Here is a 115,343-nt window from a genome sequence, read left to right as displayed (position 1 = left end):
GTTGTCGTTATCCACGTCAACGTCCAAAAACGGGACGTTCGTGGGGAGGGCGTAAATATCTGAAAGGAAGGTCATGATGATCTGCTCACTCCGGCTTTCTAACCGGGGGTTTGAACTGTTTCGCTCCCGACGGCGCCAGAGAACGGGCAGCCCCCGTGTCCCAAAATTAGACACAACGGCCAAGTCCGAGTAAGCTAGATCTATCGCCTGACCAACGATATAGAACCTAGCCCTGCTTGGACTCCTCCACCTTTGGAGGTAACCAGCAGGGCATTCGTGCGTTCCCTAAAACTGGCCTTGCTATTAACGATAGCACACTTTTTCGGTCCTGCTGCAAGCACCCTCACAGCACCCTCTCAGCGGCCTTCCATGGCCCCTTCCAAGGCTTCCACGCAACCGGGGTAAAACATGGACCGCGCGGCGCGCGCCGGGCCCTCAAATCGCCTTACAGCGCTTTTTGATAACGGAAACATAATTACATTTATGTAGTTCTGGCCATACGATTTCTCGCTTCATCCCCCGCGGGAGCCCGCCTGGGCGTCGAGTCCGCCCGGCTCATGGCTCGCACGCTGAGACGTCTTCCCGAGGCTCAGTAGGCCCCCGAAAGCTAGGCGCGCTGCGTCAGGACCCGGCACGCCTAGCGGGGCCGGAGCGGTGCGAGTTACCCCAAATATCACACCCCGCAGACGCGCGAGTGTGGCCAAATATCCCGGCCTGCATCAAAGGGCTTGGTTGCGGTTCCCGAACTGCGCCGAGCTCGTTGACATTGTGAGAGCCGAGCGGGTCACCCTGGACCGGCACGTAAGCCGGTCGATCACAGTGCCGCGGAAGCCCGCCGCCACGTTCCGCGCGGTTGCTGGACTGGGCCATGTACGTAAGACCCGCACGATGAAATGCACGGTGACGGGGGGGTGCCTCTATGGTTTTCGTCAAGCCGCTGAAGGCGTTCGCGCTTCGTAGAGGGTGCCGTCTCTGAGCATGGCGTAAAGGATGTCGCAGCGGCGCCGGGCGAGGGCGATGAGGGCTTGGTTGTGTCGTTTGCCTTCGGCCCGTTTTCGGTCATAGTAGGCCCTCGACAACGGGTCCTTCAGCGCAGCGAACGCGGAGAGGAACAGGGCTCTTTTGAGGATTTTGTTTCCTTTCCGGGATGGGTGGTCGCCGCGGATGGATGACCCGGATCGCCAGGTCACCGGTGCCAGACCCGCGTAGGAGGCCAGGTGTCCGGCGGAGGCGAAGTCCTTGCCGACGACCTCGGTGAGGATCCGTGCTGCGGTCCTGACACCGACCGCCGGGAGAGATGTCAGGACCGGGTGAAGAGGGTGGGCCTCCACGAGGGCTTCAACCTGGGTGAAAACGGTGTCCCGCGATTCGCGGATGTCGGCAAGCATCCGGGCGAGCTGGGGTAGAACGATCGTCGCGGCGTTCGTTCCGACCACTGTCACTGTTTGCTGGTCCAGCGCATCGATGATCTCGCCGGCAAGGCGTTCACCCATCCTGGGCGCGAGCCTTATCAACCTTTTCCCGATCCTGCGCCGGCCGGCGTGGCGGAGCGCTTCGGGGGTCGGCCAGGTCCGCAGCAGATCCAACACGGCCGGGTGGTCCAGACGCGGGCCAAGGACACGCTCCAGTGCCGGGTGGATCTGGGTCAGCAGGCCGCGGATCCGGTTCGACGTCGCGGTGGCCTGTTTAGCCAGGTCGTCGTCGAAGCCGCAGAGCATGGTAAGTTCCGCGAGCTGTTCGTCTGCGATCTGGATAGAGCGCAGCGTGTGCGGCATGGTCCGGGCCGCTTCGGCGATGATGAACGCGTCCCGGGCATCTTCTCCGAACTAAGAAAATTGCGGGGAAATCGTCCATGTTACTGGCCGTTTCTGGGGTCGGGTGGTCTGATGTTGGTGCGGCCGGCGGCTTGGGCAACCGCGACGGGGAGTGCACCGATCGTGGCTGGCTGGTCGACCACGAGCAGGATACTGCCGTGCTTCTTCAAAGAGTCAAGGATCTCGCGCAGCCTGAGCTCGTCGTTGGGCAAAGCCTTATCGAAGAGTTTTTTCCCCGTCCGGTCCACGGCAACGGCGTGGTGCTCGCCCTTGCCGACGTCCAGGCCCATGAAGACATCAATACTTCCGTGGTTTCCGATCACCTGTACCTCCCAGTCGTAGCAGCTGATACTTGTGCTGGACTGTCCGCGGTGTCAGAGCCCGGCATCCACGTTACGCACGACGATCCCAAACTGTCCTGCCTCTATTAGCGGTCTCTCCGGCACCTACCGGACCCCGGTGACAACACCCCCCGGATCATTGACGACTGGGGGCGGCAATCATGCCGGGGCCAGCAGGCCAGCACACCCTCATCCTGCAACAGGAACGGGCTACGAAAAAGGTAACGGGGGGGGGATTACTGCAACCATGTTCCCTATGACTGGAATGAAGATCGGGTATGCCCGAGTCTCGACGAACGACCAGGACCTTACCGCCCAACGCAATGCCCTCTTTGCTCTGGGTGTAGAGGAGGCCCAGATCTTCGTCGATCACGGACTGACGGGAGCGAATCGGGTGCGCCCGGGGCTCCGTGAAGCGATGGCCGCGTGCCGGGCCGGCGATACGCTCTTGGTGACCAAGCTCGACCGGTTGGCGCGCTCCCTTTCGGACGCCAGGGACATAGCCGCCGAGCTGACGGCCAAGGGGGTAGTCCTAAGTCTCGGCGGAAACACCCACGACCCAACTGACCCGGTAGGCCGGCTGCTGTTCAACGTCCTGGGAATGGTGGTCGAGTTCGAGGCGGACCTTATCCGGATGCGCACCCGCGAGGGCATGGCTGTCGCCAAAGCGAAGGGCGGCTGAAAGGCAAACAGCCAAAATTGTCCAAGACGCAGCGGAAGCATCTTCTGACACTGCACGACGCCGGCGAGCACACGCAGGCCGAACTGGCCGAGCTGTTCCGGGTGTCACGGACGACGGTGTACCGCGAGCTCCAAAGGCGCGCCATCTGAAGATCGCCGCGGTGCCGACTGAATGTCAGAAGTCTCCTGCGGTCAACCTAGGCAACTCCGTCGCGTAATCGCATCGGGCGTGCGGACCTTTCTTCCCCTTGCGTCCGGGCCGCGACACGGCCGCATATATTGATTGAATGACTGACCCCACACGTATCGAGAACCTGGCCGTTTCCGAGGGCGAAGGACCGGTCGATTTCAATTACTCGACTGCAAAGTTCTCGTTTAAGGGGCTGGATCCTACGGAGTTCGAGGAGCTTTGCTTCGACCTGCTCACCGAGTCTGGATATGTCAATGTTGATTGGCGGAAAGGGACGCCGAAAAACAGCAGTCCTTCGGATCGGGGGCGAGACATAGTGGCTCAGCGTCGACTTGAGGACGCAGACGGGTATGAGCACTTCGAGACGTGGTTCGTTGATGCCAAACACTATGAGAAGGGCGTTCCACCTGAGGCTTTACAGGGCTTGATGACGTGGGCAGAGTCAGAACTTCCCGACGTAGTCCTCGTGGCCGCAAGCGGGTTCCTTTCCAATCCTGCTAAAGACTGGCTCGAGAACTATCGACGAAATCGACGCCCTCCCTTTCGCATTCGATACTGGGAACGTCCGCAACTCTCATCGATGCTTACAAGGCACCCAGACCTATTGACTAGGCATGGCGTCTTCGCGGAGGGTATGCGGTCCATCACCGAGATCGTAGCCGCCGAGCACGAGATGTTTGACAAAGTTTGGTACGGACGATCGGAGAAGGACCCGGCGACCGCCCATCCGCAATTGGGAGAGGCCACTGTCAGGCAGATTTTGGCGGCACACAAGCGCATCGAGGACTTGTATGGGTACGAGTCTGTGCAACCGGGCGATCAATTTGAGTGGGGCCTCCTGTCCGGCAAGTTGTCAACCCTGCGGTGGATCCTAGGAGACGAATGGGACTTCCTCGATTCGTAGTGGTCGGAGTGATGTGCAGAATTTGGAAGCAATGGCCCTTGGCTGAGTCTTGCTCTGCCACTCACCCCCGGCCAGAGGGCGGGTTGGTCATGGCAGAATCCTAATCCCATCCATCGCCCTAGACCGTCGAGAAGCAGCTCTACCGCGTCGGCCGTCACGACCTCGTAACCCTGGTCAAGACCAAGACCCGCGACAACGCCGCCAACCACGCAAAAGTCGAGCATCATGAACTATCAGGCCGTCTCCAGTGATTGGACTATCCGAGCACGGTCCACCGCGTCGCCGTTGCGCCATACGTCAATGAACAACCAGAGCTTCTCCAGGGCTTTTTGCTCGGCCTCGGCCCGAACCTCGCGGTCTGCGTCCTTGTCTTCCTTTGGAGTAGCTTCACCCGCTTCAGCGGCCCTTTTCGAGTATGCGCTGGCTGCTTCCAACATGAGTCGCTCGTCCGGCTGTCGAGCTTCCAGCCGTGCGGCAGCGATGAGGACCAGAAGTGAAGACACCGGCGGCCGGGGAGGAAACGTGAACCCGGACATACCCCTGTTCAGCCGCATATTGAAAATCGCGCTCTTCAACTCGGAATGGTGCTTGCGTAGGGCAATTATTCGCTCAGCAATTCCGAGGAAAATGTCACGCAATGCCGAGTCAAAGCGCTGCTGCTCCTCAAACCGCACACGATCGCTCTCGGCTTTCACCCGCGCCAGCTCCGAGTCCTCGGCAATCTTGCGAGCCTTCCACGCAATGAAAACCGAGAACACCGCCACCGCAACCGAAGCGACCGCGGCGGCTGACGGGATCACAACGCTTGTCCAGACCAGGAACACGTCGTCGTCGGTCAGCTTCAACGGAACCGGGACCGGCACGGCAGCTGCGAGGAAAGCCAAGGGAGTCATGCACGAAAGACTACCCAGCGGCACGGACAAGCATGCACCCGTCAAGGCTGCGGCAGCATGAACGGCAAGCAGCTCGACACCACGGCCGGGGTCAACATCTGCACCGGTTGCCTCTGGGCAGTGATTGGCCCCAGCGGGCGGGGCCCCAGGCATTGCATGACTTGATGGCCTCCTCCGCGGCGCACTGAGATGCATCAACTATGCAAGCCGCATTCGGGCCAGAGGTTGTGCAGCGGTGTAGCCAGCGTGGCACTTTCCTGTAGCCCATGTCCCCGGGGCTGTAGATTGGCGATCAGCGTCGGGATTTGCCTGGCGTGGGGACATGGAGGTATCGGATGGCCAAGCCGGGAATTGAGACCTACAACGAAGACGGGCAGTGGAAGAGCCGCCGGGTGGGCAAAGATAAGGCCTTCTCCGCCGGTGGGACTAAGGCCGAACAGCAATCGACCGGGAGGGATGCTGCTAAGCGTGATGGTGTAGAACACACGGTCAAGAAGCTTGATGGGACCATCGGTGAGAAGAACTCCTACGGCAACGATCCCAATCCTCCCAAGGATAAGTAGGATCCCGGCCTCATCAGATGTTTTGAAGGTCACTGGAGACCGTCTGAGGTGGCCGGTATTCTGGCGGGCACGAAGGATGCAGGAGGGCGAACTCTCAACCGCGTCAGGGCTAAGGGACCAACGCCCTCCTGCGGACTTATCCGAACATATATAAACTTATCCATAAATTTGGATAGTGCCTTATAATCTCTTATATGGAAAGTGCGCTGAATCCTTATTCGCCTGGTTCCGGTCGGCGGCCCTTTGAGCTGGCTGGCCGTCAGAGCGAAATCGATGCCTTTGACCTGCTGCTGGCCAAGACCCGCCAGCGCCGGCCTGACCGGGGGATCGTCCTGCATGGGTTGCGGGGGGTGGGCAAGACCGTGCTGCTCAATGAGTTTCGGCGACAGGCCGAACACGCAGAGTGCATGGTCGTTGTCCTCGAAGGCAGAGACGCTGAGGGAGGCCCTGGAGCCGTGCGAGCGAAACTCGCCCGGAACCTGCTGCAGGCCGGCAGGAAGCTGAACAGCCGCGGTGCTGGAGCCAAGCTACGGGCCGCGCTCGGGAGCATCGCTTCATTCTCAGCCAAGCTGGGCGTGACCGGAATCGATATTGGGGTGAACCTCAATCAAGGCCGGGCCGACTCCGGATCGATCGAAGTGGACCTCGAGGAACTGATTGAGGATCTCTGCGGAGCATTAGCGGAGAACCGGTCGGGCCTGATTTTCATCATCGATGAGATGCAGGACCTGGACGACGGACTCATCACCGCACTTCTGAGCGCCCAGCACTTGGCGAACCAGCGTGAATGGCCCTTCTACATCGCCGGCGCAGGGCTGCCCAACCTGCCCTCGGTCCTGAGCGAAGCGCGCTCCTACGCGGAGCGGATTTTCACCTACCGCAGCATCGGAGCGCTGACACGGGAAGCTGCCGAATCGGCCCTAGTGGTTCCAGCCGTGCGGTACGGCGTGTCATTCGCGCCGGCGGCGAAAGAGCTCCTGTTGGACGCTTCGGGCGGATACCCGTACTTCCTGCAGGAATACGGGTACGCGGCCTGGGAAACGGCGCCTGAGAAGACCGTGACCCTCGATGATGCCGCAATCGCGGTTGAAATCGGCCGCGCACAGTTGGATCAAGGCTTTTTCCCGTCGCGGTGGAAACGGGCGACAAAGGCCGAGAAGGCTTTCCTTCGCCTTATGGCGCTCGACGGCGATGCAGGATCCAGCACTTCGGACCTCGCCCAGCGGGCACAGAAAAAGCCGACATCCCTGTCCATGACCAGGGCTTCACTGATTGAAAAGGGCATCATCTACGCACCGGCCCTGGGCACGGTGGCGTTCACCGTTCCTGGCATGGCGGACTACGTCAAACGTCTCAACGAATAACAGGGGAACAGTGGACGAGCCATTGACGCCGGGGAAACGGTAAACCGCCCGGCATCTACGCGGCGAAGGAAACGACCCTGAAGGAGACAGCTCAGCGACGCAACGTCGGCGCTGACGCGCATTGAGCTAGGCAGTTGCCGCACTGGCAACTCGTTCGATGAACCAAAAATGGATCAAAATGCGGCACCGAATTGAGGACAAGTAACTATGACAAAACGGACCGAACAAGGGAACCAGGTGCAGGGCCCGGCGCCGATGTCCTTTCCCAAGATGCTGTCCCTTGAGCAGGTTCAGGAGATCCTGAACCTGGGCTCGCCGGCCGTCTATGCCTTGGTGAGAAGCGGCGAGTTAAGGGCCGCGCAGTTCGGCGGCCGCAACATCTGGCGCGTGCGCGAAGACGATCTTGTGGCATACATCGACGCTGCCTACGCAAAGACTGAAGAGATCATAGCCTCAGGGCAGATCCCCGACAGCGAATCTGCCGGGGGTTAATAGTGGCTGCCCGTAAGTACGCCGTGGGGGATTGGTTTGCGGTTCCTCTAAGGGATGGCGGCTTTGGCTTAGGCCTGCTTGCCCGCGGAAAACGCGGAGGCACTCTGGTGGGTTACTTTTACGGGCCAAAGAGGAGTAGCAAACCAACTCTCGAGGACGTTGCCGGACTTTCGGCCGCCGATGCCGTTCTCGTTGCCAGGTTTGGGGATCTCGGACTCAAGCTGGGAGAGTGGCCAATTCTAGGACGTCTCGATTCTTGGGATGCCAAAAAGTGGCCTCTGCCAGTCTGTACGATATGAGCAACTGACTGGTCAGTCCTTCGGGGTCTTTTACGACGAAGGGGACCCGGGCAACTTCCTCGCGGAAGAACATATTCCGCAAGGCCTGGCCGAGCAGGGCCCGTCCAACGACCTGTTTGGCCACGGGGCCTTGGAGAAACGGCTCACCCGCCTTCTGTCCTAATCCGCTATTCTCGTTCCATCTGCGCCCGGGACCACCGTCCGCACGGCAACAGGAGAACTCCGTAGGTCATTCTTTGACGGACCAGCGCTGGTGAGCGGACTGCCGGCTCATGCCCGTGGCTGACCCCGTGAATTGCGTCCGCTGGGGTCGGAGGAAAGTCAAAAAGCTCATCGTCATTCGTAGCGAGAGCTATTAGCCGATGCCACGTCAGGAAGAATGGCCTCATGTGCGGCAGATATGTGATGTCCAAGGCCACCGGGGACCTTCTGAGTTATTTCGATGCGAAGGAAGTGGAGGGCACTCCGCCGTCGCCGAGCTGGAATTTGGCGCCTACTCAGGATGTCCCCATCGTGGCCGAGCGGCTGGACGAGGGCACCGTCGAGCGGCATCTGCTCATAGCCCACTGGGGCCTGGTCCCGTCCTGGGCGAAAGACGTCAAGATCGGAAACAAGCTGATCAATGCCCGCAGCGAGTCGATCCTGGAGAAACCTTCCTTCCGCAAGGCGGCCGTTAAACGCAGAGGAATTCTCCCTGCGGACGGCTATTTTGAATGGCAGACGACCGAGGACGGCAAGAAAATCTCCAACTACCTCTACTCCGAGAAGGAGCCCGTGCTGGGGTTTGCTGGGCTCTATGAGTGGTGGGCTGATCCGTCGTTGCCCAAAGATGACCCGGGCCGCTGGCTACTCAGCTGCACAGTTCTGACCACCACCACCCAGGACGCCTTGGGCCATGTCCACGACAGGTCGCCCGTGATCAGTCCGCGCGACCGCTTCGCTGAGTGGCTGGACCCGGATCTGACCGACAAGAAAGACATCCAGCACCTGTTGGACTCCCTGCCTGATCCCGTCCTGACTCCGCGGATAGTCAGCACGAGAGTCAACAGTGTCCGGAACAACGGACCCGAGCTGATCGAGCCGGCTAAATGAGCACGCAGAATCGACAGCCGTAGTGAGCTTTCCGTCGCTCACGCCTCGGAGGAGCGCCCTGCCGCTGCGAGTAGCATTGCACCCAATTGGCCAACAACGGAAGGAATTCATGTCATGCAGTACGTTGTTCTGCAGGTGATCCTGAAAGAGAAACTGTGGGGAACCGGTTCAGGGAACCTGACCGCCTTGGAGAAGGCCATCAATGATCAGGCCTCGAAGGGCTACCGGCTCCACACCATCACCACCGCGAGCAGCGGGAGCAAAGGAATGATCGGCGGCGGTGACCGCATCCAGGCAACGATGGTGTTCGAGAGCCTCGGATAGTCGCACCTTGCGAAACGAGCTGTGGCGACTGGATAGCCTGTAGCACTCCGACAAGACAGTTCGCTGTCCTCAGTGCCAACGTCCATGTCTGGAACCGTACCGAAAGTTGTACTGTGACGGGTGATCATGGCGGGAGTTTTGGGATAACTTACGGGACAGTCAGGTTACGCGACATTCCGCGGATCCAGGTCAGTGGGGGAGTGTCCCACCGAGGGTGTCCTGCACCCAAGGAAGTGGGACACCCGGAGCGGAGGCGCTGCCCGTCAGCGACAGCATTAAATTACAGGAGCGGCTGGTTGCATTAGCTGGTTACGCCCGGCCCGGAGCAATCCTCACTGGTCCGGTGCCGCCGAGACTTCATTGACTCGATGAGCGAGATCAGTCGAAGTCCCGTCGTGGACCGAATTAGCAGTTGTCCCTGTCGGCCTTCACTCGCAGTACTGCCACCCCGGTGGCCGCCAGGCGTGCCATCTGCCGACACCAGGTGCCGCCGCTTTCCATCGGACGCCAAAGTGATCATTATGACGTAGCCGTCGAAGCAGCCCTAAGACAATTCGCCCAGCCTCGCAGCGATACGGGCCTTAGCGGCAATAACGGCAGCTGTTTGCTCGTCCTTCGCTTTGCTTTCTAAGTCGAGCTGGCCGCGCACCTCTGGATCAACATCCTTGAACACACGTGCCAGCTGCTCAGCAGTAAGGACTGGCATGATGCCCAAATCGCTGGGCCCACTAGTGCCGTAGCATTGGTCGACCAGTTCATGATTTCGGATCAGGTCGTTGATGCTTTTGCGGTTGTCGAAGAAACTGCCCTCAGTGCGTTCCCCGAACCTTAACTTCCACATATCTTCGGCGAGTGTGACCAGCAGCTGCTCTGTCTTCCCACCACCGAAGCCCTCGTCAGACCATTGAACGTCCTCCACCCACACCGGAAGATCAGCCCGGACTGTTTCCAGGGATTCGGCATACTCATCGCGTCTCTGCCGAGCAAGTTGCTCTTTCTTTGATGCCGCCTGCAGTTTCTCGTGCATGACGACATCGGCCTGCTTTAGGGCAGAAGACAGGACTTCCACTTCGTCGGCAGCAGCTGAGGGCGCATCGACTGCCCGGCGTACCTCGATGGTTCCGTCATCGAATACCGTCCAGTATTGGGTGGGGTCGGTACCAGGCAGCAGTTCACGGAGAGTCCGCACCCAGGCAGGGTATTCGGCTTCGGCAGGGACATCAGCAATTCTGAAAGTGGCACGGATATTTCCATGGCTGAAGTCGACGGAAACGCACTTGTCGATTCGAGCCGGACCATCCCCTGAACGAACCCTCCGTCGGGCAAGGGCGGCGCGATGTCTGCGATTCGGCGTCCACGAAGCTGCTGCTCGTTCGTATTCGACGATCCATTCGAAGACGAAGCTCAGCACTCGTTCAGCATCGTCTGAGTCCAGCACATCGCTTTGCTCAGCGATAGCCAGGGTGAACCACTCAGCTTCCGCCAGGTCTTGGGAGAATGCCGCAGCGTCGAGGACAGACTGAACGTTGTCGATCCGTCCGTTGAGGAAGTCGTAGCTCTTCTTGTCGATCAGCTCACGACTGATGGGGGCAAAGGCAGGTCGGCGGCTGCCGTGGAGTCTGGTCCACTTCATCGACACCTCACGGTAGGCTTCTTTCGCTATGTCGACGCATGCTCCGGGTTCCCCCGCTGCCCGGGCTGTCTCGGCCTTACGAATGAATTGACGGAGATCTGGATCTCGGATGGCATCCGACAAGACGACACTCAGAATGTCGACGGCAAACTGGGCCTCGATAAGACTGGAAACGTAGACCTTAGCTGCACTGGCCCAAACTGGCACCTGTTCACGGTCCGGCTCGAGCCCCTCATGCTGAGAGGCGTTACGCGCCCGCCGCAGGTGCCGAATGTCGGGTAACACGGCCGGCTTCCAGCTGGAGCCGAAACTCTCCCTGAGGCGACTAATCAGGTCTTCCAATTTGCCGTTCGTGGGAATCGAGAGGCTGCGTGTGACAGCTACTATCGAGCTGGCACGCTCGACTGTTGCGTCCAAGGCGACGATGGCAGTCCCTCGTCGATATTTGGTCGCACCCTTAGCGCGAGACAGTGCATCTTCCAGGGAAAGGCGCAGAGCGACGAGCTGCTCGACTTCATGCACCGTCAGTGAATTCATTGCTTCTTCATATCCGGTACCCCGGCTGCCGGGCCGGGCGACACGCCAGACAGGGGATGTCCCACGGCAAGGAAGTTGCGTGCAGCCCTCCGGGGCCGTGCTCGAACGTCGCGCCCACCCAGAACATGCCGATCGTGGTCGAATGTGCTGGTGAAGGCGCCATTGACCGACACCTACCGCACGCACGACCGTTCTGCCGGTGTGGCTCAACCGGGAGTTTATCCACGATTGGTGTTCCAGTTCCAAGGAAGTGGGACACTCCAGCCCAGTCCATTAATCCACCAGCATTAGAAGGCGTGCCGGGCCGGGCGGCTTCGCGAACCACGTCAGTAGAAAGGCCCAAATTCGTCCTGCAGCCACTGCTGGTAGGAGGCCCTCTGGGCCTCTTGTATTTCTTCTTCTCTCACGTTGTCGATTGTGAGGTCTAGGTGAAGGAGCGGAAATGTCCAACCCTGGGCAACGGTCTCGCCGGCCTTTGCTCGGGCGAGCCGTGAAGGCCCTCTCGGAGTACCGGGATCGCGCAATTCATCTCTACAACGCCCAAGGCCTGGGGGCGATCATCTACCCATTCCTGCAACAAAATGTCCTTAACTACCGGGACTTCATGCTGGCCAAGTTCAACAAGGATCTTGCTGATTCCATGACATGGCAGCTCCTGCCGCTTGGAGCGACAGCGCCGGCGGACGCCGTGAGATTCATGCGTACGGACAGCAACGCAAAGATGGTTACCGAAGTGCGGCAGTTCATCGAAGCGCTGCGAGGCTACATGGACGAGGCGGAGGCGGCAGGTAGCGAAATGTCCCGCGTTGCCACGCTCTACGACATCAACATGCAGTCCGTGAAGAAGATGACGAGTGCGGACCTTGTCGTAGCCATCTCCCCGACGGGTGATGGGCAAGTTGTGGTGCGGAAGACCGACCCCAACAAGACTCACCCCTACAGCATGAAAGAGCTACTGGAAAGGGTCAACGACCGACGGGAAGGGCGTCCCTTGAATACCTACGACTATCAAGTCGTGTGCTGGAAAGAAAACCTGAAAGACGAGGCGAAGTACGCGTGGAAGCACAGCAACGCGGCAAGCTACGTGTGGTCCGGCGACGCCGTCTATTTCCTAGCATCATTCGATGATCACTACTACGACAATTGCCGAGCTGAGTATCGCGAGAGGACTTAGGGATCTCCCATCTTGCTGCTGGATCTTAATGAAGGCCCCGGCACCGTGAAAACAACGCAGGATCGGACCTCGTGGATGTGACCGGGTCCTAGGTCGGTGGGTTAGCCGACCTTGGTCCAGCTTCCGCAGCGCTGGCTGACGAAACCCTCGCCTGCGTAGACGCTGACTACCGGCCCCTGGGGTGCGAACGAGATGAAATCATTCTCGATCGTCGCACCCTGTGGGCCAGTGCGTTCCCAGTAGCAGTCATGGACGCCGTTGGCTCCCGCCGGCACGCTAACCTGGTAGGCGCCTTCGGCGATGTCCTTGCCGACTGCGAACGTGCCATCGTCCATAGAGGTCTTCGGCGCCGGCGCGACCCCACCGGCGACCCGGACCAACTCGGACACGAACGGGGCATCAGGGCACATCACGGCAGCGGCCTTCGCCTCGGACCTGATCTTCGGGCCCCCGGCAGGGTATTCGCCGTATTTGGTGTCCCAGCCTTCCGCTTGCGGAAGAGTGCAGAGCAGCAGGATGCTGCCGTACGTCGAGGACGGAAGGCTGATGTCACCGCCGTCGGCACCAACCTGCTTCACGACTGCAGCCTCGTCTGGCGCCAGTGTGAACTTGTCCCGGTACCACTTGCCGCCAACGTAGAGGTCGCACGACTTAAATTTCGGGAAAGACGGGGCTGCCCAGATTTCTTGGAACTTGGTGAATGACTGGTTGTCTTTCGCCGTGATGGCACTCTCTGACGCGGAACATTTGAAGCTGTACCGCAGCGACCGGACCCGCGCCGCTTCCTTGACCGCCGCCGCGGCAGTGGCTTGCGCCTGGGTTCCGTCGATCTTGAATGTCACAACGGCGCCAGGCTGAAGATCCTCGCCGGGGGCTGGATCCGAGCTGACCACGACGGCCGGGTTCTCTGGTGTCTCGGTGAACTTCACGCCGTCGCTGCCCACGACTTCGTAGACGATGCCGGCGGTGCGGACCAGGCTCCGGGCATCCGAGAAGGTTTTGCCCGCCACATCGGGAACTTTCTTGGGCGCCACCGACGGGGTCGGACTAGCCGATTCTGTCGGCTGAGATGCCGGCGCCCCGCAACCTGCCAACAACAATCCAACAGTGGCAGCGGCCACCCCGAGCATCCTGAACTTCACGTCCGTGTCCCCCTCATTGATGGCCGCATGTGCGCTCATCCTATGTCCGGTCAGGCAGCAGGACAGCTCCTCCGGTGATTGTTTCTTGGCCCTTTCGCGGTCAGGGTCCGCCGCTGCTCAGAGGTCCGCGTGGACTATCCGCCTCGTACGTTGGGGGATCTGGGCGGGCGGCCGCGCGTCCTGCCGTTCCGCCAGCCGGGAAGGAGCGAGTCCAGCTGCGCTTCTTTGTCTTGGTCCAGTTCGTTGCGGCGGTATTTCATGCGCTGGATGTGCAGCCACATGCCCAGGACCCGTTCGTCTTCGGCATCTGTCTTCTTGTGGCGCGGCCAGTCGTTCCCGGCAGCCATATAAGCGGTGAGTTCTTGCATGCGTTGGTTCCAACGGGCTTCGTCTTTGGACGTGCGGGTCCGCAGTTCCCAGCCGTGGATTTCCTGCAGGCCGACGCTGTAGGTGGGGGCGAGGGTGCCCCAGTCGTGGTCCTGGCGCCGTCTTGTCAGCCACTGGGCGAGGGTACGCTCACGCGCAGAGGACGATTTAGTCGAGGGGAACCGGCCTTCGGTCTTGTATAGGACGACGGTGTCGTAGAGGTTTTGTAGCCCGGCTGCGGTGATACGGGTGACCGGCCGTGGGCGGGTTGCGTTGCGGTGGTCGTCCCGGATGGACGGTTCCGTGGCGGCGGCGATGGCCAGATGGTAGCGGACGGTGCTTTGGCCGACGCCTGCTGTGGCGGCGATCTTGGTGGAGGTGAGGCCTTGCCGGTACATCTGCACCCATTCCGGGTGCGGTGCTGTCCTGTGTCCGGGCATCCTGTTCAGCTGCCTTTGCGGATGGCGATCAGCTTGGCGCCTTCGGGGATGGCGGCCTCAAGTGCGGCCTTGGCGTTGTCGTAGTCATCGCCCTGGGCACTGATGTGGTCGGTGCTGCCGTCGGCCATTTGGATCGTTCCCGTGAGTTCCACCGGATCAGCCTAGTTGGCTCTCCCGGATCCTGGCAGCTGTGCGGCGAAGCCCTCCAAGGCGCGGTGCAGCTGTGGTACCCGAGGAAGGCAGTTCACGGGCCGTGCCCCGCCAAGGTCGTGGGCGGGGGTGACCATCCAGACGGTGAAGTAGTTGTGCGCGAGCCTCAGTTCCAGGGCGTGCCGGAACAGCGTCCGTACCGTGTGGTGTACCTGGCCGCCGGGGAGGAACTGGAAACCCGGGCAGTACGTTCCCTCACGGACGAAGATCCGGATGAGCTGCCGCATGACCGGGTCGGTGTCTTCCACGAGTTCGGCGAGCCGGCGCCGGACCTGCTCCACGGTAGGCAGGGCGAATTCGGCCCTGATGGACTCCCAGAGGTGGTCGGGCACGGGTTGGCCGATGATGGGGGAGGGCATCAGCTGCCGTCGTCGATGGACTCGAGCAGCCAGGCCGTGGCGAGGGGCTGACGGCGCAGAGTGAACGTCCTCAGCGCAGCGTCGGGGCCGGGGATCCGGGCCTGGACGCGCCAGTATTCGACGCTGACCAGGTCTCCGCTGCCTTTGGCTGCGTTGCGTCGGGTGTCCCACCAGGAGTCCCGTCCGTACCAGTGCTGGGAATCCGTGTCGGGGTCGACCAGCCAGATCTGTCCGTCGTGACGGACGGCGAGGGGTATGCCTGCAGGGTCGAGCCGGACCTGGACGATGGTGGTCTGTATGGGGGCTTCGTGGGTGATGGTCATGAGGTGCGTTCTTTCGTGGTGCTGACGTGCCAGTGCGGTCGTGCGATAGTTAGGCGGCTTTGACGAGGGGGAGTTCGTCCCAGTGGGTGGTGTAGCGGGGGGAGAGCATGTCCCGTTTCATGGTCCAGTCCGGTCCGCCGCGGATCCCGGCGTGGCCGAGGCCGATCGAGCCGCGGCCGTAGCGGCGGGTGACGTCTTCGAGGAGGGTGCCGACGTGGCGTTCCTCGTGCGGGTTCTCGAACAGGGATAGGGGTGCCTGGTTGCCGGTGGGCCGCAGGTCGGTGACCATGATCCCGGCCCTGGCATATCTGACACCCTCATTGATGTGGGGCAGGAGGGCGTGGGAGGCCTGGGTCAGGATGACCGGGTCCGCGGTGGGCATCGGCAGCGGGATGCAGACGGAGGGGTAGGAGGTGTCTTTCGGGTTGAAGTGCGAGGTGCCGGCGAATGCCGTGAGGACTTTGGCTTGCAGCCCGTGTTTGGCCAGCCGGGCCGAGGCCTGCTGGCCGTAGACGCTCATGACCTGCCGGATCCCGGCCGCGGTGGTGATGGGGGTGGCGAAGGAGCGGGAGAAGATCAGCTGGTCCCGCCCGATCCGTTCCTCTTCCATCGGGATGCAGGGGGTGCCTTGGAGTTCCAGGACGGTGCGCATCATGACGACGGAGAACCGGTTCCGGATCATGACCGGGTTCGCCCGGGACAAGTCCAGGATCGAGAAGATTCCCATCGAGTTCAGGCGTTTGGTCAGCCGGGTCGCGACGCCCCAGATCTCGATGACGGAGAGCCGGCCCATGAGCCCTTCGCGTTCCTGGGCGGGGATGGAGTCCCAGTGGCAGACCCCGCCGAAGCCAGGGTTATTCTTCGCCCATTTGTTGGCCAGTTTCGCCAGGGTCTTGGTGGCGGCGATCCCGACGCAGACGGGTACGCCGACGTTCCGCCGGACGGCGGTCTTCATCGCCCGGCCGAGGGTGAGGAGTTCGTCGGGGGTGCCTTTGACGCCGAGGAAGGCCTCGTCGATGCTGTAGACCTCCAGCCAGGCCGAGTACCGGCCCAGGAGTTCCATGACCCGGGCGCTGATGTCCCCGTAGAGCTCGTAGTTGCTGGACAGGGCAACGAGTCCCCATTCCTTGGCCCGGGGCGCGAGCTTGAACCAGGGCTCACCCATGGGGATACCCAGGGCTTTGGCCTCGGGGGAGCGGGTGACCGCGCAGCCATCATTGTTGGACAGGACAATGACCGGCCGGCCTTCCAGCGACGGGTCGAACGCCCGCTCCGCGGACGCGTAGAAGCAGTTCACATCCACGTGCGCGATCTGCGGCATCCGCCGCATCACAACCGGCCTAGACATGATGAAGGCACCTGGTGGCGACACCCCAGACCGTCAGTTCGCTGAGGCTAGGCACCTGTATGTCCGTATAGGCGGGATTTTCTGCCTGCAGCACCACGCCGGTTGGCGTGATGCGCAGCCGCTTGATGGTCAGTTCCCCGTCCAGGACCGCGACGACCACGCACCCGTCCCGCGGCTCCAGCGCCCGGTTCACGATCAGTTCATCGCCGTCGCTGATGCCGGCGCCTTCCATCGAGTCCCCGGACACCCTCACCACGTACGTGCTGGTGATGTCTTTGATCAGGTGCACGTTCAGATCGATCCGGCCATCAAAATAGTCCTGCGCCGGCGAGGGAAACCCCGCCGCGACCGGCACCGGTGAGATCAGCACCGACAACAACGACACGCCCGCATCTATCACACGGGGACCAACAATAACGCCCACAACACACCTTTATTCGAATATATGTTCGATTCATTCAGTGTACTCGTGAGGGCGGACATTCGTTCCGACCATGCGCAATTGCATCGGATGCAGGACGACCTGCGGAACCGGCCATCGGCAGGCGACCACGGCACGGCCCGTGGGTGCGGGGCGAGGTTGGGTGCGTTCAACTGATCGTTGACGGGCCCAACTGTCGGGGTGAAAGTGAGGGGATGGCTACGGACAATGAAGTTCAGGCAGTGGCGCGCGTCATCGATCGGTTGGTGCAGCGGTTTCCCGACAAGCCGCGCTTGGTAGTTGAAGAGATCGTTGGCGAGGAAGTCAACGCGCTGGATGGGCCGATCCGGGATTATGTGCCGGTTTTGGTTGAACGGGCTGCCAAGGACCGCCTCGGACACGGATTCACACTTCCACGCGCTGCTTCACCGACTCCATTTTGTCCACAGCCTCCAGAGTGGATCAGTCCTGAGCCGGGCGCCGTGTCCTGCGCAAAGTCAAAGACCCGCCTGGGATCAGGTTTCCCGGTTACCGGGGGTGGTCGTAACCGGCGGGTTGGTGTTCCTGCCGTTGCTGAGGGCTGTCTTGATGTCGACCTTGGCGGTGTAGGAGATGGACCCGTATTGGAAGAGCCTGACAGCGAGGCGGAACATGATGGCCGAGCCGATGAAGAGGATCGCGATCACAATCGCAGCTTCCCAGATGCTGAGGGATCCGAGGCCGTTGCGGAGCATGGCGGTGACGGGGGAGGAGAACGGGAAGTAGGTGAAGACCTGGACGATGAGGGCCTGGGGGTTGGAGAAGATCAGCGAGATCGCATAGAACGGCACGAAGATCAGGGCCATCATGACGCCCATGAAGTTCCCGGCTTCCTTGGCGGTCGGCATGACCGCGCCGATCGCGACGAGGGTGGTGGTGAAGAGGGCGAACCCGCCGATCAGTAGCAGGAACCCGATGATCATCGGGACAGGTTCGAAGACCAGGGCGGCGAGGTCGAGGTCCGGGATTTTGATCTGGTCGCGGAAGAACAGGTAGCTGATGGCCACGGGGGAGGCGAAGACGATCATCTGGACCAGCCCGATGCCGAAGAGGGCGATGACTTTCCCGCTGATCAAGGTGGTCGGGTTCAGGGTGGTCAGGATCATCTCTCGGTGACCCTGTTTTCCTTCTCTTCCAGGGTGGAGGAGAGCATCTGCCCGGCGAGCAGGATGATCAGGGCGTAGAAGATGACCAGGAACATCAGCGGCGGCAGGGCAGCGTTGAACCCGCCCGCTTCCTGGCCATCCTTGAAGGTCGTGACATTGATGGTTGCGTCACCGGCGGCGAGGGTGGTCAGCGCGTCGGACCCGATCCGGGCGTTCACGGCCTGGGTGAGCATGGCTTCGGCGACGGCGGAGTATTTGTTGTTCTCGAACAATCCCTGGTCGGCGCCGTAGACCTTCACCTCCGTGGTGGCAGGGTCGGCGGGGAACTCGAAGTACGCGTCCACCGTCCCGGACCGGACCGCCTCGACACCCTGCTCGGACGAAGCCGCTTGGGTGGCTTTGAAGAGTCCGGCCTGGTCGGGGGTGATGAGGCCGGAGGCGTCGGTGTAGGAGATGGAGAACTGGGCGTTCTCCTGGGCGTTGGCGGCGGATGCGGTGGAGCTGTTGCTGATGTAGATCAGCCCGAACACGACGGCCATGATCAGGGGCACGGCGAGGGTACCGACCCAGAAGCGTTTCTTGCTGATGGTGCGGAGGAATTCGAAGCTGACGACGGTCCCGAGGTTGTGCTGTGCCATGTCCCTAGACCTTTGCCGTTTCGTAGGTGGCCGCGTCGGCCTTGTTCTGGTCGCCATAGACCCGGATGAAAATCTCCTCCAGGGAGATCTTCGTGGTCGTGAACCCGCGGACGGTGACACCGGCGGCAATCAGGTCTTTGAGGATGTCGGCCTCGTCCGTGTCGTCGGTGATGGAGAGTTCGGAGTAGTTCGTCTCGCTCAGGGTCACCGTGTAGCGGGGTGAGGGCGGGACGGGGCCGGCGTGTTTGAGGCGGATAACGCGGCCGCCGTACTGGTTCTGGACCTCATCGATGGTGCCGTAGGCCTCGGAGGTGCCGTTCTTCAGGAGGATGACCCGGTCACAGAGCCGTTCGACTTCCTCCATCTGGTGGGTGACCATCACGACGGTCGCGCCCGTGGTTTTCTGTTCGGCGATGATGTCCATCAGCAACCTGCGGTTGACCGGGTCAAAGCCCTTGGTCGGTTCGTCCAGGATCAGCAGCTCGGGTTCGTTCATGATCGTCACCCCGAGCTGGACCTTCTGCTGCTGCCCGCCCGAAAGCTTATCGAGCTGGACGTTGGCCTTGTCGGGCAGCCCGACCCGGTCCAGATACTGCAGGGACCAGGACTTGGCGGCGTGCCGGTCGATGCCTTTGAGCCGTCCGAAGTAGGTCATGATGTCGATGACCTTTTCCTTCTTGTACAGGCCACGTTCCTCCGGGAGGTACCCGAGCCGGTCCCCGTCCTCAGGCCGGAACGGCCGCCCATCGATGTGAAGAATCCCGCCGGTTGGCTGGTAGATCCCCAGCAGCGCCCGGATGGTCGTGGTCTTCCCGGAGCCGTTGCTGCCCAGGAACCCGAACGTCTCACCCCGTGCCACGTCGAACGACAGATCCCGGATGACGATTTTGTCCCCGAAATCCATCCTGAAATTCTCGATGTGGACGAGTGCTTCGCTCATGGCTGTTCCCCAACGTGACCGGCAAATGGTCTTTCGAGTCTACCGACGGGTAGGGCGGGCATCGCTCAGCCTTGAGGCGTACTTCCTCGGTTAGTCGCCGTTCAGGTCGAAGTCCAGATCCAGGTCCTCCGGGGAGAGAAGCTTCCGCCAGGTCGAGGTGACCCGGGCGGTGGGAAGTTCTGCGGCGATCGGCATCCGGTCCGCGGCAACGAGCTGGTCCAGGTCCAGACCGGTGAGCGCGGCGATGTCCCGAATGGGCACCTGGAAGGTCCGGAACGGGCCCAGCGGGGGAGCCTCCTCCACGGCCCCGGGCCGGGGCACGTCGGGCAGGTCTGCCAGCTGGGGTGTCTGGTCCACGATGTAGCCGGTGGCCGCGAGCTTGCCGTCCTGCAGGAATGCGGCGACTTTGAAGAACAGCAGCGGGATGTCCACGCCCCGGTACACCGGATCTGTCTCCCCGAACACGGGCCCGGTGAACACCACCAGCCGACGGCCGTAGTCGGCGGCGTGTTCCAGCAGGTAGGACTCCATGCCCAGCCACAGGTCCTTGCCCTGGTTGAACTTCGCTGCCTGCGGTGCCGCGTTCGTGTAGTGGAACGTGTCCTCGTTCGCCTGCGCTGCCTCAACCTGGCTGTCGCCCCAGACAGCTGAGGCTCGCCGGACCAAGTGCCCACGGTCAATATCGTTCCGGGCGTAGAGCCGCTCACCGGTCTGCTGGTCCTCGGCCAGCCGGGGGTCCAGCCGCCACGCTATGCCGGACCGGTCCAGGCCCATGAGTTTCTCCCCGGCGACCCCGAGGGATGTGACGGCGGCCAGCCGTTTATCCAGCCGCATGAGCACCGAGAAGTGCGTATAGGGCAGCAGGACCGTTTCGGCGCCCGCCAGGGCCGGCACTGGGACGGGCACACCGAGGAAATTGGTGTCGAACCCTGTCCGCTCCGACAAACCACGTGGAGCAGAACCAGGTACCTGCAACAGTTCATCCATGGCCGGACAGTAGCAGCCGGAGCTGACAGGCCGATGAATGTCCTCCGGGACCGAGGGACGATCAGCGTTCCCTGTGCACACCTAACGGGGCCCGGTGCCGGGGGATGGTGGGGTGGACCCGATTCTGAACCGCCGTTCTAAACCCTTGGATAGTAGTAGTAGTAGTCGTATCGTTACTACTTCTACTACCTTTTGGGAGAAGACGCTATGACGTCGAGTGTGAAAGACCGCGTATTTGCCGCCGCCGAGCAGATCAGCGCCGAGCGCCGCCCGACCGTCTCCACGGTCCGCTCTGCCGCTGGCGTCAGCAACGCGGACGCTACCCGCTACCTGAAGGAATGGTCGGAGGAGAAGCTCGCCGCCGGGGGACAGGTCGCCGCGACACCGCCGGCCGTGCTCGAACAGGCGGCGCGGCTCGCGGCAGCCTGCTGGGCGGAGGCCTCCACCCAGGCGGCCGAACGACACGCCGCCGTCGAAGCAGCCTGGGCGCAGGAACGCAAAGACAAAGACCTAGAAATCGCCGAGCTCGTGGCCGACCTGGACAAAGTGCCAGCCGAGAAAGAAGCCGCGGCCGCTGAATTCAAAGCCCGCATTAGCTCTTTAGAGTCCCAGCAGAAGACTTTAGAAAAGGAGCTTGCTACCTTGGGCTCGCAGCTTGAAGAGACGCGTGCAGCAGAACGCGCCGCCGCCGGGGCGGCCGCGGAGGCGGAGAAGAAGCTCGCTAGCGCCGAGGCGCGCAGCGCGACCCTGGAGAAGGTACACAACGCCTTGCTGCAACGCGTCGCCCCGGAGGCGAAGGCCCCCGGTGCCTAAGCGGCGGATCTATGAACTTGCTTATCGCCACAGGGATGACTGCTGGCACCACAGCCGCGGTGGCGGCCGCGCTCATGCCTACCGCAATGATCGTGCTTGCCGGGGCATGAGCCCCCGTCGGCGGAGGTTACTGGAGGCTGGAGCGCATCCACCGAAAGCCGGCGCAGATACGGCGATTTGAGTACGGACAGATGTGCTCTGAGCTCCAGTTTGGAGTCGCAAGTGCCCGCCGGTTTCCCTATGAAGGTGTATCGGAGGGGGGACACGGAACTCGTCTCCGTAAGGCCGTCCAGCAGCGTTGAAACAATCACCATTGTGTACAAGGAACATGGCTTGTGGGACAGGCTCGAAAGGAAGATCCCTAAGCGCAGCACCCTATATGCGCAAGACTCAGTTGATGAGGGCTACCAGCAATGGGACACCCTGCATCTGAATCCCTGATTCTCTCCGTGCTGGCACGCCCAGCACGAATACCGTCGATAGCGGAAGGACGCCAAGCATGGAGTTTGAACACAAGGTGCATGCCTTGACGGTGGGCCAGCTGCGAAATGCACTGTCCGGCCTCCCGGATGACATGCCAATCATTGTAGACGTCGCGGAGGAACCGGGCGGCGACACTGTTCAAGAGCAGGTTGTCATTCACGCTGGCTTTGGTCACGGAATCGATGGCAGGGGGGAGCCGTTTATCGGAAGGGAATTTCGGATCGGCTGTGAGTTCCCATCCGGAACCTATCTGCGTTGACCGATAACGGCCGCTTGACCACAACTGTCCCACCGTGGGACAGTGGGACTGTCCCACGCTGGGACATTCTTCCTGGAGGGGTTGCCATATGTCCCAGTTCGCGAGTTCATCCGAAGCATTCCGTGTAGCACGTGAGCGCACGAGTGTGGCTGCGTCTATCGAGGCCGGGGCGCTGCACATGGCCATCTACGACGCTCGCGAGGCTGGACTATCCATCCGCGAAGCTGCGGCCGCGCTGTGCGTACCCAAGAGCACCGTCGCGCGCCATTGGCGCGAGGGGCATCGCTGCGTTGATGTTGCCCCGACGTGGGGAAGCCCTGAAGCTTGGCGGGCAGCTCATCGCGCTGTGTGGGCCCATGACCCTGTACAGCAGCGGGACGAGTGGGTGCCCTACGAGTGGAGTGACGAGTCCGACGGCGGGCGCGTTGCCACGCCCCGAGCCCGCGGGATCATCCGCCTGGACGGTGAGGGGAACGCTGTCGTCAATCTCAACGAGGACGACCACTAACGGCGGTTTCCGTGCGCTGCTCGCCCTGTCATTTTCAGAAGCTGACTGCACTAATTGCCCCGCGATTTCGGGATGAGTGCAGACGACTTCTGAACAGTGGCTGCTCGATACTCCTCTGCACCAATCGTCACTTCGGCCCGGCATTCCGCCTCCAATGGCATAGTGCAGAGGACTCCTGACATTCGGTGCAGACGACTTCTGAAAATGACAACAGGGGACACCGGTGGGCGCTAATTGCGGACGGGTGAGCCCTCTCGACGGGACGGTGACCACGGCTGACGTCTCGCTTTACGAGAGTGCTCAGGCGAGCCCTTCGATCCGTCGTTTGAGGTCATCCACTGACGGGCTGTATCCGCGGCGGTTCATCATCCCGAGGACCCTAAGTCGCGGAAGGCCCGCGATGGGAGTGAGGTCATGGTCCAAGATCTTGGTCGATCCGTGGAGATGGAATTCCTCAAGGTTGATAAGCCCTGTCAGCGGACTCAGCGACTCGATGTCGCCGCTCTCGGCGATGTTGAGTCAGCGTAGTCCTGTGCACTCTGCGAGATCGTTGATCTTCGTCAGTTTCTTGCAGGAGACCAGCTCAAGCTCCCGGATTTCGGAGCGGCCGCGGAGCTCAGAAATGTCGTCAAGCCGTGAGGCTAGGTAGATGCCGAGTCGCTGCAGCCTGGGGAAGTGGGATAGGCCAGCCAGAGATCTCAGTCTCGGACGGTCCTTCATCCGGAGCATCCGGAGGGTTTCGAGATCGGCATGTGAAGACAGCGGTTCAAGATTGTCAGGCGTGTAGGCCAGCAGGAACACGTATTCGAGCCCGGAGACTTGGCTGATGGTGTGCCTTACCTGTGCCCAAGATGCTCCGAGACTACGGAGCTTGGGTAGTTCGGTGAGCCTGATCTTTAGATCGGGCTTGGTGGTCACATGCAGCGATTCCAAGGTCGGGGCAAACGTGTAGATGGGCTCGAGGTTGGTCAGGCGCCGGTCGATGATCTCCAGTTCGCGAATCGGGAGCCCGCGGAGGAAGTCGAGTGTCGGTTCGTTAAATCCGTGCGCATAGTTCAGCACGAGCCGGTGGGCGCGGCCCTCCTGGAAGATCCGTGCCGATTGCGCTGTCCAAGGTTCGGTCACCACAATTTCGCCGGTCTGCTCGTTTTTCATTGCTTCCCTGCGAAGACGAGGATCCCGGTAGCGTTTCGGCGTCATGCCGTTCGGGAATCCGGGGGGCCGTTCATAACTGTAGTTCTCCAGGCAGCCGGGCTGGACTGTTACATTGTTTTCGATGGGGGCTCATTGGGTGCTTCCTGCACTCTCTAAGGCGGTCCTATATGAGAATCCAAGTTCGAAATCCGAGTGATCTACCTAAAGCGGATACGGCAGCCTATTACGCGGAGAAGTCCCGCCGCGGACGGACCGGCGTGGGCATCTGTCTTACCTTCATCGGCCTGGCCTGGGTGTTGGTGCTGGCGGCGATGTACGGGACGAACGGACCCTACATCGCCACTCTTGGCGAGAGCGAGATAATCGGACTGATACTGGCCGACGCTCAGAATGTTTTCTTCGCTATCGTCCTGATCATCGGCGGGATCTGGAACATCACCGCGCGGCGCAGTAACTCCAAAGCTCCGCTGATCGCTGCACTTGTTTTGTCAGGCCTGGCTCTCGTTTTGGATGTCATCAGCATCGTTGAAGTTGCCACAGCCACGATGCCGAATGTTGTTGGCGTGATTTTTCACGTCGGAATCTTTGTTCAAACCATCAGGCTCCTAAAACTAAAGCCAATCAACCCGCTCTTGTTGCCTATCTCGTAGTTCACCTGGACCCTGCCGCGTCTGCCTTGGGTTCAGCTGGACCCACGAACGCTGCCGCCTGATACAACGCAAATCTGGCAGCTGCGCTGGACCAGTCAAGGACCGCGCGCGGCCGGCCGTTGATCTCATCGGCGGCGAAGTGGACCTCAGATGGTTCCACAGTGCTGAGGTCGACCCCTTTTCGGAAGTATTGGCGGAGTAAGCCGTTCGCGTTCTCGTTCGAGGCCCGCTGCCAAGGGCTGGCGGGATCACAGAAATAGACCAGCGTTCCGAGCGCTGCAGTTACCTCGGGGTGCTTTGCCATTTCGGACCCCCGGGTCCCAGGTCAATGTCCTCCGCAGAGTAGCCGGTAAGACCCCGAGGGCCTCAATGAGTTGATCGCGCATGACATCGGACCTGATCCCTGCTGGAAGCACAAAGGCGATGAGAAAGCGTGAGGAACGCTCCACCAGGGTGACTATGGCCGATTTGTTCGCCTTCCCCATGACGAGGTCACCTTCCCAGTGGCCTGCTTTCTTCCCGGGTGGCAATATGGGTTGGTCGGTCGCCGATCTTAAGGGCATCGGTGATGTACCGGCGCGGTTTCACCTTGGTCCGCGACCGCGGCCGCCTGCTGAATTTCCCGGAACGCAACAGCCGGGCAGAGCCAGACGGAACTCAAGCCATAAGGGCCCGGTAGATCGTCTCGTGCGCCAAATGCCTGTGGGATTCTCCAGGAAACCGTTCTTTCAATGCTCGGCAAACCTGTTGCGGGCTCCATCGCTTCGTCAGGACGACAAAGACGCGTAGGTCATCGTCGCCGGCGATCTTGGACAGGCGCGGTCTCGGGCGTCTCCTCTGCGCCAGTTTCTGGGCACGGAAGGGATGATAGCGCCGAGAGTCAGGACGGTTTCGGGCCAGGGATGCCCGGGCTGCGCCGGGCGGAGATGGCGGCCCAGCTCGCGCCCTGCACGTGTTGAAAGGACTGTAGAACGGCCCACGATCCGCAGCTGACCATCAATGGGCAGGCCCGCGATGATCGCTTGGGGCTGCGTCATGGGTCCTATGACGGCGGCGCAGATAACGTCCAGAACGTTCTTGTGTTTCAACTTCAACCAGGAGCGCGAGGCGTCGTATGTCTGTGATCCTCCCTTGAAGACCAACCCTTCAATTCCGGTGGTGGGAAGATCCCGTAGCCAGGTCTTGGCCAGTTCCGGGTCTGTGGTGGTGGGGGAGAGTGCCAGCGGGGCGGCCCATTCCCGGGCCAGTTCTTCGAGCAGCTGCCGGCGGCCGGTGAACGGGACACCGCGGACGTCCTGCCCGGCGACGGCCAGAACATCGAAGGCCGCGAACGCGGCCGGCAACTCCTGCACCAGCGCCGGCAGAGCCAACCTGGACGTGACCATGCGCCGCTGCAGCGCCTCGAAGTCCAGCCGATCCCTGTTCCAGATAACGGCTTCGCCGTCGAGGACAACACCGGGTGGAACCTGAGCTCCGAGGGGCTGCGGCCAGATCAGGGAGGACGCGGGTGAGCTCTTTGCCCTGGCGGGACCAGAGCGTCACCCCGTCAAAATTTATGAGAGCGATCATCCGGTACCCGTCCCATTTGGGTTCGGCGTATAGCCGGCCCGGTAGTGAGCCGGGTCCCGGGAAGTTTTGACGAGTTTCGCCAGGGCAACAGCAACCGGGGGTTGCAGAGCTGGCGGGATGGACTCGCTCATGGCCCCAGCCTAAAGGGACGGGCCGTTTTACCGCTCCGGACCGGTCTGGATGCCCTCGGCAGTGTAATTCTGGGTGTGCCTGATGGTCTCCGCCATGGCCCGTACGGACTACGGGTCGTCCTGCCAGCGGCTCTCGTCCCGCGTGCAGGCCGGGAGCGACACGACGCCTGCTTCCGTGGCCGCCTGCCGTAGTTCGGCCCACGCCGCTTCCAGGTCCGCCAGCTGCGCGGGCGTCAGCGGCTCGGGTTCCGTGGCCACCACCGCGGCGGAGGACTCCGCTGCGGCCGGTGCTCGGCGCCGGGTGAAGAAGCTTCGCAGTCCCACAGTCCAATTCCTCCTTCTGACAAAAGGTTTCCCGCCTGGGATTGGGGGAACCCGGCGGGACAACCCCACCGTACCAACCGCGTCTGACAAGTCCGAGGGCAAGGGCAGGCTCGCCGGGCTCGCCCTGGTTTCCGCTGCGCTTCAACCAGTGTTCGGGCGTCCGCTGCGCGGCCGGCTGTTGGGTGCTGCCGGCCCGTCGCAGAGCTCCTGCCCGTCATCACCTTTGTCTACGTCTTCGACGTTTTTTGGTTGCTGTCCTTCGGATTCTAGGCGTCCGCTCCACCCCGTCTAGCCCCTCCGTTCCTCCGGGGCCTGCGGGGCAGGAATTTCCCTCCGGCGCTCCTGCGTCGCTGATTTCCTCCGGAAATTTCCCGCCCCTTGCCCTTTGGGTAGACAGGGCTCCGTCGGCCGCCGAGCAAGCGAGCTTGCCAGCAACCAAAAAACAACGGGGGAGAAGGGCAGCAGCTGGCACCGTTCCACAGCCCCCTCACCCACCGAATCCTCAGCAAAGGACACACGCCATGAGTACTGTTTCCACACAGGCCGTCACCACGGCGGACACCGCCGAGACCATTCTCGCCGCCGTTGTTCTGGGCGATTACCACATGAACGACGGCTGGGACTGGATGGACCTGATCGGCCAGCACGGCTGGGCAGCGGTGAACGTCTGGGGTTGCGACGGCTGGGACGTTGGCCAATGGCCCTACGTCATCGTCGCCGCGACCCGCGCCACGGACAACACCGGGGAATTGTTCGGCGTGGCCACGTACTGTGAGGGCGACGTGAAGACCACCTATTACCGGACCCAGGCCCGGCAGTGGGACGCGATCACCGAAGAGGCGTTCGAGTCGTGGAAATGCGGACAGGCCACCGGACCGGCAGACCTGCCACTGGCGGCGGCCGAGCTGCCGAGCCGCTACCGCACCCCTACGCCCCGGCCTTCGCCTAACAGTCCCTGAGGTGCTGCGCCCCGTCACCCACGGGGCGCAGCACCCCACCACTTCCAAGGAGCACCATGAGCAACGACACCACCGCCAAGGGCATCACCGCCCTGATCTACCGCGACAGCTTGGGCATCGACTTCTCCAACCGGGGAATCTCCGCCCAGGTCACGGAAGTGACCGTTATCGGTCCCGGCATTGACCCGATATTCCCCGCGTCCAAGGAACGGCCCGCCGTCCGGATCGTCACCGGCGAAGCGTTTGATGGCGGCATCACCATCCACGCCGTACCCGTCACGGCAGAGGGGGAACCGGCCCCGTGGTACATGTTCGGCGGGACGTTCGTTTTCAGCAGTGACTCACGCTTCCGGGCAGCTGCAGGCCACTATGGAGCGTTGCCGCTGCACGACCGCCAAGAATAAGAAATGCGGTGGCCGGGTCAGATGGTCCGGTCACCGCTGGCGGTCCGCCGTCGTGGCCGGCCCGGGTGCCTGGTTGGGGCGGCGGACCGCCGTTAGCGCCACGGCCATGAAACGTCGTTCAGTGCCGACGGCGGCCTCCGTCGCCGGGATCCGCGCCGTGCTTTCTGTGGTGAAGGTACATGGCCGGCTCGCCAGGGCTCACCATAATGGTCGTCCGCTGCGCGGCCGGCTGTTGGGTGCTGCCGGTCCGTCGCAGAGCTCCTGCCCGCCATCACCTTTGTCTTCGTCTTCGACGTTTTTTGGTTGCTGTCCTTCGGATTCTAGGCGTCCGCTCCACCCCGTCTAGCCCCTCCTTCGTCGGGGCCTGCGGCGAGTGAATTTCCCTCCGGCGCTCCTGCGTCGCTGATTTCCTCCGGGAATTTCCCGCACCTTGCCCTGTGGGTAGACAGGGCTCCGTCGGCCGCCGAGCAAGCGAGCTTGCCAGCAACCAAAAAACAACGGGGGAGAGGGGCAGCTGGCCCGGTTACGAGGTCCCCTCACCATCCCAATCCTCAGCAAAGGACGCACACCATGACTGATTCAGTACGCGCCACCGGCCCCGCCGATATCCTCAGCTACATCCCGCACACGCTGGGCAACGTGCCCCGCGAGTCGTTTGTGTTCCTGACCGTGCAGGGCAACCGACTGGGCGCCACCCTCCGGGTCGACGCGCCCACGGCGGCAACGCCGGGCATGTTCGCGCACACCATCGGCGGCTTTCTCGAAGCGGACAAAGCTGCCACGTCCGTCCTGCTCGCCGTTTACACGGACCTGACTGCAGAGGACTCCCCGCGCCCGTTCCACGAGTACATCGAGGCACTCATTGAAGTGCTCGACGCTGCCGGGACCCCGCTCAAAGACGGGTGGCTGGTGACCTCCACCCACTGGCAGGACCTGCTGTGTGACAGTGAGGCCGGATGCTGCGCACCCCAGCCGCTGGAGACGATCACCGACAGCGCCCTGAACGCCGAAATGGTGTTCCGCGGCAGCGCTTACAACGCCGGACCCGGCAAGACCTACGCGCCCTATGCCGGACCGGCAGAGGCCACCGAGTGGATCCAGTCCATGTATGGGCACCTGTTGGCCGAGGACCTGAGCGCACCACGGGCCCAGTGGGCCGCAGCTCTGGAAGCCAGTGACCCGCTGACCGGAGTCAAAGCGGTGGAGTTGGTGGCCGCATTCCAAGCCCCCGCCGTGCGGGACGCCCTGCTGGTGAACATCATCGACCCGGACCTGCCGGATGCGGAAGACAGCGGGGCGCTGCTGTTGGGCAGCGGGATCGCGCCGGACTGGACCCGCGTGGACAAGGCCCAAGCCGTGGCCCGCGAACTGATCACCGCAGCACCGGCGGGCTACCGCGCCCCGCTGCTGACCTTGATCGGATGGACGGACTACCTCAAAGGCCGGGCATCTTCGGCCGGGGAGCACTTCGCACTCGCCCAAGCCGACGTCCCCGGCTACCGCCTCGCGGAACTGCTGGAGCAGATGATGGTGCTGCGCCCGATCGCGGACACCGCCAAGAACCCGGCGACCGCCTACAAGCGGGAACGCTAAACACCCCCCCCGCGGGGCCGGGCCAGCACGGTCCGGTCCCCTCAGGTGGGGCGCGGCGGCCTCCCCCGCAAGCTCCGCCGGCCGCCGGTCACGCTTGCGCGGGCGCAGCACCACCGTGAAAGCACGGAAATACCCGTCGGGTTAGAGTGGAAACACGACGACCAGGCGGGAGCCCCACCATGAGCCACGGATTCATCCTCACCGATGAGGACAAAGCCCCTGAAGGCATCACTGCGGCCGAAGAGGCCGTCGAGCTCGCCATCCTGGGTAACGACGAAACCAGGTCACCCGCGGACTTCACCTGGGACAACCAGGGCCAGCAGTACTAAGACTCCTGCAGCGATGTTGCTGCACCTATAGATTTCCTTTTGCTGAGGGAAAACAGGGAGGGCCGGCGCCTGCAAGGTGCCGGCCCTCCCTCCTGTTAACAGGCCCCTGGCGCGACTAAAGTACTCACTCCCTGGGGGAGCTGGCGCGACTAAAGTACGGGCTTTGTTTGGTGTTCGGGCAGGCTCGCCGGGCTCGCCCTGGTTTCCGCTGCGCTTCAACCAGTGTTCGGGCGTCCGCTGCGCGGCCGGCTGTTGGGTGCTGCCGGCCCGTCGCAGAGCTCCTGCCCGTCATCACCTTTGTCTACGTCTTCGACGTTTTTGGGTTGCTGTCCTTCGGATTCTAGGCGTCCGCTCCACCCCGTCTAGCCCCTCCGTTCCTCCGGGGCCTGCGGGGCAGGAATTTCCCTCCGGCGCTCCTGCGTCGCTGATTTCCTCCGGGAATTTCCCGCCCCTTGCCCTTTGGGTAGACAGGGCTCCGTCGGCCGCCGAGCAAGCGAGCTTGCCAGCAACCAAAAAACAACGGGGGGAGAGGGGCAGCTGGCGTTCCACAGCCCCCTCACCTCGAGTCGATGAAACAAGGAGAACCACCTCATGACTGCAATCGCAGAAAACCCCATCGCTACGGCCCCGACGCTGGAATGGCTGGACCCGGCCACGCTGACCGTGGACGTGAACGTCCGCAAGGACGCGGCACTGACCCCGTCCTTTGTGGCCAGCATCAAGGAACATGGCGTGCTGGAACCGGTGATCGCCCACCGTCAGGACGACGGGACCGTGCGCGTGCTGATGGGACAGCGCCGCACCTGCGCCGCCGTCGAAGCGGCCCGTCCTCTGATCCCGGTCATGGTCATGGACAGCCCCGAAGAAGCCGAACGGATCGTGACGCAGGTGGTGGAGAACATCCAGCGTGCCGCGCTGACCGAAGCGGACGAGGCCGACGCCTACCACCAGCTGTCCCTGATCGGTGTCTCAGCGGCGCAGATCGCCAAGAAAACCGGGCGGACCAAGACCACTGTTGAGGATGCCCTGAAAGCGAAGTCCACGGACGCGGGGTCCGCCGCTCTGGGGAAGGGATGCACGATCGAGGAAGCGCTGATACTGGCCGAATTTGAAGGGAACCAGGATGCTACGGAGGAAATCGAATCCGTGCTGGCGGACGAGCCGGACCAGTTGCATCACGTGGTTCAGCAGTTGAGGGACCGCAGGGACCGAGCCGCCGCCCTCACGGCGCTGATTGCCGAACTCGAAGCGGCAGGGAAGACCATTGTGGAGGACGCAGGGCACTACGCAGGGGAGGAAAACCTGTACGTTTCCGCCGCCCGCCGCTCCGATGGGGAAGACGCAACCGAGGACGACGCTAACGCTTACATCATCACCAGCAACTGGCAGGGAGAACACTCCGCCAAACCGGTCATTACCGGGTGGGAAGCGCTGGGCTTCACACCCAAGCACGAGCGTTACGACGGCGGCAGTTCCGCGCAGAAAGGACCGATGACCGATGAGCAGAAAGTCGAACGCCGGACCCTGATCGAGAACAACAAACTGATGATTTCGGCGACGACCGTACGCCGGGAATGGGTCACCGCGTTGCTGGCCAAGAAGCAGGCTCCCAAGGGCTGGCAGTACTTCACCGTCCACGCCATCACCCACCACTCAGAAGTAGCCAGCGGCTACGACGGTGAAGTGGCCGCGCACATGGCAGGAGCAAAGATCGAAGGGGAGAAAACGTGGGCGTGGAACCCGCTGAGGGAACACGTGGCCAAGACCACGACCCGACCCGAGTTCGCCTTGATCGCCCTGATCTGCGCCGGGTATGAAAAGACCATCGCCAAAGATTCATGGCGGGCACCGCACCAGTCCCACCGCGACTACCTGAACCAGCTCGTCACATGGGGTTACACCGCATCGGAGACTGAAAAGATCATCATCGACAGCGGCAAGTAACCACCACCGGGCATAGAAAAACCCCGGACCCTAGATGTTCGTAGTATCTAGGTTCCGGGGTTTCTTCTCCCCACAGTCTACCGGCCAAAACGGGAAAAACTTCAAAGCCCGCACGGGCAGGGAAACAGGGCATCAGAACCGTGAGAATCGCGGGCGGTCCGCCTCCCCAGGTGGCAGCACCCAGCGTGGTCATCAGCGACGGACCGCCGTTCCAACGCGGCAACCGCTAGCAGTTCCGTGGGGACAGCGCAGCAGTTACCAGGAAAGGGTGTCCCCACCCATGAAGACCCCTCGCCCACCTGGGCACGCCAAAAGCTCAACCTCCGGGCTTTTCCCGCACACACCTGGACGACGGGGCCCAGCCTGACCGGCTGACCACACCCGCCAGCTACTCAAACCCAAAAGATGCCGTGGACGACACAGTGAACGTCCGTGGCCACCAGGTGTCGGCTGCTGCGGATCGTGGAGGGCCGGCTACCAGGGCGGCTCTATTCCGAGGACCAGGAACGGGGCGGCTACACGCCGGAAGCTGACGGCCTAACCACTGCCAGCACTCACCTAAAATTGATCAAGAAACCTCTAGATCACAGGGCAAAAGCCTATTTATTCAGTTGAATAATTGCTAGAATGGAGGTAGCAAGTCAAGCAGTCGAACGCAACTAGAACTCATACGAAACCAGGTACTGAAAATGACTTCTTCACCCACCGCTTACACGGTCTACACCAAGCCTGAATGCCCCAATTGCGATAAGACGAAGGCGTACTTCGAGTCCAGGGGCATCACCTACACGGCCGTGGATATCACCGAGAACCCCGCCGCCCTGGAGTACATCACCGTGGAGCTTGCCTACGCCCAGGCCCCTGTGGTGATTAATAACCGCGATGATCAGGATCACTGGTCAGGGTTGCGGCGGGACAAGCTGGTCCAGGCATCCATGAACCACAGCCAGGCCGCGTGAACACCATGGCGAATGCGATATCGGTGGACCGGTTCATCCTCAGCCCGCGACGGATCACCGACGCTGACTGGTTCGGACTTGAAGCCAATCCGAACGGCACCATTAACGTCCCGTTCGAGGACCCGCAGGAGGATCCTTGGGCTACACCCCAGACCACTGATGCGGCCGCCGGCTCTGAACTCCTGTTCTAAAAGGCCCCAGTGTCGGGGCCAGTGGCTACGCTGGCCCCGACACCCCCTCAAATCCGAAAGGAGAACCTCGTGATGACATTGCAAGACACCCAGCACCAGCCAAGGGAATCCAAGGACGAAGGCAGGAGGTACCTGCTCCGGGGTGCAGTGTTGCTGTGCGTTTTCATTCCCATGGGTTTTCTGAGCCCAGGGGCCGCCACCTGTCTCTTGGGCGCGGCGTTGGCAAACTTCGGACTGGCCCTGATCTCACGGTGGAAGACGACTCGGAAGCCGGCAGTGAAGCATTTCGGCTGGATCCTCGAGGCGGTGGGGGCAATAGCCATCGCGGTGGGCATGGTTCTGTTCACCAGAGAAATGTTCCGGTTCGTCTTGGGCTGATTCCAATCCGTATTTCTCCATACCCTCATGAAACACACCACTACCCGGATCGAGGCAGCATCATGACCGCCAACGAACCCGTCATCACCACCGTCCTGGACCGGCACAACGTTCCTGCCCGGTTCGGACAGGATCCCGAGCTGCGCGCCATTGCTTATAGCCTGCACCGCCTCGATAACCCGGTCGAAGGGCCGGAAGCCCGCTTCTACGCGGCTTCGTCCCTCCTGCCAGGGGATACCCCCGAGGCGGAGGAATACCTCGTGGGCAACCGGGCAATGCTCAGGGAGATCCACGCAGACCAGCTGTCCCAACGCCTCGGAAGCCTCGAAGATGCCGAAGAAAAAGATCATGGCGGCTCATGACTAAGCCGACGTCGCACATCACCCCGTACTTCACGCAAGACCAGGCTGACCAGGTACGCGCAGCGTTCCAAGCCGTCGGCACGGTGGAGGGTTACGCCTCGCTCTCTGATTTGGTGGTGGCCGCGACGATGCGGGAATTAAAGCGGCTGCAGCGCAAACACAACGGCGGCCGCAAGTGGGCCGGCGTGCCTGCCGGGTCGATGCGTCCGGGCCGGCGAACCCGCGCCGAAACCGCCGCCAGTGAGGACCGAGCGTGAACACCCGCCGCAAACGTCGCCGGCACGTCGGAACGCTTGCAGCCGCAGCGGCGGCCGTCGCCTCGTTGCTGACGGGCTGCAATCCGTACAACAACGAACTCTCACCATCAAGGCCGAGGAAGTGCCCACGGCGGTTCGATGCGAACCGACCGGCACGGCGCTCAAGCCTTCGGCTCTTACCCACGATGTCGGCGGCCCGTACCTGGTGGAGAGCGTGGTGGACGGTGACACCATCCGGATCAGCTGCAACGGGACCTCCACCCGAGTCCGCCTGGTGGGCGTGAACACCCCCGAGACCGTGAAAGAGGATTCCCCGGTGGAGTGCGGGGGTCTCGAAGCATCGGACTTCCTGCATTCGCAGCTCGACGGCGGCCAGGTGTTCCTGTCCGCGGATCCGGCCCAGGGAGAACGGGACAAGTACGACCGCCTGCTGGCCTACGCCTGGACCGCTGACGGTGCCCTCGTCAACCAGTCCATCGTGGAACTCGGCCATGGTGAGGCCACCGGTTACGGCAAGGACTACGCCATGAGCCGCACCTTTGAAACGGCCGCGGATAAAGCCAGGGCCAAAGCGCTGGGCTTGTGGGCCTGCCCGCCACCACTCGCACACGACCGTTAGGACCGGACCATGTTCATCTTTATCTTCCTCGCAGCTTTCGCGGCTGTGGCCCTGGCGGGCTGGATCATCTACGCGCTCACCCACCCGGTCCAAGCCGGCCAAGGCATCCTGATCTTCCTCTGCAAAGCCGCCGGCGTGATCGCCCTGCTCTCCGCGCTTGGTTTCTGGATCGGCCAGGGCTTCACCCAAGCCATTCCCGGCTTCCTGTTCATGGCCGGCTTCTTCTTTGCAGCCAACAAGCTCGAGCTGCGCTGGCGCAGTTGGTGAGTGCCCGATGAGTCCCGCCCCGGCAGAACGGTTCTGGGCCAAGGTCAGCAAAGGCCCGCGCCCGGGTGATTGCTGGCTCTACACAGCGGCCGTCTCTGACGATGGGTATGGCCGCTTTACCTTGAACGCTGATGGACGCACCCGGGCGGTACGCCCGCATCGCTTCGCGTTCCATCTGGTGCACGGGCTGCCGCTGGATTCCTTCGGGGATCTGATGCATTCATGCGATGTGCCGATCTGCGTCCGGGCCACGACCGGCGCGGACACGCATCTGGTTCCCGGAACGAACCGGGAGAACATGGCCGACCGTCTGGCCAAGGGCCGGGACTCCAACGGAACGATGTTCCGCTGGCGCGGGCTCTCCCGCACTCTCTTCGCTGACCGGTCCCGCCTGCTGCGCGATGAAGTCCGAGCCCACGGCTGGGACCGTGAGGAAAGGATCCGGGCACTGCTCACCGGGGCGGACCCGGACGCCCCCACACTCTTCTAGGACGCGGCACCCAAGACGCAGATGGTCCCCGGAAGTAGGAACTGCCGGGGACCATCATTGCGTGCGGTGGTGCTTAGGCCGCCTGAGCCGTCGAGGGCGTTTCCTCGTCCTGGGCAGCCGCGGCGTCAGCGGGGGTGGCCTCGCTTTGCTCGGCCGCGTCGAGGTCGAGCAGTTTCTTCAGTTCGGCGCCGGAGACGCCCAGGCGGGAGGCAACGGCTGACTTCGGTTCGCCGGCGGCGACCATCGCGGCCACCGTGCCGGCGGCGCTGCACGTGGCCGCCGCGGCGTCTTCTTCGGCCTTGGCAATGATCGCGTCCGCCTTCGCCTGCGCATCGGCGCGGACCTGATCGGCCTGTTCCTGCTGTTCGAAGAATTCGGCGGCGAGGTCGATGAGTTTTTCGTGGCGGGCGGTGAGCTCCTGGGCTTTCGCCCGTGCCTTCTCGCGTGCGGCCAACTGCTGTGCGGACTTCCGTGGTGCTGCCATGTTCGTGGGTCCCTCCCCTTGGGCTTTCCATGGAACAGACCTAACGGCTAGCGCCGTGACTCGCCCATGGCCGGCGTGGCCGCCGGATCCGTCCTCGCTCTCGCTCGGGCTGATACACAGCGGTTCGTCCACTCGTGGACAAACCTACAGGAACGGACCTCGCTCTCGCTCGGGGCTGGCCGGGGATCGTTTCCCCACACCTGGACGGCTCCGAGAGAAGACCTGTCTCTGACCTGCCCACCTGTGGACAACCCCGATCCGTCGCGGTTCCACACAATCGAACGCACGGTGGATAACGAAAAGCATGTTACCCACCGCCCATTCTCATGTGCAGAACCGCATCAAAGACTTGATGGCCACAACAGAGCGCGATTGCCTTCTGATTTTCTCCCCTGTCGAAAGGCAACCACACGCTGAATCTGTCACACCTCATGCATCATCGACGAGTGAGGTCCCTTGGCGGGTAGGCTGGGGCGATGATGACCGTGCACAGGCTCAGTGCCGGCGACGGATACACGTACTACACCCGTGAAGTCGCCAGTGGTGATGAGCTGCGCACGAAGGACCGTGAACTGGGGGATTACTACACCGTGGACGGCAACCCGCCCGGCCTTTGGGGCGGCGGCGGTGCCGCACTCCTGAACGTCACCGGCGAGGTCTCAGAGACGCAGATGGCTGCCCTGTTCGGTGAAGGCCTGCACCCGGACGCGGCTGCCAAGCTGGCAGCGGACCCGTCCGAGAAGGTCGCCCTGGGCCAGCGATACCGCAAGCCAACGCAGAAAGACAACGAGCTCAAGGCACGGATCAACACCACCACCGGCGATTACCAGCGCATGAACCACCGTGAGCCTGACGCGGATGCGAGGCGTCTGATCCGGACCAAAGAAGGCGCCCAATACTTCCGCGAACTCAACGGCCGCAACCCCGGCGACAAGGAAGAACTGGGCAGGTTCATCACCGCCCAGACCAAACCAGGCTCCCAGACCGTCGCAGGCTATGACCTGGTATTCGCACCGGCCAAGTCCGTATCCCTGTTGTGGGCTGTCGGCGGCGAAGACGCCCGCAAGCAGATCGAAGCCGCCCACCACGAAGCCATCGAAGAGACGATGGCCTTCCTCGAAAAGGAAGCCACGTTCACCCGGCGCGGCCGCAACGGCGTCCGGCAGGAAGACGTCGAAGGCGGACTCGTCTACACGACCTTCCGGCACTATGACTCCCGCAGCGGGGATCCGCAGCTGCACGATCACGTCGTGGTGTCGAACAAGGTCATGGGCGCTGACGGGAAGTGGTCCAGCCTCGACGGACGCCTGCTGTACCAGTTCAACGTCGCCGCATCCGAGCACTACAACCGGACCGTCATGGAGAAGGTCTGCACCCGCCTGGGCGTCGGAGTGACGACACGCAAAGTCTCCGGGGACCGGCCCGTGATCGAGATCGCCGGGGTGAACCTCGCCGCCATCGAAGCCGGGTCCTCCCGCTCAGGTGACATCAAACCGGTCCTGGATCAGCTGGTGCAGCAGTTCACCGCGGACCACGGCTACGCCCCCAACACCAAGGCGATGATCGCCCTCGCCCAGCGGGCCACCCTCGACACGAGACCGGAGAAGAAGGCCGCCCGCAGACTCTCTGACCTCGTGACGGAGTGGACCGATGAGTTCGCCCAGGTCCCCGGCATGGCCGTCGGCCCTGCAGCCGTGGCCAAGGCCCGGGCGCACCGGCACGACGCCCGCGACGCCGCCGAACGCGAGGGCAAACCGCTGGTGACCCACGCTGACGAGGTGGACCCGGCCACCGAAGCCGCCGGTGTCATCAGCACCCTGGAGCGCAGCCGCGGCGTGTGGGGAGAACACCACATCGACGCCGAAACCCGCCGCCGGCTGGGGTCAAAGTTCGGTGAACTGCCCATCCCCAAAGACCTCATCGAACAGGTCAAGGCCCGCGCCATCGACCAGTTCTCACTCCGCATCACCGCCACCAACCCCGCATCGGACATTGGCGCCCTGCGGCTGCGGAACGGTGCCAGCCGGTACGGGAAAGTCCACTCCACCCTCTACACCTCCTCCGGTGTTCTGCACAGTGAAGACCGGTTGCTGACCGCCGCCCAGCGCACCGTCATACCCGCCGCGACTCGGGACGCTTTTGAGATTGCCCTGGCCACGCAGGACAAAGAATTTGATGCCGGGCAGCTGCGCATGGCCGGCGAGTTCGCCTGCAGTGACAAGCTCCTGGTGGTCGGTGTCGGCCCCGCGGGTGCCGGTAAGACCACTGCCTTGAAGCTCGCTGCCGACACGGTGAGGGAGGCCGGCGGCAAGGTCATCGGCCTCGCCCCCACGGCTGCCGCAGCAGCAGTCATGGGCAAGCAACTGGGAGCCAATGCAACCACCATTGACTCCTTTGTGCTCGGCCACAAGACACAGAACCCCAATAGGGTGGCCCTGGCACCGGGGGACGTGATCTTCCTCGACGAGGCCGGCATGGTCGGCACCGAGTTGTTCGCCGCCGTCGTCACCGTCGCTGAACAGCACGGCGCTGTGGTCCGCGCGCTGGGGGACGATAATCAGCTCTCGGCCGTCGGTTCCGGTGGCGCGCTGCGGTACTTGAAGAACACCGTCGGTGCCGTGCACCTGGAGGACCTGCACCGGTTCCGGAACGCCGACGGCACCCCCAACCATGCAGAGGCCGCCGCCACCTTGGCGCTGCGCGAACCTCCCGCCGTTGGTGAGGATGACCCGTGGGCCTTCTACCGGGAGAACCGCCGCGTGGTCGGCGGGGATACCGAAACGATGACCTCCCACGTGTATACGGCTTGGGAGAAGGACACCGCCGCCGGTAAGCATTCGGTGATGATGGCCTTCGATAACGCCACGGTCACCGAGCTCAACGCCCGTGCCCAGGCATACCGGCTGGGTACCGGCGCCCTGGCCGACGGGCCGGCCGCAACGCTGCGGGACGGGCTCGCCGCCCGCGCGGGAGATGTCATCGTGACCCGGCAGAACAACCGCCGGCTCTCCCTGAACCGCGGCAAGGACTTCGTGAAGAACAACGACGTCTGGACCGTGACCGGGATCCACGCTGATGGGTCCCTGACCGCCAGGCACCAGGGGCACGCCGGAACGATCACCCTCCCCAAGGAGTACGTGCGGGAGCACACGATGCTCGGCTACGCCGCGACCATCCACCGCACCCAGGGCCTCACGTGCGATACAACCCACGCCCTCATCGGCTCCGGCCTCTCCCGCTCCCTGGCCTACGTCGCCGCGTCCCGTGGACGGGAGTTCAACCACCTCTACGGCGTGGTCCAGGACGGCGAAACCCTGGCCGACGTGCTCCGGAGCGTGGCGGGGAATCACGACGGGAACCTCACCGCCCACGAACAGATCGACGCCGCCCGCGCCGCCGCCCGGGCACTGCCGGACATGGTCAGCATCTACAAAGACATTGACGACCAGGCCAACGAACTGCGGATGGCCAACACCGCCCGCAACACCTTGGGCGAAGGCGCTGCGGAGCCGTTCATCGCCTCCGACGCGTGGGGGGCGATCGCCACCCACCTGCGCAAGGCCGAGAACGAGGGCTTCAACATCGCCAACCTCCTCACCGACGCCGCCCGGGATCCGTTCGAGGAATCCCAGGACCCAGGGGCCGTCCTGGCCTGGCGCGTGGAGGACAAACTGGACTACTGGCGCACCCTCGCCGAAGCCCCCGTCCGCCGGCCCCTGGAAGCAGTCAGCGACGATGCATTGACACGTCTCCAGCGCCGGGCCACGGGTGAGCTGATGCGCGCCCAGGCCAACACAGCCCAGAACCCGGCCACCCCGGCACCGGACAGGCGGGACCCGGCCCGGAACTGGCTGGCCGAGACCAAGGAAACCCCGTGGCAGTCCCGGCTCCACGGCCACATCAGCGACGATGACCTGGATTCACGGATCACCCGGGCCAACGAACAGCTCCGCACCGACGACACGATCAACGATCCCGCCAAGGCGGCGAAAGCCCGCTGGCTCACCGGATCGCTGCAAAAGGAGAAAGCGTTGCGGGAGCTGATGCCTGAGCCCGTGCGGGCGGATGAAGCCTACGAACGCGGCGCGGTCACCAACTACACCCGCGACAAGAACGCTCCCCGGGTCCGTGCCGCCGAGCAGATTTTCCGCCGGATCGAGGCCGAGCAGATGCTCCGCCGCCGCCTCCCCGAACCCGTGCCCACCGCCCCCGCCCAGGACGGGCTGCCGGCATGGATGGCCCCGGCTGACGTCATCACCCACCAGGACACCCCGGTCCTGTGGCGCAAAGAACTCGCAGAACGCCGCGAGGTCATGGCCCTAGAGGTTAACCGCCTCGGATCCCAGCTGGCCGCCGAACCCCCGGCCTGGGCACAAGCCCTCGGACCGGTCCCCTCCGACACCGCCAGGCAGCAGCAATGGCGGGACCTGGCCGTGGAGGTCAAAACCTTCCGCGACACCTACCGGATCCCCGACACGGAAACGGCCGTCCTGCCCGCCGAATACACCGGCAAGGGGACCGGTGCCGAGCTGGCCGTACGCGTCACCGCCATGCACAAATACTCCGCCCAGACCAAGAAGGAACCACTCTCGGCCGACGACGCGAAACTCATGGCCGAAGCCGCCGAGGTCCAGGCCACCGTGGCCACCGAACCGACGCCCGCAGAACGCGTCGTCGACGTCCTGCGTGAGGAACGCTCCCAGGACGTCTCCCTGACCCCCGGGCAGGAACGCGCCGAACACGTCGCCGGTACCGCGCGGAAGGTCCGCGAGAACCTGGACGGCCGCCCGGGTGCACCGGCGCCGGAACAGACCCCGGAAGCCGTCACCGAAGCACTGAAAGACATTGCCGCACGCCGGGCAGAGGAGCGCTCCACCGGCGAGACTGCCGGCGCGGACGCCAGGACGTCATGGGCCGAACGGCTGGCCGCGGCACAACACCAGCCGCCCGCCGCCGGCAGCGGCTTCGCCGAGAAGCTGGCCAACATCCGCAAGGCCCAGGAAGACCAGGCCGCGGAAGAAGCCAAACGGAAGGCAGCCCGCCGCGGACCCGCCGCCGGCCCGGACCAGGGACGCCGCGGCCCCACCCTGTAGGGCGCAGACCCGTTCGACGGCACCGGCCTGCGGTCGGCCCGGAATAACTGACCCCGAGGGAGGATGACATGACGCGAGGGCACGAAGAGGCAGATCGTCAGCAGGACGCAGACCGGGGGAGCGATCAGGACGTCATAGCAGAGGCCCTGCGGCTGCTGGCCGAACTGGACAACACGCCCCTGACCCACATGACCCCGCTGTTCTACCAACACGGATTCGAAGAGTTACGGATGATCACCGGCGACCTGCTCCGGGTCCTCGGACACGACCCGGGCGAGTAGCCAGCACCTGATTCGTAGAGCCCACCCTGCAATAGTCCAAAGTACTTTGGACCATTACAGCCCTGACGGGTCAGCACGTACGTTGCGACGAACTGGCGTAGTAAATTCCCCGAGTCCCTCTACCTTCCGATGAGGGCGCTGTCGGCCGGCGGGCGGACGGCCTGCGGGTCTGCATCGATGCTGTAGATCGTTTCGAAGCGGTCGGTCAGCCTGGAAATGTCTTCAAGGGTGATGTTAATGAACGCTGACCGCTTCTTCAGGTGCAGGACGAGTTCAGTCTGCGGCCACAGCAACTGATCAACGTACGTGTTAAACGACCGGCCGCTGGCTCTGGTGTAATCCGCCAGCGCCTTCTGGTCGGTGATCCGCCGACCGTAGGTGAGCTCGATGTCGACGTCCCCCAAGGGGTCAATCTCCGGGTTGAGATAGCTTCCGAAGACCCTGAGCGTATTGATAAACACTGGATTTCCCGGGTCCGCGTTGTAGTCCCGCGCACGTTCCAGTAACCCGGTAACGAGCCGGTCTGCTGTTTTTCTGCTGATCGGCTTTCCGAAACTTGCCATCGCCAAGGCAATGCCCTGGATGGTCGTGTCCCACCACACGTCCCCGTCGTTATCGACCCGGACCTTCTCCAGATACCCGGCAGCTTCCAAGCCCGCAACGACTGCCCCGAGTTCGAATCCCGTGCCGTCCAGCAGGTCGGCGGCGACTTCGGCGACCCCTTCCCGGCCCCGGAACTTGCGGGCAATGGCCCGGGCCAACCCGGCCGGCAGCCCAGCGATGGAATCCGTTTTTGAAACCCTCATGACCAAAGTTTAGGCATTCCCAGGGCGACCCTGTCCCGGGGCTCTCCAGTCCCATTGACATGGGAACAACGGTGCATTGGTGTACGTTGCAGTCTCGTCAGAAGAACCGCGCAGAAACGTCAGAAATGAGAATCACCCAAAGTGGCAACCGATTACGACGAAGTCCGTTCCGATGTCAAGGAATCACAGGACCGTTCCCTGGAGGCATTGCAGTCTGCGAATGCCCCGGATGCCCGCAGCGTCGTCACCGAACTCGACGAAGCCGACGCCCTCGATGAGGGCCTGACTCCTGGTGGAGAGATCGTCGCCGAGGAACTCATAGTTCAGGTCATTCCTCAGGCCGCGGACGAGTTCACCTGCTACTCCTGTTTCCTCGTCCGGCACCGGTCCCAACTCGCACGCGAAGCCAACGGCCACTCATACTGCATCGAGTGCGAAGGCTAACCGCTCTATCGAGTCCTGCATTGTCCAGACAGTGTCTGGACAATTGAGAACGTCGGCGACGGTGCCCCCACGCAGGTGCACCGAGGGTCGGCGCCGGGCGGACCGGACGCACGGCCTCGGGCGCAGCAACCAACCTGATACCGTGAGATTCACAAGGTTCACAGGATTCATGGATATTCACAGGAGCGCTCATGGAAAACCCGTTTCGCCCGACAGCAGGGGCGACTCCGCCCGACCTGGTCGGCCGTGGGGGAGTGCTGGACGAGTTCGCATACGGCCTACGTCTCGGTTCGGGCGCCCCAGGTCTCTTAACCATCTTCACGGGAGCCCGGGGTATCGGCAAGACCGTCATGCTGGGCGCCGCCGAAGACCTCGCCATAGCAAGCGGCTGGGCGGTAATCTCCGAGACAGCTACCGGAGGATTCCTGGGCCGCATTGGCGAAGCAATGCGACGGCTGACCAATGAACTGGGCGACGGACCCACCGGCCGGCGGGTCACCGCGCTGTCAGTTGCCGGCTTCGCCGTCACGACCCAGCTCGCTCCTGAAGAACAGGTTGACTGGCGTGTCCGTGGTGCGCAGCTTCTCCGGCTGCTGGCACAGCGCGGCACCGGCCTGGTCATCACCGTTAACGAGATCCATGCCGCTGATCGCAGGGAATTGTCCCAACTCGCGGCCGACGTGCAGCACTTCATCCGAGACGGGCTGCCCATCGGACTCATCTTTGCCGGATTGCCGGCCGCAGTCTCCGACCTGCTAAATGAAGGGGTCGCCACGTTCTTGCGCAGAGCAGACCGGATCGACCTCCACGCAGCCTCGATCGCTGAAGTCGAACGCTCCTTCACCGAAACATTTGAAGGGGCAGGTAAGACTCTCAGCCCCGAACTGGCCAGAAGCGCAGCCGAAGGCACCGGCGGCTACCCTTTTCTGATCCAACTGGTCGGCTACTACCTCTGGCAGGAAGCAGAGAGCGGCCTTGGAATCCTGGATGCCGCAGCAGTGGACCGGGCAGTCGCGGCCGCCCGCCGCCGAAACGAACGCGTGGTCATCGAAGCTGCACTCTCAACAACATCCGGCAGAGACCGCGACTTCCTCCAGGCCATGGCCGAAGACTCGGCTCCTTCGTCCACCACAGACATCGGCAAAAGGACCGGAATGCGTCCCAACGCTGTGGGAAACTACCGAACCCGACTCCTGGACGCCGGGCTCATAGAACCTGCAGGCCACGGACTTGTGGACTTCGCAATCCCAGGACTACGTGAGTACCTGACATCGCGCCCTGCACAGCAGTAGAAGCCCCGCTTGTCCGGCCACTAGTGGCCGGGGTGCTTCATAACAACTGGTTCAACGAGGCCGCCGGCGCGGTCAAAAATGAGCCACGCACCTACCATTTACAGGGAACTCCAAGGTTCACATACGCATAATGTACCGAAGCTCCGGTCAACCGCTATTTGACTGGAGCTTCGCCAATGTGACGGTTTCCGGGTCCCACCGAGGCCGCATAGGCAGGCGCCCAAAGCTCAAGGATACGGCCCTCGTTGCCGGCGGCCCAAGTCTTCTGTCAGATTTGAATCTGAGACTGTCTACTCAGGGATATGCAGGAACCCTTGTAGGACCCTATTCTGACGATGTTTGAACCGGCTGCCTGACGTCCAGTTGGGGTGTGCCCTATATGGATGAACTGCCCGGCCGGGGGCTAGAGTTCGGACTCAACGAGTCCGGCTACATAAGTGGCCGTATTCCAAAAATCTTGAGCAGGCCGGTCTGCATCCGTGTTCAGAGCCACGACCAGGTCACCATCCGGAATACTCCAGGGAAGCGTAGGTCAGGCCAAGTAGGGAAATAACCCCAAGGAGGCCTATGGACCACCCTTCGAGAAGTTGGCGGCGCTTCTGGTCCCGGTGCATATAGCGGTTCCTTTCGATCCGAGTTTGCGTGCATTTTTCGTTTCTGTCCACTGGAACTTCCTGTGCCTTCCGCTTTTTGTTCTCCAACTGACCGCTGCCTGAAAAAATCTCCTGGCCTTCATGCATTTGCTGGGAGGTGGACTATGAGTTGGGGGACGCTGATACCGTTTTGTGGGCTAGCTCGTTTCTATGTGCGTCTTTCATGATTGGCACGACGCTTGTTCATGGCAATAGGCCGAGCCAGAGGGGTACACGGAGTGAATCGGCGGAACCCGTCCAGCTCAACAAAAGCCTCCGCTGACAGTTGGGCTAGCTGATCTATTTTTTGTACCTGCTTCGGCGCATCCGAGTTCCAAGAAGCGGGGATTACTGTCCGGCGCGGGTCCCGTAGTTGTGGCCACCGCTCCAGCCAGGGGCTAGTTAGCGAGGTTGAGTTGAGAATCGGGGCTAGGCCCGACTGGCTGTCGGCCTCCTGCGCGCTGTGCTGCTGCTCCTGCGAAGACGACGAGAAGGAGGCCCAGAAGTTGCGGGATCGACGGATACTGGCGCAGTACGAGGGCGCCCAGCATCAGGCCAATGGCAGGGTCTAGTGCCGCGAGTGTCCCGAAGGCCGTGTGTGTCATCCGGCGCAGGGCTAACATCTCACAGATGAAAGGCAGTACGGGCACCAGAACGGCCAGGCCAGCGGCAATGGCTATGATCTCCCAGGTGATGTGCCCGAGGGCCTGTTGCAGTCCGAAAGGCGCCACGACTGCGGCAGCGATCGGGACTGTCAGGGAGAGGGCGCCGATTCCGCTGAAGCGATCGCCGACCAGTTGGGTCAGCATAATGTAGACAGCCCATCCCACACCGCAAAGGGCAGCAAGTCCCACGCCAACCATGTCGACGTTTCCCGTCCAAGGTTCGGTAAGCAGGAGAACGCCCGCCAGTGCAATTGCAGGCAGGATCAACGAGCGGGCGCCCCGCCCCCGGACTGCGACAACGCTGAGGGGGCCGAGAAATCCAACCGCAACCGCTGTCCCCAGCGGGATTCGTTCCAGAGCAGCGAGGAATGTCACCGACATGAACCCCGTCGCGATTCCCAAGCCAAGCAGTGCCGGGGCGTCACGGAAGCGTAGGGATCTCAAAGGGGGACGCCCCACCACGAGCAGAATAAGAGCACCCATGCTAAGTCGTAGCCATGCGGTTCCCACTGGCCCGAGAGTGGCAATCAGACCTGTAGACAGGGCGGAACCAAACTGAAACAAGAACATCGCGGTGACACACAAAGCCCACGGCGGGATCGGAACGTTTGTAGGTTTAGTCATAAGGAGTTCCCTACGGATCGGACAGCCCCTCCATGCACGCGACCTCGAAGCGACCACAGCAGCACTGGTTTTCGGAATGTGCCAGGCCTTTGCATTCTCACCATCCGGAAGACTGCAACGAAGCATAGGTGGTTTCCATTGGGGCGATAACGCCGAGGATCCCTACCAACCACCCATTGATAGTCTGCTTTCGTTTCAGGTCTTGGCACATGTAGCGGGTTCTGCCGACGTTGCTTTCGATCCATTCCTGACTGTTGTCCATTCGGGTTTCCTTTCATGGCCTTCTTTGGCGCGGACGTTCATCACTGCAGTGCTGCAATTGTGAGTGACACCGCACGATTCCGATCCATCAATTCCAGGTGCTGGCAAAGTCCTGTATAGAGTCCGCAATCATTTGCACAGCGATGGCGGATAACAGTAGGCCGGCGATGCGGGTCACCAGCTCGACGCCGTCTTCGCCGAGGAACTTCTGAACAGATGATGCAAAGCGCATCGCCAGGTACAGCGTCACAAAGGTCAACAGCACCCCGCTCACGACGGCGGTAACGCGAGCAGGGCTGTTGGCTTGCTGGGTGAACACCATGACAGCGACGATGGCTCCCGGACCAGCCATTAGGGGAGTTCCAAGTGGCACAAACGCTACGTTCTTGTATCGGCTTGCACTGTCCTGCCCATCTCCCATTCCGGTCAGTAGCTGCAGTGCTATGAGGATAAGAAGCAGCCCGCCGGCGCCCTGCAAGGCGGCAAGGCTTATGTGCATGTAGGTGAGGATGTTTTGGCCAAACACGGCGAAAACTGATATGACGCCAGCGGCTACGACCAGGGCCTGTAATGCCGAGCGGTTTCGGTCTTTAACTGTCATGTCTGCGGTTAAGGATATGAACAAGGGGACGGTTCCAGGAGGATCCATGATGACGAACAAGGTAACCAGGACGGAGATGAACAGTGGCCCGTCAATCCATTCCATCGTCTCCCTCCGTTGTTGGCGTTCGTCCTTCACGGGGGCGCTTCCTCACCGAAAGCCATGCCAGTTCGCGGGCGACCGCTTCTATGGCTTCCGCGCGAGTTACGTCCCTGGCCTTGGGGGCATTGCGGCGCCTGGGCTCTTGGGCTGCTGTCCTGGTTGCTCCCGTAGGGCGCTCTCGGGTCAGTTCCCCGCTACCTTCGGAGGAGATCGGGTCGTAAAAGATGACGTCTGTGCTCCGGCGGGTGGCTACGTCAGCCGGAAGTTGCGGCACCTCAACTGGAGTGACCGGCGGCTGTGGGACAGCGCTTGGGAACATCGCGCCCACGAGGATCCCCCTGCCTTCTTGCGGGCAAAGTTGCGCCGGTCCAGTGGTGGATATGGGGTAAGAACGGTCCTTGGCGGCGTACTGGGGTCTTTGTTTGGTGAGGGGGCCCATGCGTTCCTTCCTAAGCTTCAAGCTTGTTTGCTGCCATGTTTCGGCGCCCGACATCGGGTCAGTGGGCGCTCCCATTAATCATTTTGAGAGTGTGCCCCTGCGAGTTCTTCTGCAGCTACCAAGCGATAGCCTTTGGGTAACCAGACGCAGGTACCCTCATCGGCGTAAACTGCGATGCGTCCGCGGCCTCCGTCAAGCCATACCCAGAAGACGGAGGCGTCTTTGGTTCGAACATCGACTTCGCCCGCGAGGATTGACTCGCCATCCCTCTGGACCATGACGTAGTGGCCTTCTTCCAGTTGTCCCCATTCGCTGCGCGGGAGCTCGCTGCCCTTGTCATAGGAACCGGGGGCAAGGAGCCCGCGCGTCTCCGGCTGTGTCATGTCAGGTCCTACCAGCCGCGTTGGGCGAGGCGGTGCGGCTGGGGGATTTCGTCGACGTTGATGCCGACCATGGCTTCGCCGAGGCCGCGGGAGGCCTTGGCGATGACGTCGGGGTCATCGAAGAACGTGGTGGCCTTGACCACGGCAGCAGCACGCTGGGCCGGGTTGCCGGACTTGAAGATGCCGGAACCGACGAACACGCCGTCAGCGCCGAGCTGCATCATCATCGCGGCGTCGGCCGGAGTAGCAATGCCGCCAGCGGTGAAGAGCACCACGGGGAGCTTGCCGGCGGCGGCAACTTCCTTGACCAGTTCGTACGGGGCCTGCAGTTCCTTGGCCGCGACGTAGAGCTCGTCCTCGGGCAGTGCGGCAAGCTTGGCGATCTCGGCGCGGATCTGGCGCATGTGCCCGGTCGCGTTGGAGACATCTCCGGTGCCGGCCTCGCCCTTCGAACGGATCATGGCCGCGCCTTCGTTGATGCGGCGCAGGGCCTCACCAAGGTTGGTGGCGCCACAGACGAAGGGAACCTTGAAGTTCCACTTGTCGATGTGGTGGACGTAGTCGGCCGGGGTCAGGACCTCGGACTCGTCAATGTAGTCCACGCCCAACGACTGCAGGACCTGGGCCTCCACGAAGTGGCCGATCCGGGCCTTGGCCATGACCGGCACTGAGACGGCGGCGATGATCGCCTCGATCATGTCCGGATCGGACATGCGGGACACGCCGCCCTGGGCACGGATATCGGCCGGAACGCGTTCCAGCGCCATCACTGCAACGGCACCGGCATCTTCGGCGATGCGGGCCTGTTCAACATTGACGACGTCCATGATGACGCCGCCCTTGAGCATCTCAGCCATGCCACGCTTAACGCGGCTGCTGCCCTTCACTGCATATTCATCAAAGGTATGGGTCATTTGGAGGTTCCTTTTGGGTCAGGGCAGTAAAAACTGGCCCGAATTAGGCTTTCCGCCTTTGCGCCGTAGATCGTCTCTTCAACCCGAGAATCTCGCTTTGTAGAGCGCGTAGCGGACCATATCAGAGTACGACTTCATTCAGAGTAGCTCCAAACTATGGCGTCTGAATAGGTTCGACCCTAAACTTATGGCACGCATGAAAGCCTCCGGCCCAACCAAGCAACAGACTTGCTTACTCATGGGACTAGCCTCTGTTAGCAGCGCTTACCCGTTGCTACCTTGGTGTCATACCCACCACGAAAGGAACTGGCATGTCGATTACGACGAGCGAATTGGCCAAAGTCGAGGACTTGAAGGTCCTCCCGGCCTGGAGCGCCCTCAAGGCGGCTGTCATTGAATTGCAGAAGGTTCAGGTACAGGACGGTTCGGTCCCTGACACCGCCAATCATGACCACGCGCGCTCCAACATCAAGACCATCGTTACTTCGATCCATGAGCTGCGGCGGCACCTGCCTCACGACACGGAATACCTCGAGTTGCTGGTGCGGGACTTCGGTCGGTGGGAGTCTGAAAATTTCGGTGTCCCGGACTTTTTGGACTCGCTGGTAGCTTTTCACCCTGAGCACTCGCGTATCGATGGCTTGCCGCACCTGGTTGTTTTCCCCATGTATACGCAGAATGGCAGCACCAACCGCTACTTCGAAGCTGTTCTCATCGAGGTTATTTGGCCCGAGTTCGTATCGGACCTCGAGGCAGGCCACTATTCCAACAAGCTGTTCGTGCCCATCAGCTTCGTGGACTTCACCCCTGGTTACGACACCAACTCCGCCGTACTGTTCCCTGAGAGCGTCGCAGTAAGGAGCACTCCCACGTTCACCTGGGGAGGGATCTTCGCGGACCGCGAAGCAGCCCGATTCCGCCGGGTCCTGAAAGCCGCTGCCGACATTACGTCCCTGGAGCTCCCGGCGGATGCCGCGGAACTGATCGAGGACCAGCACCTTACGGAAAAAACCTTCGTGATGTGGGACCTAATTCATGACCGGACCCACATGCGCGGCGACCTTCCCTTTGACCCGTTCATGATCAAACAGCGCATGCCGTACTTCCTGTACTCCCTTGAGGAGCTGCGCTGCGACCTGACCGCCTTCCGCGAATCAGTCATCATCGAAAAGGACGAGAACGCCTCCGAGGATGCACGCAAGCACGCCAAGCTGGTCCAGTACGCCGTAATCTTCGACCGCATCTTCCGCTTCGCCATCACAGGTAACCGCGTACGCAACTACGACGCCGTGGGCGGCCAGCTGCTCTTCGCCTGGATGCACCAGCACCGGGTCCTGCACTGGACTGATGGCAAGCTCAGCATCGACTGGAAGGATGTCGCCGGCGTCGTCGTCGAACTGGGAATCCGGATCGAGGAACTCTACTGGCGTTCCATCGACCGGCCAAAGACCGCACACTGGCTTGCAGCCTACGAACTCGTCTCGGAAACCCTCACCCCTAACCCCTCATCGGTGTGGGCAAAGGGCCCCGACGCTCTGCCTTTGGACGGGCCGCCCAAGGGCCTGACTGATCAGGTCCACGATGACGAATTCCCCCTGTCCATGTTCTACGAAGCACTGGAGAAGAAGATGCGCCCCGTCATCGAATCCACCGCCGGTGTCACGGGCAAGAGCCCGGTCAACACTACGAGCAAGGCCATCGCGTGAACGGGGCCCTCTCGGGGAGGACCATCGTGGTCGCCGGCTCAACAAGCGCAGCCGGCGCCGCGGTGGTCCGCACCCTCTCCGAGGCAGGAGCGCGCGTAGCCGCTGTGGACATTCTTGAGGACCGCGTCCACGATCTGGCCGCCGCGTACGACAACGTCACAGGATACGTCTGCAACCTCGCCAACCAGCAAGCCGTTCATGACCTGGCACAGTCGGTACGGGCCAACCTCGGTCCCGTCGATGGTCTCATCCACCTCGTGGGCGGCTGGCGAGGTGGCGGCGGCATTCCAGGACAGAGTGATGCAGACTGGGACTTCCTCCACACCAGCGTCCTCACCACACTTCGAAACACCACCCGGGCCTTCTACGATGACCTGGCGGTCTCCGCGTCCGGCCGGCTGGTCATCGTGTCGGCCGAAGCGGCTTCTAAGCCGACTGCTGATGGCGCTGCGTATGCGGCAGTGAAATCTGCCTCCGAAGCCTGGACTCTTGCAGTAGCCGATGGATTCCGCCAGATGCAGGTGGGCGCAGGCAATTCCCTCAGCACTCAGCATTCGGCAGCGCTTGTCCTCGTGGTCAAGGCCTTGGTAGATGACCGGATGCGGGCAGCCCAACCCGAACGAAAGTTCCCGGGCTTTATTGACGTATCTGATCTTGCCGAGGCAGTGGAGCGGATTTTTGAGCTGGAAGCAGGAGAAATCAACGGTCAACGGCTATCTCTTAGTTCCGGCAGGTTGGTGACTACGCCGGTATGAGCGTCAATCTCGAATCCAACTCAAGCTCCTCAGTAGTGGCGGGACGCCTCCACGATCCCGAATACCGCGGTTTCGCCTCGGATAATTACGCAGGCGCTCACTTTGAGATCCTCTCCGCTGTGCAGGCGGCCAATGAAGGGCACGTCACTGCCTACGGGGAGGACGTCTACACAGGGCGGCTTCAACAGGTCATCCAGGGCCACTTTGGCGCCACCGCCACCGCGTATCCGGTATTCAATGGAACTGGGGCGAACGTCCTTGCCCTCCAAGCCCTGCTCCCGCGCTGGGGAGCCGTCATCTGCGCTTCAACCGCACACATCAACACCGATGAAAACGGCGCCCCGGAGCGGATCGCAGGCATAAAGCTTCTGCCTGTCCCAACCCCAGACGGCAAACTCACGCCGGAACTGATCGACGCCGAAGCATGGGGATGGGGAGATGAACACCGGGCACAGCCACTGGTCGTATCGATCACCCAGACCACCGAGCTTGGCACCTGCTACACCCCGGGAGAAATTCGGCAGATCGCGGAACACGTCCACGCCAAGGGAATGAAACTTCACATGGACGGAGCGCGGGTGGCCAATGCGGCAGCCCACCTCAAACTGCCTTTGCGGGCATTCACCACCGATGTCGGTGTGGATGTCCTGTCCTTCGGGGGGACCAAGAACGGGCTGCTGTTCGGTGAAGCGGTGGTCTGGCTCGATTCACAAACTGACCCCGGCATGAACTACCTGCGCAAGATGAATATGCAGCTGGCCTCCAAGATGCGGTTCGTCTCGGCACAGCTGATTGCCTTGCTGTCAGGGGACCTGTGGCTTCGGTCAGCCGGCCACGCCAATGACATGGCCCAACACCTAAGGACCGGCGTCTCAGCCATTGACGGCATCTCGATAACGCAGGACACCCAGTCCAACGGCGTCTTTGCCATCCTTCCTCCCGGCGCGGCGGAGAAAGTCCGTGAGTCCTTTCGTTTTTATGACTGGGACCTGGCACGCGGTGAAGTTCGGTGGATGTGCTCCTGGGACACCACCCAAACTGACGTCGAATCCCTCGTGGCAGCCGTCAAAGCAGCAGCAATGGCTTCTGCACGGGGGTCGATCCAAGCCGAACACGCTTCAGGCGCAAGCAGGGGACCTTCGTCTGAGTAGTCCAGGTCCGCCAGCCGCTGAGATGGCGTGCATTCCAGATGCGCACCGCTGCAGTCCTACGCACCTTGGCCAGCCAACCATGTACTCCGCATCAGCTATCAATTCCTTTTTCTTCCTCCGAAAGGCTGATTTTCCAATGACCGATGCCTCCACTGCACTGCAAGCTGCGACGGCCGAACCCCCGAAGGGCGGCTCCCGACATTGCGTTACGGTCCACTTCACCCAGATGCTCGAAGGTAAGCAACTGCTTTCGGACGGAGTTCCCTTCTGGAAGGGCCATGGAACAGGCAATGACTTCGTCCTCATCCCGGACCCTCAAGGCGTACTCCAGATTGATGCGCCCTCGACCGCCCGGGTTTGCGACCGTCACACGGGCGTCGGCGCGGACGGTCTCATCCGCGCCGTCCGTTCAGAGAACATTCCAGAGGGACGCACACTATTGCGGGGTACGCCTGAAGCTGAGTGGTTCATGGACTACAGGAATGCGGACGGCAGTATTGCTGAGATGTGCGGCAACGGCGTTCGCGCGTTCGTCCACTTCCTTGTTTCTGTGGGGCTGATCCGGCTGGGCGAAGGATCAAAATTGGCTGTCGGGACACGCGCGGGTGTCAAATGGGTGGAGCGTAGCCGGGGTGGTTATGAAGTCGATATGGGCCCGTGGCGCCTGTCATTCCCCGAGCAGGTAGCGGGAATTGGATCAGATGCTAAGGTCTCGATCAAGGGGCAGCCGTCAAATGCAGCCATCTCCATCGACATGGGTAATCCACACACTGTTGTCATCCTCCCGGCCACGACTCCACTCGAAATGCTTGACTTGGGGTCAGCGCCACGGGTTGAACCCAACCCCGCCGCCGGGACAAATGTGGAATTCGCGACGTTTACCCAGCTGCCCGAAGCCGGGGCTCCGGCCTCAGTTGATATGAGGGTTTTTGAACGTTCTGTCGGCGAGACACAAGCATGCGGGACAGGCGCTTGCGCAGTCGCGGCAGCTGTTCGTCATTCTGAGGAACTCTATGACGTAAAGACTTGGCTGGTCACGATGCCCGGTGGACCCGTCAGAGTGTCCTTCAGCAACGTCGCACAGTCTGAGGGCGGCACGAAAGAACACGTCCTTTTGCGTGGACCCGCCCGAATTGTTGCGAGGGGAACCTTCAGCCATGAAATGTGGGAAGACGACTGGCTCACCACGATGAAGTAGCGCCGTTGCGTAGGCCTGCTGGGCTTGTAGGCCTGACGTCCACCTACGAGGGCCGCTCCTCGAGCAAACAAACGACTGATATCTGCGTTTACGCAATGCGGTAAGAGGTTCTCGCGTAAGAAGTTATGTGGCACTGCTCTCAGCCCGACTAGGATCCATCCACGTCAAATAAGCCGAGGCCGTCACAGTTGTTGCCGCTGCAGGGGCGCTACCGTCATGTCCTTGAGCTCAAGTCCTCCCTTGTAGTCCCAATGCGGGACAACTTCGTCCGCCAGCGACCCGTATCTGCTGAATCGCGCCCGGGACCTGCTTGAGGTGAGATCAACCACTCGCGCCGTCAGCGCTTCTACGACAGCCATGCTCGAAACATATGATTCGAAAGGCCTGGCTGATCCAACCGAAGCCGCCAACACCGCGCTTGCCGCATCGGCCAGTGGGGAAAGCCATTGGTCGGTGAAAAGTATGAGTTTCCCGCCGCGTTCTACTACTGTCCTACCCAGCTTCTCCGTCCGGGCCTCGTAGCGGCGGAAATCGAAGGCAACGGCGGTAGTGCGCCTGCCTGCATCACAGAGAGCCGCTACGCGTCGACTGGGGGAGTCGTCGATGAATTCAACCCCCGGCCGTAGTTCCTGGAGCATGGCGCCTAAATGTTGGGCAAGGGATGAGCTAAACCATCCACCAAAAATCAGGACCTTTTGGCGGTGGTCCGCCAATAAGTCGGCGGCAATGTTGAGGTCCACACTAGAGAGTTGGCTGAGGGTTTGGGAAAGCGCAGACGTGAGAACGCCAGATAGGTCCTGGACACCCCCACCCGTACCACCGGGCGCGGCCGGGAAGAGCTCGACAGGCTTGGTTACACGCGCGACCAGCTCAACCTTTACAGCCTCTTGAAAAGCCAAGTAAGTGCGAAAACCGAGATGGTTCACGAAACGTATCACCGTCGGCCCGCTCACGCCGGCTTGCCGGGCAAGCTTTGTTGACGTTTCGAGGCCAATCGTCGCTGGCCCCCCGAGGAGGATCCGGGCTATCTTGCGCTCCGAGACGGTCATGTCGGGGAGTCGCTGACGAATGTTCTCGAACACGGGCAGGTCTCTGATGATCAGACTACCTTCCAAGATTATTACCTTCTAACTGAATCCATTCCGCACCACGTATTAGTTTTGGGTTTGAATGATCCTATACAGCCCCGGGTTAAAGCTCAAGGCCTTTTGGATCAGCTTGGCGTCGTTTGCGGATAACAACAGCCCCTGCGAGTCACGAGCTCGACGCTGTCTTCAGCCCGAAAAACATGTATGGATGATAAAGCGCATCGGCATGTACAGCCTTACGAAGATGACCGGTCGGTTTTACCGTTGCTATGGCCCCTGGGCAACCAAACGCCGGTTCCCTCATCTGCATAAACCGCGATTCGTCCGCGACCTCCGTCAAGCCAGACCCAGAAGATCGACCCGTCAGAAGAAATGACATCGACTTCCCCTGCCAGGACCGATTCTCCATCCCGCTGGACAATGACGTAGTGACCTTCCTTCAGCTGCGGCCATCTGCGGGATGGAAGATACTCGCCTTTGTCATCGCGAAGGAGGGAGATGAGGCCGCCGGAATTAGGTGACACTGTTGCCTACCAACCATGCCGAGCGACATGAGACGTGGCCATTTCGCCCGCGTTGTTGAACCACTCAGCGGGGGCGCCGGGGTTTAGGGCCGGTGCCCACAAGGTGTTCATTGAGCGGAAGGGGTGGATAAGACCATCTGCGCCGACGCCTAGCTGACCGTTGCGCCCACCGCCTTTCAGGGGTTTGGTCGTCGGGCGTCGTTCGATTGGTTTCAGTGCCTTGAAGAGATCCGTCATTGGATAATCGGCCTTTGGGAGGAGACTGACGAGGTATCGGCTATGCCGGGAGCTGCTCAGTTCCACACATCGCGGCTGAACAGGTCGTCTTCCGTTTCGCCCCGGATGATGAGGCGGGCGTGGCCCCCTGAGACTGCGACAACGGGCGGCCGTGGAGTGTAGTTGTAGTTACTGGACAGAACCCAGCAATATGCCCCCGTGGCGGGTACAGCGAGGAGGTCTCCTGGTCGCAGATCTGCCGGGAGGTAAACATCGCGGACTACGATGTCGCCGCTTTCACAGTGGCGCCCGACTACGCGTGACAGTGCAGGTTCGGCCTCAGAGCTGCGCGAGGCGAGGCTCGCCGAGTAGTCAGCACCGTAGAGGACAGGGCGGGGGTTATCGCTCATCCCTCCGTCGACGGCAACGTACCGGCGTGGCAGTGTGCCAGACTCGTGTTCGACGTAGTTCGTTTTGAGAGTCCCTACCTCGTACAGAGTGAACGTGGAGGTTCCGACGATGGCGCGGCCAGGCTCAATGGATATCTTCGGAACGTCAATGCCAAGTTCGTCGCAGGAGCGGGCAACCACCTTTGCCATGGCGCGAGCCACCACTTTTGGCTCTTGCGGATGATCCGCTTCTGTGTAGGCAATGCCGTACCCGCCGCCGAGATCCAATTCTTTGAGAACGACGCCGTAAGTTGTGCGCATGTCGGCGATGAAAGCTAGCAGCCGCTGAGCGGCGAGGGCGAAGCCGTCGGGGGAGAAGATTTGCGACCCGATATGGCTGTGAACGCCCAAGAGCTGGATTCCGGTGTCCTGCAGGGCTTGTGCGACGGCTGTTTCTGCAGCCGACTTCTGTCCCTCGACAGAAGCCATGGAAAGGCCGAACTTCTGGTCCTCGTGGGCCGTGGCAATGAACTCATGGGTTTCAGCGTGGACGCCCGGAGTCAAACGTAGGAGAACCGGCGCCCTGGTGCCTCGGTCCCGGGCGAGCTCGCCGAGGCGATTGAGTTCCTGGAGGCTATCCACGATGATTCGCCCGACTCCCATGTCGAGCGCGCGTACCAATTCCGCATCAGACTTGTTGTTCCCATGGAGGCCCAGCTTGGAGCCGTCGACGCCGGCCCGTGCCGCAAGAGCCAGCTCGCCGCCTGAGCAGGTGTCCAACCGTAAACCTTCCTCGATGGCCCACTTGGCGACCTCGATGCAGAGGAATGACTTACCCGCATAGTAGACATCAACACCTCCGCACAGGGGTGCAAATGCATCATTGAACGCCGTGAGAAAAGTCCGCGCACGCGCCCTGAAGTCGTCTTCGGAAACGATGTAGGCGGGCGTTCCAAAATCCCGGGCGAGCTTGGTGACGCCGATTCCAGCAACGGAAAGTTCCCCCGATGCCGACCGCATAACTTCGCCAGCCCAGATCTTGGAGGGCAGCTCATTTAGGTCAGAGGGGACCGCTAGCCACGATGGGGCCAAGGGCGACTCGGCCCGCGTCAGCGCTTCTTCAATCGTCAAGTTATGCCTCGTTCTAGTCGCTCATCCAGCGGTCCGGATTCGAACGTCGGCAGGCGCGCTTCCCCAGCGGACTGTAAACGGGGGAGCACGAACCCTCGCCGGACGCTAGTGTGTCGTTCCGGTTCATCCAATGCGAAGCTGTTGCCCCGCCTGGTACGAGTATAACCTCATTCATATCTTGCTATCAATGAAAATCATGAATGAATATGTTCAAAGGCGTGATGAGACTAGCAGAGTGTGGCAGCACCGCAGTAACAGCCCCCGCTCATCCTCGCTGGGCCAAACTGCAGGGCTCCTTGGCGGCGGCGCTACCCAGGCGGGAACCGCGCTGGTCTGCGCCTGAGACGATCCAGTCAGCATTGGGCTTTCACGCGGTCGCGATGCTACTCACTGACTGAAAGTGTCCACATATCGCCCCACCGCAGCGTCGTGCAGTAAGTACACCTCCGCGCATATCAACCCGGGATCGGCCCCAGTCATGAAGCCACGACGACTCACCCCAAAGTCGAGAGACCCTCATGGAAGCTGGGATCCTTGATCTTGTTGCCTTGTAGAGTCAGGCCCCAATCGCCTCATCATCGACTTCGATCTCACGTTCGTGCTCCCAGTGCGGAACCAGGGTATCTACGAAGGACGCGTAACGTTCGAATCGAGCTCTTGATGAATCCGCCGTCATGTCCACCACCCTTGCCGTGAGGGCCTCAACCAACGCCATGCAGGAGACATAGGACTCGAATGGCCTAGGCGTCCCGACTACCGCAGGCAGCACGGCATGAGCCACGTCCGCCAGGGGGGACAGCCACTGGTCGGTGAAGAGTATGAGTTTTCCTCCCTGCTGGACCATCGCACGTCCTAGCTTCTCGCCCTCCGCCTCATAGCGCCGGAAGTCGAAAGCAACCACGGTGGTGCGTTTGTCGGCATCGCACAGTGCCGCTACGCGCCGGGAGGGGGCGTCATCGATATACTCGACGCCGGGCCGCAACTCCCGAAGCATCGCGGCCAGGTGCCGGGCCAGGGACGAAGTGAACCAACCACCAAAAACAAGGACCTTTCGTCGTGGGTCTGCCAGAAGATCCGCCGCCGCTTGAATATCATTCTCCGACAGCCGGCTCATCGTCTCGGATATGGCGGAACTAAGCGTCTTAGAAAGGTCGCTTAATGCATTGCCTGCAATGCTGTGCGCCTCGGGATATTGATCCACCGGTGGCGTCACCCGCGCCACAACCTCGACCTTCACTGCCTCCTGGAACTCGGCATATGTGGCAAATCCCAGATGATTAACGAAACGAATCACCGTAGGACCGCTCACCCGAGCGTGCCCAGCGAGCTTGGTCGAAGATTCCAGGCCAAGGGTCGCGGGCCCCCCCAGCAGGGTGCGGGCTACCTTCCGTTCGGCAGAGGTCATCTCAGACAGTCGACGCCGGATGTTTTCGAACACCGGCACGTCCTTCATCGTCTGATCTGACATGCTCGCCTCCTAAATGGGTTCATTCAGACCGGAGCCTTAGCACCAGCGCTGAATGAGACTGGGTTTGAACCAAATCATACAACCCTATTGAAACGCGTGCGCAGGTTGGCTCCGCGTACTTGGGAGCCAACCGATTCCAGATGCGCTCCTTCAATGCGCGCGGAAGATGGAACATGTTCGGCGGCAGCTAGCCGGTAAGCGCTCTGGGCGGAGCGTCGTGCATAAGAGTGAATTCGACGTCGTCGGTTGGAATCTGCACCGTTGCCGTTCCAGGACGCGGAACGGAACTGGAGCAAGCTATTTTCTCGGATTGGGAGCCGGCGCTTCAGCCTCGACCGCCGCGCCGGCACCCCCCGTTCAGAGTCCTCGCCTAGTGATGGTGCGGTGGGATCGACTCAAAAATGGATTCTTCGGTCGGAAATGCTGCCGCGTCGAAACGGTCCGGTCGGTACGCAGTGGAGTCAACCCAATCGCTCGAACCGTTTACGATCATCTCCGAGAGCAGGCGCCCGAGTCCAGGGCCGTGGGTAACGCCAGCCTCGTTATCGCCGGCAAGTACGTGCAATCCTTCAACTCCAGGGACGGGTCCCGCTATGAAATGCCGGTCCGGGGTCATGCAAGGCATTCCTTGCAGCCACCAAGCGATGGACGTGTCGTGATTGGGTACGAGCTTTCTCAGCTCAGGCAGCAAGGCAGAATCCAGCCGCTCGACCAGTTCTTCACGGCGTGGCTGACTGGGATTACCAACGGAGCCGCCAAGTTTGAACAGGGGTGAGTAGCCGTCGCCGTTGCCATAGGTCAGGCCTCCCCGGTGCTCCCGCAGCCACAGTCCGTCAAGTTCCGGCACCATCACGGTGGGCATCGTGTTGCTTACTCCTGAGGGTGCTGCGATGGCCCGGGTCGCGACGATCGGTAGTAATGGAACCTTGAACCCTACGTCCGCGAGTAGTTGGTTCGTCCAGGCTCCGGCCGCCAGTACGACGTGGCGAGCGTGCAGCTCCCCGGCTTCGGTTGCAACACCCGTTACCCTGCCGTCAGATACTAGGAGGTGGCTTACCCGGCAGCCGGTGCGGACTTCGCCGCCCTTGGCGGTGATCTCCTCGGCCAACGCCCGATTGGCCCTACCAGCACTAATTTGAAGGCCAGCCGGGTGCAGTATTCCTCCGACTACGGCTTCGGCTGCGAGGACCCCACCGGTCACGGCACTGACTTCGTCAGCGTCCAAGGTTCGTGCATCGTGCGGCGCGCGGGGGTGCCGAGCGATTGGTGCGATCCAATCCTGCCAGCCTTGATCCGAGGTGGCCACGAAGAGGATCCCCTCATGCCGGTAGTCGATCTGGTGCTTCGCGGCAAGGCGACCATAGAACTCAATACCGTAGTGCTCCATGGCGATGTCGCCCTCGGTAAAGTGCTTGTTGTAGCCAGCTCCCCAGAGTGCGACGAAGCCACCACCAGCGCCAGTGGTCCCCGTCGCAGGAGACCCCGCGTCCACGACCACTACATTTTTGATACCCTGCTCCAGCAGGTGGAAGGCCACCGAGGCGCCTTGGATTCCTGCGCCCACAACGACAACGTCTGCCTGTTCAATTCTTGTCAAGATGGTTCTCTCCTTCATGGTGTTCCTGTTATTGGCATGTGTTGGCATGCCACAGCCTTTCGGAAGTCACTCGAACGGTGACTGGACTGGAGGCAGGGGATGAGCTAACTACTCGCCGTCCCTTGCGGGTGAGGGATAAGTGTTATCAACATCGGTGCGGGCGGCTGGCGCTAGTAGCACTCGACTGATCCCATGCCTCTTGTTAACATTGTCTTGGATGGGGGTACCTGAAGCTATGACAAGCATTATCCAAAAGATGTCTGCTATTGATATCAAGGCGATCGGATCAATCACGGCTGCCCCTGGTACGGGCTATCAGCGGCCGAGCTCAGAACCGCGTTGGGAAATTGCCTGGATCTTGGGTGGTCACTCAACTCTCACCAGCGGCGGAAACACCCACCCACTGCCGCCGAATAGCGTCGTAGTGACTAAGCCGGGCATGCCGGCGGCCTACTCGTGGGACACCCGCCATATATCCAGAGCCGGCTACATACTCTTCACCTCCAAGTCGCTCACGGAATACGACTGGCCTCTGGTCCGCCACCTGGCGCCTGACGATGTGGTCCTTGCCCTGCTAAGTCACCTTCTGTGGCTAGACGCCGCTCGGCCCAGCGGCTGGCATGACCAAGCGCGAAGTGCGTTGAGCTACGCGCTGCGGGCGTACTTTTCAGGCGCCTCTGGGACCAGCAGGCTCAGCGACCTGCCCCTCCCGCTTCCGATCGAGAAGTCGATCGCGCTGGTACGTGCACGCTGGGCGGAAGGCGGTCCGTTACGCACGCCGTCACTCGACGAACTGGCGCAGGCAGCCGCGGTTACCCGCGAACACCTGTGCCGCGTCTACACGAAAGAAATTGGCTACGGACCTATTGAGGCCCTTCGCCTGCTGCGCCTGCGGTATACCGCCGGCCTACTTGCCCGAACCACGTTGAGCGTGGAAAAGGTCGCTTTCGAGGGCGGATTCGCCAGCCAATTCCACTTCTCCCGCGTTTTCAAGGCGACCTTCGGCCTTTCCCCCACCCGGTTCAGACACAGCACCCTACCCAACGCAGCACTCCCGGATCAGGTCCAGCGTCTCGGCATGTACTTGTGACTTCTGCATTACGCCCGCCAACGTGGACATCGCTAGGGCCCCCGCGCCGCACCTAACGCCTGTTGATCTTTCCAGACAACTTCTGCGCAGACACTCCAGGGGCCGTTTTCGGTTGATGGCACATAGTCATGAGTGGCCCGTTGCCAAGTTGCCGGACAAGCGCCCTGCCGCGAAGTTGGCAGGTCCTCAGTTCTGTTCGGCAGAACGTTTCCCAAAGCACTTTCGATGTTTCGGCCTCCTGAATGGAATCATTCTGAAACCCCTCTTGACCGCGCCGCTTGAAGGATGTTGTACTGTCTCGACAACGACTTTTGGCGGGAAACCCCATCTCAGGCGATCCGGGGGGCAAGCCCCGGGCCGCTGGGGGCAGGACGCTTTATCAGGAGGACCAGAATGACGCTAACAATCGAGCAGGGTGCCGACAAAGTAACCCAGTGCGCCGGCATCCAGAAGGGCGAAAAGGTGCTGGTGTTCTGCGATGACTTCGGAGACCCCGCGTTGTCGGCCGCCGTAGCCGCCTCAGCCCGTCGGCGCGGCGCCGACGTGAAGGAACTGACAGTGGCGCCTGCGGTCCTTTCCCCAGTTGCAGACACGGGTGAGTTCCCGCCCGGGGCAGTCGACGCCGACGTACTGATTGGTGCGACGAGTGTAAGCATTTGGCACAGCGCTTTGGGACGCGCAGCGGCAGCAGCGGGAGCACGTGTATTGGCCATGACTGGATGTGACGTGGGCACCCTGGTTGCCGGAGGCATAGAAGCTGATTTTGATGCTGCTGGGGGCCCTTGCGTTGCCCTAACGAGCCGCTTGACGGACGCCCAGCGGATCCGGATAACAACTCCTTCCGGCACTGATGTGACCGCTAGCCTCGTGGGGCGAATAGGTGGCAATTGCACTGGAAAAGTAGAGAAACCTGGAGATCGGGACGCTTGCCCGGACATGGAAGCTTTCATCGCCCCCGTGGAGGAAAGCGTGAACGGCCGGATCGTCATAGACGGGAGCACAACTTCATTTGGTCTTCTGGACCAGCCGCTGGAGCTGTTCGTCGAAAACGGAAGGCTTAAGGAAATTCGAGGAGGCGAGCATGCCAAGTCGATGACCGAGCTGTTGGCCAAGCACGGAGATTCCGCCCATGTCTTTGCCGAGTTTGGATTCGGGATGAATCCGAGCGCCAGGGTCATCGGAAACATAGTCGAGGATGAAGCAACGTTGGGCACTGGCCACGTCGCCTTCGGCAATAACGATAGCTTCGGAGGCGCCAACTCAGCAACGATCCATCAGGACATGGTCTATTGGCACCCCACCGTTGAACTGGACGGAATCACGATAATGCAAGACGGGAAGCTTACTTTTTGAATCACGGGACGCTGGGAACAGTGGAAACCGGCTTTTAGGGTATTACTCGACCGGGCTTGGAGTCGCAACATGCAGTCCTGTGAGGGGCGCATCCACTTTCCGTCCGATCAAATGCCCGACGGCAGATGCTTGAAAATTTCGGTTTCCTCTAGTCGAACCGAGATGCACTAATGCAACAACGCCAACTACTCCGACGTGACAGATGTACAGACGTCGTCCATGCATCGCATTCTTCGGTGCCTCCAAGTGCTGGTGGCCTGTAGGTGACGCACACGAACCAAAAACCTCATTGCAATTTGAACTGGAGAATCATGTTAAGGACTCTTGACACTGTCGTGATCGGTGGCGGCGCTATGGGCTCGGCAACGGCCTGGGCTCTGTCGCGCCAAGGGCGGCAGGTAACGCTGCTGGAACAGTTTGGGCCCGGCCACAAAATCGGGGCGTCGCACGGCACCACCCGCAACTTGAACCTGGGCTACAGCCGACCAGAATATGTCGCGATGCTTTCCGAAGCGCTGACCCTTTGGGACGAACTGGAGCAGGAAAGCGGGCAAAAACTACTGACCCGCTCAGGAGTCGTCAACCATGGGCCGGATCCCCGATTTCCGGATATTGCCGCTGCGCTGACCCGGGCCGGCATCAGGTCCGAATTTCTCAGCCCCGACCAAGCCAAGGAACGATGGCGTGGGATCAGGTTCGACCAACAGGCACTCTTCATGCCCGATGGTGGTCAGATCAACCCGGATGCGGCGCTGCCCGCCTTGCAGCGGCTAGCAGTCGCCAACGGCGCGGATGTCCGGCACCACACCAAGGTCGTTGACCTGGAAATATACGATAACGGAGTGCGGCTGACACTTGAATCCGCCGCCGCAACCGAGGTAGTCACCGCCTCCCAGGTGGTAGTCACTGCAGGTGCCTGGACTGAAAAGGTCCTTGGCCGAGCAATCCACCAGTCCGGGCTGCGACTTCCCGAGCTACGGGTTACGCAAGAGCAACCTGCACACTTCCGCGTAACGGACGAGGGAGCTGTGTGGCCTGGCTTTAATCACCATCCCGGCAGCGGCGACGAGTATAAAAACTGGTACACACCCATTTATGGAATGCAGACCCCAGGGGAGGGAATCAAGGCTGGCTGGCATGGTGTTGGACCCGTGGTGGACCCAGACCGCCGGTCCTTTCTACCGGAACCGATACAGCTTGCTGCGCTGCAGGAATACGCCCGGACATGGCTGCCGGGAGTGGACGCGGATTCCTTCGAGGCTGTCAGCTGCACGTACACCACAACCCCCAATGAGGACTTCATTCTGGACCGCAGCGGGCCAGTCATCATCGGCGCCGGATTCTCAGGGACAGGTTTCAAGTTTGTGCCTGTGATCGGTCGGATACTTGCCGACCTGGCTACCGGTACACAACCCGCGCCAAAGATCTTCCGTCTGTCGGGGTTAGCTGTTAATTCCGATGCCCGCAATTAATGTGTGAAAGATCCAATTTCGTGACAAAGCATACAAACGAGCAGGTAGAAGTCCTGGTCAGTGCAAAGAACGAGCTTGAGGACTTGCTGACAGGAGCCGAGGCATCGCTTCGCGCGGCTGCACTTGCCCACGGTGCAGTCGGCATCCTTGTGACCCGTCATGACCCCCAAAGGTACACAGTTGCGCTAAGCGACAGAGTTCCCTTTGGGGAAACGCGCGAACAATGGCTCCCTTGAGTCCGCCGGAGGGACACTAGCCCCGGCCTAAATGCTGGTCACCGACAGCCTCGCCCAGGCATTTCCGGCCGAGCCTCGTCAAAGAAACAGCGGGCCGGGCCGAGCCAGAGAGACTAACACAGCCCTACAACACGTTCGAACCGGGATCCGACTTAGTACGGAACCCGCTGCGTGACCGACTGTTGAATCGGATTGCCGGTCCGTCCTCGGGAGCTTTGGAGCACCGGTCACCTTGCCCGTGAGAAAGCTAATGCCGATCGTGGATGGCTTTGTGAACCTGGGGATATTGCCGCCAGGTTTCGCGCTGGTGGGGTTTTGGCCGCTACCTGTGGCGTAGACCCGAGCGCTGAAGCAGCGAGTCGAAGATTCGATGACTGCTGTAGCTATCTCTCGGGGATGTAAACCGTGCCCGGCATGTCACAGGACAGCTTGTCCTGCTAACAAAGACATAGGAGTCCGCGGACTCCGGAAAGAAACGTAGGAAATATGGTTCACAAAGTAAGGGCGGTCATCGCCAGGGAAAAGAATGCCCCGGTTTCGGTGGAGACCATCCTGGTGCCGGACCCCGGTCCGGGCGAGGCGCTGGTGGACATCCTCACCTGCGGAGTCTGCCATACGGACCTGCACTACAAGCAGGGCGGCATCGGCGATGACTTCCCCTACCTATTGGGTCATGAGGCCACTGGTGTGGTCAGCGCCGTCGGTCCCGGCGTGACCGAGGTGTCTCCCAGCGACCGTGTGATCCTGAACTGGCGTGCAGTGTGCGGCGAATGCCGCGCCTGCGCCAAGGGCCAGCCCCAGTACTGCTTCAACACCCACAACGCCACGCAGAAAATGACACTGGAGGACGGCACAGAGCTTTCTCCCGCGCTGGGAATCGGTGCGTTCGCGGAAAAGACACTGGTCGCAGCCGGGCAGTGCACCAAAGTAGACCCCGAGGCCGACGCTGCCGCCGTAGGGCTCCTCGGCTGCGGCGTGATGGCAGGCATCGGCGCCGCCATCAACACCGGTGAGGTCAAGCGCGGCGAATCTGTTGCCGTGATCGGCTGCGGCGGGGTGGGGATCGCCGCGATCGCGGGCGCCAAGCTGGCCGGAGCCACCACCATCATTGCTGTGGACATCGACGCCAACAAGGTGAAAATAGCTAAGTCCCTGGGCGCCACCCACGGAGTGGATTCCAGCACCGAAGACGCGGTCGAGGCCATCCGGGCCCTCACAGACGGCAACGGAGCGGATGTCGTGATTGACGCCGTCGGACGCCCCGAAACGTATAAGCAGGCGTTCTACGCCCGGAATCTCGCCGGCCGTGTGGTGCTGGTGGGCGTTCCGACGCCGGGCATGAAGCTTGAGCTTCCCCTGCTGGACGTCTTTGGCCGGGGAGGGTCCCTGAAGTCCTCCTGGTACGGCGACTGCATGCCCTCCCGCGATTTCCCGATGCTGGTGGCGCACTACATGCAAGGCAACCTGGACCTGGACGCCTTCGTCACCGAACGGATCACCATCGACCAGGTGGAGGAAGCCTTCGCCAAGATGCATGACGGCAAAGTCCTGCGCTCGGTCGTTGAAGTACAGTCCCTGAAGGAGCTCTAATGATAGTCACCATCGAGAACCTGGTCATCTCCGGCACTTTTTCGCTCGACGGCGGCACGTGGGATGTGGACAACAATGTCTGGATCGTGGGAAACGAGGATGAGTGCGTGATCATCGATTCCCCGCACGACGCCGCAGCAATCATCAAGCAGGTCCGCGGCCGGAAGGTCCTGGCCATCCTGCTGACCCATGCGCACAACGACCACATCGGCGCCGTCTGGGAAGTCGCGGACGCCGTCGGCGCTCCGATCTACATGAATCCGGAAGACCAGGTCCTCTGGGAGCAGGTCTACCCCGATTCAGAGCCTGACCATGACTTGGCTGACGGGGACGAGTTTCAAGTGGGCGGCACAACGCTACGGGCGATCCACACGCCCGGCCACTCCCCGGGCTCGATCTGCTTCTACCTGGAGGACGAGGGAACGGTCTTCACCGGAGACACGCTGTTCAACGGCGGCCCGGGCGCCACCGGCAGGTCCTACAGCGACCACCCCACCATCATCGCCTCCATCCGGGAACGCTTGCTGACGTTGCCTGCCGAGACTGTGGTCCGCACCGGCCATGGTCAGAACACCACCATCGGCGCCGAACGGAAGGCCTTCTCGCAGGTAGAGCAGTGAGCGAAGGGCGTTCAACCAGGTGGTGGACGCCCTCAGTCTCACTGTTGAACGGGCTCCGGCGCGGCTGCCGTTGCGGAGTCTCTCTGTCGCATTGAGCGCAGCCGGTGATATTCAAAGGCCGGTAATAAGGTTGCCGAGCGATCTCATTCAGCCGAAAACCGGTGCTGTGCGAGGTGGTGATGAGGCGCCAAACGAGCAAGCCTTCCTGTCCCTGCTGCCCGCGGTTGCGGGTACAGCAGCAGGGACAGGAAGGCTTTCTCTGTCTAGGCGCGAGGTGAAGGGGGAGCTTATGTCAGCCTTTGGTAACTGACCCGTCCACTATGGTCAGAGCTCGGTCTCCAATGTGGGCAGAAAGAAGTCCGCATCTAATGACCGCAGTGCCGCGCAGTCACCTACTCTGCTCCTTTTCGATGGCGTTCTCAATAAATGGTGCTACTGACGGCCCAACCGCATCGACAGGCACGACGGGAAGAATGACGTCTTTCGGTCCATCAGCCCAACCCATCGGATCTAGGACGGACCGCAGGAAATTCCGTGTTCGTTGCTCCCTTGGCGCTTGGAAGAGCTCGTCAGGGTGCCCGGATTCCACCACTACGCCTTGATCCATGAAGATGACACGGTCTGCTACGTGGCGGGCGAATGTCATTTCATGAGTTACGAATAGCATCGTCATGTTGGATGATTTAGCCAGATCCCGCATGACCTTCAAAACGTCGCCCACGAGTTCTGGATCCAACGCTGAAGTGGGCTCGTCAAACAGCATGATGTCCGGCTGCATCGCCAAGGCTCGAGCAATTGCCACTCGTTGCTGCTGGCCACCCGACAGCTGCTTCGGATAGAAGTCCGCTTTCTCGGTCAGACCTACCTGGTCCAGCAGGCTCATTGCCCGTTTTTTTGCTTCTGCAGGTTTGACACCTCTGACCCGGAGCGGAGCCTCGGTGATGTTGCGGAGGACCGTCATGTGTGGAAACAGGTTGAAATGCTGGAAGACCATCCCAATGCGGTCTGCTACCTCCCGGCTTGCCTTGTCCCCGGCAACGTAGTCCTTACCAAATATTTCTATATGTCCGCCCGACAGCTTTTCCAGGCCCATGAGCAGCCTCAGCACAGTGGTCTTGCCCGAACCACTGGGACCTATGATTGCGACCTTCTCACCGTCCGCAATCGTAAGGTCGAGACCTTTGAGGACCTTGTTCTCGCCAAAAGACTTCTGAACGTCGCGGAATATAGCCGCTGGAGTCAGACTAGGGCTGTTGTTGTTCATGGAAATCACCTAACGAGGCTGAAGCGACGGTCAGCGCGGTTGATAAGAAGGACGGAGGGGATGCTCAACGCAAGGAAAATCAGACCAACCAGCGTGTAGGGCTCAAAATATCGGTAGGTGATGCCAGCCACTTGGTTTGCTGCACCGAAAAGTTCGATCACGGTGATGGTGGCCAGGATAGGCGTGTCCTTGAACATCGAGATCAAATAGTTTCCAAGCATCGGCACCATCGGAGGGATCGCCTGAGGCATGATCACTTTGGTCCAGGTATCCCTGGTCGACAGATGGAGAGCAGTGGCAGCTTCCCACTGACCGCGCGGTACGTTTTCCAGGCCGGCCCTGTAAACCTCGGCTGTGTAAGCGCTGTAGTGCAGCCCGAGCCCGAGGACCCCCGTCCAAAATGCGGGCGCCGTTACTCCGAATTCAGGCAAGATGTAGAAAAGAAAGAACAGCTGCACGAGCAACGGTGTGCTGCGCACGACAGCGATGTACGCGTTGGCGAGGAAACGTACGGGCCACAAGGGCGACTGTTGGAAGACGCTCAGAATCAAGCCCCCGACCAGGGCCAGGGCCATGCCGCCCAAGGTTGCGGCGAGGGTGAGGATTGCTCCTTGCAGTAGTTCGGGCAAAATGGAAAGTGCAAATTCCAGGTTGAATCGCATCAGCTCACCACGCCTTCGTCATACGTCGCTCGAAATGCCGGACCAGCAGACTCAACGGATATGCGGCTGCGAAGTAGACGGCCATGACCAGGAGATAAACAAGCACATTTTCTCCTGTCGAGCGAACCAGGGAGCTTCCGGTAAAAGCGAGCTCCGTGATTCCAATAAGGGACACGAGTGAGGTTGCCTTAAGGAGTTCCACGAGCAAGTTTCCAAATGGCGGCAGCATCCGCCGCAGAGCCTGGGGAATGATAACTCGACGGACTGCCGTGCCCCAACCAAATGAGAGGGCGTGAGACGCCTCCCACTGACCCTTGTCGACTGCTTGGATAGACGAACGCACTATCTCCGCCCCGTAGGCCGAAAAGCACATGCCCAGAGCCATGATGCCGGCGGTCATGGGGCTGAGCTCGATGCCCACCAAAGGAAGGACGTAGAAGAAATAGAAAATCTGAACCAATGCGGACGTACCGCGGAAGATCTCAACGTAGATGCGGGCGGGCGCCCGGAGCGCACGCCAGGGCGTGATCAACGCCAAACCGGCAACGAAGGAGAGCACCAGTGCTACAGCACCTGCTCCAAGGGTTACCAGGAGCGAGTTATAGAGGCCCTCAAGCAGAGGTGGAAGGAAGTTCATCAGCGATCATTTGCACAAGTCGGCGGCAGTAACTGACGCCTCGGGGATTTCATCTTCGGTCAGGCCATAATTGGCGAAGATCTTCTTCAGCGTCCCGTCGTCACGGATCGTTTTCAAGCCATTGTTCAGAGCGTCGATCAGGTCAGTATCGCCTGTACGCGCCGCCAGTGCACCGTAATTGAAAACGGGCTTACCGTCTTTCATGATCTGATCGTAGGGCGCAACACGTTCGACGGCACCCTGGTTGGTTGAGATCAGTGTCGCCGCCTGAAGGCTCGGGTAGTAGATGACGTCGACGCGACCGGCTTTCAGAGCCGCAATGGACTCCGTGTCAGCGCCAAACTTGACTACTTGTGAAGACGGGATCTTAGCGTCCTCAATCTCAGCGACCTGGCTCGTGCCAGTCTGCGTACCGATACGCACGGAAGAATTGGCTGCCACATCGAGAAGGCTGTGTACAGGTACATTCTCACCCGCCCGCTTGAGGAAGGCACCTCCTGAGCGGTAAACCGGGTTGGTGAAGGCGACTGCCTGGCAGCGCTCCGGACGGATATAAGTGCCACCTGCAATGAGGTCAAAGCGACCGGATGCTGCGCCGGGGATCAATGCATCAAATGGGACGACAACGGGATCCAGAGTCGTGATTCCCAGGGGGAGGAGCAGGGCTGCCAAGGTTTCGACGATGAAACCCTTAACCTCACCGTTCGAATTTACGAATCCGTACGGGTTTTCGTTCGCGACTCCGATGCGGACGCTCTTCTTGGCTTGAAGCTCAGCCAGTTTGCCGCCGCCGGAGGATGTGCTGGACTGGCCGCCACAGGCTGTCAGAAAGCTCGGTACAGCAAGGGCGGCTCCCGCAAGAACGCCCAAACGTGAACCGCTTATAAGCAGTTCACGCCGTGAAAAGTTGGCCATGTTGACTCCCAAGTCCGCTTGATTGGTTCCAGCTCCGGGTAAGTGCTGGTGAATTAAGACAAGTACAACATCATTCAAAGAACTCGTCAACGTGTTTATCTGTATTACCTGATTCATTCGTCTGTGTGTCGTCGGGTCCGACCTCATGCTCGGCCGAGACCCAGTTTTGTTCTTTCGATGACATCTTCGTTTACCGGCGGTTCAGGGGCGCCTCTGACTAGCTGACGGCCTTAGGACGACGAAGGATCGAGTCGTACTCCCATGTGCAAAGAGCGCCTTGAAATTTGCATGTCGCAGTTTCGAGGCTGAGCAGCCGTAGAGGCACCCCAACCAAAGAGCGCGGCAACTTCCACGACTTAGGATTCAAAGGCAGAGAAATCTACATGGGTGGAAATGCCGGGTAACACCCTCAACTCTTGACTCGCTGGCCCAGGGTTGGAAGGAGCTTGTGACCACTCCCGCGCTCCGCCATCGACCCGGAGAGATCGCCCCCCGTGCGACGTAGAACGGGATAGCCCTGTTGCCTCATGTCAATAGGTCCGGGAACGGATAGCTTGCCCCTCACCTGATCTGCAGCTAATCTGTGAACCGTGTCACTCACCAGTGGCACACGCTCATGATCTGCGGCGGGAGAGACCTGCCGGTACGTTCAGCAGGCGCCGTAGGAGCAAATCCTCCCCAGGAATCTCTCAGGCCCACGTACCGCCGCGGTAAGGCAACTCTGGAGAGCAGTCCGGATATCGGGCTCACCGACGGTGCAAGCGGCGCGCTGCTATCAGCAGCGCAATACGGAAACTCTCAGGTCCAGTACAGAGCGGGGAGGAACCCGAATCATCGTGGCACTTCGGCGCCACCTGAGTTATGGAGTTCCAGCAGGAAGCCGACGAGATCGGATTCCTTAGTGCCATGTCCGGCCCTCCGGCCCGCTCTACCTACCGCGCCGGCCTGGCGCTTGGCCACCGCAGCGCAAGAACGGCTGGGAAAGCACGGCCCAACTCGCGCACATTGAAAGCTCAGGCAGCACCCGCCAGGAAGACAGCACCCTGCTCACAGCTTCGCATCCAAATCCGCCAGGAGAGTACAACCGTGTTCCACAGGCGAAAAGAGATCGTCCCAACCGCAGATGGTCACATAGCTGAACAGCCCCTCCAACGAACGCGTCGCCCCCGGCGGACCGAGAGTCGAATCCATCGTCTGCGCTACGGCCGCGTGGCGTTGCTGATGAAGGGAAGGAGCCCGTTGAATGAGTCCGAATAAGGGGTGGACAGAAGTCGGCACTGTTCATGATCTGCCCTTTCAAAGCTGCCGTCGGGTCCGCAATTCTTTCGCGGTGGTGGCCGTGGGTTTGGGATTGATCGCGGCCCAATCGGGGGCTCCCACTCCGCTCCATCCCATTTACGCGGAACGGTGGGGTCTGTCGCCCCTGATGACGAGCGTCGTCTTCGCGGGCTACCTCCTCGGGCTAGGCGTAACCTTGTTGATGGCCGGGCGCCTCTCAGACCACGTAGGTAGAAAGCCTGTCATCTTTGCAGCTCTGCTCACCGCTGCGATTTCCATGACCCTTCTTGCCTTTGCCGACGGGGTGGGTCAACTCGTAATCGCACGAATTCTCCAGGGAGTAGCTTCGGGCCTTGGATTCGGGACGCTGGGAGCTGCTCTCCTGGATTACGCCCCTCCACCCCGGCATGCATTCGTGGCGATGCTCAGTGGGGCGTTACCTCCGATCTCGCTCGGCCTCGGAGCGCTAATCACAGGCGTGCTCGTGGAATTCTTCCCCGACCCGTTGCATGCGTCTTACCTGGTTTTCCTCGGTGCGCTGGTGCCGGCGCTTCTGGCATCCCTGGCGTTGAAAGACAACACCCGCGTCGCTACGGCGCCTGGCGATCGCTAATCCCGACGATGACGGTGCCAAAGGAGGTCCGCAGTCGGTTCGTGGTAGCTCTAGGTTTTTTCTGCGCCAGCTGGGCCCTGCTGGGCTTGTATCTAGGGACCGGCCCGAGTATGACAAAGACATTGCTTGGGGTTCAGTCCCCCACGTACGCTGCCTTGACGATCCTCGCACTCACGGGCAGTAGCGGCATTGTCGGCGTGCTGACTCTCAGGTTTGCAGGCGGCAAAGTTATGATCCTTGGTGGTCTTGCCTTGAATTTTGGAGCTGCGTCGCTGGTTGCCGCTGTGGCGTTGGGCAACGTCTGGGCTTTTGTTGCTGCAAGCATCATGGGTGGAATCGGTTTCGGCGCCGCGTTCCAGGGCGGCCTACGGCTCGTGGTCGCCGGCCTGCCAGCGACGCAACGCGGCGGGCTGCTGTCGTCCCTCTATCTCAACAGCTACATCGCATTCGGGGTACCAACCTTGGTTGCGGGGCTATTGGTTCCGCAACTTGGTCTCAGGAACGTCGTGTATCTGTACGCGGGTGTCGTGATGGCTCTCGCAATCATCGCGCTAACTCTGCTCCATTACAGCCGTTCGACAGTGAATGGCGGCCGTTTCTAAGCACCGGCTCTACCCAAACAAAGGATAAGCGAGTGGGTACCTGAACTTTAGGATCGAGCCGACCTTGGCTTCGCAGATTCCTCCACATCAGCGTCCCGGAAGCTTCGTGCCCTTCCTGCGCTAAGAACTCTGTGTGCTTGGATACCAACGCCGTAGTGTTCCCTGAAGTTAATTGCGACAGTCGGGAGCTTATGCTGGGGTGCGGACGCCGTCGAGCCTACTCGAGGTCCACAGATGAGTCGGAAGTTCGCGAACGCTAGGGCTCCCTCGTGGACGGCGGCAATGTCGTGATAGCCAACCCTATTCGAAGACGAGGAGCCTCTGATGGGACGAGTCGCGGGACGATCCCCGGAGCAGACTCGGCGAATTTTGCTGGATGCCGCTTTGCGCACAATCCGTGCGCGAGGAATGTCGGCGAGCCTAGACGATGTGGCCGCGGAGGCCGGCGTCAGCAAAGGGGGACTCATCTACCACTACTCGACTCGAGAAAAGCTCCTGCTCTCTCTTGTTCAGGACGCCCTCGAGAATTTTCGCTGCAATGTTTTTGAGTTACTGGACCCTGAAGATACCCAGGTTGGCCGGCTGGCGCGTAGCTACATTCGGGCGTGTTTCGTGGACCGCTCCGATCAGACCTCGGCTCGAGATCGTACAGCCGTAATCGCTCAACTGGTCAGCATTCCAGCTATCGAAGCAGTTGCCCGGGACGATGCAGCACGATGGGCGACAGATTTAGGCCAGGACGGTCTTCCCTCGGAGCTGCTGCAGGTTGTCACGTCGGCTGCGGACGGTGCAAGTGCAGCCCCGATGTGGGGTGCACTGCGAGAGGATGAGAGCCGTCGTCAACTAAGGGATCTACTCATCGACCTGACATATCGGTCGCACTTCTGAGTCTCGACCGCTCGGAGCATTTGGCAGGTCATAGGCGTGGCAGCCGACCGCTACCCCTACGCGGCTCGTGTTTTCTCCTCTGGACGAATGTTTGGGTACCACTCATCCCGCAGGGAGCACCTTCATGCTTTACACGGCGAGGTTAGGTCCTGACGAATTGCGGTAAGTGGCAGGAAGGACATGGAGAGACGGCGAGCCGGTGCCGCTATGGCGCACTTACAACAGCCGGTGCGAGCAGCCCGAGATCCTGATCGTTACCGGCGCGACACTGCGAGCATCGAGGCGAACAACACCGCGACCGGGAACTTTTACCGGCTGCACCCACGCTAAGCCTCCCGTTGGATTCGGGGACACACGGAAATGGCAAACGTTCGCTTCGTGCCGGAGTTAAGTGCGACCGGGATGGGCCAGCCCGCAGAAGCCGGGCTAGTGGCCGGCATCCTCGAAATTCATTTGGTGTGCTCCCGCCCCGGCAGAGGCGCGTAGTCGGAGCAAACGAGTGCCCGCGTGGGGGGTCCCTTCACACGCACCCTGTTGAATGCCCGGGACCCGTCAGGAATACGTAGCGCGGATCCGATCGCTGGTCGGTAGTGACTGGCAGCCAAGACGAAGACCTTCGGCAAGTTCTTCCTCGTCCAAAACATCGTTGCGAATCATCGTGACCTCGCCCCCGAGCAGACGGACCGCACACGCGCCGCACTCGCCCTCACGGCAGGAGTAGGGCGCCTTCACACCTTTGCTCTCCAGAAACTCAAGCAGTGTGCGATCTGGGGTCCAGTCAGCGAAGTTGTGCAATTTACCGTTGAGCTCGATCTCGAGTGCGGCCGGCTGCCGCACTGGGTCAATCTCATTGCCCCCGTCAAGCCCACCACTGACGGGATCGCTCATTGCAGTTTCCACCGCGACCCTGGTGGCATCTCCGAATGGGTTGGCGCGGAGCGATACGAATTTCTCTTGGTGGCAGCGATCCCTAGGGAAACCGCGCTCCTCGAGCGCCGCAATCGTCAACTTCATGAACGCTGCTGGACCGCAAACGAAAGCGTCGGATGCGGAGTGCTGGCCCGCAAAGGCGGCAAGTTGTTCCTGCGTAGGACGCCCCTGAACTGACGTCAGCCAGTGCACGACTTGTAGCCGGTCGGGGTGCTGAGCGCTCAGGCTTGCCCATTCTCTGGCGAAGATAACCGACAGTTCGTCACGGTTGGCGTAGAAGACAACGACCTGACCCGTTCCAGCCGCAAGGGCGCTGCGGGCGATCGACATTATGGGAGTAACCCCGCTGCCTGCTGCGAAGAGAAGTAGGTCGACGTCGAGTGAGGCGGGGGTGAAGATGCCGCTAGGTGGGAGCACCTGCAGGGTATCCCCCGGGCGGAGGCGGTCGCAGATCCAGTTGGAGGCGTACCCCTCATCGCTGCGCTTGACGGTAAGCGTCAGCCGTGTATCGTCAACCGCGCTGCTGGAGAGCGAGTAGCAGCGCGCCGCAACACCCGTGAGCTCGCTCGGCACGGCAACAGTCAGGAACTGGCCAGGCCGGAATGCGAACGATTCACGCGCCTCCGTTGGGATCTCGAGCACGACGGAGCAGGCGTCCGTTGTCTCGGCTATCACGTCTGCGACGGTGAGTAGATAAGACTCAGCAGCCATCTTCGGCTCCGACCGTGATGGCATCGACCGGTGCAGTGGGGCCCGGGCGGCCGGCGAGTCCGTGCTCAGCATCGACTCGCCGGCCCGATGGCGACCCGGAGTACGAGCCGAAACAGCCGTACTCGGTAAGTCGGATCCAGGCGTTAAGGTGCCGGTCGGCCACGCCCTCTCGAGAGTGTTTCGCCGACAATCGTAACGTGCTTTCGAGAACCGACTCTTGCGTAGCGTGGCCGCAGCCTCCTCCTGCCATTTCGGTCTTCCTTCAGATAGTGAGTGTGGGCTGGAAAGTCATCGGACTGTGGCCGAGCGTCCGTGCGAATGGTTCAGAAAACGCGCGATGCCGACCCCACCTAAGTGCGGGCGGCCGTAGGCGAGTTCCAAGACATCGGGCGAATCCAACAGGAACGTCTTTTTTCGACCAGCGTGGCCTATTTCTTGTACGCGTCCGCCTCCGCCTGACTCAGCGGGCGCAATGGAGGCGGGCACTATGGTCCGTTCAGAGCCTTAGGACTCGTCCTCATCCATCATGATGAGGTATTGAGAAAGGACCGACTTGATAGCCGGCTCCTTTGCTGCACTGAGGGGTCCAGGAGTCCAGTGTCGAGATTTGACACCTTGAAAGGCCTCGGTGAGCAGCGCAATGTCTTGTTCATTTGTGATTTTCCACATCGCTGTCAAATCGTCCACGTTGTAGTCGACGCCGTCAACGGCGTCTTCATGGACAAACCAGCGGGTAACCCACTCCACGTGACCGGGGTCCACGGGACGAATGCTGTGGATGACGGCATGGTCTACGTGAAAGAAGGCGCGGGTGAAAAACGGCTGAATTCCGAACCCGGCACCGAACGCGTCGGGGACTTCGGCGAGCGTCTCCAGCGTCCCCAACAGTGGGCGGACCATGACGTCGCCATTAGGAGACAACGTCTTCATCCCAGCCTTTAGGGGTAGACCGCCCCCATAAAATTCGACTGCCGGCCGAATGCAGCTTTCGAGCGTGGCCTCGAGGTCCATCGGCTCACAAAGCTCAGGATGGTTCCCCGTGCAGTGGTAACACTCCAAAAAGTTCTCAAGCAGCGACTTCCAGTTCGCGTCGACTTCGTAGGTGACCTCGTGCGCCTTCTTCATACGAGCTGGCTCGAGCGGTATGACATCGGAAGCAACCTCGTCGAGTACGCGCGAGATCGGTTCCTTCGGTTCCTTAGACAGGTTGACGAAGATCATGCCATGCCATACATCAATCTGGACCGGGAAAAGGCCGAACTGACCGTAGTCGATCGCGCCACCAACGCTGAGATCATCGAGGGTGGGCGCCTTTATGAGACGACCATCCAGCCCAAAGCTCCAGTTGTGGTACGGGCATACGAATCGCCGCGCATTTCCACTTGGGTTGTTGCACACAGAATGTCCCCGGTGGCGACAGGCGGTGAGCATAGCGTTGATCGCCGAATTCTGGTCTCGGGTGATCAACACACTTTCACCGACTAGCTTTACAGTGACGTAGTCGCCCTTGAGGGGAATCTCCGACTCGTGTGCAACATAGTGCCACTGCTGTGTGAAGATCTGGTCGATTTCACGATCGAAGATCTCCTGGGAGAGGTAGTACTCCCGCGGCAGGGTCGTGAAATATTCGTTGTGGTCGATGACGCTAGTCATTGTGACTCTCTCCCTTGCTTGCTTCTAAGTCTGATTTACCGCGATGACTGCTTGCTTTACCCTGCCTCATCGCGAAACTAACCATCCCATGCAGTTTCGTCGCTCGTCAATGGTTTTTCTGTATGAAATCCTTCGTGGCGACCTCTTGTCAGCGATGCTGAATAGCTTCATACTAGATCTTCAGGACGTGGTGCGGGTCACAGAACCGGCTGGCCATCGAGGACAGCTTTCGGAAACTGCAACATCCACACCCAGGTGAGGCCATGAACAAGTAGCCGTGCCTGACTCCATCCGGTGCCTTCTCAAGTGCCCCGTAGACAACAGATGAGGACATATTCGATGACTGCTAGCGAGAACTCAGGCCGTTACATGAAGCAGAATGAGCCGTGGTCCAACGCGTCTTTGACTAGACGGACGTGGTTGGCCGGCGCTGGCGGGATCATTATGGCGGGCTCCCTGGCAGCGTGCAGTGGCAGTTCTCCATCGCCGTCCGCGCTATCCAGCGGTGGTGCAGCTGGCGGTGCACCCAAACGGGGAGGCAACTTCCGGCTTGGGGTCACCGGCGGAGGAGCCAAGGACATGATGGACGGGCAAAACGCAATTACTTTGCCTGACATGTCGCGCAGGTTGATCGGGTGGGACACGCTTCTGACGCGTGACGACAACTACGAGTTGCAAAACGACGGGCTGGCAGAAGGCGTCGATGTGGATTCTCCAACGCAGTGCACGATCCGACTGCGTCAGGGCGTCGAGTTCCATGACGGCAAGACGCTGACCGCAGAGGATGTCATTTATTCGCTGCAACGCGTCGGCGATAAGGCAAATGGCATGAACGGGTACATCATGACGACGTCAATGGACATTGCCAACATCCAGCAACTTGACAAGTACACCGTCCGATTGCCGCTCAAGTCACCTGACGCAGCCCTTCTTGAAAAGCTCGCCAATGTGTCGCTGTCCATTGTACCGACGGGCTATAAGGCCTTTTCTGGCGACCCCTCAACGCAAGTCGGGACGGGTCCCTTCAAACTGACGAGTTTCACCCCCGGTCAACAGAGCGTTCACGAGCGCAACCCGAATTATTGGCGGGGTGACGGATCGCCCTGGCTGGACCAGGTGACGATCACCGACTTCAATGACTCCACGGCTCAGGTCAACGCGCTCCTTGGGGGCCAGATCGATGCGATGACCGACGTACCACCGGCCCAGATTGCATCGCTGGAAGCCCGCGGCAGTAAGATTCTGTCTTCTCAGAATGGGTTCTGGCTTGGCTTCGACATGGCCATTGATATGCCGCCATTCGATGACGAGCGTGTTCGCCAGGCCTTCCGACTGATCGTCGACCGGCAGGCAATGCTGGATCAGGTGGCATCGGGTCGTGGAAAGATCGGAAACGATCTTTATTCCATCAACGACCCGGCTTACTCCGGTGATCTGCCGCAGCGCCAGCGCGACATTGCCAAGGCGAAGTCGTTGCTTAAGGCGGCAGGGCATGAGTCACTCACGGTTGACCTGTATACGACTAACGGTGCGGCCGGTCAGGTGTCTATTGCCACTGTGTTCGCACAGCAGGCGAAGGATGCCGGTGTGACTGTTAACGTCAAAAACCTCCCCAGTTCAACGTTCTACGGTGAGGATTACCTGAAATACGCCTTCTCGGCAGAGTTCTGGACGCCCTTCACTTACATGATGCAGGTGCCGTTAAGTTCGCTGGACGGCGCGCTGTACAACGCGACGCATTGGCCGCCACGTGAGGGTGAGGGCTCGAACTTTGGCGACCTCTACAAGCAGGCACTAGCCGAGACGAACACCGAGAAGCGGATCGCGATCGAACGTCAGATGCAGAAGGCGGAATACGAGCAGGGCGGCTACATCATCCCCATATACCCAGACAAGATCGACGGGTACGCCGCAAATGTGCAGGGGCTCTCGCCCAGCAAGTTGGAGTACAACCTTGCCAACTTCGGGCACGGTTTCCGCAACATCTGGTTCGCGTAAGCAGGTGGGGCACGTGAAATGGTTACGCGGAGGAGGGATCCCAGGCTTCGTTCTACGCAGGGCACTGCTGGGGCTGCTGGTCCTACTTCTCGTCTCAGTCATCGTCTTCGCCGCGACCCAAGCCCTGGGCGACCCAGCCCGCGCAATCCTAGGCCGCGACGCAACACCCTACCGGTTGGAGGCACTGCGAAAGCAGTTGAACCTCGACCAGTCGGTGGTCGTGCAGTATGTGTCTTGGTTCAATGGGCTTCTCCACGGATCGTTTGGCACGTCGCTGGCGTCGCAGCTACCGGTGGGCGACTTGCTCGGTTCGCGCCTGGTGAACTCCGCCTTCCTAGTGTTCTGGGCCGCGGTCATCTCGATCCCGTTGTCCATCCTTATCGGCTCGTACGCTGCGCTGCGACGGGAGCGGTCCTTCGACAAAGTCACCTCAAACGCCATGCTTGTGCTGGCGGCGTTGCCGGAGTTCGTTGTTGCAGTAGTTCTGGTAATTCTGTTTTCCACCACGGTCTTCCACCTATTGCCGGCGATCAGCCCTGTCCCTCCTGGTCACTGGCCCTGGGAGTACCCAGACGGGGTGATCTTGCCGGTAGCCACACTGGTGATTGCTGTGGCGCCCTACGTCTCGCGCATCATGCGCGCCTCCATGATCGAGGTACTGGAAACCGACTACGTCGAGATGGCCCGGCTTAAGGGGCTGCCCGAACGCACGGTCATGTACAGGCACGCGCTGCCGAACGCGATCGGCCCGGTCTTCCAAGTGATAGCGATCACTCTTGCCTATCTCGCCGGTGGCATTGTCGTAGTCGAATACGTCTTCAACTACCCCGGGATCGGCAGCGCGCTCCAAGACGCCGTGGTCAACCACGACATCCCGGTCGTCCAGGCACTCGCAATGCTAATCGCCGGCGTCTACGTCATCCTCAACATGTTCGCCGACATCGCCACAATCGTGGTCACCCCTCGACTGAGGACACGCCTATGAACCCCCACCCACGACGGGCTTCGTTTTCTCTTCTCCACACCAATGCCGAACAATCCCGACGGGACTTCGTATGAGCCAGACCATTGCAGCACCCTCCCACGCCGAAGGCGTCGACACCACGGCCCCACCGGTGCGATCCTCGACTCTGCTGGCTCGATCGCTTCGGTTGTGGCGCGCCCGTATAGGGGTGGCAGCCGTGGGCCTTTTGGTGGCAATCGCGGTGTTCGGGCCGCTCCTGGCACCGTCCGCCCCTGACAAGTTCGTGGCGATCCCGAACTCACCACCCGGCACCAACAGTGCGGTTTTTGGCACCGACTACCTGGGACAGGACGTCTGGAGCCGCTTTCTCAGCGGCGGGGGCGAGATCCTGGTGCTGGCCGTAGTATCCACCGCCATCGGGCTGGTGCTCGGGGCCGCCATTGGTTTGATCTCCGCCTACTCGCGCAACGCTTGGGATGACGTCCTCATGCGGGCGATGGACGTGCTCATGGCATTCCCGCAGATCATGCTGGTCCTCGTCGCGGTCAGCCTGGTTGGACCCGAAACGTGGATCATCATCCTGTCGATCGCGCTGACGACTGCGCCGAGAGTTTCGCGGGTGGCCCGCGGGGCGGCGCAGCCGGTCGTCGAGCGCGACTTCATCGGCGCAACGGAGGCAATGGGCATGTCGCGGGTTCGAATCCTGTTTGGGGAGCTCTTGCCCAACATCCTCGGACCGATGATGGTTGAGGCGAGCCTCCGGTTGACCTACTCCATCGGCGTGATCGCGACCCTGGCCTTCCTCGGGCTATCCGGGGACCCGAATAGCCCGAACTGGGGAACGATGATACAGCAGAACCAGACTGCCCTGGCCACCCAGCCTTGGGGCGCCCTGCTGCCGATCATGGCAATCGCCCTTCTCACTATTGGCAGCGGCCTGATCGGTGACGGGATCGCCCGCGCCGCGGCCGGCATCGACCGAGAGCGTGCAGCATGAGCATGAATCAGCAACCCACAGTGACAAAGGAACAACCCACAGTGACGAAGACTCGAGCGGCAGTAACGGTCCGCGGCCTGGAGATAGCGACCACCTCGGGGATTCCCGTCGTTACCGACCTGTCATTCGAGATCGCCTCGGGCGAGGTGCTCGGCCTTGTCGGCGAATCGGGCTCAGGCAAGACCACGGTGGGCCTAGCCCTGCTCGGACACGCCCGTCGCGGGCTCAAGATCGTTGGCGGCAGCATTTTGCTTGGCGACGAGAACGTCCTTGAGATGGACGACGTTGCACTGCGCCGTCTGCGCGGATCACTGGTCTCGTACGTCCCGCAGGACCCGGCTTCTTCCCTCAACCCTGCGCTGCGGATTGGCGTACAGCTGCGTGAGGCGCTGAGGGCGCACGGCTCCAGCAGTGAGACTGAAAATGCAGCGCGTATCGCCGAGATGATGCGCGAGGTCGCCCTCCCCGACAACCCGGAGTACCTGCGCCGCTACCCGCACCAGCTCTCAGGCGGTCAGCAGCAGCGCATCGGACTCGCGATGGCATTCGCCAACCGCCCACGGCTGATCGTCCTCGACGAGCCGACGACCGGGCTCGACGTCACTACCCAAGCCACTGTCTTGGCCACGGTGCGCGAGCTTGCCGCAGCCTATGACGTCGCCGCGCTCTACGTGAGCCACGACCTCGCGGTGGTTGCCGCCGTGGCGAGCCGGGTCGCAGTGATGTATGCCGGCCGGATTGTGGAGCTGGGGCCTGCCGACGAACTTTTCGAGGCTTCAGCTCACCCCTATACGCGCAGACTTGTGGGTGCGATCCCGCGGCTGACCGGCAGTCGCCGCCTCGTGGGAATCCCTGGTCACGCCCCATCCCCGGGGGCACGTCCCCACGGCTGCGCGTTCGCACCTCGGTGCCAAATGCACGTTCCAGAATGTGACACAAAGGTGCCCGACGCGCTGCAGGTCGCGGACGGGCACTCGTCGCGCTGCATCAAGGCATTCGAGGTCGTGAAGATCCAGCCGGCACCAGTTGCAGAACACGTCCAACCTCCGCTGTCCGACGTCACCGCTCCCGTGCTGAGCCTCAAGAACGTGGTAGCTCACTATGGCGACACCGAGGTGCTCCACTCGATAAACCTGAACTTGGGGCACCATGAGTGCCTGGCCATCGTGGGTGAGTCCGGTTCCGGTAAGACCACCACAGCCCGAGCGATCGCCGGTCTCCATCGCGACTGGACCGGCAGTATCCAGCTCGGGGACGTCGACCTCGCGACCTCTGCCCATGCCCGCAGCACCGACGTCCGTCGCCAGATCCAGTACGTGTTCCAGAACCCCTACGGTTCACTGAACCCGCGCAGGTCCGTGGGCGAGACAATTGGCCAGCCGCTGCAGGTTTTCGGCATCGCCTCAGGTCGCGAAGCGGACCGCCGTGTCGCAGAAATGTTGGAGCAGGTATCGCTGTCAGCCAGCTACGCCCGTCGGTACCCTGACCAACTCTCGGGCGGCGAGCGGCAGCGTGTCGCCATTGCCCGAGCACTGATCTCGTCACCGTCGGTGCTTGTATGCGACGAAGTCACCTCAGCCCTTGACGTGAGCGTCCAAGCAGCGATCGTCGAGCTGTTGGGCAACCTGCAGCGCGAGCTTGGGCTGTCAATGGTCTTCGTTACCCACAACCTGCCTTTGGTGCGCTCCATTGCGCAGAAGGTGGTTGTGCTCGCGAATGGCAGCATTGTCGAGTATGGCGATACAGCCGCCATTCTCGAGAACCCCCAGCAGGAGTACACCCGGCATCTGATCTCCAATACGCCGTCCCTGGAGATCGCCACGACGGAAGCCAATGAGCTTGCCTCTGGGTTTGGACCGAATCACGCTCTGCCCGTCACACGGTCAGCGGCAATTTGAGCGTACGCCCGGCGAATCACTGGCAAAGCAAGGTCGCGAAATCTTGCCGAAGACACCACGAAGCTCCGCATCTCGCGGGTGACGTCTTAGCTGGTCGGCTTCGCCGGGCGCACTGTTGAGGCAGGCCAACGCGCTCCCCGGCTGCACAGTCAAGATGTTCTGACCATGACGACGCGTCGGCCCTTTTCCGACAGCCAAAAATTCTGCCATGAGCAGCAAGTTACGCCTGGGATTCTCGTCAGCCCCAATCAAGCGACGTGACGGCCAGCGATGGTGTCAACTCGGCCCTACTGTCGAAAACCGACGGGGCGGTTCTGGCGCAGTCCCGACAACCCTGACCTGGCGGTTCACGCGCTTTGCGACAAACCTGCGGCTCCGCTCCTACTGGCCGTCTGGCCAGGGGAATGGATCACCAACCCATCATAAAGTGTAGTCAGAACCGTCAAAAAACAGTGTTACCCCTGCCCTTTTGCTTCGGGATTATGGATATCAACAAGAAAGCATCGTTCGGCCGATCCACGCCGACGACCGAATAGAAAGGAACAAATCGTGAGCCTAACAGCAAATACAACGCTCACCGGCTACAGCACCGGTGACATTGTCCGCAATCTCACTCTCGTCAGGGACGAGATCGCAGACACGGCGGCCAAGATCGACGAGCAGCAGGTAGCTGACGTGGCCCGCCACCTCAGCCAGCCAGGACGGGTGTTCGTCGCCGGCGCGGGTCGAAGCGGCCTGGTTCTCCGTATGGCCGCCATGAGGCTTATGCACCTTGGCTTGGATGTGCATGTGGCCGGTGACACCACCACTCCCGCAATCAGCTCCGGCGACCTCCTCCTGGTGGCCTCCGGATCGGGAACGACCTCGGGAGTGGTCAAGTCTGCAGAAACAGCGGCTAAGGCGGGGGCGCGTATTGCCGCGTTCACCACCAATCCGAGTTCGCCGCTCGCTGGACTCGCCGACGCGCTGGTGGTCATTCCTGCAGCGCAGAAGACCGACCACGGCTCCGCTGTTTCCCGTCAGTACTCCGGGTCTCTCTTCGAGCAGGTCCTTTTCCTCGCCACGGAAGCACTCTTTCAGTCGCTTTGGGATAACACCGATGTACCGGCCGAAGAGCTCTGGCTCCGGCACGCCAACCTCGAATAACCGAGCCGCAATTTTCCACACCCACCGCAGTTCCCAACAGAAGGAAAACATCACCGTGAAACTCCAAGTTGCTATGGACGTCCTGACCACTGAAGCCGCCCTCGAACTGGCCGGTCAGGTCGCCGAGTACGTCGACATCATCGAGCTCGGCACCCCCTTGATCAAGGCCGCTGGCCTCTCTGCCGTCACCGCTGTCAAAAATGCCCACCCGGACAAGATCGTCTTCGCTGACATGAAGACCATGGACGCCGGAGAACTCGAAGCCGACATCGCTTTCAAGGCCGGTGCCGACCTGGTCACCGTCCTCGGCACCGCGGACGACTCCACCATCGCCGGCGCCGTCAAGGCAGCCAAAGCCCACAACAAGGGCATCGTCGTTGACCTCATCGGCGTGGCAGACAAGGTCACCCGCGCCAAGGAAGCCCGCGCCCTGGGTGCCAAGTTCGTAGAGATGCACGCCGGTCTCGACGAGCAGGCCAAGCCCGGCTTCGACCTGACCGGACTGCTCCGCGCCGGAGCAGAAGCCCGCGTTCCCTTCTCCGTCGCAGGCGGCGTAAAGCTCGCCACCATCGCAGACGTCCAGAAGGCCGGCGCTGACGTAGCCGTAGTCGGAGGCGGCATCTACAGCGCAGCCGACCCGGCACTGGCAGCCAAGCAGCTCCGCGCTGCCATCGTCTAACCACCATCCGAGTGACGGCGGCGTCCCCCTAAAGCTGCGCGACGCCGCCGCCCGGCCGGTACGGCCCTGTGACTCTGGGGCCGTACCGGCCGCGGAATTTCTTACGTGTACTGCCCGCTGAGAAACGTCGCTGCGGACAGTACACGTTCGGTGGAAGGACTAAGAAGATCCCGTAACACCGAACCTGAAGAGCACATCACATCCTCAAAGATGAGGGGTTGGCACCTTCGGGGAACTCTCATCGCGAAAAGGAAACTGTTCATCACGCGACTCAGACCGCTGAGCATTTGGAAGTCCACGTTACCGAGCCTGGTCGACTCTACGAGATGCTCGACGATGCAGAGGCCGCGCTCCGGCAAATAGCTAGGCCCCACTGTATGCCGGCACTCTGCTTACGCCACGATCCCGACCGGTACACCCTCGCAATCAGCGAAACCGTTCCCTATGGGAGACCCGCGAGCAGATACTCTCGTGACCGTCGGTCGACGGCCGCACTGCCTTGTCGAAAGTTAGAAGCAACAATGTCAGTTACTTACGTCGATTCAAGTGTGAAGTCCGGGCAGAAGTCAGGGCGTAATCCGCTCCGGGATCCGCGGGACCGTCGCCTGGACCGGATTGCCGGTCCGTCCTCGTTGGTGCTCTTTGGAGTGACCGGTGATCTTGCCCGCAAGAAGCTCATGCCGGCCGTGTATGACCTGGCGAACCGGGGGTTGTTGCCGCCGAGTTTCGCGTTGGTGGGTTTCGGCCGCCGCTCCTGGTCGGACGCGGAATTCGCCGCGGAGGTGAAATCCTCCGTCCAGGCATACGCCCGCACGCCGTTTGATGAGGCGGTATGGAACCAGCTCGCTGAGGGTATCCGCTTTGTCCAGGGCGAGTTCGACGACGATGACGCCTTTGAGCGGTTGGGTGACACGATCGCTGAGCTCGATGAGGTCCGCGGAACGCGGGGTAATCACGCGTTCTACCTCTCCATCCCGCCGAAGGCGTTTGAGCAGGTCTGCCGTCATCTGTCCAAACACGGCCTCGCGCAGGCCGACGGGGATAAGTGGCGGCGGGTGGTGATCGAGAAGCCGTTCGGGCATGACCTGGAGTCAGCCCGGCAGCTGAACGACATTGTCGAGTCGGTGTTCCCGCCGGACGCGGTGTTCCGCATCGACCATTACCTGGGTAAGGAAACGGTCCAGAACATCCTGGCGCTGCGGTTCGCGAACCAGCTGTTCGAACCGTTGTGGAACGCGAACTATGTGGACCACGTCCAGATCACGATGGCCGAGGACATCGGCACGGGCGGCCGGGCCGGGTATTACGACGGTGTGGGCGCTGCCCGCGACGTGATCCAGAACCACCTCCTGCAGTTGTTGGCTTTGACGGCGATGGAGGAGCCGATTTCCTTCAACGCCGATGACCTGCGTGCGGAGAAGGAAAAGGTCCTCGCCGCGGTCAAGCTCCCGGAGGACCTGTCCACCCATTCGGCGCGCGGGCAGTTCGCCGGCGGCTGGCAGGGCGGGGAACAGGTCCAGGGCTACCTGGAGGAAGAGGGCATCCCGGCCGATTCGAAGACGGAGACGTTCGCGGCCATCCGGGTGGACATCCACACCCGCCGGTGGGCCGGTGTCCCGTTCTACCTGCGCGCCGGCAAGCGCCTGGGCCGGCGGGTGACCGAGATCGCGGTGGTGTTCAAACGCGCCCCGAACCTGTTGTTTCGTGACCATGGCGAGGATGACTTCGGCCAGAACGCCGTCGTGATCCGGGTCCAGCCCGACGAGGGTGCGACGATCCGGTTCGGGTCCAAGGTCCCGGGCACGCAGATGGAAGTCCGCGACGTGACCATGGACTTCGGCTACGGGCATTCCTTCACCGAGTCCAGCCCCGAAGCGTACGAGCGGCTGATCCTGGATGTGCTCCTGGGCGAGCCGCCGCTGTTCCCGCGGCACGCCGAGGTGGAGCTGTCCTGGAAGATCCTTGACCCCTTTGAAGATTACTGGGCCGGTTTAACTGAGCAGCCGGAGCCCTATGCCCCGGGCAGTTGGGGCCCTCCCTCGGCCGATGAACTGCTGGCCCGCGACGGACGAACCTGGAGAAGGCCATGATTGTAGATTTGCCGGACACCACCACCTCGAAGATCTCCAAGAAGATCACATCCCTGCGTGAGCAGGGCGGCGTGATCGCCCTCGGCCGGGTCCTGACCCTCGTGGTCGTGACCCGGTCCGGGCTCGAGGAAGAAGCGATCGAGGCCGCCAACGAGGCCAGCCGCGAACACCCCTGCCGGATCATCGTCCTCGCGGACGCCGGAGCCAAGGCCCCGAACCGGCTGGACGCTCAGATCCGGGTGGGCGGTGACGCCGGCGCGTCCGAGGTCATCGTGCTCCGCGGCTACGGCGAACTCGCCCACGAAAGTGAATCCCTGGTCGCGGCACTGCTGCTCCCGGACGCCCCGATCGTGGCCTGGTGGCCGCACGGGGCCCCGGAGAACTCTGCCGAGACCTCCGTGGGCCGGATCGCGCACCGCCGCATCACGGACTCCGCCAACGAAACCGATCCCCAGGCGGCGCTCGAGAACATCCGGGCCACCTACAAGGCCGGGGATACCGACCTCGCCTGGACCAGGCTCACCAACTGGCGGATCCAGCTGGCGGCCGTCCTGGACCAGGTGGACTCCTCACCCGTGACCGCCGTGGCCGTCGAAGGCGCTTCCGACTCCCCGTCCACGATCCTGCTCGCGGCCTGGCTGACCCTGGCCCTGGACGCGCCCGTGACCATCGTCGCGGATCCTGCGGGCACCGGCATCCGCCGGGTCCGGCTGTCCCGCCAGAGCGGCGACGTGCAGCTGTTCCGCCCCGGGCTCTCCGTTGCCGTACTCACCCAGCCCGGACAGCCCGCCCAACGCATCTCGCTTCCACGCCGCAGCCTCAAGGACTGCCTCGCCGAGGAGCTCCGCCGCCTCGACCCCGACGAAGTCTTCGGCGAAACGGTCCGCAGCCTTGATACTTCAAGAATGCATCCAACCAGCAGCGTCACGTTCACCTGCAGCGGGGAGCCAGAACGTAACCCGGAACAGTCACTGATCACCGTCTAAGGGGACCTGGACGCGGCGGTTGCAATACCCGCGCGAGCAGCGGAAGGGATGACCCCACTTCGTCCCGAGTGCCGCTCATTGGGCTGTCGTCTCCCGACAGGGCACAGATTGAACTGTGCCCTGTCCAGTCGTCACACCGTCACCGGAGTCCGTGACTGTGTGCCAGTGCAATGGCCTCGGTACGTGAGCCGACGTCGAGCTTCCTGAACAGGTTCCGCACGTGGAACTTGACGGTATTCTCGCTGATGCCCAGCGCTGAGGCGATTGTACGGTTGCGTTGTCCGGCGACGAGGTGCTGGAGCACTTCGAGTTCACGGGCGGCGAGGTCCCATTCGGCGACATCCCCGGCCGGGCGTGCTGGCAGGTCCAATGGGAGTGTGACGAAGACGTCTGCACCCCAGCCTGGCATGACGTCGATCCGCAGCTGTCCGGTGAGCGCCTGGACCCGGCGGTCCAAGCGGGCGATGCTCGGCGCGTCGGCGGCGAGTACACCGCGGCCGTCGTCGCGTACGTTGATCAGCAGGTTTTCGCCGTCGCAGTCCCACTGCGTCCTTACTCTGCTGACGTCTGGTTGTTCCGTCATGGCCAGCACAAGTCCGCGGACGATGGCCCGGGCCGCGTGGGCAACTTCGCCGGGGAGGGCCCTTCCATTCAGCGGCGGTTCGATAAATTCGATCTCGATGCCGCTGTAGCGCGTGAGCGGTCGCAGGTCCTCCCTCAGGCGTTCGAAGGCCTTGGCGACTGGCTCTTTCACCAGGTCTGTCGTGCGGTCGCTGTGTGTGCGGAGCCCGATTAAGGCCTTGGCGGTGAGGTCAGTGACGGTTGAGCGGGCTAATGCATCGTCCAAGGAGGATGACCGCAAGGCTGCAAGGAGGGTCTCCAAGGTGGTTGAGTGCAGATCGGTCAGTTCCGCTGTCACGCGGATACGTTCAGCTGAGGCCGCCCGCGATTCCAGCAGGTATGACGGCGGCGCATCGGCGACTTTCTCCTGGATCCGCCGGGCACTAAGGCGCCACAGATACCTCACCAGGTCCAGCCCGGCGTTGTGCTCCGGACCGGCAGGGTGAGGATCCGTGAGAACGAGGAGGGCATTGCTGGAGGCGTGCTTCAGGGCTAGTACCTGGCGGGGCCGGCCAGCGAGCTCGGCTTCCCCGAACCAAGGTGTCTCATCCGAAAGGGTAGCGCGAAGTGTGTCCAGCTCGGCGATGGAGGCCCGGGAGATAATTTCTTCGGCGCCTGCCTTCTTCTGCGGCCGGCCCGTGCAGTCTTCGGTGAAGATGACCAGCGCGCTGCTTCCCATGCAGGGGAGGGTGGCCTCACGCAGTCGATCCGCTATCTGGGCCAAGGGGGCTTCTGCCACTGCTGCCACGCTCTCCAAAAGTGGCCACGGCACCTCTGGCACGGGCAGAGCAGATTCCTTCAGGGTTTGGTCAGCGGCAGCGCTCATCCGGCCAGCATACCGGACGGAAAGGCCAAACCAACCCTAAAGGGTAGTAAGAACTGTCAAAAAACAGTGTTACGCCTACCCGTTGGTTTCGGGATCATGGAGATCAACCAGAACCATCCGTCCGGCCGCTACAGGCCGATGACCGAATCGAAGGGATAAATCGTGAATCCGACACGTACCTTGTCCAGCGCCCCAAGTTCAGCGTCAAATCCTGAATCAGCAACATTCAAATGGACACCCGAGGACCAGCGCGCGGTGGACACGGCCCGTGTTTTGGCCGCGGACGCCGTCGAGAAGGTTGGCAACGGCCACCCCGGCACGGCGATGAGCCTTGCCCCGGCCGCGTACCTTCTTTTCCAGAAGCTGATGCGCCACGACCCCCGCGACCCGGACTGGCTGGGACGTGACCGTTTCATCCTGTCACCCGGCCACTCGTCGCTGACCCTTTACATCCAGCTGTTCCTCTCCGGCTACGGCCTGGAACTGGACGACCTTAAGGCGCTCCGCACCTGGGATTCCCTGACGCCGGGCCACCCGGAATACAAGCACACCGCCGGAGTCGAAATCACCACCGGCCCGCTGGGCCAGGGCCTGGCCTCCTCGGTCGGGTTCGCCTACTCACAGCGCCGGATGCGCGGCCTGTTCGACGCCGACGCTGCCGAGGGCACGTCCCCCTTTGACCACACCATCTGGGTCATCGCCTCCGACGGCGACATCCAGGAAGGCGTGACCTCCGAGGCTTCCTCGCTGGCCGGCCACCAGGAACTGGGCAACCTCGTGGTGGTCTACGACGAGAACCACATATCCATCGAGGACGACACTGACATCTCCTTCACCGAGGACGTCCTGAAGCGCTATGAGGCCTACGGCTGGCACACCCAGCGCGTGGACTGGACGGAGACGGGCGAATACGTCGAAGACGTCCAGGAGCTCTACTCTGCGCTGCTCGCCGCGAAGGCCGAGACCTCCAAGCCGTCCATCATCTCGCTGCGCACCATCATCGGGTACCCGGCGCCGAAGAAGCAGAACACCGGCAAGATCCACGGTTCAGCCCTGGGCGCCGAAGAGGTCGCCGGCCTAAAGTCCGTCCTGGGGTTCGATCCCGCCAAGTCCTTCGACGTGGACCAGGAAGTCCTGGCGCACGCCCGCGCCGTAGTTGGCCGCGGCGCCGCGGCACGCAGTGTTTGGGATGAGTCCTTCAACGCCTGGCAGAAAGCCAACCCCGAGGGCGCTGCCTTGCTGGAACGGATCGAAGCCAAAAAGCTCCCGGCCGGGCTCGATGCTGCCCTGCCGGTCTTCCAAGCAGGCAAGGACGTCTCCACCCGCGCAGCGTCCGGCAAGGTCCTGAACGCGATCGGTCCGCTCATGCCGGAACTCTGGGGCGGTTCGGCCGACCTCGCGGAGTCCAACAACACCACCATCGAGGGCTCCCCGTCCTTTATCCCGGCCTCCCGCTCCACGGATACGTGGAAGGGCAACCCGTACGGCCGGGTCCTGCACTTCGGTATCCGTGAGCACGCCGCGGCATCGATCGTGAACGGCATCGCCCTGCACGGCCGGACCCGCGCGTTCTCCGGCACGTTCCTGATCTTCTCGGACTACCAGAAGCCGGCCATCCGCCTCGGCGCCCTCATGGGTGTTCCGTCGCTGTATGTGTGGTCGCACGATTCCATCGGTCTGGGCGAGGACGGCCCCACCCACCAGCCGGTTGAACAGCTCGCCACCCTGCGCGCCATCGTGGGCCTGGACGTGGTCCGCCCCGGCGACGCCAACGAGGTGGGCATAGCGTGGAAGACCATGTTGGAGAACCATGAAAACCCGGCCGGTATCGTCCTGACCCGTCAGAACGTCCCCACGTTCGCCCGAGGCGAGGGTGCGGCCGAAGGTGACACTTTTGCTTCCCCGGCCGGTGTGGCCAAGGGCGGCTACGTGCTGGCCGAGGCATCCCGGGACGGCGCAACAGTCCCTGCCCAGGTACTGCTGATCGCTACCGGCTCCGAGGTCCAGCTGGCCGTGCAGGCCCGCGAAGCCCTCCAGGGCGAAGGCATCGCTGCCCGCGTTGTCTCCATGCCGTGCGTGGAGTGGTTCAACAAGCAGGACCCCGCCTACCGCGAGTCCGTGCTCCCCGTCGCCGTCAAGGCCCGCGTCTCCGTCGAGGCCGGACTGGCCCTGGGCTGGAGGGAATTCGTCGGCGACGCCGGCCGTTCCATCTCGCTCGAGCACTATGGCGCATCCGCTGACTACAAGCGCCTTTTCCAGGAGTTCGGCATTACCGCGGAGGCTGTCGCCGCCGCCGCTAAGGACTCCCTCGCCGCCGCGGGAAACTAACCCTCTCAACTGCACTGCGACCAGCGCCGCGGGACGGCTAACAAGCGTCCCGCGGCGCCGGCGCAAGCTCTCAACTATTCATCATTTCGAAGGAAGCAGACGCCATGACCAACGCAACCCCCACCGCACAGCTGTCCGACGCCGGTGTATCCATCTGGCTGGACGACCTCTCCCGCGAGCGGCTCGCCAGCGGCAGCCTGCAAAAGCTCATCGACGAAAAGAACGTCGTTGGCGTGACCACGAACCCTTCCATCTTCCAGGCCGCGATCACCTCCGGCTCTGACTACGATGCAAAGATTGCCGAACTTGCCGCGCAGGGCGCCGGCGTAGAAAATACAATCTTCGAGATCACCACCACCGACGTCGCCGACGCCTGCGACCTGTTCGCCCCGATCGCCGCCGCCACCAATGGTGTGGATGGCCGCGTGTCCATCGAGGTAGATCCCCGTCTCGCCTGGGACACCGAGGGCACCATCGCCGAGGCCAAGAACCTTTACAAGAAGGTGGACAAGGACAACGTCCTCATCAAGATCCCGGCAACCCTCGAAGGCCTCGCGGCCATCACGGCAACCCTGGGCGAAGGCATCAGCGTCAACGTGACCCTGATCTTCTCCCTCGACCGTTACCGCGCAGTCATCAATGCCTTCCAGTCCGGCCTGGAACTGGCCAAGGAAAACGGCCATGACCTGTCCACGATCCACTCGGTGGCCTCGTTCTTCGTCTCCCGCGTTGACTCAGAGATCGACAAGCGCCTCGACGCCCTCGGCACCGATGACGCCAAAGCACTCAAAGGCAAGGCGGGTGTCGCTAACGCCCGCCTCGCCTACCAGGTCTACGAAGAGCTCTTTGCCACCGAGCGCTGGACAGTCTTGACCGAAGCCGGCGCACGCCCGCAGCGTCCGCTGTGGGCGTCCACCGGGGTGAAGGACCCCGTCTACCCCGACACCCTGTACGTCACCGGACTGGTTGCTGCCCACGTCGTCAACACCATGCCGGAGAAGACGCTCGACGCGACGTTCGACCACGGCGTGGTCACCGGTGACACGATCTCCGGCGCCTATGCCGAGTCCAAGGCCGTGCTGTACGCACTGGACGCGCTGGGCATCTCCTACAACGAGGTGGTTGCCCTCCTCGAATCCGAGGGCCTGGACAAGTTTGTGGCCAGCTGGAAGGAACTGCTGGCCGACATCGAAGGCGCCCTCGCCGCTGCACGTAAGTCTTCCTAACCCACTGAGCCCTGACCGGCACCGAAAGGCAGAAACCATGCCCATTTCACCCCTGAAGTGCTGCATCAACCCCAGCATCCTCTCGGCCGACTTCGTCAACCTTGAGGCCGAGCTGGCCCGCATCAGCAACGCCGATGCCGTGCACGTGGATGTCATGGACAACCATTTCGTGCCGAACCTGACCATCGGCCTGCCTGTCGTAGAACGGCTGCAAAAGGTCAGCCCCGTGCCGTTGGACGCCCACCTGATGATTTCAAATGTGGACCGCTGGGCGCCACAGTTCGCCGATGCGGGCCTGAGCTCGGTGACCTTCCACGTCGAGGCGTCCGAGGCCCCCATAAAGCTGGCCCGCGAACTACGTGCGCGCGGGGCTAAAGCGGGCATGGCACTGCGCCCGGCCACTCCGGTGGAACCGTACCTGGACATGCTCCCCGAACTGGACATGCTGTTGATCATGACGGTGGAGCCGGGCTTCGGCGGCCAGGCATTCCTGGACGTCATGTTGCCCAAGATCCGCCGTGCCCGCGCGGCGGTCGAGGGTTCAGGGGTGAACGTGGCCATCCAGGTCGACGGCGGCATCACGGAAGAAACCATCACCCGCGCCGCGGAGGCCGGCGCCAACGTCTTTGTGGCCGGATCGGCCGTGTACAGCAGGCCGTCGCCTGCGGAGGCCATCGAGTCGCTGCGCGCCAGCGGCCAGCTCGCCTTCGGCTAGGCAATGACCCTCCGATGCGGTTTGGATTTCACCCAACAAGACTGCACCCCCAAACAAGATTGAAGGACCACTAATGCGCGTTCACATCGCAACCGACCACGCCGGCATGGAGCTCAGCTCCCACCTCATCGCCGCACTGTCAGCCAAAGGCTACGAGATGGTGGACCACGGGCCAACGGCCTACGATGCCGAGGACGACTACCCCGCATTCTGTATCAAGGCCGCGTCCGCCGTCGTTGCTGACCGGGCAGCGGGCATGGACGCCCTCGGGATAGTGCTGGGCGGCTCGGGCAACGGAGAGCAGATGGCCGCGAACAAGGTCGAGGGCGTGCGCGCGGCCCTGGCCTGGAACCTGGACACCGCCAAGCTGGCTCGCGAACACAACGACGCCAACCTGGTTGCAGTGGGCGGGCGCCAACACACCGTTGAGGAGGCCACCGAACTAATCGAGGCATTCCTAACGGAACCATTTAGCAATGCCGAGCGCCACACGCGCCGCATCGGCCAGATCGCCACCTATGAAACCACCGGGGAGGTCGCCGAGTAATTTAGCGCTTCACTACGGGATTCGGCGCGCGTTCGCCAACGGGGGAGTGGGTTGTGGGCTGCCGAAAGTTGGGCTCAACAGCAACCGAGCGGTATCGCACCAGCGGTGTATCCCAGAGGTGATGGGCGTCAAGGGGCTGGATAGGATTGTAGGCTCGCATCGCTGCCGATGCCCGTGCCCTATTCCCGAGCAGAAGGTCAGCATCCAGCAAATCACTCAGTGGGTGAAGGTAGCCCATGCCCGCGGGCGTGGCGCCGCTGGTCGTGATGAACGGGGGTCCAACCCGCGCTCGGAGTGCGGGGATTCCATGTGCTCCGGGCAGACCCTTCGGCTACCGGTGCGTGCTTCCAGCTCCGCTGGCTAACTGGTCCGTGAACTTACCAAGCCGTCCGGTTCCCAGACCCCAGAGAGGATACGTGAGTCGTGGCTGGTGAAGAAACCGACATTCCAACCGAAACGCGTCGCCTAGCACCTCGGCGCATAGGGACCCAGTAGGGATTCATCCAGATCTACTTGGAAGAGCTCACTGGGCTAAAGGGACTATTCTCATTTGCATTTGCCTCGCTAATACTCGACGTAAACGTCTCCGGCTGGCTGGTGGTGATGGCCGCGGCTTGGATAAGCAGCCCTTGAATCTATCCCACGGCTGCAAGTACCAATGTCGCCTCCTCAACGACGTCCGCGGCGGGGAAGGATGGTCGGTTGACGCCGGCCATCTCTTCCATGACGCGGACTACCTGGCAGCTGTAGCCGAATTCGTTGTCGTACCAGACGTAGAGGATGACGTTCTTCTCATTAGCGATGGTGGCGAGGCCGTCCACGATGCCGGTACGACGGGATCCGACGAAGTCGGTGGAAACAACTTCCGGCGAGTCGATGTAGTCGATCTGCTTGCGCAGGTCCGAATGCAGGGACATCTGGCGCAGGTAGTCGTTCACCTCATCCTTGGTGGTGCCGTTTTCCAGGCTCAGGTTCAGGATGGCCAGCGAAACGTCCGGTGTGGGGACGCGGATGGAACTTCCCGTGAGCTTGCCCAGTAGCTCGGGCAGCGCCTTGGCCACAGCGGTGGCCGCTCCGGTTTCCGTGATGACCATGTTCAGCGCGGCGGAGCGGCCGCGACGGTCGCCCTTGTGGAAGTTATCGATCAGGTTCTGGTCGTTGGTGAAGGAGTGGACGGTTTCCACGTGCCCGTGGATCACGCCGAACTTGTCGTTGATCGCCTTCAGGACCGGCGTGATGGCGTTGGTGGTGCAGGACGCCGCCGAGACGATCTGGTCCGTGTCCTCGATGCTGCCGTGGTTGATGCCGTGCACGATGTTCTTCAGCGCGCCTTTGCCCGGTGCGGTAAGGAGGACGCGTGCAACACCCTTGCTCTGCAGGTGCTGGGACAGGCCTTCGGCGTCGCGCCAGCGGCCCGTGTTGTCTACCACCAGGGCGTTGTGGATGCCGTAGGCGGTGTAGTCGATCGTGGCGGGGTTGTCCGAGTAGATGACCTGGACCTGGACACCGTTCGCGGTGATGGTGTTCGCAGCCTCGTCCACACGGATGGTCCCCTCGAAGGAGCCGTGGACCGAGTCGCGGCGCAGGAGGCTGGCGCGCTTGGTGAGGTCCTTGTCCGAGCCCCGGCGCACCACGATGGCGCGCAGGCGCAGGCCGTGGCCGCCGCCTGCCTTTTCGATCAGGAGGCGCGTCAGCAGGCGGCCGATCCGGCCAAAGCCATACAGCACGACGTCGGTGCTGGTGCGGTCATCGCCGCCGCGCTTGCCAACTACCTCGGCAAGCTCGGCGCGGAGGAACTCCTCCAGGGTGGCGCCGTCGGCTTCGGCCTTGAATTTCTGGTTTAGGCGGGCCACGTCGATGGCTGCCGCACCGAGCTCCATCTCTGCCAGGGCGTTCAGTAGCGGGGCAGTCTCCTCCAGGGGCAATTCGTCCTTACTGATCCGGCGGGCGAAGCGGTGTGCCTTGAGGATGTTCATGGTGGACTTGTTGATCAGGCTCCGGCCATGGATGCTCGTTACGACGTTGTTCTCGCGGTACAGCCGGCCGATCACCGGAATCATGGCCTCGGCGAGTGCCTCCCGGCCCATCCACGTTTCACGACAAGATTCTGGGGTTTGTAGCATCGGGCTGCCTTTCAAAAACAGGGTAGGGTCTGTTGCGCCTCAGCTCCTGAGTTGCTCCAGGGGCTGCGGAGAGTTGACGGCTCCTTGCTTTGTGCCGCCTTGGGTTTTTGGCCAGATGAGTTCCTGACAGGATGTCCTAAAATGCCCTCATGCCTTCACTTCTTCTCTAAGAGGTGGGCCTAGCATCCATCGTCCTGTTATTTGCGGGTGGGGGAAACGCTAATTCGGGATGGTTTGAGCAACCCTTTTGGGTAGGCAGCAGCGGGGGACGCAGCCATGGCACTGGAGTTGATCTGACGAATACCGGGCGGTGTCGGTGACGGTCGAAAACTGAGCCGTTGTGCGGCCTAGCGTCCACGAAATGGCTCACTCCGGCCAGATCGCCCGACCGAATTCGCGCTCCCGTTGGCTGCTTAGAGCAATTATTTTGGCGGAGATGCTGATTATTGTTCTTGCGTGAGACGAGGAGGCCGCGTACTGCTCTATCCGTTGGTCAGGGGTGGCTTTGCGGCTGTAAATGTAGGTCATCCCAGCGCAAACTGGACGTCGAGGTTTGCGCTTTTCATCGTTAGCAGATCATGGACGAGTACTGCTCCCGGCAGATCCTGGGCGACTTTGAATCCTTCTGCCGATTCGAAGCTCGCCCGGTCCCCGTTGTAGGCCGGGTTAAGCTAATAAGACCTCTGCGCCGATGAGGCGGCTCCAGTCATCGCTCTGAAGGACTTCATGGCGATTCGTTCCTATGCTGAGAGACCCGGGGCGTGGGCGGACGGCATCCTAGATGGAAGGCTGTTAATCCGTTTCCGGCCCCTCGCAGTAGTGACAGCCGTCATCACAACCATCCAGCCCGGCGCTGCGGATCGGTAGAGTAGTCGACCTTCTACCGTTCGCGTCCAGCAAAGGCTGCTGCTCTCGCAAGGCAATCTCAGGCCCCTGTGGGCTAGTAGTGGTCAAGGCAAGCTCCAAGTGTCGGGCGGAAAAATTAGATACATGATGGGGACTCGACCCGCCACGAGCGTCCAGGTGACGGACTTCGAACGCCGCAGGGAGAAGAGCAGCGCTCTTCTCCCTGCGAGTAAATCGATCTACTCCGAATGCCGCAACAGTCCTACACCGAGGTCAACAGAGCGATGCTTCGCCTATTTGTTTAGCTCCGGCGGGGCGGTTTGGCGGAGGTCAAGCCGAGTAAATGACATACACCTTCCGAAGACGCTCGTGTACGGTCCACGTTCCGGTCCATCCGATGGGGAAATATGCGGTGTGACCAGCGGACAGGTGCACTTCGTCACCGCCGTCCCGCTGAACACTCATTTTGCCGGAGAGAACGTGAATGATTTCGCCCCTGGTGAGGAACTCCCATCTGGACTGGCCCGCTTCAGTCTCCCAGGTGCCCGAAGAGATGCGGCCATCCTCGGTGCCAAATACGTTGAGACCCCGAACGGTGATGTCACCGGAAAGTGGCGTAGCGCTGGGCTGGGCGAGGAGTTTTTCTTCTAGTTCACTGGCAGCGAGGTCGGCTGCGCGAAATGCGGTCGTCATTTAGGAATGTATCTCTTTCTTGAAGGGAGCCTTGAGCGGCCCGGCAGATGTGATTCGGCCACTCCGAGCGGGGCGCTTCAGAGTCGGCGTTGAGGAGCCAGGAGGCGCGACGAATCAGCGAGTGCTGACAAGGCGCTACACCGAGTCAACAATTCACAAACTGGCTATCGCGGATAACAGTATCCCGGCTCTCCGAGTCAGCAGCCCCACGAACAACAAGTATAGAGTTATTCAGCACGCCATATCAATGGTCTTCCTGAAAGAAATCGTTCATCCCATGCGGCTATCGATTACGGCGCTGGTAGCCGCCGCGGCCAAAGTCGCCATGGACATCTGGCAGAACAGCAACTGGGGTCCGCTCCGTGATTCCGCCCGACGGTCACCTCAATAAGGAGGGGCTCGCACCACCGACCCGCCCGCGAGGGAGCGTCCATCTTATGAATTAGATCATTCATAATTGCTTCTTGCATACGCTCCTGAATGAGCTCATACTTTAGGTATCGCTCCAGTATGGTCAGCGACTCGAAGGAGGCCAGTGATGAAGCGTCGGAACTCGGTAGGCAGAGTTCGAACACCGCCTATGACACTGGGGGACATGCCCGAAGCCTCTGTTCGAGCGGGCTCCGCTTCAAAGCCGATGCCGATTGCGAGCCCGGAGGGCCAGTTGATGTCCGTTCTGGTGGAAGCATGTTCGCGAGCGTGCGCCCAGGACGTTGCCCGAGCGCAGGCAGAAGATCACCTCTCTGCGGGCTTTCGAAACGGGCCAGCATACGTTATTGCCCAGCTCATTGACGCGGGCAAGGTGCGGTTGGTGAAGGCGTTCTTCCATTCGTTTATCCGGTCGCTGCACAGCGCGGAACAGCTTATTGGGCTTGAAGTGATCCGGTCAGAGGCGGCTCTTTTCGCAATTTCCCAGCATGTACATGGTCAGACCTGCAACGTGGACGTTTGGGAGTGGACCCTCCGTGACCTCGAGACCGAGGCTTTTCCGGGCAGGCCGTGAACTGGTCAGTCGCATAGTGTAGACGCGCGTGATCAGTGCTCGCCTGAATCCGTGGCAGCAAGGCTCGTGGAACAGGCAAGCCACCGGTGAAAGATTCAGAGGCCGGGGCATAGTCGCTTCTCCTTCCTTCCGTTCTGCAACCGCACGATCGAGCTTTGATCACTCACGGAGGTGATTGCTGTAAGTCGGGCAGGCTTTGATACCAAGGTCCAATGTAGCCAGAGGATGTCAATGACCACGGTGGCTTCCTGCTTAGCCCTGAGTAAGGTGCCACGAGTGGCTTCGCAACAGCACCGGGCCCTGGCCCGGACAAGGGCTGTCGGCAATGTAAAAAGGAAGGGCAGGTCAACGCCTATCAGTGCCAGGGCGAAGGCCCACGGTTGTCTGCGCTGGCCGCGGTCAACGGCAGAAATGGACCAGAACCGGGAATAGTCGGTCCCTCTTTCCGGACCCCAGCAGGGGAGCGAGCAGGAAAACGTTGGCCCCGGCATGTAGGTCCGTCGCGAAGTGCGGGCGGTGCGGGGCAGCCGGCGCGCCAGTGCCGGCCGCCGAGACAGAGCGCAGCTTCTAAGCTCTTTCCTCATGGACCGCCATCGATTTCTCGTCATATTGATTTGAGCCACGCCCAGCGGCATCATGCCGCGGCCCCTCCTGACGGCAACGTTTCATTCGACTGGTGGCGGGGGACATTTAGAGTATCCGACGATGTACTGGTAACGGAGAGTAAGCGAGCGTAGCGTCGGTTGGAGAATCGGCGGTAACGGCAGCAGGCCGCCCTACCTAGCAAAGGCGTGCTGGCGTGGGTTTCTTGAGGAGGCCTCGATGGCTGGATGGAATGCTGACACTGCAGCAGGGCCCCTGGGGGCCGGAACCGTTACTTTGGTGGAGGGATCATCCTTCTGCATCTCCTTGCAAAACGGGGATATACACCCCGAGCATCCCCACGGCCTGTTCGTCCAGGACACCCGCGTCCTTTCGCGCTGGAACCTAACCATTAACGGCGAGCCCCTTGAGCCGCTGGCGGCGGAGACGAAGGAGCCATACCGGGCTCTGTTCGCCGGGCGTGTTTCCCGCTCAGACGGGTATGCGGACAGCCCTCTGATCGTGGAACGTCTCCGCGAAGTCGGCGCCGGCTTCCAGGAGCAGGTCACCGTTTGCAACTACTCCCTGAAGCCTGCCCAATGCGAGGTCGTCTTGAGCATTGGGGCGGATTTCGCGGACCTATTCGAGGTCAAAGAGGCCCGGATCCAGCGGCGCTGGGACGAAATCCGCCGGGCTGACGTCGACGCGCTCACCATCCGGGCTACCTGGCAGGACGTCCGCAAGGAGGTCACCGTCCAGGCCCCCGGAGCAGACGTTACGCCGGAGGCCCTCACGTACCTGGTGACTGTCCCGCCGCACGGCCAGTGGAGCACGGTCCTGACTGTGGCGCCCAACATCGAGGGAGTTGACCACGTTGACGGGTTCTTCCATCCTGACGGGGATGCATTGTCTCCCCGGGACCGGCGCCGGCAGGAGTGGGTGGCGAAGATTCCGGTGATACACATGGGAAACCACTCCATCGAACGGACTTTGCGTCGCAGCTACGACGATCTGGGTGCCCTCCGCATCGAAGACCCAAACCACCCGGACCGGGTGGTGGTGGCCGCCGGGGCACCTTGGTTCATGACTTTGTTCGGCCGCGACTCGCTCTGGGCGTCCGAAATGGCACTGCCTGTGGACCCCTCCCTGGCTCTGGGCACGCTCCAGACCCTTGCAGACCGCCAAGGCACAGTGGTGGACCCGATGAGCGAGGAGGAGCCCGGCAAGATCCTGCATGAGGTCAGGCTCGACGTCTCCAGCGGGCTATCCCTCGGGGGCAAGTCCACCTACTACGGCAGCGTCGACGCCACACCCCTGTTCGTGGACGCGCTCGGGACAGTCAGCCGCTGGGGATCCGATAAGGACACCATCGCTTCCCTGCTGCCCCATGCTGACCGCGCGCTGGAGTGGATCCGGGACTACGGAGACAAGGACGGCGACGGGTTCGTAGAGTACGAGCGCCTCAACCCCCGAGGGCTGATCAACCAGGGCTGGAAGGACTCCTGGGACGGCATCAACTTCGCCGACGGAACCATGGCCGAGCCGCCCATCGCGCTCTGCGAGGTCCAGGCATACGTCCACGGGGCGTACATCGCGCGGGCATGGATGGCGTATGACGCGGGGGACGCAGCATTGGCGTATGAGCTCGCAAATCGTGCTGCGCAGCTGAAAAAACGGTTCAACGAGCAGTTCTGGATGCCCGAGCGCGGATATTATGCCGTCGCTCTCGATGGCACGAAGCGGCAAGTTGACGCGTGCGCTTCGAACATGGGGCACTGCCTATGGTACGGCTTGGTGGATGAGGACAAAGCGCGGCAGGTGGCCGACAAGCTGATGTCCCCGGAAATGTTCAGCGGCTGGGGCGTGCGGACCCTGGCCAGTGACATGGGAGCCTACAACCCCGCCAGCTACCACAATGGCTCTGTCTGGCCCCACGACAACGCAATCATCGCTGCTGGCCTGCTGCGTTACGGCTTTGTAGCCGAAGCACAGCGGATCGCCACAGCCCTGCTGGAGGCGGCCGATTACTCCGATGGCCGCCTGCCAGAGCTGTTTTGCGGCTTTGACCGGGACCGATTCGCGGCCCCCGTACCTTACCCCACGGCCTGTTCACCGCAGGCCTGGGCAGCGACTACACCGATCCTGCTGGTCACTAGTCTGATGCAGTACAACACACATGTGTCGCGCGGAGGTTTCTGGATGGATCCCGTACTCCCTGAATCCTACGGTGACCTCCACATCACCAACGCACCCATAGCCGGTGGCCGGATCACTATCGACATCGTAAGTTCCATTCCCACCGTCCAAGGACTCCCCGAAGGAATTGTCTTCCACCCTGGGCGCCGGCCATGGCTGACAGAACTGGTGGACCAAGCCAGCCTGCGCCGGGAGACTTAGAAAAGCCCGGCGCAGTCGCTTCTCCTTCCGTTCTGCAAACCGCACGATTAAGGCCGCAACACCGATGGCAATCAGGTGAATCGTTGAATGCCGCGGCGCCAGGGCGTCCGCACTCTCAGTGCTCTGGGCGCAGCAAAAAGGAGAATGACCAGAAGTATGGCCGCCGCTGCAATTCCGGAAGATCCAATTTCTGCCCAACAGGTTGGATCAGCCTCGCTTCTGCCCCGGGCCAACCTTGTCCATAATTTGTGCTTCAGTTCGTTAAGACCGTGCGGGCTTTCTGGCCGCTTGTTCCCTACTTAGGAAATGCACCGCGCGTTGCCGCCGTGGAGAACCTCGTCTGAGCGCGTGACGACCTTTGGCTAACAACAACCCCCGATGACATTTTCCGCTGGTTTGTTTCCTTTTTGTACTTGTTTCGGAGCCCCGGAATTCCACGCGGCAGGGTCGTGCCACCAATGCAGATCGGTGTCGTGCGGCAAGGCATCAAAAGTCAGGCCCCGGTACACCGGAGCAGCACCAGTTGGCTCTGGCCCAACATTCAGCAACTCGTCAAGGCGATGCAGTCGGCCACCTTGCATAACGGCTTGGACGTTAGACGTAGCTTCGATATGTGTCGTCGGGTCACCGTGCACAAACACTATATCGGCCCTGTGCCCAGGTCGTATGGCGCCGATTTCATGTCCACACCCTAGGGCCGCTGCCGCGTTAGCAGTAACGGTGCGCAAGGCGTCGAGGGGTCGTATCCCACCTTGGACCATCGCACGCAGGTTGAGATGCAGTCCGAGTCCGACGTCGTCTAGGGGCGCATCGGTACCCGTCGTAATGACACCCCCAGATTCCATAATTAGGCGAACACTGTTAACCAGTCGATTCAGTCTCTGCCGCACGGCCACTGGCTCCGCCGCCGCCATCACAGCCGATTTGTTTCGCAATCGCTCGTATGCCCAAGCCGGAAGGATTGTTCGTAGCCTTTCGTCTTCGACCAAGGAGCCTTGATCGAATAGCAGGGCGCTCGAGTCGAACAGTGTAGGCGTCAGAGCAATACCACTCCCCGTGATGAGGTCAAGCACGTCACGTTGAGTGTTCCCACGCCGACTCACCAGCGTATGGATGCGGTTGGTAGACACCACCAAATGCTCGAGGCCGTCCTGGCCGTCGAGAACACCCGGGTAGAGGTGGTGTGAGGTTACACGCATTCCGCGCTGGTGAGCCTCTTGTATTACTCGGCCATGCCAGCGTGGAGGTAGGCGGTTGTAGACCTTTACGAATCTCATCCCAAGGGCATGGGAGCGCTCGATCTCGCGAACTAATTGATCCTCGTCGCTGACGGGACGCGCCATCGGCCACCAGCAGCGGACCCCGTCCAGCAGTTCACCTGTCGGCACATATCTCGGACCTAGGTGTGTGTCACCGTTATAGGTTTCGTAGGCGGCGGCGGCCTCGTAGGCAGGATCACCTGCGGAACGCACGGTGGTGATGCCATAGGCGAGCTGGAGTCGGCCAAGCCTACGGCCGTAGCTGGCTGCGAGCATGCCCGCAGTGTGGGTGTGCATGTCGATGAGTCCAGGCATCGCTGTTAGGGCCTGACCTTCCGGCAGTATGTTTGATGCTCCTGCCTGAACCCCTGATTCAACTGACTTGATCCGGCCAGCCTCAACGACGATCTTGACATCTCTGAGCAGATGGTCGCTGTGCCCGTCCCACAAGGACGCCACGTATAGTTCGCTTCTTCGTGGCTCAGCCACATGTGTCCTTTGTGGTCCCGCAGGGACCATCCCATCTGGTTGACCTTGGACTGATACCTTGCGGAACTGACCGTGATGCAGGTACAGCAGTGTATTGGAATCAGGTGCCCAGCTCGGATAGTCCGCTGTGTGATCCGTTAACTGTCTGGGTGGGCCTGTGAGGTCACCCCCAGAGGAAACGGGCACCACGTGCAGCAGTCCGTCAAGAATTATGGCCAGCATGCGACCATCTGGCGACCAAGCGGGCGAACCTGATGTCCGCGCGGCCAACGCGCCGTGTCGCGAAAACGACACATATCGCACGACTCCTGTTTCGGTGTCGGCAAGCAGGAGCTGGGCTTCCCCTTCGCGGAACCGCCGCGAAACCGGTACGTGAGCGAACATCGCCAGGGTGTCGCCAGCCGGTGTCCAGGAGGGCCGGCCCGGCTGCATTAACGCCGGGAGCACCTCCATCACGCAGTTTGTTTTGGTGTCGAGCACGAAGGTCTTGTCGTCGTGATCCTGGAACGCGATCCTGGCGCCGTCCGGGCTGACCGAAGGAAACATCTGGGCGCCGGGAAGCTTGGTAAGCCTGCGGTGTTCCTCCGTGTGTGTGTCGAAGCGCCAAAGATCGGGGCTGCCAGCGAGGTCGCTGGAATAGACGAGGTGGCGGCTGTCCGGGAACCAGGCGGGGCCGGTTTGGTAAGCAATTGCTCCCGGTAACTGCTTGGGATGCTTTCCAAGCTCCCCAACCCAAATGGAGCCGAGAGCGTGAAAAGCGACACTTTCCCCGTCAGGTGCGAGCACGGGGTCGACAATGCCACGCAACGGTTCTGAGGCGGCCGTGAACAGATCAGTCTCCGCGGTTAGGTCGCTGTGGACACCGGTGATCGAGGCGTTGAAGGGTATGGGGGTCACCGTCTCGGTCTGCAAGTGGCGCCTGCGAATGTTACCGTCAGCTGAGTACACGATCTCCTCCCCTGAGACCCAAGTTGCTGCCAGCGGGACGACATCCTCGGTGTCGGTTACGACGGTGCCGATGCCGTCCTCTATCAGCATGAGAGAGGAAGCCAGCTCATTGAGGGCAACGCACGACAACCTTTCACCATCGGGGGAGAAAGCTAGGCCAAAGAGCTTGCGTGTTGGATCTTGGTAGATTGTCCGGGGACGACCTGAACCCGCCATTCGCACCAGGTGCTCGTTCAGGACGTACGCGATTGCCTCACCGTTGGGATGCCACGTCGGCATCCCAACCTCGCCTGCCTCATCAGTCCATTGGATGAGGGTGTCGTCGCGCAGGTCCAGCACCCATACTTGGTAGCTTCCACTGCGATCGGATGCAAAAGCGACGCGGTTGCCGTCGGGGGAGACGGCGGGTTCCCTATCGTCTTGCGGACCTGCGGTCAGCGGTTGGGGCTCACCACCTGTCGCAGCCGCCTGCCACACGTGATAGCGCCCGTCCTGATTGGTTTGAAACGCGAGCCACCGGCCGTCCGGAGACCAACTCGCTCTGTGCGCTTCGGGACACTCGAACCCGCGAGGGACAGCCCTGCTGGCCTGCCCGCCGTTGGGAGGCACAAGCCATACGGAGCCCTGCACGGTAACCGCCAATTGCCCTGTGGAGGGGGCGACTGCGACCCCCAGGTTCGTCCCCGAATCTACGTCAACCCGCCAAGTCTTCGTCATGCGGCTGCCTTCACGCTGTCCTTGGCCGGGACAGAGTCACTCCAGCGTCTAACGTGGGTTGAACGCCAGCACACCAAGCCATTTCGTGTTTTGGGTCTTGCTCAATAATCAGTGTCATCTCTTCGTCCTTTACTCATGCTTTACGCATCTCTAGGCCTTGCCAAGCATCAACGCACCAAACTCAGGTGAATCGTTGGTGATCAAGGGGGATTTGAACGAACAACGAACATTTCGCTCTCGGCTAGTCTGACAACGCGCAGCTTTGATTCTTATTGATGAGTCGGGAATCGCGGTCTACCAGGCCGCCATCGTGGTTGAAACCCAGGGTCCCGCTCGGCGTTTCGAGGATCGGTCTTCCTGAGTTGATCCGTCCGAACAGGCTGGAGTCAACACCAACGACCGGAAGCCTTGGACTTCACTCGCCGTAACTGCTGTTCGACGGGGGGCTCATGTCGACAAGCAGGTTAGCCAAAGTGACATAGTCGGCCACAGACAGGCCAGTTTCTCGTCGAACAGTTTCGGCAGCGGCTGGAAAGCCCGCGCACTCAAAGACAAGAATCCCAACTTCTGGATGGTCGTACAACAGCGACTGCACCGCAGACAATACGTCGTTGATGAGCAACGGCAATGAGTAATTCACGATGGGGGCCGCCCACCTGCGCCATGTTTCCGATCCCTCAATTCCAGCAACGGCAATTGGTATGTCGTCCGAAGCCCACCCCGCCCCCGCAAAATGCTTCTCCGTGAGCTTCTCAGCGTCATAGGTGATGATTCCGACCTTTCGGCCCGTCGGGAGTGTCTTGGCTAACAGGGGCACAAGTTGAAGACTTGAGAGAGCAACTGGAATTGAAACTGCAGCAGCCACATCGGCTTGGAATAGGGAACTGAAACCGCAGTGCGACGTAATCGCTGCGGCACCTTCCCTCTCCAGCTTCCGAGCGCAAGCGATGTAAGCATCCTTGAGCGATGGGTCACCGTCGACAACGTTCCGCACCCACGCACCAGGAATAGTCAATTGCTTCACCGGAAACGGGAGTGTGCCAAAGCCACGGACGACCCTGGAAACCTCTTCCCACTCGTCGGACTTAAGCGCGTTGTTTTCGAGATTCAGTAACCCCAGGATTTTGTCGACCATGAACCCCGCTCCTGTCTGGATGTTGATAAATTTTCGCCATGGACGCGTCCACTTGGCCAGAGTGGCCGGCCCAAGCGCCGGTATCTCTACTTTGATCAGCAAGTCTGCCGGTGTAGCGATTGATAACCAGCTTCGTCGCTTGCCTTTGGTGTTAGGACCGCGACCACTTTGCCACCGAGCTGGGCTGACGAAGTGGCACACGAAGAGTAAGACTCACCCTGTCCAGATTTTTATGATGCGTCTGCCTCTTTCACAACATCCTCGGCAGCCAGCAGGCTGGTTCCTGCGGTTTCTTTTGCGAAGATTGCGAGCCCAATGAGCGCTAGTGTCGAGATCCCCGCCAGATAGAATCCTGGCGATTGCGTGATACCAGTAGTATTCACCAGGTATTGGCTGATCAGCGGCGCTGTCCCCCCGAGGATTGCGTAAGCGGCACCGTCAGCGGTCGCGGTGGCGCTGTATCTGACCCGGGTCGGGAACATTTCTGGGCGCCAGGGGCAAAGACCTCCCCACAGGACCCCAATACCGAGCACAATGATTAGTTGGGCACCCAGCGCTCCCATCCAACCAAAACCGCCGGTAGCAAGATAGAAGGCGGGGATGGCGCCGGCAGCGAGGATCCCGGTGCCGACCAGAAGGAACGGCTTCCGCCTCTTGACCTTGTCGCTCAGTGCGCCGAACGCTACACCTAGCCCTCCGAGCGTGAGTAGCGAGGCGGCGTTCGTGTACAGCGCGACCTCACGGCTCATACCAAGTCCGGTGCTTAGGTACGCGCTGATAAACGCGGTGAGCATATAAAATGCGAGTCCTCCAATTCCGCCCAGGAACGCGGCGAAAATCTCGCGGGGGTATTCACGGAGTGCCGTGAAGAGGGGAATTTTCGGACGGGCACCGGCCTCGGCTACGCGGGAGAACGCCTCCGTCTCGGGAAGCCGCTTCCTAATATAGAGGCCAACCAACGCCATGATACCGCCGGCTATGAAGAGCACACGCCAACCCCACTCTGCGAACGCTTGTGGCCCGACCAGGGTCGTCATACCAAGAACGGACAGTGCACCAGCTGCGGAAGGAACCACCGCAAATGCGTTGAGTAGGCCTAGTGTCACACCGCGGCGGTCCGGCCCGATGGTCTCAAACAATAGTGCCAATGCGCCGCCGGATTCACCGCTGGCAGAAAATGCCTGCAGGATGCGCAGGACGATGATAAATGCGGGTGCTGCTAAGCCGATTGCCGCCGCTGGAGGCACGAATGCGACCAATGCAGTCGCGGCACCCATCATGGTAATCACGATCGCGAGCGTCGTCTTCCTGCCGATCCGGTCACCAAGGTTCCCCCAGAACATAGCGCCAAGAGGGCGGAAGAAGAAGGAAATCCCGTAGACGACGACAAAGGTATAGAACAAGGATTGGGACAGGTCGGGAGTATTGAAGAACAGCACGGCGAAGATAGGCGTCGTATATGCGAACAGGGCAAAATCGAACCACTCGACGAAGTTGCCGACAATCGCTGCTATTAGCGTTCGTCGGACTGTGGCTTTGCTGGGGGGTAGCGTCGTTGCGGACGCCGTTTCCTGGTATGACATAGCCATGCCCTTTCAATTCAATTGATGGCCGAGCGAGCGCTCGGCATCACTCGGTGGTCGCCATTTCGCGCCACTGCGCAGGCGTCGCTGTATGGCGCTTGAGTCAAATGCGACGCCCGAGTGGGCTTCGGTACGGGTCAGATGTCGCCTGTCCTGTAGACGCGGCTTGAAGTGACCTTTCGTGGGCTTAGCGACACTGGCTCAAGGTTTGTTGCCTTCCGCGGAGTACCCGGGGTGGTAGTAGCACGCGCTGAATGAGACCAAATGTGAGTACCGTGTACGATAGCATTCATCGGCAGTAAAGACCATGGCGTCTGAATAAGTTAATTCATAAATGCGACTACTAGTAGTACATCCTGAGTGTGCAACCGGACCCTGTCGCGCGCTGACCCGAGGGGATAGTGATCAGGGGCCAGCGGCCTGGGGGAGGTGCACGTGGCCTCGCGCCAAACACTTTCGCCGCCGGCTCCGCTGCCCACAGTAAGGCCGCGCGTGGACGGGTAACGGGTACCCAATTCCCTTGAAGGCCTTACCGGCCATCTAAATTTCAGTCACTGCGGGCCAAATCCACGTTACGCGCCGAACCGTAAATAGTTTAGTTAGCGCTTCTGACCTCGGAAACGTAGGGTTCTGTCCGTTTTCATCTAACTTGGCCCAGCACCACGGCTCTGACCTGCGGTGCGACAACTGAGCGACACGCCTGAGCCGCGCAACATCAATACCGGCCTCCTTGGCCAGCCACACTCCCAGAGGTCTGCATTGCCCTGACCTGCGATGCGACAGATGTTATGAACAATCCATGAGAATGCGTCAGATGTAGTGACTGTGCGTCAAGCGAAATGGAAAAGGACAGGTTCTACGGGAAACGGAGTTCTCGCATCCACTTCTTCTCCCGTTGTTTTAACGCCGATAAGGGACCTTTCGTTAAGTGGCTAAGTACTTACAGGCTCCTCCATCGCAACCTCCCTATCCTGCTTAGTCTCAGTCATTAACTTCTTCCCATCCTTCTTGACGTCTCCACTCTGGGCTTGAACACCAGTGGTGGCGGGTAGTCGGGATATGGATACACCCGCGTGTTTTCCAAGTCAAAGGTCTGGGAACGCCTCACTAATCTGAGTGCCGCCAGTTCCACACGGCCATAACGGATTGGAGGCATATATTTGTTCAGGATCTCCCTGACCGCTTCCGTTGCCGTGTAATACTGCATGAACAAACCCAGATAGGGATATAGGGTCATGCCATCGCTTGGGGTGCGGAGTTTCTTGAGGCTGTAGCGCTTGCGATCCCGCTTGCCGGAGTAGTCGTTGAAGGCTTGATGCATGAGGTTCTGGTTCTCCCGCTGTAAGCGTTCTTGCAGGTCCAAAGGAAGGTCGGCCGAATACGGAATGATGTCCTGATACGCCTTTTGGGTTTCCCTCATGCGGTTGTCAATGTGGTGCCGGATGTATTCGTTGTTGTGGATGCCTTTGAGTACAGCTTCCAGGTGTTCCGCTGTCATCCTGTGGTGCGGACACATGGCAACCCGTTCCAGTTCCCTGATGAGATCCATGCCGTTTCTGGCGATTGTCGTAAGAGGGCCGAGGAGGGCGAGGAGGCGCGATGCCTGCCTACGTCTCGCCGGTAGGACCACGATGAGCAGGTTGAATATATAGGCACTAATGATGGCAAGACAAAGGTCATAAGCCAGTGGCAGTTCGATGGCCTGCATCGTCCGCGGTTCGGGAACCGGCTTGGCTGCACGGCTCTCCCAGAAGGTCCACACGACGATGACAAGGCATATGCCTGCCAGGATGTGGACGCTCCAGTGTTTGAGCAAGTGTGGGATTCGCTTCACTGGGGAATGCTACCCGGACTATGAGGCTCGACCGAAAGCAAGGCCTTCCTTATAGCATCAACTTCAACCAAGGTGATACGGCAGCCCGATGTTGGATCAGTGGGCACGCTTATAGTCGAAGCCGGCGGAAATTTGGCTGAGATACCGAGTCTTGGCGTAGGGCCACCGGTGTTCATGGTCGAAAACGTAAATGAATAGATCACCCGCGAATAACGGTCCGACACCTTCGAAGATCATGGCAAGCACCACGTCATAGGTCTTTGCCACCAACGCATTGAACACCCGGAGTGTACTTGCATGTTCAAAGCCCACACCTTCCCCTCGTGAAATACGGCTTACTCGTTCGTCCAGCATCTTCCTCGAAACATGCGTGTAACCGCTCAAGGCGCCAAAGGCGCTGTGAACACTCTTGCGAAACTCCTCCGGGTCGGGCAATAGCCTTAGGGGCATCTGGTCAACCACGTTGATGGACGATCGCGGAACGTTGGTGTTTGTAGCCAGATACGCCAAGCGTTCATCCAAGGACGCGTTTCCGGGGAGCTGCTCATCAACATAAACGGCTTTCACGCCAGCCTCAAGCATGTATCTGAGCTCTCGTCGGCCAACGTTGAAAATTCCCTGTTGACCCAGCATGTAAATCGATAGTGCCGACTCGATGAAGTCATCCATCGAGAACTGCAGCAGCTTTCGAGCAGAGTCAGGGTCACGGGTGTAAGCAAGAGCTGTTGCTCGCACGGCATCGATGAAGCTGGCGGTAACGCGCTGCAGCCGCTTTTGTTCTGCCCGAAAATCTCCTTCCTTCCGCAGTTCATCGTGCTGACGGACCCTCTCCTCGAGATCCTTTGCCAGATCCGCAAAGGATTCCCCTGCCTCGCTGCCCGCTGCCCCTAGATTTCTCGTCACTATAGCCCTCTGCTCGACAGGACGAATCCTGCAGCTATTGATTTTTCATGTAATATTATTGCAAGCTACCGAAAGGACTCGTGCATATGACGTCGCCAGACCACGAGCTTGCCCTCCATCTCCACGCCGAGCTCATGACGCTGACCGAGCCCCTTCACGAAGCTTTGGCAACGGCTGCGCAGGACGCCGAAACGCATATCCCTGGCTACAAGAATGCCGGGAATATGTCGTTCCTGCGCTCCGGGATTATGCGACTCGGGGTCCGAGAGCATCTTTCCATGGTCGGTGTCGAAGGGTGGTCTCTGGGTGGAAATCCAAACATGATGGGACAGCTCCAGTTCGCTAACACCACCGGCGATTTGGTCCTCCGCTTCCTCAAAGATGGACGCCCACCTGCACCAGCAGTCCCGCATGCGGGGCACAACCATGCTCGGCGTGCCTTCTGGCGGAACACGCCAATGCTCGACCTTGGTATTGACTCCCTCTTCGAAGCACCCCCGCTCCATAAGCTGCTCCTCCTCTGGTCACCAGGGGAGGACGGAACCTTCAACGTCCGCGCCGTCCGACCGTTAGAGCCCGGAAAGTATTCAGGACGTATGGCCATTGACTTCACCATGGAGTTGGCACCCACTCGAACCGCCTTCGAGGAACTTAAGTTTGTCGGCGAGGATCACGACGAAGACCTAATCATTGATATCGATAAAGACGAGGAGAGCGACGGTGCTAAAGGAGCAGCGGGGTAAGCGCTTAGTCACGTTACGTCGCCTTCTAGGCTTGAGTCAGACAGAACTTGCCGCTTCCACCGGTATCAGTCAGCCTCAGATATCGCTTATGGAGCGCGGGGATCGTACTGTAACGGACTCAGCAGCGGCGCAGATTGCGGCTGCGACGAGAATGCCTGTCTCCTTCTTCGACCAAGTAGCGCCATCGGTTTCCGGGACGTTATCCTTTCGGAAGCTGGCGGGAGCGTCCGCTATAAGCCGGGATTCATCCATTGCTCGCTTCGAAGAACTCGAGCGTGTGGCGGCAGAATTGTGCGACCGAATCGGCTATCGTCTTACACCCCTACCCCAGGCAGAGGACGACATCGATGGCGACGACATTGAAGTTCTAGCGGCTCAGACCAGAGCAGCACTCAAACTTGAACCGCAGGACCCGATCCTCAACCTCACCAGGGCCATGGAACGTCGTGGAATAGTCGTGGCGGCTGTAGCCGCGGTCGAAGAAGGAATTCTCGAAGGACATGATGGCGCGTCACGAGCTTCCGAGCGAATTCAGCGACCAGTTATCGCTTACGTGTCGGGTGAGCCAGGGGACCGTCAGCGCTTCACCGAGGCGCATGAACTTGGACATATCGTCCTTCATGGCCTCCGACCAGACGTCGGAGAAAAGATCAAGGAACGCGAGGCACATCGCTTCGCCGGCGCGTTGCTCATCCCGTATCAGGCAATGCGACAAGCAGTCTCCGAGACCCTGTCCCTGAACGGTTACTTGGCGCTGAAAGCAACTTGGGGTGTTTCCATTCAGGCCATCGTCGCCCGAGCACATGCTCTTGGGCTCATTTCCGACAGCCGGCGAAAATCGCTGATGGTACAGATTTCGTATAAGGGTTGGCGAAGAGACGAACCAGTTGATGTAAGACCCGAGCGCCCGGTCCTGCTTCGACAGATGCTTGTTAAGGAGTTTGGAGACAGCCCATATCTAAAGGCTTCTTGGGAGCTCGGCGCATCGCCGGCGTTTCTACAGCAATGGGCTCCTGGTGCGATCGCTGAAAACAGAGACGCACCTGGGCTCACGGTGCCTACGGCTCAGGCCACTTCTAACGTGGTCCCACTCTTTTCTAGCGCAAGTACCTTGTAAAGAAGACCGGGCAGGAGTTCCATGGATGAATCAATCGTGCCCCAAGGGAGAGGCATCGAATCCCCGGGCTCCCGCGGCGAATCCTGACCGGGCTCCCGCGGCTCACGGGTTCTGTCCTTGGGCCTGTCGAAAGCCAATAATGCAGATTCCGTCAACCTATGGCCGCACCGGATATGGCACGATGCCGGCACGGGCAGGGGAGCGGGTCATCCCAGCTTTGTGTGGCGCAGGTACTGGTAGACGGTCTCCCGGCTGATCCCGTAGTCACGGGCAAGGAGGGCTTTCGGAATCCCGTTGCCGGCGCGCTGGACCAGCTCGGCTGCCCGTTCCGGGGTGAGGGTCTTTTTCCGGCCTTTGTAGGCCCCGCGCTGTTTGGCCAGGGCGATGCCTTCCCGCTGGCGTTCCCTTATGAGGGAGCGTTCGAATTCGGCGAAGGCACCCATCACGGAGAGCATGAGGTTGGCCATGGGGGAGTCCTCGCCGGTGAAGACCAGGCTTTCTTTGACGAACTCCACCCGCACGCCTTTGCGGGTCAGGCCCTGGACCAAAGCCCGCAGGTCATCGAGGTTCCGGGCGAGCCGGTCCATGCTGTGCACGACCACGGTGTCCCCGTCCCGGGCAAATCGCAGCATTTCCGTCAGTTCTGGTCTGGTGGTGTCCCTTCCGGAGGCCTTGTCCGTGAAGACCCGGTCCAGAACCTGGCCTTCGAGCTGGCGTTTCTCGTTCTGGTCCAGGGTACTCACCCGCACGTACCCGATCCGCTGTCCAGCCACGGTGCCTCCAACCCTCGACCTGTCAATCTGAGTTTTAGGCTCTTATCGGACAACAGTCAATACTCATTTGACTCTTGGTGGGCGTGCTGGATCGGGGCCGGCCGCAGTAACAAACTCCCAGACTTCGGTAGTGACAGACTCCAGCAAGAAGAAACGGAGTCCTCCGATCCCGCCCCTCTTTGCCGGGTTGGGAGATCATTCGAATGATCGGCATTCTTATCTGCGGCGCCAAGAACGACCGCAGCGTCTGGGGGGTAACGGGGAAGCAGTCTTACTGCGCCTTCATGGGTAGCACGGTCATCGTCGATTCTTGGGCAGGACGGGTGGGCCACTGTTTGAAGGATTGAAGGTATTCCGTGGCGTCAGCGTGCTCGGTGAACTCCAGGAGGTTGCCCACTTTTTCCATGAGCACGTCGCGTACTTCGGATGGGGTTGCGAAGAAGAACTCTTTTCGGGGGTTGGCCTGATTGACGGCCCTTGTCGCGAAGTGTTTGTGGAGTTCGTTCTCGAGTGTCACTGCATCTTCGGAGAAGAAGAGCGTGTGGATGTCAAAACGGAACGGTACTGATGCTCCACTGAGCTCCGCGACGCGGTCAGTGGGTTCGAGGCGCCGTGTTAGGCCTATTTTGACGACGTCATCGCCGAAGGCTCCGCGGTTGGAGATGACGTAGACGTAGCCGGCGCGGATGTTAGCAGCACGGAAGTCATTCTGGGTGATGGCTTCATCGATTAGCTGGAGTCGAAGCTCCAGATCAGGATCCTGCTGCCCGGAGGCGCGCATGGCGTTGAGAGCGTTGAGGAGGTGAGCCCGTTCCTTATCGAGCCGGGCACGTTCCTCGGCGAGTTCGCGTTCGACGCGGCGTTCCTCGCGCAGACGGGCCTTTTCTTCCCGCTCGGCTTCCTTCTCCTCCTGCTTCTTCATGAGCCAGTCGGCGGTTAGTTCGATTTCCTCGACGCGCATTGCGTGGAATTCATCGCTGATGTGCATTTCCATGAGTGCGCCCAGTTTCGCGATCGCGAGCCGAGATGCATCCAGGCGTCGCTTGGCAGTGACCACATTTCCGAGCTTGAGGGATCTGATGCTGTTGTCGGCCTCGGCGTTGTAGGCCCGGAGCATCAGCTTTGCCAGGTCCTCGGTCATGCGTCGACCCTTGGCAAGGGAATTGTTGAAGGTGAAGAGATTCGACTTCACGATCGCCTGCCCCAGCTTCACGAGGTCCGCGATTCGCCCTTCCACATCATCTAAACGTTCGCGGAAGGACGCCGCGTTCTCCAAAGGATGGTGATAGCGGTAAATGCCGACTTCCTGAAGAACCAGTTCGTCGTTGAGTTCGACGTAAGTAGTCGAATCAACAGCGGCTTCAGATAATTGCCGTCGAAGAAGTTCATTTTCTGCTTCGAGAAACGCGACCCGTGCCCCAAGGGAAGATGCGTTTGATTCCGACTTGCTGGGTGAGGATGCAGGTGCCGGTGCCGGCTCAACGTGGCCCGCAGTCGGTGACCCCTCCGATGGCATCCAAAGCTGCCACCCGGGCGGGGCGGCCGGCCACGCGGGGTCGGGTGTCCAGCCAGCGGGAGGCCGCCAGGACGCGGGGGGTTGCGGCCAGCCAGGAGGTGGATTGAAAACCAGGTCATTCGTCATCAGGAGCGCCGAACTCCCGAGACGTTCGCCGGTGTCAGCCCGAGGGGATTCTTGGAGACGGAAGCGCCCAGGTGCTCCAGAGTGGCGGCTGGCACCACGGCTGACAAATCAATTTCAGAAAACGCCTCACGTGATGCCCCGACTGCTGCGAATGGGATGTAAGTTTCATTGCCGGTCGCCGGGTTGATTGTCTGAGTTCCGACCTCCAGGGCGATGCTCTGGATCAGTTCACGGCGATCAGCTTCAAAGATTTCATGCAAGGTTCGCAGTGCGACCTGATGAACTATTCCTGCATACCGGTCTTTCGACTCTTTCTGCGAGAGTGCCACTGGCGTGATCTCATCGCTGGCCTTCACGTACTTGTAGGACTTGATGGTCGGGATCTGATCCGGGCTCGGGATGAGGACGCGCAATGCGAGTTCTGCTGTTCCCGGCTCGAACTGCGCCTCGTGCTCCACCGAGAATCCCTCGGGGTAGACGGAGTTTGCGAGCACAATGCCCACGTACTCTTGTACGGCCTCCACTGATCCATAGCTGAGATTCGTAATAAGTTCGTCAATGGAGGCGTTGTGCTCGGCAACCTCGGCCTCCCGAGCAGCGCACTCAGCGACGTAACGGGCTTCTGCTGCAGCAAGCCTCTGCTTGCGGTTGTTCTCATCTGCAGCGTATCGAGTTGCAATCTCCTGACGCCGCGCGGGCAACTGGGCCATCTCGTACTCCCAAGACGAATGCGCCGCGGCAAAGAGGGCTTCAGCCTGGGCTTGGGCCTCGGCAAGCTTCTTCTTGCGGCCGAAGAGCCCCGTCGGGGGAGCAGGAGGCTGAAATACGGGTGCTGGGGGATCGAGCAGCGGCGCTGGGGCCGGAATCGGGGTCTCCAGCCGGCGGTCGAATACTGGATGTTCGACCGTCCTGCGCAAGCTTGCGAGGTCAACGTAATCATCCACAGCCAGGGTCGATTCAAGGAGGCTGTCGACTTGGTCGTATACGGTCGCAAGTTCCGCGTTAAGCTGTTCTACTTCCGCCTGTCGGCTGGCCACGTGGGCGTCATGCGCCTCCTTCTCAAGGCGCTTGCGGTCCGACTCCGAGGCACGCTGCAACGCAACCTGCGCCCTCTGCTCAGCCTTCCACGCCTGCTCAGCGCGGCGCGCAGAAGCCGCCTGTTCCCGCGAGGCGGCTCGCTGACGCTGTTCGGCCACCTTCGCCTGATGCTGCATTTCCGCTAAAAATCCACGACGACGTGCCACATCAAACCCCCAGATAAAGTTTTCGTTCACATTAGCAAGGAAGTAGAAGATTAAAGTATCTGACGAGCGGTCTTGGATGCATTTCGATGTTTTCGTTTAAGAATGGCAACGCGTCTTTGGGGCTGGCGCCCCGACTTGGAATCAGGCTGTCGCGACGGCGGAATGGAACCTCAGGGGAGCACGGGACAGCGCTAAGCGAAGAACCACACGATAAGTAAATTAGAACGCGCGTGCAACTATCAGCCTACTTACTTTACGTAACGATGGTT

At 61.2% G+C, this 115,343-nt stretch carries 104 protein-coding genes, 3 pseudogenes and 2 riboswitches (1 of these 109 cut by a window edge); of the genes and pseudogenes, 59 read left to right on the top strand and 48 right to left on the bottom strand.

The window, feature by feature from the left end:
- Positions 1-75: the start of a DUF8370 family protein gene (locus ACZY1F_RS17955; protein WP_463943559.1), read on the bottom strand. The gene continues 837 nt to the left of window position 1, outside the view; only the first 75 of its 912 coding nucleotides appear in the window; it begins with the start codon at positions 73-75; its stop codon lies beyond the left edge, outside the window.
- An 854-nt stretch (positions 76-929) separates the two neighbouring features.
- Positions 930-2,104, bottom strand: a pseudogene (locus ACZY1F_RS17950) (IS110 family RNA-guided transposase).
- A 307-nt stretch (positions 2,105-2,411) separates the two neighbouring features.
- On the opposite strand from ACZY1F_RS17950, the pseudogene ACZY1F_RS17945 reads away from it, so the two are divergent.
- Both ACZY1F_RS17945 and ACZY1F_RS17940 read left to right on the top strand, forming a co-directional pair.
- Positions 2,412-2,986 (top strand): annotated as a pseudogene (locus ACZY1F_RS17945) (recombinase family protein).
- Between the two features lie 137 nt (positions 2,987-3,123).
- Entirely contained in the window at positions 3,124-3,930 is an 807-nt protein-coding gene (locus tag ACZY1F_RS17940; RefSeq protein ID WP_463943557.1) for a restriction endonuclease, read from the top strand.
- 233 nt (positions 3,931-4,163) lie between these two features.
- On the opposite strand, the gene ACZY1F_RS17935 is transcribed toward ACZY1F_RS17940, so the two are convergent.
- Positions 4,164-4,775 carry a hypothetical protein gene (locus tag ACZY1F_RS17935; protein ID WP_463943555.1) on the bottom strand — a complete coding sequence of 204 codons (612 nt, stop codon included), beginning with the start codon at positions 4,773-4,775 and terminating at the stop codon, positions 4,164-4,166.
- A 383-nt stretch (positions 4,776-5,158) separates the two neighbouring features.
- Between ACZY1F_RS17935 and ACZY1F_RS17930 the strand changes: the two genes are divergently transcribed.
- From ACZY1F_RS17930 to ACZY1F_RS17905, 6 genes are all read left to right on the top strand, one after another.
- On the top strand, positions 5,159-5,386 hold the full coding sequence (locus ACZY1F_RS17930) for a DUF2188 domain-containing protein (protein WP_463943554.1): 228 nt from the start codon (positions 5,159-5,161) through the stop codon (positions 5,384-5,386).
- Between the two features lie 194 nt (positions 5,387-5,580).
- The gene (locus ACZY1F_RS17925) at positions 5,581-6,750 is read left to right on the top strand and encodes an ATP-binding protein (RefSeq protein ID WP_463943552.1); all 1,170 of its coding nucleotides are present in this window, start codon (positions 5,581-5,583) and stop codon (positions 6,748-6,750) included.
- A 207-nt stretch (positions 6,751-6,957) separates the two neighbouring features.
- Positions 6,958-7,242: a helix-turn-helix domain-containing protein gene (locus ACZY1F_RS17920; RefSeq protein ID WP_463943550.1), complete on the top strand. Its 285-nt coding sequence runs from the start codon at positions 6,958-6,960 to the stop codon at positions 7,240-7,242.
- 2 nt (positions 7,243-7,244) lie between these two features.
- Positions 7,245-7,541 carry an immunity 26/phosphotriesterase HocA family protein gene (locus ACZY1F_RS17915; RefSeq protein WP_463943548.1) on the top strand — a complete coding sequence of 99 codons (297 nt, stop codon included), beginning with the start codon at positions 7,245-7,247 and terminating at the stop codon, positions 7,539-7,541.
- Positions 7,542-7,928: 387 nt separating this feature from the next.
- Positions 7,929-8,633 (top strand): SOS response-associated peptidase, encoded by a 705-nt coding sequence (locus ACZY1F_RS17910; RefSeq protein ID WP_463943547.1) that lies wholly within the window; start codon positions 7,929-7,931, stop codon positions 8,631-8,633.
- Between the two features lie 114 nt (positions 8,634-8,747).
- Positions 8,748-8,957, top strand: a complete 210-nt coding sequence (locus ACZY1F_RS17905; protein WP_463943545.1) for a DUF4177 domain-containing protein — start codon at positions 8,748-8,750, stop codon at positions 8,955-8,957.
- A 544-nt stretch (positions 8,958-9,501) separates the two neighbouring features.
- Here the strand turns inward: ACZY1F_RS17905 and ACZY1F_RS17900 are convergent.
- Positions 9,502-11,127, bottom strand: coding sequence for a hypothetical protein (locus ACZY1F_RS17900; protein ID WP_463943544.1), 1,626 nt, complete (start codon positions 11,125-11,127; stop codon positions 9,502-9,504).
- Positions 11,128-11,569: 442 nt separating this feature from the next.
- On the opposite strand from ACZY1F_RS17900, the gene ACZY1F_RS17895 reads away from it, so the two are divergent.
- A complete protein-coding gene (locus ACZY1F_RS17895; RefSeq protein ID WP_463943542.1) occupies positions 11,570-12,301 on the top strand; it encodes a DUF3644 domain-containing protein in 732 nt (243 codons plus the stop codon).
- Positions 12,302-12,402: 101 nt separating this feature from the next.
- On the opposite strand, the gene ACZY1F_RS17890 is transcribed toward ACZY1F_RS17895, so the two are convergent.
- From ACZY1F_RS17890 to ACZY1F_RS17860, 7 genes are all read right to left on the bottom strand, one after another.
- Entirely contained in the window at positions 12,403-13,482 is a 1,080-nt protein-coding gene (locus ACZY1F_RS17890; protein WP_463943540.1) for a PASTA domain-containing protein, read from the bottom strand.
- 95 nt (positions 13,483-13,577) lie between these two features.
- Positions 13,578-14,249 (bottom strand): helicase associated domain-containing protein, encoded by a 672-nt coding sequence (locus tag ACZY1F_RS17885; RefSeq protein WP_463943538.1) that lies wholly within the window; start codon positions 14,247-14,249, stop codon positions 13,578-13,580.
- 5 nt (positions 14,250-14,254) lie between these two features.
- Positions 14,255-14,401: a hypothetical protein gene (locus ACZY1F_RS17880; RefSeq protein ID WP_463943536.1), complete on the bottom strand. Its 147-nt coding sequence runs from the start codon at positions 14,399-14,401 to the stop codon at positions 14,255-14,257.
- A 9-nt stretch (positions 14,402-14,410) separates the two neighbouring features.
- Entirely contained in the window at positions 14,411-14,818 is a 408-nt protein-coding gene (locus tag ACZY1F_RS17875) for a hypothetical protein (protein ID WP_463943534.1), read from the bottom strand.
- A complete protein-coding gene (locus tag ACZY1F_RS17870; protein ID WP_463943533.1) occupies positions 14,818-15,141 on the bottom strand; it encodes a hypothetical protein in 324 nt (107 codons plus the stop codon). The genes ACZY1F_RS17875 and ACZY1F_RS17870 overlap by 1 nt, the downstream gene beginning before the upstream one ends.
- Before the next feature lie 49 nt (positions 15,142-15,190).
- Positions 15,191-16,489 carry a Y-family DNA polymerase gene (locus ACZY1F_RS17865; RefSeq protein ID WP_463943531.1) on the bottom strand — a complete coding sequence of 433 codons (1,299 nt, stop codon included), beginning with the start codon at positions 16,487-16,489 and terminating at the stop codon, positions 15,191-15,193.
- Positions 16,482-16,913, bottom strand: a complete 432-nt coding sequence (locus tag ACZY1F_RS17860; RefSeq protein ID WP_463943529.1) for a LexA family protein — start codon at positions 16,911-16,913, stop codon at positions 16,482-16,484. The genes ACZY1F_RS17865 and ACZY1F_RS17860 overlap by 8 nt, the downstream gene beginning before the upstream one ends.
- Positions 16,914-17,125: 212 nt before the next feature.
- On the opposite strand from ACZY1F_RS17860, the pseudogene ACZY1F_RS17855 reads away from it, so the two are divergent.
- Positions 17,126-17,293 (top strand): annotated as a pseudogene (locus tag ACZY1F_RS17855) (three-helix bundle dimerization domain-containing protein); the annotation flags it as partial.
- A gap of 132 nt (positions 17,294-17,425) precedes the next feature.
- Here the strand turns inward: ACZY1F_RS17855 and ACZY1F_RS17850 are convergent.
- The 4 genes from ACZY1F_RS17850 to ACZY1F_RS17835 all read right to left on the bottom strand — a co-directional run bounded on the left by ACZY1F_RS17850 (position 17,426) and on the right by ACZY1F_RS17835 (position 20,620).
- A complete protein-coding gene (locus tag ACZY1F_RS17850; RefSeq protein ID WP_463943528.1) occupies positions 17,426-18,055 on the bottom strand; it encodes an ABC transporter permease in 630 nt (209 codons plus the stop codon).
- A complete protein-coding gene (locus ACZY1F_RS17845) occupies positions 18,052-18,693 on the bottom strand; it encodes an ABC transporter permease (RefSeq protein ID WP_463943526.1) in 642 nt (213 codons plus the stop codon). The genes ACZY1F_RS17850 and ACZY1F_RS17845 overlap by 4 nt, the downstream gene beginning before the upstream one ends.
- A 4-nt stretch (positions 18,694-18,697) precedes the next feature.
- Positions 18,698-19,633, bottom strand: a complete 936-nt coding sequence (locus ACZY1F_RS17840; protein WP_463943525.1) for an ABC transporter ATP-binding protein — start codon at positions 19,631-19,633, stop codon at positions 18,698-18,700.
- A 90-nt stretch (positions 19,634-19,723) separates the two neighbouring features.
- Entirely contained in the window at positions 19,724-20,620 is an 897-nt protein-coding gene (locus ACZY1F_RS17835) for a DNA/RNA non-specific endonuclease (protein WP_463943523.1), read from the bottom strand.
- Between the two features lie 207 nt (positions 20,621-20,827).
- Here ACZY1F_RS17835 and ACZY1F_RS17830 point away from each other — a divergent pair, with 207 nt between their 5' ends.
- The 3 genes from ACZY1F_RS17830 (at position 20,828) to ACZY1F_RS17820 (ending at position 22,683) form a co-directional block, all read left to right on the top strand.
- Complete coding sequence (locus tag ACZY1F_RS17830) at positions 20,828-21,433, top strand: DNA-binding protein (protein ID WP_463943522.1); 606 nt, start codon at positions 20,828-20,830, stop codon at positions 21,431-21,433.
- Positions 21,434-21,932: 499 nt separating this feature from the next.
- Positions 21,933-22,175: a DUF6225 family protein gene (locus tag ACZY1F_RS17825; protein WP_463943520.1), complete on the top strand. Its 243-nt coding sequence runs from the start codon at positions 21,933-21,935 to the stop codon at positions 22,173-22,175.
- A 145-nt stretch (positions 22,176-22,320) separates the two neighbouring features.
- The gene (locus tag ACZY1F_RS17820) at positions 22,321-22,683 is read left to right on the top strand and encodes a helix-turn-helix domain-containing protein (protein ID WP_463943518.1); all 363 of its coding nucleotides are present in this window, start codon (positions 22,321-22,323) and stop codon (positions 22,681-22,683) included.
- 519 nt (positions 22,684-23,202) lie between these two features.
- Here ACZY1F_RS17820 and ACZY1F_RS17815 read toward each other — a convergent pair.
- Complete coding sequence (locus tag ACZY1F_RS17815; RefSeq protein ID WP_463943517.1) at positions 23,203-23,838, bottom strand: hypothetical protein; 636 nt, start codon at positions 23,836-23,838, stop codon at positions 23,203-23,205.
- Positions 23,839-24,005: 167 nt separating this feature from the next.
- Between ACZY1F_RS17815 and ACZY1F_RS17810 the strand changes: the two genes are divergently transcribed.
- Positions 24,006-24,488: a hypothetical protein gene (locus ACZY1F_RS17810; protein ID WP_463943515.1), complete on the top strand. Its 483-nt coding sequence runs from the start codon at positions 24,006-24,008 to the stop codon at positions 24,486-24,488.
- 1 nt (position 24,489) lies between these two features.
- Here ACZY1F_RS17810 and ACZY1F_RS17805 read toward each other — a convergent pair whose 3' ends face one another.
- The 4 genes from ACZY1F_RS17805 to ACZY1F_RS17790 all read right to left on the bottom strand — a co-directional run bounded on the left by ACZY1F_RS17805 (position 24,490) and on the right by ACZY1F_RS17790 (position 26,512).
- Positions 24,490-24,792 carry an IS30 family transposase gene (locus ACZY1F_RS17805; RefSeq protein ID WP_463943513.1) on the bottom strand — a complete coding sequence of 101 codons (303 nt, stop codon included), beginning with the start codon at positions 24,790-24,792 and terminating at the stop codon, positions 24,490-24,492.
- Between the two features lie 353 nt (positions 24,793-25,145).
- Complete coding sequence (locus tag ACZY1F_RS17800; protein WP_463943647.1) at positions 25,146-25,304, bottom strand: hypothetical protein; 159 nt, start codon at positions 25,302-25,304, stop codon at positions 25,146-25,148.
- Entirely contained in the window at positions 25,256-25,981 is a 726-nt protein-coding gene (locus ACZY1F_RS17795; RefSeq protein ID WP_463943646.1) for an ATP-dependent DNA ligase, read from the bottom strand. The genes ACZY1F_RS17800 and ACZY1F_RS17795 overlap by 49 nt, the downstream gene beginning before the upstream one ends.
- A 315-nt stretch (positions 25,982-26,296) precedes the next feature.
- Positions 26,297-26,512, bottom strand: a complete 216-nt coding sequence (locus ACZY1F_RS17790; protein ID WP_463943511.1) for a hypothetical protein — start codon at positions 26,510-26,512, stop codon at positions 26,297-26,299.
- 521 nt (positions 26,513-27,033) lie between these two features.
- Here ACZY1F_RS17790 and ACZY1F_RS17785 point away from each other — a divergent pair.
- The 13 genes from ACZY1F_RS17785 (at position 27,034) to ACZY1F_RS17725 (ending at position 35,264) form a co-directional block, all read left to right on the top strand.
- The gene (locus ACZY1F_RS17785) at positions 27,034-27,471 is read left to right on the top strand and encodes a hypothetical protein (RefSeq protein ID WP_463943510.1); all 438 of its coding nucleotides are present in this window, start codon (positions 27,034-27,036) and stop codon (positions 27,469-27,471) included.
- 56 nt (positions 27,472-27,527) lie between these two features.
- Positions 27,528-27,875: a DUF8317 domain-containing protein gene (locus tag ACZY1F_RS17780; RefSeq protein ID WP_463943508.1), complete on the top strand. Its 348-nt coding sequence runs from the start codon at positions 27,528-27,530 to the stop codon at positions 27,873-27,875.
- A gap of 570 nt (positions 27,876-28,445) precedes the next feature.
- Positions 28,446-29,468, top strand: a complete 1,023-nt coding sequence (locus ACZY1F_RS17775) for a DUF4192 domain-containing protein (RefSeq protein WP_463943506.1) — start codon at positions 28,446-28,448, stop codon at positions 29,466-29,468.
- 179 nt (positions 29,469-29,647) lie between these two features.
- Positions 29,648-29,797, top strand: coding sequence for a hypothetical protein (locus ACZY1F_RS17770; protein ID WP_463943504.1), 150 nt, complete (start codon positions 29,648-29,650; stop codon positions 29,795-29,797).
- Between the two features lie 615 nt (positions 29,798-30,412).
- On the top strand, positions 30,413-31,741 hold the full coding sequence (locus ACZY1F_RS17765) for a ParB/RepB/Spo0J family partition protein (RefSeq protein WP_463943644.1): 1,329 nt from the start codon (positions 30,413-30,415) through the stop codon (positions 31,739-31,741).
- A gap of 689 nt (positions 31,742-32,430) precedes the next feature.
- Positions 32,431-32,700 (top strand): glutaredoxin family protein, encoded by a 270-nt coding sequence (locus ACZY1F_RS17760; RefSeq protein ID WP_463943502.1) that lies wholly within the window; start codon positions 32,431-32,433, stop codon positions 32,698-32,700.
- Positions 32,697-32,891 carry a hypothetical protein gene (locus ACZY1F_RS17755; protein ID WP_463943500.1) on the top strand — a complete coding sequence of 65 codons (195 nt, stop codon included), beginning with the start codon at positions 32,697-32,699 and terminating at the stop codon, positions 32,889-32,891. The genes ACZY1F_RS17760 and ACZY1F_RS17755 overlap by 4 nt, the downstream gene beginning before the upstream one ends.
- Before the next feature lie 69 nt (positions 32,892-32,960).
- Positions 32,961-33,269 carry a hypothetical protein gene (locus ACZY1F_RS17750; RefSeq protein ID WP_463943499.1) on the top strand — a complete coding sequence of 103 codons (309 nt, stop codon included), beginning with the start codon at positions 32,961-32,963 and terminating at the stop codon, positions 33,267-33,269.
- Between the two features lie 62 nt (positions 33,270-33,331).
- Positions 33,332-33,631, top strand: a complete 300-nt coding sequence (locus tag ACZY1F_RS17745; protein WP_463943498.1) for a hypothetical protein — start codon at positions 33,332-33,334, stop codon at positions 33,629-33,631.
- Positions 33,628-33,888 (top strand): ParB family protein, encoded by a 261-nt coding sequence (locus tag ACZY1F_RS17740; RefSeq protein WP_463943496.1) that lies wholly within the window; start codon positions 33,628-33,630, stop codon positions 33,886-33,888. Before ACZY1F_RS17745 ends, ACZY1F_RS17740 begins: the two co-directional genes overlap by 4 nt.
- A gap of 121 nt (positions 33,889-34,009) precedes the next feature.
- The gene (locus ACZY1F_RS17735) at positions 34,010-34,507 is read left to right on the top strand and encodes a thermonuclease family protein (protein WP_463943494.1); all 498 of its coding nucleotides are present in this window, start codon (positions 34,010-34,012) and stop codon (positions 34,505-34,507) included.
- A 9-nt stretch (positions 34,508-34,516) separates the two neighbouring features.
- Complete coding sequence (locus ACZY1F_RS17730; protein WP_463943492.1) at positions 34,517-34,774, top strand: chemotaxis protein; 258 nt, start codon at positions 34,517-34,519, stop codon at positions 34,772-34,774.
- 7 nt (positions 34,775-34,781) lie between these two features.
- Positions 34,782-35,264, top strand: coding sequence for a hypothetical protein (locus ACZY1F_RS17725; protein ID WP_463943491.1), 483 nt, complete (start codon positions 34,782-34,784; stop codon positions 35,262-35,264).
- A gap of 73 nt (positions 35,265-35,337) precedes the next feature.
- Here ACZY1F_RS17725 and ACZY1F_RS17720 read toward each other — a convergent pair whose 3' ends face one another.
- Positions 35,338-35,748 (bottom strand): hypothetical protein, encoded by a 411-nt coding sequence (locus tag ACZY1F_RS17720; RefSeq protein WP_463943489.1) that lies wholly within the window; start codon positions 35,746-35,748, stop codon positions 35,338-35,340.
- A 476-nt stretch (positions 35,749-36,224) separates the two neighbouring features.
- Between ACZY1F_RS17720 and mobF the strand changes: the two genes are divergently transcribed.
- Positions 36,225-40,841: a MobF family relaxase gene (mobF, locus tag ACZY1F_RS17715; RefSeq protein WP_463943487.1), complete on the top strand. Its 4,617-nt coding sequence runs from the start codon at positions 36,225-36,227 to the stop codon at positions 40,839-40,841.
- A gap of 68 nt (positions 40,842-40,909) precedes the next feature.
- On the top strand, positions 40,910-41,122 hold the full coding sequence (locus ACZY1F_RS17710; protein WP_131135530.1) for a hypothetical protein: 213 nt from the start codon (positions 40,910-40,912) through the stop codon (positions 41,120-41,122).
- Between the two features lie 119 nt (positions 41,123-41,241).
- Here the strand turns inward: ACZY1F_RS17710 and ACZY1F_RS17705 are convergent, their stop codons facing one another.
- Complete coding sequence (locus tag ACZY1F_RS17705; RefSeq protein WP_463943485.1) at positions 41,242-41,928, bottom strand: hypothetical protein; 687 nt, start codon at positions 41,926-41,928, stop codon at positions 41,242-41,244.
- A 141-nt stretch (positions 41,929-42,069) separates the two neighbouring features.
- Here ACZY1F_RS17705 and ACZY1F_RS17700 point away from each other — a divergent pair, with 141 nt between their 5' ends.
- Both ACZY1F_RS17700 and ACZY1F_RS17695 read left to right on the top strand, forming a co-directional pair.
- Positions 42,070-42,372, top strand: coding sequence for a DUF4193 domain-containing protein (locus ACZY1F_RS17700; RefSeq protein ID WP_463943484.1), 303 nt, complete (start codon positions 42,070-42,072; stop codon positions 42,370-42,372).
- A 191-nt stretch (positions 42,373-42,563) separates the two neighbouring features.
- Positions 42,564-43,664 (top strand): ATP-binding protein, encoded by a 1,101-nt coding sequence (locus ACZY1F_RS17695; RefSeq protein ID WP_463943482.1) that lies wholly within the window; start codon positions 42,564-42,566, stop codon positions 43,662-43,664.
- Positions 43,665-44,694: 1,030 nt separating this feature from the next.
- On the opposite strand, the gene ACZY1F_RS17690 is transcribed toward ACZY1F_RS17695, so the two are convergent.
- The 5 genes from ACZY1F_RS17690 to pdxS form a co-directional block, all read right to left on the bottom strand.
- Positions 44,695-45,444 (bottom strand): EamA family transporter, encoded by a 750-nt coding sequence (locus tag ACZY1F_RS17690; RefSeq protein WP_463943480.1) that lies wholly within the window; start codon positions 45,442-45,444, stop codon positions 44,695-44,697.
- A 238-nt stretch (positions 45,445-45,682) separates the two neighbouring features.
- Positions 45,683-45,847 carry a hypothetical protein gene (locus ACZY1F_RS17685; protein WP_463943478.1) on the bottom strand — a complete coding sequence of 55 codons (165 nt, stop codon included), beginning with the start codon at positions 45,845-45,847 and terminating at the stop codon, positions 45,683-45,685.
- Positions 45,848-45,934: 87 nt separating this feature from the next.
- The gene (locus ACZY1F_RS17680) at positions 45,935-46,543 is read right to left on the bottom strand and encodes a MarC family protein (protein WP_463943642.1); all 609 of its coding nucleotides are present in this window, start codon (positions 46,541-46,543) and stop codon (positions 45,935-45,937) included.
- Positions 46,544-47,062: 519 nt separating this feature from the next.
- The gene (locus ACZY1F_RS17675; protein WP_463943476.1) at positions 47,063-47,371 is read right to left on the bottom strand and encodes a hypothetical protein; all 309 of its coding nucleotides are present in this window, start codon (positions 47,369-47,371) and stop codon (positions 47,063-47,065) included.
- A gap of 8 nt (positions 47,372-47,379) precedes the next feature.
- Positions 47,380-48,285, bottom strand: coding sequence for a pyridoxal 5'-phosphate synthase lyase subunit PdxS (gene pdxS / locus ACZY1F_RS17670; protein ID WP_463943474.1), 906 nt, complete (start codon positions 48,283-48,285; stop codon positions 47,380-47,382).
- 311 nt (positions 48,286-48,596) lie between these two features.
- Between pdxS and ACZY1F_RS17665 the strand changes: the two genes are divergently transcribed.
- The 4 genes from ACZY1F_RS17665 (at position 48,597) to dapF (ending at position 53,095) form a co-directional block, all read left to right on the top strand.
- On the top strand, positions 48,597-49,991 hold the full coding sequence (locus tag ACZY1F_RS17665) for a DUF6421 family protein (protein WP_463943472.1): 1,395 nt from the start codon (positions 48,597-48,599) through the stop codon (positions 49,989-49,991).
- Positions 49,988-50,746 carry an SDR family oxidoreductase gene (locus ACZY1F_RS17660; RefSeq protein WP_463943470.1) on the top strand — a complete coding sequence of 253 codons (759 nt, stop codon included), beginning with the start codon at positions 49,988-49,990 and terminating at the stop codon, positions 50,744-50,746. Before ACZY1F_RS17665 ends, ACZY1F_RS17660 begins: the two co-directional genes overlap by 4 nt.
- Entirely contained in the window at positions 50,743-51,897 is a 1,155-nt protein-coding gene (locus tag ACZY1F_RS17655) for a threonine aldolase family protein (RefSeq protein WP_463943468.1), read from the top strand. Before ACZY1F_RS17660 ends, ACZY1F_RS17655 begins: the two co-directional genes overlap by 4 nt.
- Before the next feature lie 136 nt (positions 51,898-52,033).
- Positions 52,034-53,095 carry a diaminopimelate epimerase gene (gene dapF, locus ACZY1F_RS17650; protein WP_463943466.1) on the top strand — a complete coding sequence of 354 codons (1,062 nt, stop codon included), beginning with the start codon at positions 52,034-52,036 and terminating at the stop codon, positions 53,093-53,095.
- A gap of 182 nt (positions 53,096-53,277) precedes the next feature.
- Here the strand turns inward: dapF and ACZY1F_RS17645 are convergent, their stop codons facing one another.
- From ACZY1F_RS17645 to ACZY1F_RS17630, 4 genes are all read right to left on the bottom strand, one after another.
- Positions 53,278-54,210: a MurR/RpiR family transcriptional regulator gene (locus tag ACZY1F_RS17645; RefSeq protein ID WP_463943464.1), complete on the bottom strand. Its 933-nt coding sequence runs from the start codon at positions 54,208-54,210 to the stop codon at positions 53,278-53,280.
- Between the two features lie 790 nt (positions 54,211-55,000).
- Positions 55,001-56,443, bottom strand: a complete 1,443-nt coding sequence (gene lysA / locus ACZY1F_RS17640; protein ID WP_463943462.1) for a diaminopimelate decarboxylase — start codon at positions 56,441-56,443, stop codon at positions 55,001-55,003.
- 556 nt (positions 56,444-56,999) lie between these two features.
- Positions 57,000-57,911, bottom strand: coding sequence for a MurR/RpiR family transcriptional regulator (locus tag ACZY1F_RS17635; RefSeq protein ID WP_463943460.1), 912 nt, complete (start codon positions 57,909-57,911; stop codon positions 57,000-57,002).
- Between the two features lie 370 nt (positions 57,912-58,281).
- Entirely contained in the window at positions 58,282-59,526 is a 1,245-nt protein-coding gene (locus tag ACZY1F_RS17630) for an NAD(P)/FAD-dependent oxidoreductase (RefSeq protein ID WP_463943458.1), read from the bottom strand.
- Between the two features lie 406 nt (positions 59,527-59,932).
- On the opposite strand from ACZY1F_RS17630, the gene ACZY1F_RS17625 reads away from it, so the two are divergent.
- From ACZY1F_RS17625 to ACZY1F_RS17605, 5 genes are all read left to right on the top strand, one after another.
- Entirely contained in the window at positions 59,933-60,598 is a 666-nt protein-coding gene (locus ACZY1F_RS17625) for a helix-turn-helix transcriptional regulator (protein ID WP_463943456.1), read from the top strand.
- Between the two features lie 393 nt (positions 60,599-60,991).
- Positions 60,992-61,951 (top strand): aminopeptidase, encoded by a 960-nt coding sequence (locus ACZY1F_RS17620; protein ID WP_463943454.1) that lies wholly within the window; start codon positions 60,992-60,994, stop codon positions 61,949-61,951.
- A gap of 311 nt (positions 61,952-62,262) precedes the next feature.
- Positions 62,263-63,423: an FAD-dependent oxidoreductase gene (locus ACZY1F_RS17615; protein WP_463943640.1), complete on the top strand. Its 1,161-nt coding sequence runs from the start codon at positions 62,263-62,265 to the stop codon at positions 63,421-63,423.
- Positions 63,424-64,145: 722 nt separating this feature from the next.
- Positions 64,146-65,249 carry an S-(hydroxymethyl)mycothiol dehydrogenase gene (locus ACZY1F_RS17610; protein WP_463943452.1) on the top strand — a complete coding sequence of 368 codons (1,104 nt, stop codon included), beginning with the start codon at positions 64,146-64,148 and terminating at the stop codon, positions 65,247-65,249.
- The gene (locus ACZY1F_RS17605; protein ID WP_463943450.1) at positions 65,249-65,869 is read left to right on the top strand and encodes an MBL fold metallo-hydrolase; all 621 of its coding nucleotides are present in this window, start codon (positions 65,249-65,251) and stop codon (positions 65,867-65,869) included. Before ACZY1F_RS17610 ends, ACZY1F_RS17605 begins: the two co-directional genes overlap by 1 nt.
- Before the next feature lie 388 nt (positions 65,870-66,257).
- Here ACZY1F_RS17605 and ehuA read toward each other — a convergent pair whose 3' ends face one another.
- Genes ehuA through ehuB form a run of 4 tightly spaced genes read right to left on the bottom strand, consistent with a single transcriptional unit; the run spans position 66,258 to position 69,347 of the window.
- A complete protein-coding gene (gene ehuA, locus ACZY1F_RS17600; protein ID WP_463943448.1) occupies positions 66,258-67,133 on the bottom strand; it encodes an ectoine/hydroxyectoine ABC transporter ATP-binding protein EhuA in 876 nt (291 codons plus the stop codon).
- A 5-nt stretch (positions 67,134-67,138) separates the two neighbouring features.
- The gene (gene ehuD, locus ACZY1F_RS17595) at positions 67,139-67,795 is read right to left on the bottom strand and encodes an ectoine/hydroxyectoine ABC transporter permease subunit EhuD (RefSeq protein WP_463943446.1); all 657 of its coding nucleotides are present in this window, start codon (positions 67,793-67,795) and stop codon (positions 67,139-67,141) included.
- 4 nt (positions 67,796-67,799) lie between these two features.
- Positions 67,800-68,432, bottom strand: a complete 633-nt coding sequence (gene ehuC / locus ACZY1F_RS17590; RefSeq protein ID WP_463943444.1) for an ectoine/hydroxyectoine ABC transporter permease subunit EhuC — start codon at positions 68,430-68,432, stop codon at positions 67,800-67,802.
- 6 nt (positions 68,433-68,438) lie between these two features.
- Complete coding sequence (ehuB, locus tag ACZY1F_RS17585) at positions 68,439-69,347, bottom strand: ectoine/hydroxyectoine ABC transporter substrate-binding protein EhuB (protein WP_463943442.1); 909 nt, start codon at positions 69,345-69,347, stop codon at positions 68,439-68,441.
- A 617-nt stretch (positions 69,348-69,964) separates the two neighbouring features.
- Positions 69,965-70,062: riboswitch (glycine riboswitch) on the top strand.
- A 1-nt stretch (position 70,063) separates the two neighbouring features.
- Positions 70,064-70,170, top strand: a riboswitch (glycine riboswitch).
- A gap of 420 nt (positions 70,171-70,590) precedes the next feature.
- Between ehuB and ACZY1F_RS17580 the strand changes: the two genes are divergently transcribed.
- From ACZY1F_RS17580 to ACZY1F_RS17570, 3 genes are all read left to right on the top strand, one after another.
- Positions 70,591-71,238: an MFS transporter gene (locus ACZY1F_RS17580; RefSeq protein ID WP_463943440.1), complete on the top strand. Its 648-nt coding sequence runs from the start codon at positions 70,591-70,593 to the stop codon at positions 71,236-71,238.
- Positions 71,239-71,393: 155 nt separating this feature from the next.
- Positions 71,394-71,840, top strand: a complete 447-nt coding sequence (locus ACZY1F_RS17575; protein WP_463943438.1) for an MFS transporter — start codon at positions 71,394-71,396, stop codon at positions 71,838-71,840.
- Between the two features lie 324 nt (positions 71,841-72,164).
- Positions 72,165-72,728: a TetR/AcrR family transcriptional regulator gene (locus tag ACZY1F_RS17570; RefSeq protein ID WP_463943436.1), complete on the top strand. Its 564-nt coding sequence runs from the start codon at positions 72,165-72,167 to the stop codon at positions 72,726-72,728.
- Between the two features lie 552 nt (positions 72,729-73,280).
- Here ACZY1F_RS17570 and ACZY1F_RS17565 read toward each other — a convergent pair.
- Positions 73,281-74,369, bottom strand: coding sequence for a 2Fe-2S iron-sulfur cluster-binding protein (locus tag ACZY1F_RS17565; protein ID WP_463943434.1), 1,089 nt, complete (start codon positions 74,367-74,369; stop codon positions 73,281-73,283).
- A gap of 504 nt (positions 74,370-74,873) precedes the next feature.
- Positions 74,874-76,022 carry an aromatic ring-hydroxylating oxygenase subunit alpha gene (locus tag ACZY1F_RS17560; protein WP_463943432.1) on the bottom strand — a complete coding sequence of 383 codons (1,149 nt, stop codon included), beginning with the start codon at positions 76,020-76,022 and terminating at the stop codon, positions 74,874-74,876.
- Between the two features lie 579 nt (positions 76,023-76,601).
- On the opposite strand from ACZY1F_RS17560, the gene ACZY1F_RS17555 reads away from it, so the two are divergent.
- From ACZY1F_RS17555 to ACZY1F_RS17520, 8 genes are all read left to right on the top strand, one after another.
- Entirely contained in the window at positions 76,602-78,020 is a 1,419-nt protein-coding gene (locus ACZY1F_RS17555) for an ABC transporter substrate-binding protein (protein WP_463943430.1), read from the top strand.
- Between the two features lie 13 nt (positions 78,021-78,033).
- On the top strand, positions 78,034-79,005 hold the full coding sequence (locus ACZY1F_RS17550) for an ABC transporter permease (protein ID WP_463943428.1): 972 nt from the start codon (positions 78,034-78,036) through the stop codon (positions 79,003-79,005).
- A gap of 70 nt (positions 79,006-79,075) precedes the next feature.
- The gene (locus tag ACZY1F_RS17545; RefSeq protein WP_463943426.1) at positions 79,076-79,981 is read left to right on the top strand and encodes an ABC transporter permease; all 906 of its coding nucleotides are present in this window, start codon (positions 79,076-79,078) and stop codon (positions 79,979-79,981) included.
- A gap of 41 nt (positions 79,982-80,022) precedes the next feature.
- A complete protein-coding gene (locus ACZY1F_RS17540) occupies positions 80,023-81,879 on the top strand; it encodes an ABC transporter ATP-binding protein (protein ID WP_463943424.1) in 1,857 nt (618 codons plus the stop codon).
- Positions 81,880-82,476: 597 nt separating this feature from the next.
- Complete coding sequence (hxlB, locus tag ACZY1F_RS17535; protein WP_463943638.1) at positions 82,477-83,025, top strand: 6-phospho-3-hexuloisomerase; 549 nt, start codon at positions 82,477-82,479, stop codon at positions 83,023-83,025.
- 55 nt (positions 83,026-83,080) lie between these two features.
- Positions 83,081-83,704, top strand: coding sequence for a 3-hexulose-6-phosphate synthase (gene hxlA, locus ACZY1F_RS17530; protein WP_463943422.1), 624 nt, complete (start codon positions 83,081-83,083; stop codon positions 83,702-83,704).
- Positions 83,705-84,225: 521 nt separating this feature from the next.
- Positions 84,226-85,794: a glucose-6-phosphate dehydrogenase gene (zwf, locus tag ACZY1F_RS17525; RefSeq protein ID WP_463943420.1), complete on the top strand. Its 1,569-nt coding sequence runs from the start codon at positions 84,226-84,228 to the stop codon at positions 85,792-85,794.
- Positions 85,791-86,780 carry a glucose-6-phosphate dehydrogenase assembly protein OpcA gene (locus tag ACZY1F_RS17520; RefSeq protein WP_463943418.1) on the top strand — a complete coding sequence of 330 codons (990 nt, stop codon included), beginning with the start codon at positions 85,791-85,793 and terminating at the stop codon, positions 86,778-86,780. Before zwf ends, ACZY1F_RS17520 begins: the two co-directional genes overlap by 4 nt.
- Positions 86,781-86,919: 139 nt before the next feature.
- On the opposite strand, the gene ACZY1F_RS17515 is transcribed toward ACZY1F_RS17520, so the two are convergent.
- Complete coding sequence (locus ACZY1F_RS17515; RefSeq protein ID WP_463943416.1) at positions 86,920-88,227, bottom strand: helix-turn-helix transcriptional regulator; 1,308 nt, start codon at positions 88,225-88,227, stop codon at positions 86,920-86,922.
- Positions 88,228-88,407: 180 nt separating this feature from the next.
- Here ACZY1F_RS17515 and tkt point away from each other — a divergent pair, with 180 nt between their 5' ends.
- From tkt to ACZY1F_RS17495, 4 genes are all read left to right on the top strand, one after another.
- The gene (tkt, locus tag ACZY1F_RS17510; protein WP_463943637.1) at positions 88,408-90,555 is read left to right on the top strand and encodes a transketolase; all 2,148 of its coding nucleotides are present in this window, start codon (positions 88,408-88,410) and stop codon (positions 90,553-90,555) included.
- A gap of 104 nt (positions 90,556-90,659) precedes the next feature.
- A complete protein-coding gene (gene tal, locus ACZY1F_RS17505) occupies positions 90,660-91,781 on the top strand; it encodes a transaldolase (protein WP_463943414.1) in 1,122 nt (373 codons plus the stop codon).
- Between the two features lie 37 nt (positions 91,782-91,818).
- Positions 91,819-92,496, top strand: a complete 678-nt coding sequence (rpe, locus tag ACZY1F_RS17500; RefSeq protein ID WP_463943412.1) for a ribulose-phosphate 3-epimerase — start codon at positions 91,819-91,821, stop codon at positions 92,494-92,496.
- Positions 92,497-92,569: 73 nt separating this feature from the next.
- Positions 92,570-93,043 carry a ribose-5-phosphate isomerase gene (locus ACZY1F_RS17495; protein WP_463943410.1) on the top strand — a complete coding sequence of 158 codons (474 nt, stop codon included), beginning with the start codon at positions 92,570-92,572 and terminating at the stop codon, positions 93,041-93,043.
- 635 nt (positions 93,044-93,678) lie between these two features.
- Here ACZY1F_RS17495 and ACZY1F_RS17490 read toward each other — a convergent pair.
- Entirely contained in the window at positions 93,679-95,166 is a 1,488-nt protein-coding gene (locus tag ACZY1F_RS17490) for a glyceraldehyde-3-phosphate dehydrogenase (protein WP_463943408.1), read from the bottom strand.
- A gap of 1,176 nt (positions 95,167-96,342) precedes the next feature.
- On the bottom strand, positions 96,343-96,705 hold the full coding sequence (locus ACZY1F_RS17485) for a cupin domain-containing protein (protein WP_463943407.1): 363 nt from the start codon (positions 96,703-96,705) through the stop codon (positions 96,343-96,345).
- Between the two features lie 595 nt (positions 96,706-97,300).
- On the opposite strand from ACZY1F_RS17485, the gene ACZY1F_RS17480 reads away from it, so the two are divergent.
- Both ACZY1F_RS17480 and ACZY1F_RS17475 read left to right on the top strand, forming a co-directional pair.
- Positions 97,301-97,708: a hypothetical protein gene (locus tag ACZY1F_RS17480; protein ID WP_463943405.1), complete on the top strand. Its 408-nt coding sequence runs from the start codon at positions 97,301-97,303 to the stop codon at positions 97,706-97,708.
- A gap of 822 nt (positions 97,709-98,530) precedes the next feature.
- On the top strand, positions 98,531-100,687 hold the full coding sequence (locus tag ACZY1F_RS17475) for an amylo-alpha-1,6-glucosidase (protein ID WP_463943403.1): 2,157 nt from the start codon (positions 98,531-98,533) through the stop codon (positions 100,685-100,687).
- A 362-nt stretch (positions 100,688-101,049) separates the two neighbouring features.
- Here ACZY1F_RS17475 and ACZY1F_RS17470 read toward each other — a convergent pair whose 3' ends face one another.
- From ACZY1F_RS17470 to ACZY1F_RS17450, 5 genes are all read right to left on the bottom strand, one after another.
- Entirely contained in the window at positions 101,050-103,722 is a 2,673-nt protein-coding gene (locus tag ACZY1F_RS17470; RefSeq protein WP_463943401.1) for an amidohydrolase family protein, read from the bottom strand.
- A 793-nt stretch (positions 103,723-104,515) separates the two neighbouring features.
- A complete protein-coding gene (locus tag ACZY1F_RS17465) occupies positions 104,516-105,337 on the bottom strand; it encodes an aspartate/glutamate racemase family protein (protein WP_463943399.1) in 822 nt (273 codons plus the stop codon).
- A gap of 128 nt (positions 105,338-105,465) precedes the next feature.
- Entirely contained in the window at positions 105,466-106,818 is a 1,353-nt protein-coding gene (locus ACZY1F_RS17460; protein ID WP_463943397.1) for an MFS transporter, read from the bottom strand.
- 988 nt (positions 106,819-107,806) lie between these two features.
- Positions 107,807-108,652: a hypothetical protein gene (locus ACZY1F_RS17455; protein WP_463943396.1), complete on the bottom strand. Its 846-nt coding sequence runs from the start codon at positions 108,650-108,652 to the stop codon at positions 107,807-107,809.
- A 96-nt stretch (positions 108,653-108,748) separates the two neighbouring features.
- Positions 108,749-109,555, bottom strand: a complete 807-nt coding sequence (locus tag ACZY1F_RS17450) for a hypothetical protein (RefSeq protein ID WP_463943394.1) — start codon at positions 109,553-109,555, stop codon at positions 108,749-108,751.
- Positions 109,556-109,641: 86 nt separating this feature from the next.
- Here ACZY1F_RS17450 and ACZY1F_RS17445 point away from each other — a divergent pair, with 86 nt between their 5' ends.
- Both ACZY1F_RS17445 and ACZY1F_RS17440 read left to right on the top strand, forming a co-directional pair.
- Positions 109,642-110,298, top strand: coding sequence for a hypothetical protein (locus ACZY1F_RS17445; protein ID WP_463943392.1), 657 nt, complete (start codon positions 109,642-109,644; stop codon positions 110,296-110,298).
- The gene (locus ACZY1F_RS17440; RefSeq protein WP_463943390.1) at positions 110,276-111,415 is read left to right on the top strand and encodes a helix-turn-helix domain-containing protein; all 1,140 of its coding nucleotides are present in this window, start codon (positions 110,276-110,278) and stop codon (positions 111,413-111,415) included. The genes ACZY1F_RS17445 and ACZY1F_RS17440 overlap by 23 nt, the downstream gene beginning before the upstream one ends.
- Positions 111,416-111,621: 206 nt before the next feature.
- On the opposite strand, the gene ACZY1F_RS17435 is transcribed toward ACZY1F_RS17440, so the two are convergent.
- The 3 genes from ACZY1F_RS17435 to ACZY1F_RS17425 all read right to left on the bottom strand — a co-directional run bounded on the left by ACZY1F_RS17435 (position 111,622) and on the right by ACZY1F_RS17425 (position 115,104).
- Positions 111,622-112,188 carry a recombinase family protein gene (locus ACZY1F_RS17435; protein ID WP_463943388.1) on the bottom strand — a complete coding sequence of 189 codons (567 nt, stop codon included), beginning with the start codon at positions 112,186-112,188 and terminating at the stop codon, positions 111,622-111,624.
- Between the two features lie 271 nt (positions 112,189-112,459).
- Positions 112,460-113,704, bottom strand: a complete 1,245-nt coding sequence (locus tag ACZY1F_RS17430; protein ID WP_463943386.1) for an SNIPE associated domain-containing protein — start codon at positions 113,702-113,704, stop codon at positions 112,460-112,462.
- 125 nt (positions 113,705-113,829) lie between these two features.
- Positions 113,830-115,104: a hypothetical protein gene (locus ACZY1F_RS17425; RefSeq protein ID WP_463943384.1), complete on the bottom strand. Its 1,275-nt coding sequence runs from the start codon at positions 115,102-115,104 to the stop codon at positions 113,830-113,832.
- Between the last annotated feature and the right edge of the window lie 239 nt (positions 115,105-115,343).

The organism is Pseudarthrobacter xylosi, assembly GCF_055412765.1.
Note: the sequence above shows the minus strand (reverse complement) of the source record. Positions and strands in the feature narration are given on the sequence as shown.

What these genes read in the sequence shown, in the direction of transcription:
- ACZY1F_RS17940 (WP_463943557.1), top strand. Translation starts at nt 3,124, where the DNA reads ATGACTGACCCCACACGTATCGAGAACCTGGCCGTTTCCGAGGGCGAA.
- ACZY1F_RS17930 (WP_463943554.1), top strand. Translation starts at nt 5,159, where the DNA reads ATGGCCAAGCCGGGAATTGAGACCTACAACGAAGACGGGCAGTGGAAG.
- ACZY1F_RS17925 (WP_463943552.1), top strand. Translation starts at nt 5,581, where the DNA reads ATGGAAAGTGCGCTGAATCCTTATTCGCCTGGTTCCGGTCGGCGGCCC.
- ACZY1F_RS17920 (WP_463943550.1), top strand. Translation starts at nt 6,958, where the DNA reads ATGACAAAACGGACCGAACAAGGGAACCAGGTGCAGGGCCCGGCGCCG.
- ACZY1F_RS17910 (WP_463943547.1), top strand. Translation starts at nt 7,929, where the DNA reads ATGTGCGGCAGATATGTGATGTCCAAGGCCACCGGGGACCTTCTGAGT.
- ACZY1F_RS17905 (WP_463943545.1), top strand. Translation starts at nt 8,748, where the DNA reads ATGCAGTACGTTGTTCTGCAGGTGATCCTGAAAGAGAAACTGTGGGGA.
- ACZY1F_RS17900 (WP_463943544.1), bottom strand. Translation starts at nt 11,127, where the DNA reads ATGAATTCACTGACGGTGCATGAAGTCGAGCAGCTCGTCGCTCTGCGC.
- ACZY1F_RS17895 (WP_463943542.1), top strand. Translation starts at nt 11,570, where the DNA reads ATGTCCAACCCTGGGCAACGGTCTCGCCGGCCTTTGCTCGGGCGAGCC.
- ACZY1F_RS17890 (WP_463943540.1), bottom strand. Translation starts at nt 13,482, where the DNA reads ATGAGCGCACATGCGGCCATCAATGAGGGGGACACGGACGTGAAGTTC.
- ACZY1F_RS17885 (WP_463943538.1), bottom strand. Translation starts at nt 14,249, where the DNA reads ATGCCCGGACACAGGACAGCACCGCACCCGGAATGGGTGCAGATGTAC.
- ACZY1F_RS17875 (WP_463943534.1), bottom strand. Translation starts at nt 14,818, where the DNA reads ATGCCCTCCCCCATCATCGGCCAACCCGTGCCCGACCACCTCTGGGAG.
- ACZY1F_RS17870 (WP_463943533.1), bottom strand. Translation starts at nt 15,141, where the DNA reads ATGACCATCACCCACGAAGCCCCCATACAGACCACCATCGTCCAGGTC.
- ACZY1F_RS17865 (WP_463943531.1), bottom strand. Translation starts at nt 16,489, where the DNA reads ATGTCTAGGCCGGTTGTGATGCGGCGGATGCCGCAGATCGCGCACGTG.
- ACZY1F_RS17850 (WP_463943528.1), bottom strand. Translation starts at nt 18,055, where the DNA reads ATGATCCTGACCACCCTGAACCCGACCACCTTGATCAGCGGGAAAGTC.
- ACZY1F_RS17845 (WP_463943526.1), bottom strand. Translation starts at nt 18,693, where the DNA reads ATGGCACAGCACAACCTCGGGACCGTCGTCAGCTTCGAATTCCTCCGC.
- ACZY1F_RS17840 (WP_463943525.1), bottom strand. Translation starts at nt 19,633, where the DNA reads ATGAGCGAAGCACTCGTCCACATCGAGAATTTCAGGATGGATTTCGGG.
- ACZY1F_RS17835 (WP_463943523.1), bottom strand. Translation starts at nt 20,620, where the DNA reads ATGGATGAACTGTTGCAGGTACCTGGTTCTGCTCCACGTGGTTTGTCG.
- ACZY1F_RS17830 (WP_463943522.1), top strand. Translation starts at nt 20,828, where the DNA reads ATGACGTCGAGTGTGAAAGACCGCGTATTTGCCGCCGCCGAGCAGATC.
- ACZY1F_RS17825 (WP_463943520.1), top strand. Translation starts at nt 21,933, where the DNA reads ATGGAGTTTGAACACAAGGTGCATGCCTTGACGGTGGGCCAGCTGCGA.
- ACZY1F_RS17815 (WP_463943517.1), bottom strand. Translation starts at nt 23,838, where the DNA reads ATGAAAAACGAGCAGACCGGCGAAATTGTGGTGACCGAACCTTGGACA.
- ACZY1F_RS17810 (WP_463943515.1), top strand. Translation starts at nt 24,006, where the DNA reads ATGAGAATCCAAGTTCGAAATCCGAGTGATCTACCTAAAGCGGATACG.
- ACZY1F_RS17805 (WP_463943513.1), bottom strand. Translation starts at nt 24,792, where the DNA reads ATGGCAAAGCACCCCGAGGTAACTGCAGCGCTCGGAACGCTGGTCTAT.
- ACZY1F_RS17785 (WP_463943510.1), top strand. Translation starts at nt 27,034, where the DNA reads ATGAGTACTGTTTCCACACAGGCCGTCACCACGGCGGACACCGCCGAG.
- ACZY1F_RS17780 (WP_463943508.1), top strand. Translation starts at nt 27,528, where the DNA reads ATGAGCAACGACACCACCGCCAAGGGCATCACCGCCCTGATCTACCGC.
- ACZY1F_RS17775 (WP_463943506.1), top strand. Translation starts at nt 28,446, where the DNA reads ATGACTGATTCAGTACGCGCCACCGGCCCCGCCGATATCCTCAGCTAC.
- ACZY1F_RS17770 (WP_463943504.1), top strand. Translation starts at nt 29,648, where the DNA reads ATGAGCCACGGATTCATCCTCACCGATGAGGACAAAGCCCCTGAAGGC.
- ACZY1F_RS17760 (WP_463943502.1), top strand. Translation starts at nt 32,431, where the DNA reads ATGACTTCTTCACCCACCGCTTACACGGTCTACACCAAGCCTGAATGC.
- ACZY1F_RS17745 (WP_463943498.1), top strand. Translation starts at nt 33,332, where the DNA reads ATGACCGCCAACGAACCCGTCATCACCACCGTCCTGGACCGGCACAAC.
- ACZY1F_RS17740 (WP_463943496.1), top strand. Translation starts at nt 33,628, where the DNA reads ATGACTAAGCCGACGTCGCACATCACCCCGTACTTCACGCAAGACCAG.
- ACZY1F_RS17730 (WP_463943492.1), top strand. Translation starts at nt 34,517, where the DNA reads ATGTTCATCTTTATCTTCCTCGCAGCTTTCGCGGCTGTGGCCCTGGCG.
- ACZY1F_RS17725 (WP_463943491.1), top strand. Translation starts at nt 34,782, where the DNA reads ATGAGTCCCGCCCCGGCAGAACGGTTCTGGGCCAAGGTCAGCAAAGGC.
- ACZY1F_RS17720 (WP_463943489.1), bottom strand. Translation starts at nt 35,748, where the DNA reads ATGGCAGCACCACGGAAGTCCGCACAGCAGTTGGCCGCACGCGAGAAG.
- mobF (WP_463943487.1), top strand. Translation starts at nt 36,225, where the DNA reads ATGATGACCGTGCACAGGCTCAGTGCCGGCGACGGATACACGTACTAC.
- ACZY1F_RS17710 (WP_131135530.1), top strand. Translation starts at nt 40,910, where the DNA reads ATGACGCGAGGGCACGAAGAGGCAGATCGTCAGCAGGACGCAGACCGG.
- ACZY1F_RS17705 (WP_463943485.1), bottom strand. Translation starts at nt 41,928, where the DNA reads ATGAGGGTTTCAAAAACGGATTCCATCGCTGGGCTGCCGGCCGGGTTG.
- ACZY1F_RS17695 (WP_463943482.1), top strand. Translation starts at nt 42,564, where the DNA reads ATGGAAAACCCGTTTCGCCCGACAGCAGGGGCGACTCCGCCCGACCTG.
- ACZY1F_RS17690 (WP_463943480.1), bottom strand. Translation starts at nt 45,444, where the DNA reads ATGGGTGCTCTTATTCTGCTCGTGGTGGGGCGTCCCCCTTTGAGATCC.
- ACZY1F_RS17685 (WP_463943478.1), bottom strand. Translation starts at nt 45,847, where the DNA reads ATGGACAACAGTCAGGAATGGATCGAAAGCAACGTCGGCAGAACCCGC.
- ACZY1F_RS17675 (WP_463943476.1), bottom strand. Translation starts at nt 47,371, where the DNA reads ATGACACAGCCGGAGACGCGCGGGCTCCTTGCCCCCGGTTCCTATGAC.
- pdxS (WP_463943474.1), bottom strand. Translation starts at nt 48,285, where the DNA reads ATGACCCATACCTTTGATGAATATGCAGTGAAGGGCAGCAGCCGCGTT.
- ACZY1F_RS17665 (WP_463943472.1), top strand. Translation starts at nt 48,597, where the DNA reads ATGTCGATTACGACGAGCGAATTGGCCAAAGTCGAGGACTTGAAGGTC.
- ACZY1F_RS17655 (WP_463943468.1), top strand. Translation starts at nt 50,743, where the DNA reads ATGAGCGTCAATCTCGAATCCAACTCAAGCTCCTCAGTAGTGGCGGGA.
- dapF (WP_463943466.1), top strand. Translation starts at nt 52,034, where the DNA reads ATGACCGATGCCTCCACTGCACTGCAAGCTGCGACGGCCGAACCCCCG.
- ACZY1F_RS17635 (WP_463943460.1), bottom strand. Translation starts at nt 57,911, where the DNA reads ATGTCAGATCAGACGATGAAGGACGTGCCGGTGTTCGAAAACATCCGG.
- ACZY1F_RS17630 (WP_463943458.1), bottom strand. Translation starts at nt 59,526, where the DNA reads ATGAAGGAGAGAACCATCTTGACAAGAATTGAACAGGCAGACGTTGTC.
- ACZY1F_RS17620 (WP_463943454.1), top strand. Translation starts at nt 60,992, where the DNA reads ATGACGCTAACAATCGAGCAGGGTGCCGACAAAGTAACCCAGTGCGCC.
- ACZY1F_RS17615 (WP_463943640.1), top strand. Translation starts at nt 62,263, where the DNA reads ATGTTAAGGACTCTTGACACTGTCGTGATCGGTGGCGGCGCTATGGGC.
- ACZY1F_RS17610 (WP_463943452.1), top strand. Translation starts at nt 64,146, where the DNA reads ATGGTTCACAAAGTAAGGGCGGTCATCGCCAGGGAAAAGAATGCCCCG.
- ACZY1F_RS17605 (WP_463943450.1), top strand. Translation starts at nt 65,249, where the DNA reads ATGATAGTCACCATCGAGAACCTGGTCATCTCCGGCACTTTTTCGCTC.
- ehuA (WP_463943448.1), bottom strand. Translation starts at nt 67,133, where the DNA reads ATGAACAACAACAGCCCTAGTCTGACTCCAGCGGCTATATTCCGCGAC.
- ehuD (WP_463943446.1), bottom strand. Translation starts at nt 67,795, where the DNA reads ATGCGATTCAACCTGGAATTTGCACTTTCCATTTTGCCCGAACTACTG.
- ehuC (WP_463943444.1), bottom strand. Translation starts at nt 68,432, where the DNA reads ATGAACTTCCTTCCACCTCTGCTTGAGGGCCTCTATAACTCGCTCCTG.
- ehuB (WP_463943442.1), bottom strand. Translation starts at nt 69,347, where the DNA reads ATGGCCAACTTTTCACGGCGTGAACTGCTTATAAGCGGTTCACGTTTG.
- ACZY1F_RS17580 (WP_463943440.1), top strand. Translation starts at nt 70,591, where the DNA reads ATGAGTCCGAATAAGGGGTGGACAGAAGTCGGCACTGTTCATGATCTG.
- ACZY1F_RS17570 (WP_463943436.1), top strand. Translation starts at nt 72,165, where the DNA reads ATGGGACGAGTCGCGGGACGATCCCCGGAGCAGACTCGGCGAATTTTG.
- ACZY1F_RS17565 (WP_463943434.1), bottom strand. Translation starts at nt 74,369, where the DNA reads ATGGCTGCTGAGTCTTATCTACTCACCGTCGCAGACGTGATAGCCGAG.
- ACZY1F_RS17560 (WP_463943432.1), bottom strand. Translation starts at nt 76,022, where the DNA reads ATGACTAGCGTCATCGACCACAACGAATATTTCACGACCCTGCCGCGG.
- ACZY1F_RS17555 (WP_463943430.1), top strand. Translation starts at nt 76,602, where the DNA reads ATGATGGACGGGCAAAACGCAATTACTTTGCCTGACATGTCGCGCAGG.
- ACZY1F_RS17545 (WP_463943426.1), top strand. Translation starts at nt 79,076, where the DNA reads ATGAGCCAGACCATTGCAGCACCCTCCCACGCCGAAGGCGTCGACACC.
- zwf (WP_463943420.1), top strand. Translation starts at nt 84,226, where the DNA reads ATGTCAGTTACTTACGTCGATTCAAGTGTGAAGTCCGGGCAGAAGTCA.
- ACZY1F_RS17520 (WP_463943418.1), top strand. Translation starts at nt 85,791, where the DNA reads ATGATTGTAGATTTGCCGGACACCACCACCTCGAAGATCTCCAAGAAG.
- ACZY1F_RS17515 (WP_463943416.1), bottom strand. Translation starts at nt 88,227, where the DNA reads ATGAGCGCTGCCGCTGACCAAACCCTGAAGGAATCTGCTCTGCCCGTG.
- tal (WP_463943414.1), top strand. Translation starts at nt 90,660, where the DNA reads ATGACCAACGCAACCCCCACCGCACAGCTGTCCGACGCCGGTGTATCC.
- rpe (WP_463943412.1), top strand. Translation starts at nt 91,819, where the DNA reads ATGCCCATTTCACCCCTGAAGTGCTGCATCAACCCCAGCATCCTCTCG.
- ACZY1F_RS17495 (WP_463943410.1), top strand. Translation starts at nt 92,570, where the DNA reads ATGCGCGTTCACATCGCAACCGACCACGCCGGCATGGAGCTCAGCTCC.
- ACZY1F_RS17490 (WP_463943408.1), bottom strand. Translation starts at nt 95,166, where the DNA reads ATGCTACAAACCCCAGAATCTTGTCGTGAAACGTGGATGGGCCGGGAG.
- ACZY1F_RS17485 (WP_463943407.1), bottom strand. Translation starts at nt 96,705, where the DNA reads ATGACGACCGCATTTCGCGCAGCCGACCTCGCTGCCAGTGAACTAGAA.
- ACZY1F_RS17480 (WP_463943405.1), top strand. Translation starts at nt 97,301, where the DNA reads ATGCCCGAAGCCTCTGTTCGAGCGGGCTCCGCTTCAAAGCCGATGCCG.
- ACZY1F_RS17475 (WP_463943403.1), top strand. Translation starts at nt 98,531, where the DNA reads ATGGCTGGATGGAATGCTGACACTGCAGCAGGGCCCCTGGGGGCCGGA.
- ACZY1F_RS17460 (WP_463943397.1), bottom strand. Translation starts at nt 106,818, where the DNA reads ATGTCATACCAGGAAACGGCGTCCGCAACGACGCTACCCCCCAGCAAA.
- ACZY1F_RS17445 (WP_463943392.1), top strand. Translation starts at nt 109,642, where the DNA reads ATGACGTCGCCAGACCACGAGCTTGCCCTCCATCTCCACGCCGAGCTC.
- ACZY1F_RS17430 (WP_463943386.1), bottom strand. Translation starts at nt 113,704, where the DNA reads ATGCCATCGGAGGGGTCACCGACTGCGGGCCACGTTGAGCCGGCACCG.